This window comes from Streptomyces neyagawaensis, assembly GCF_023516595.1.
GTDB lineage: Bacteria > Actinomycetota > Actinomycetes > Streptomycetales > Streptomycetaceae > Streptomyces > Streptomyces neyagawaensis.
The window spans coordinates 1-115343 of the sequence record NZ_JAMGBG010000013.1 but is presented as its reverse complement, the minus strand read 5'-3'; the positions used below and the strand labels follow the sequence as shown (position 1 = coordinate 115343).

93 protein-coding genes and 7 pseudogenes (1 of these 100 running past the window's edge) are annotated in these 115343 nt (G+C 71.2%); 42 read left to right on the top strand and 58 right to left on the bottom strand.

The window, feature by feature from the left end:
• Positions 1-1586: the 3' portion of an alkaline phosphatase D family protein gene (locus tag M8J73_RS08755; protein WP_055541671.1), read on the top strand. It extends 76 nt beyond the left edge of the window; the window shows 1586 of its 1662 coding nt (coding positions 77-1662); its start codon lies off the left edge, out of view; the stop codon is at positions 1584-1586.
• A gap of 28 nt (positions 1587-1614) precedes the next feature.
• Here the strand turns inward: M8J73_RS08755 and M8J73_RS08750 are convergent, their stop codons facing one another.
• Complete coding sequence (locus M8J73_RS08750) at positions 1615-2679, bottom strand: Gfo/Idh/MocA family protein (protein WP_249828425.1); 1065 nt, start codon at positions 2677-2679, stop codon at positions 1615-1617.
• Positions 2680-2778: 99 nt separating this feature from the next.
• Here M8J73_RS08750 and M8J73_RS08745 point away from each other — a divergent pair, with 99 nt between their 5' ends.
• The 3 genes from M8J73_RS08745 (at position 2779) to M8J73_RS08735 (ending at position 6639) form a co-directional block, all read left to right on the top strand.
• Positions 2779-4296, top strand: coding sequence for a multidrug effflux MFS transporter (locus M8J73_RS08745; protein WP_055543283.1), 1518 nt, complete (start codon positions 2779-2781; stop codon positions 4294-4296).
• Entirely contained in the window at positions 4209-5426 is a 1218-nt protein-coding gene (locus tag M8J73_RS08740; RefSeq protein ID WP_372503918.1) for a serine hydrolase domain-containing protein, read from the top strand. The genes M8J73_RS08745 and M8J73_RS08740 overlap by 88 nt, the downstream gene beginning before the upstream one ends.
• A gap of 112 nt (positions 5427-5538) precedes the next feature.
• Positions 5539-6639 (top strand): small ribosomal subunit Rsm22 family protein, encoded by a 1101-nt coding sequence (locus M8J73_RS08735; protein ID WP_055542349.1) that lies wholly within the window; start codon positions 5539-5541, stop codon positions 6637-6639.
• A 24-nt stretch (positions 6640-6663) separates the two neighbouring features.
• Here the strand turns inward: M8J73_RS08735 and M8J73_RS08730 are convergent, their stop codons facing one another.
• The gene (locus tag M8J73_RS08730; RefSeq protein ID WP_249828424.1) at positions 6664-7542 is read right to left on the bottom strand and encodes a TMEM127 family protein; all 879 of its coding nucleotides are present in this window, start codon (positions 7540-7542) and stop codon (positions 6664-6666) included.
• A 118-nt stretch (positions 7543-7660) separates the two neighbouring features.
• On the opposite strand from M8J73_RS08730, the gene M8J73_RS08725 reads away from it, so the two are divergent.
• Positions 7661-8149, top strand: a complete 489-nt coding sequence (locus M8J73_RS08725) for a GNAT family N-acetyltransferase (RefSeq protein ID WP_249828423.1) — start codon at positions 7661-7663, stop codon at positions 8147-8149.
• A 200-nt stretch (positions 8150-8349) separates the two neighbouring features.
• Here M8J73_RS08725 and M8J73_RS08720 read toward each other — a convergent pair whose 3' ends face one another.
• Positions 8350-8577 carry a DUF6243 family protein gene (locus M8J73_RS08720; protein WP_249828422.1) on the bottom strand — a complete coding sequence of 76 codons (228 nt, stop codon included), beginning with the start codon at positions 8575-8577 and terminating at the stop codon, positions 8350-8352.
• A 114-nt stretch (positions 8578-8691) separates the two neighbouring features.
• Between M8J73_RS08720 and M8J73_RS08715 the strand changes: the two genes are divergently transcribed.
• Together M8J73_RS08715 and M8J73_RS08710 are read left to right on the top strand one after the other, a co-directional pair.
• Complete coding sequence (locus M8J73_RS08715) at positions 8692-9327, top strand: TetR/AcrR family transcriptional regulator (RefSeq protein WP_055513803.1); 636 nt, start codon at positions 8692-8694, stop codon at positions 9325-9327.
• Positions 9328-9548: 221 nt separating this feature from the next.
• Positions 9549-10295, top strand: coding sequence for a bifunctional DNA primase/polymerase (locus M8J73_RS08710; RefSeq protein WP_055537709.1), 747 nt, complete (start codon positions 9549-9551; stop codon positions 10293-10295).
• 60 nt (positions 10296-10355) lie between these two features.
• On the opposite strand, the gene M8J73_RS08705 is transcribed toward M8J73_RS08710, so the two are convergent.
• The 4 genes from M8J73_RS08705 to efeO are packed head-to-tail and all read right to left on the bottom strand — an operon-like array spanning position 10356 to position 14787.
• Positions 10356-11414: an SCO2278 family lipoprotein gene (locus tag M8J73_RS08705; protein WP_079054719.1), complete on the bottom strand. Its 1059-nt coding sequence runs from the start codon at positions 11412-11414 to the stop codon at positions 10356-10358.
• Entirely contained in the window at positions 11371-12246 is an 876-nt protein-coding gene (efeU, locus tag M8J73_RS08700; RefSeq protein WP_055537710.1) for an iron uptake transporter permease EfeU, read from the bottom strand. The genes M8J73_RS08705 and efeU overlap by 44 nt, the downstream gene beginning before the upstream one ends.
• 4 nt (positions 12247-12250) lie before the next feature.
• Positions 12251-13612: an iron uptake transporter deferrochelatase/peroxidase subunit gene (gene efeB, locus M8J73_RS08695; RefSeq protein WP_079054720.1), complete on the bottom strand. Its 1362-nt coding sequence runs from the start codon at positions 13610-13612 to the stop codon at positions 12251-12253.
• Between the two features lie 23 nt (positions 13613-13635).
• Positions 13636-14787 carry an iron uptake system protein EfeO gene (gene efeO, locus M8J73_RS08690; protein WP_055537711.1) on the bottom strand — a complete coding sequence of 384 codons (1152 nt, stop codon included), beginning with the start codon at positions 14785-14787 and terminating at the stop codon, positions 13636-13638.
• Between the two features lie 341 nt (positions 14788-15128).
• On the opposite strand from efeO, the gene M8J73_RS08685 reads away from it, so the two are divergent.
• Positions 15129-15773, top strand: a complete 645-nt coding sequence (locus tag M8J73_RS08685) for a PhzF family phenazine biosynthesis protein (RefSeq protein ID WP_055537712.1) — start codon at positions 15129-15131, stop codon at positions 15771-15773.
• 170 nt (positions 15774-15943) lie between these two features.
• Here the strand turns inward: M8J73_RS08685 and M8J73_RS08680 are convergent, their stop codons facing one another.
• Both M8J73_RS08680 and map read right to left on the bottom strand, forming a co-directional pair.
• Entirely contained in the window at positions 15944-16612 is a 669-nt protein-coding gene (locus tag M8J73_RS08680; protein ID WP_249828421.1) for a biliverdin-producing heme oxygenase, read from the bottom strand.
• Between the two features lie 284 nt (positions 16613-16896).
• Positions 16897-17754 carry a type I methionyl aminopeptidase gene (gene map / locus M8J73_RS08675; protein ID WP_249828420.1) on the bottom strand — a complete coding sequence of 286 codons (858 nt, stop codon included), beginning with the start codon at positions 17752-17754 and terminating at the stop codon, positions 16897-16899.
• Positions 17755-17821: 67 nt separating this feature from the next.
• On the opposite strand from map, the gene M8J73_RS08670 reads away from it, so the two are divergent.
• Both M8J73_RS08670 and M8J73_RS08665 read left to right on the top strand, forming a co-directional pair.
• Entirely contained in the window at positions 17822-18055 is a 234-nt protein-coding gene (locus M8J73_RS08670) for a hypothetical protein (protein ID WP_249828419.1), read from the top strand.
• Between the two features lie 145 nt (positions 18056-18200).
• On the top strand, positions 18201-18416 hold the full coding sequence (locus tag M8J73_RS08665; protein WP_099964910.1) for a hypothetical protein: 216 nt from the start codon (positions 18201-18203) through the stop codon (positions 18414-18416).
• 514 nt (positions 18417-18930) lie between these two features.
• Here the strand turns inward: M8J73_RS08665 and M8J73_RS08660 are convergent.
• Both M8J73_RS08660 and M8J73_RS08655 read right to left on the bottom strand, forming a co-directional pair.
• Positions 18931-20196 (bottom strand): MFS transporter, encoded by a 1266-nt coding sequence (locus tag M8J73_RS08660; RefSeq protein ID WP_249828418.1) that lies wholly within the window; start codon positions 20194-20196, stop codon positions 18931-18933.
• A gap of 642 nt (positions 20197-20838) precedes the next feature.
• On the bottom strand, positions 20839-21441 hold the full coding sequence (locus tag M8J73_RS08655) for a hypothetical protein (RefSeq protein ID WP_249828417.1): 603 nt from the start codon (positions 21439-21441) through the stop codon (positions 20839-20841).
• A gap of 120 nt (positions 21442-21561) precedes the next feature.
• Here M8J73_RS08655 and M8J73_RS08650 point away from each other — a divergent pair, with 120 nt between their 5' ends.
• The 3 genes from M8J73_RS08650 to M8J73_RS08640 all read left to right on the top strand — a co-directional run bounded on the left by M8J73_RS08650 (position 21562) and on the right by M8J73_RS08640 (position 23837).
• Complete coding sequence (locus M8J73_RS08650; protein WP_249828416.1) at positions 21562-22716, top strand: sialidase family protein; 1155 nt, start codon at positions 21562-21564, stop codon at positions 22714-22716.
• A 51-nt stretch (positions 22717-22767) separates the two neighbouring features.
• The gene (gene npdG, locus M8J73_RS08645) at positions 22768-23514 is read left to right on the top strand and encodes an NADPH-dependent F420 reductase (protein WP_055543128.1); all 747 of its coding nucleotides are present in this window, start codon (positions 22768-22770) and stop codon (positions 23512-23514) included.
• 113 nt (positions 23515-23627) lie between these two features.
• A complete protein-coding gene (locus M8J73_RS08640; RefSeq protein WP_249828415.1) occupies positions 23628-23837 on the top strand; it encodes a hypothetical protein in 210 nt (69 codons plus the stop codon).
• A gap of 24 nt (positions 23838-23861) precedes the next feature.
• On the opposite strand, the gene M8J73_RS08635 is transcribed toward M8J73_RS08640, so the two are convergent.
• Complete coding sequence (locus M8J73_RS08635; RefSeq protein ID WP_055537198.1) at positions 23862-24662, bottom strand: site-2 protease family protein; 801 nt, start codon at positions 24660-24662, stop codon at positions 23862-23864.
• Between the two features lie 222 nt (positions 24663-24884).
• Here M8J73_RS08635 and M8J73_RS08630 point away from each other — a divergent pair, with 222 nt between their 5' ends.
• Positions 24885-28520 carry an AfsR/SARP family transcriptional regulator gene (locus M8J73_RS08630; protein ID WP_249828414.1) on the top strand — a complete coding sequence of 1212 codons (3636 nt, stop codon included), beginning with the start codon at positions 24885-24887 and terminating at the stop codon, positions 28518-28520.
• Between the two features lie 56 nt (positions 28521-28576).
• Here the strand turns inward: M8J73_RS08630 and M8J73_RS08625 are convergent, their stop codons facing one another.
• From M8J73_RS08625 to panB, 3 genes are all read right to left on the bottom strand, one after another.
• Positions 28577-29446 carry an ABC transporter permease gene (locus tag M8J73_RS08625; protein WP_240501585.1) on the bottom strand — a complete coding sequence of 290 codons (870 nt, stop codon included), beginning with the start codon at positions 29444-29446 and terminating at the stop codon, positions 28577-28579.
• Positions 29443-30468 carry an ATP-binding cassette domain-containing protein gene (locus M8J73_RS08620; protein WP_055541179.1) on the bottom strand — a complete coding sequence of 342 codons (1026 nt, stop codon included), beginning with the start codon at positions 30466-30468 and terminating at the stop codon, positions 29443-29445. The genes M8J73_RS08625 and M8J73_RS08620 overlap by 4 nt, the downstream gene beginning before the upstream one ends.
• 378 nt (positions 30469-30846) lie before the next feature.
• A complete protein-coding gene (panB, locus tag M8J73_RS08615) occupies positions 30847-31713 on the bottom strand; it encodes a 3-methyl-2-oxobutanoate hydroxymethyltransferase (protein WP_055541890.1) in 867 nt (288 codons plus the stop codon).
• 190 nt (positions 31714-31903) lie between these two features.
• On the opposite strand from panB, the gene M8J73_RS08610 reads away from it, so the two are divergent.
• The 5 genes from M8J73_RS08610 to M8J73_RS08590 all read left to right on the top strand — a co-directional run bounded on the left by M8J73_RS08610 (position 31904) and on the right by M8J73_RS08590 (position 37578).
• Complete coding sequence (locus tag M8J73_RS08610; RefSeq protein ID WP_055541891.1) at positions 31904-33481, top strand: MFS transporter; 1578 nt, start codon at positions 31904-31906, stop codon at positions 33479-33481.
• A gap of 90 nt (positions 33482-33571) precedes the next feature.
• Positions 33572-34207: a TetR/AcrR family transcriptional regulator gene (locus tag M8J73_RS08605; RefSeq protein WP_055541892.1), complete on the top strand. Its 636-nt coding sequence runs from the start codon at positions 33572-33574 to the stop codon at positions 34205-34207.
• A gap of 243 nt (positions 34208-34450) precedes the next feature.
• On the top strand, positions 34451-35500 hold the full coding sequence (locus tag M8J73_RS08600) for an endonuclease/exonuclease/phosphatase family protein (RefSeq protein ID WP_055541893.1): 1050 nt from the start codon (positions 34451-34453) through the stop codon (positions 35498-35500).
• Positions 35501-35637: 137 nt separating this feature from the next.
• The gene (locus M8J73_RS08595; protein WP_249828413.1) at positions 35638-36879 is read left to right on the top strand and encodes an MFS transporter; all 1242 of its coding nucleotides are present in this window, start codon (positions 35638-35640) and stop codon (positions 36877-36879) included.
• A gap of 252 nt (positions 36880-37131) precedes the next feature.
• The gene (locus M8J73_RS08590; protein ID WP_055542284.1) at positions 37132-37578 is read left to right on the top strand and encodes a VOC family protein; all 447 of its coding nucleotides are present in this window, start codon (positions 37132-37134) and stop codon (positions 37576-37578) included.
• 258 nt (positions 37579-37836) lie between these two features.
• On the opposite strand, the gene M8J73_RS08585 is transcribed toward M8J73_RS08590, so the two are convergent.
• From M8J73_RS08585 to M8J73_RS08575, 3 genes are all read right to left on the bottom strand, one after another.
• On the bottom strand, positions 37837-39789 hold the full coding sequence (locus tag M8J73_RS08585) for a S53 family peptidase (protein WP_249828412.1): 1953 nt from the start codon (positions 39787-39789) through the stop codon (positions 37837-37839).
• A gap of 563 nt (positions 39790-40352) precedes the next feature.
• Positions 40353-40976: a DUF305 domain-containing protein gene (locus tag M8J73_RS08580; RefSeq protein ID WP_055542419.1), complete on the bottom strand. Its 624-nt coding sequence runs from the start codon at positions 40974-40976 to the stop codon at positions 40353-40355.
• A gap of 34 nt (positions 40977-41010) precedes the next feature.
• Positions 41011-41679 (bottom strand): thioredoxin-like domain-containing protein, encoded by a 669-nt coding sequence (locus M8J73_RS08575; RefSeq protein ID WP_055542420.1) that lies wholly within the window; start codon positions 41677-41679, stop codon positions 41011-41013.
• A 416-nt stretch (positions 41680-42095) separates the two neighbouring features.
• Here M8J73_RS08575 and glnA2 point away from each other — a divergent pair, with 416 nt between their 5' ends.
• Positions 42096-43457, top strand: coding sequence for a gamma-glutamylpolyamine synthetase GlnA2 (gene glnA2, locus M8J73_RS08570; protein ID WP_249828411.1), 1362 nt, complete (start codon positions 42096-42098; stop codon positions 43455-43457).
• A 913-nt stretch (positions 43458-44370) separates the two neighbouring features.
• On the opposite strand, the pseudogene M8J73_RS08565 reads toward glnA2, so the two are convergent.
• The 4 genes and pseudogenes from M8J73_RS08565 to M8J73_RS08550 all read right to left on the bottom strand — a co-directional run bounded on the left by M8J73_RS08565 (position 44371) and on the right by M8J73_RS08550 (position 49437).
• Positions 44371-45620: pseudogene (locus tag M8J73_RS08565) on the bottom strand (tyrosine-type recombinase/integrase).
• A gap of 79 nt (positions 45621-45699) precedes the next feature.
• Positions 45700-45942 carry a helix-turn-helix domain-containing protein gene (locus M8J73_RS08560; protein WP_055537951.1) on the bottom strand — a complete coding sequence of 81 codons (243 nt, stop codon included), beginning with the start codon at positions 45940-45942 and terminating at the stop codon, positions 45700-45702.
• A gap of 457 nt (positions 45943-46399) precedes the next feature.
• Positions 46400-47116, bottom strand: a pseudogene (locus tag M8J73_RS08555) (AICE element replication initiation protein); the annotation flags it as partial.
• Positions 47117-47571: 455 nt separating this feature from the next.
• A complete protein-coding gene (locus tag M8J73_RS08550; RefSeq protein ID WP_157873091.1) occupies positions 47572-49437 on the bottom strand; it encodes a hypothetical protein in 1866 nt (621 codons plus the stop codon).
• 327 nt (positions 49438-49764) lie between these two features.
• On the opposite strand from M8J73_RS08550, the gene M8J73_RS08545 reads away from it, so the two are divergent.
• On the top strand, positions 49765-49980 hold the full coding sequence (locus M8J73_RS08545) for a hypothetical protein (RefSeq protein WP_055537953.1): 216 nt from the start codon (positions 49765-49767) through the stop codon (positions 49978-49980).
• A gap of 672 nt (positions 49981-50652) precedes the next feature.
• Complete coding sequence (locus M8J73_RS08540; RefSeq protein WP_249828410.1) at positions 50653-53655, top strand: bifunctional [glutamine synthetase] adenylyltransferase/[glutamine synthetase]-adenylyl-L-tyrosine phosphorylase; 3003 nt, start codon at positions 50653-50655, stop codon at positions 53653-53655.
• Between the two features lie 285 nt (positions 53656-53940).
• On the opposite strand, the gene M8J73_RS08535 is transcribed toward M8J73_RS08540, so the two are convergent.
• Positions 53941-54531, bottom strand: a complete 591-nt coding sequence (locus M8J73_RS08535; RefSeq protein WP_249828409.1) for a CGNR zinc finger domain-containing protein — start codon at positions 54529-54531, stop codon at positions 53941-53943.
• 116 nt (positions 54532-54647) lie between these two features.
• Between M8J73_RS08535 and M8J73_RS08530 the strand changes: the two genes are divergently transcribed.
• A complete protein-coding gene (locus M8J73_RS08530; protein ID WP_240501077.1) occupies positions 54648-55403 on the top strand; it encodes an MBL fold metallo-hydrolase in 756 nt (251 codons plus the stop codon).
• Between the two features lie 32 nt (positions 55404-55435).
• Here the strand turns inward: M8J73_RS08530 and M8J73_RS08525 are convergent, their stop codons facing one another.
• Positions 55436-56299 (bottom strand): phosphatase PAP2 family protein, encoded by an 864-nt coding sequence (locus M8J73_RS08525; RefSeq protein ID WP_055537577.1) that lies wholly within the window; start codon positions 56297-56299, stop codon positions 55436-55438.
• Positions 56300-56431: 132 nt separating this feature from the next.
• Complete coding sequence (locus M8J73_RS08520; RefSeq protein WP_055537578.1) at positions 56432-57466, bottom strand: LacI family DNA-binding transcriptional regulator; 1035 nt, start codon at positions 57464-57466, stop codon at positions 56432-56434.
• Between the two features lie 461 nt (positions 57467-57927).
• Between M8J73_RS08520 and M8J73_RS08515 the strand changes: the two genes are divergently transcribed.
• The 4 genes from M8J73_RS08515 (at position 57928) to M8J73_RS08500 (ending at position 63087) form a co-directional block, all read left to right on the top strand.
• Positions 57928-59199, top strand: coding sequence for an extracellular solute-binding protein (locus M8J73_RS08515; RefSeq protein WP_055537579.1), 1272 nt, complete (start codon positions 57928-57930; stop codon positions 59197-59199).
• 133 nt (positions 59200-59332) lie between these two features.
• Complete coding sequence (locus M8J73_RS08510; RefSeq protein WP_055537580.1) at positions 59333-60337, top strand: carbohydrate ABC transporter permease; 1005 nt, start codon at positions 59333-59335, stop codon at positions 60335-60337.
• Positions 60338-60350: 13 nt separating this feature from the next.
• A complete protein-coding gene (locus M8J73_RS08505; RefSeq protein WP_055537581.1) occupies positions 60351-61262 on the top strand; it encodes a sugar ABC transporter permease in 912 nt (303 codons plus the stop codon).
• A gap of 142 nt (positions 61263-61404) precedes the next feature.
• Positions 61405-63087: a glycoside hydrolase family 13 protein gene (locus tag M8J73_RS08500; protein ID WP_055537582.1), complete on the top strand. Its 1683-nt coding sequence runs from the start codon at positions 61405-61407 to the stop codon at positions 63085-63087.
• Positions 63088-63181: 94 nt separating this feature from the next.
• Here the strand turns inward: M8J73_RS08500 and M8J73_RS08495 are convergent, their stop codons facing one another.
• Positions 63182-63586: a hypothetical protein gene (locus M8J73_RS08495; RefSeq protein WP_055537583.1), complete on the bottom strand. Its 405-nt coding sequence runs from the start codon at positions 63584-63586 to the stop codon at positions 63182-63184.
• A 299-nt stretch (positions 63587-63885) separates the two neighbouring features.
• Between M8J73_RS08495 and M8J73_RS08490 the strand changes: the two genes are divergently transcribed.
• The 4 genes from M8J73_RS08490 (at position 63886) to M8J73_RS08475 (ending at position 72939) form a co-directional block, all read left to right on the top strand.
• A complete protein-coding gene (locus M8J73_RS08490) occupies positions 63886-65268 on the top strand; it encodes an alpha-amylase (RefSeq protein ID WP_055537584.1) in 1383 nt (460 codons plus the stop codon).
• Positions 65269-65425: 157 nt separating this feature from the next.
• Positions 65426-70852: a pullulanase-type alpha-1,6-glucosidase gene (pulA, locus tag M8J73_RS08485; RefSeq protein ID WP_249828408.1), complete on the top strand. Its 5427-nt coding sequence runs from the start codon at positions 65426-65428 to the stop codon at positions 70850-70852.
• Between the two features lie 76 nt (positions 70853-70928).
• Positions 70929-72536 (top strand): fused response regulator/phosphatase, encoded by a 1608-nt coding sequence (locus M8J73_RS08480; protein WP_249828474.1) that lies wholly within the window; start codon positions 70929-70931, stop codon positions 72534-72536.
• 46 nt (positions 72537-72582) lie between these two features.
• Positions 72583-72939, top strand: coding sequence for a 5-carboxymethyl-2-hydroxymuconate Delta-isomerase (locus tag M8J73_RS08475; RefSeq protein WP_055540518.1), 357 nt, complete (start codon positions 72583-72585; stop codon positions 72937-72939).
• Positions 72940-73001: 62 nt separating this feature from the next.
• Here the strand turns inward: M8J73_RS08475 and M8J73_RS08470 are convergent, their stop codons facing one another.
• The 3 genes from M8J73_RS08470 to M8J73_RS08460 all read right to left on the bottom strand — a co-directional run bounded on the left by M8J73_RS08470 (position 73002) and on the right by M8J73_RS08460 (position 76692).
• A complete protein-coding gene (locus M8J73_RS08470; protein WP_249828407.1) occupies positions 73002-73694 on the bottom strand; it encodes a TetR/AcrR family transcriptional regulator in 693 nt (230 codons plus the stop codon).
• Positions 73695-74017: 323 nt separating this feature from the next.
• Entirely contained in the window at positions 74018-75958 is a 1941-nt protein-coding gene (locus tag M8J73_RS08465; protein ID WP_055542313.1) for a hypothetical protein, read from the bottom strand.
• Positions 75959-76167: 209 nt separating this feature from the next.
• Complete coding sequence (locus tag M8J73_RS08460) at positions 76168-76692, bottom strand: alpha-N-acetylglucosaminidase N-terminal domain-containing protein (RefSeq protein WP_372503916.1); 525 nt, start codon at positions 76690-76692, stop codon at positions 76168-76170.
• Positions 76693-76811: 119 nt separating this feature from the next.
• Between M8J73_RS08460 and M8J73_RS08455 the strand changes: the two genes are divergently transcribed.
• The gene (locus tag M8J73_RS08455) at positions 76812-77282 is read left to right on the top strand and encodes a hypothetical protein (RefSeq protein ID WP_249828406.1); all 471 of its coding nucleotides are present in this window, start codon (positions 76812-76814) and stop codon (positions 77280-77282) included.
• 110 nt (positions 77283-77392) lie between these two features.
• On the opposite strand, the gene M8J73_RS08450 is transcribed toward M8J73_RS08455, so the two are convergent.
• From M8J73_RS08450 to M8J73_RS08420, 7 genes are all read right to left on the bottom strand, one after another.
• The gene (locus M8J73_RS08450) at positions 77393-78964 is read right to left on the bottom strand and encodes a DUF1996 domain-containing protein (RefSeq protein WP_055539694.1); all 1572 of its coding nucleotides are present in this window, start codon (positions 78962-78964) and stop codon (positions 77393-77395) included.
• A gap of 262 nt (positions 78965-79226) precedes the next feature.
• Entirely contained in the window at positions 79227-80258 is a 1032-nt protein-coding gene (locus M8J73_RS08445) for an NAD-dependent epimerase/dehydratase family protein (protein ID WP_240501378.1), read from the bottom strand.
• Between the two features lie 102 nt (positions 80259-80360).
• Complete coding sequence (locus M8J73_RS08440) at positions 80361-80996, bottom strand: winged helix-turn-helix domain-containing protein (RefSeq protein ID WP_055539692.1); 636 nt, start codon at positions 80994-80996, stop codon at positions 80361-80363.
• Positions 80997-81328: 332 nt separating this feature from the next.
• Entirely contained in the window at positions 81329-82252 is a 924-nt protein-coding gene (locus M8J73_RS08435) for a DUF6891 domain-containing protein (RefSeq protein WP_055539696.1), read from the bottom strand.
• Between the two features lie 175 nt (positions 82253-82427).
• Positions 82428-83459 (bottom strand): glutamine synthetase, encoded by a 1032-nt coding sequence (gene glnII, locus M8J73_RS08430; RefSeq protein ID WP_055539691.1) that lies wholly within the window; start codon positions 83457-83459, stop codon positions 82428-82430.
• 576 nt (positions 83460-84035) lie between these two features.
• The gene (locus M8J73_RS08425; protein WP_055539690.1) at positions 84036-84773 is read right to left on the bottom strand and encodes an SCO2207 family protein; all 738 of its coding nucleotides are present in this window, start codon (positions 84771-84773) and stop codon (positions 84036-84038) included.
• Between the two features lie 174 nt (positions 84774-84947).
• On the bottom strand, positions 84948-85307 hold the full coding sequence (locus M8J73_RS08420) for an arsenate reductase family protein (RefSeq protein WP_055539689.1): 360 nt from the start codon (positions 85305-85307) through the stop codon (positions 84948-84950).
• 204 nt (positions 85308-85511) lie between these two features.
• On the opposite strand from M8J73_RS08420, the gene M8J73_RS08415 reads away from it, so the two are divergent.
• Together M8J73_RS08415 and M8J73_RS08410 are read left to right on the top strand one after the other, a co-directional pair.
• On the top strand, positions 85512-85826 hold the full coding sequence (locus M8J73_RS08415; RefSeq protein ID WP_055539695.1) for a hypothetical protein: 315 nt from the start codon (positions 85512-85514) through the stop codon (positions 85824-85826).
• Positions 85827-86130: 304 nt separating this feature from the next.
• Positions 86131-86778 carry a DUF4360 domain-containing protein gene (locus tag M8J73_RS08410; protein WP_055539688.1) on the top strand — a complete coding sequence of 216 codons (648 nt, stop codon included), beginning with the start codon at positions 86131-86133 and terminating at the stop codon, positions 86776-86778.
• 143 nt (positions 86779-86921) lie between these two features.
• Here the strand turns inward: M8J73_RS08410 and M8J73_RS08405 are convergent, their stop codons facing one another.
• Positions 86922-88106 (bottom strand): winged helix DNA-binding domain-containing protein, encoded by a 1185-nt coding sequence (locus M8J73_RS08405; protein ID WP_055537046.1) that lies wholly within the window; start codon positions 88104-88106, stop codon positions 86922-86924.
• A 363-nt stretch (positions 88107-88469) separates the two neighbouring features.
• Between M8J73_RS08405 and M8J73_RS08400 the strand changes: the two genes are divergently transcribed.
• Positions 88470-88754 (top strand): hypothetical protein, encoded by a 285-nt coding sequence (locus tag M8J73_RS08400; protein ID WP_055537045.1) that lies wholly within the window; start codon positions 88470-88472, stop codon positions 88752-88754.
• Positions 88755-88774: 20 nt separating this feature from the next.
• On the opposite strand, the pseudogene pspAB reads toward M8J73_RS08400, so the two are convergent.
• From pspAB to M8J73_RS08385, 3 genes and pseudogenes are all read right to left on the bottom strand, one after another.
• A pseudogene (gene pspAB / locus M8J73_RS08395) lies at positions 88775-89218 on the bottom strand (PspA-associated protein PspAB); the annotation flags it as partial.
• A pseudogene (locus M8J73_RS08390) lies at positions 89210-89585 on the bottom strand (M48 family metalloprotease); the annotation flags it as partial. The pseudogenes M8J73_RS08390 and pspAB, both read right to left, overlap by 9 nt.
• A 38-nt stretch (positions 89586-89623) precedes the next feature.
• Positions 89624-90229 carry an RNA-guided endonuclease InsQ/TnpB family protein gene (locus M8J73_RS08385; protein ID WP_372503923.1) on the bottom strand — a complete coding sequence of 202 codons (606 nt, stop codon included), beginning with the start codon at positions 90227-90229 and terminating at the stop codon, positions 89624-89626.
• Positions 90230-90246: 17 nt separating this feature from the next.
• Between M8J73_RS08385 and M8J73_RS08380 the strand changes: the two are divergent.
• Positions 90247-90390: pseudogene (locus M8J73_RS08380) on the top strand (transposase); the annotation flags it as partial.
• A gap of 145 nt (positions 90391-90535) precedes the next feature.
• On the opposite strand, the pseudogene M8J73_RS08375 reads toward M8J73_RS08380, so the two are convergent.
• The 4 genes and pseudogenes from M8J73_RS08375 to M8J73_RS08360 form a co-directional block, all read right to left on the bottom strand.
• A pseudogene (locus tag M8J73_RS08375) lies at positions 90536-91049 on the bottom strand (M48 family metalloprotease); the annotation flags it as partial.
• Positions 91050-91145: 96 nt separating this feature from the next.
• Positions 91146-91403: an SCO2583/SCO2584 N-terminal domain-containing protein gene (locus M8J73_RS08370; RefSeq protein ID WP_055537044.1), complete on the bottom strand. Its 258-nt coding sequence runs from the start codon at positions 91401-91403 to the stop codon at positions 91146-91148.
• A gap of 369 nt (positions 91404-91772) precedes the next feature.
• A pseudogene (locus M8J73_RS45745) lies at positions 91773-92072 on the bottom strand (IS630 family transposase); the annotation flags it as partial.
• Between the two features lie 83 nt (positions 92073-92155).
• On the bottom strand, positions 92156-93025 hold the full coding sequence (locus tag M8J73_RS08360) for an alpha/beta fold hydrolase (protein WP_079054661.1): 870 nt from the start codon (positions 93023-93025) through the stop codon (positions 92156-92158).
• 85 nt (positions 93026-93110) lie between these two features.
• Between M8J73_RS08360 and M8J73_RS08355 the strand changes: the two genes are divergently transcribed.
• Positions 93111-93590: a MarR family winged helix-turn-helix transcriptional regulator gene (locus M8J73_RS08355; protein WP_240500957.1), complete on the top strand. Its 480-nt coding sequence runs from the start codon at positions 93111-93113 to the stop codon at positions 93588-93590.
• 43 nt (positions 93591-93633) lie between these two features.
• Here the strand turns inward: M8J73_RS08355 and M8J73_RS45485 are convergent, their stop codons facing one another.
• Both M8J73_RS45485 and glnA read right to left on the bottom strand, forming a co-directional pair.
• Positions 93634-94008, bottom strand: coding sequence for a hypothetical protein (locus tag M8J73_RS45485; RefSeq protein ID WP_372503915.1), 375 nt, complete (start codon positions 94006-94008; stop codon positions 93634-93636).
• Between the two features lie 275 nt (positions 94009-94283).
• Positions 94284-95693 carry a type I glutamate--ammonia ligase gene (glnA, locus tag M8J73_RS08345; protein ID WP_055514748.1) on the bottom strand — a complete coding sequence of 470 codons (1410 nt, stop codon included), beginning with the start codon at positions 95691-95693 and terminating at the stop codon, positions 94284-94286.
• 197 nt (positions 95694-95890) lie between these two features.
• Between glnA and M8J73_RS08340 the strand changes: the two genes are divergently transcribed.
• Positions 95891-96358 (top strand): RDD family protein, encoded by a 468-nt coding sequence (locus tag M8J73_RS08340; RefSeq protein WP_055537040.1) that lies wholly within the window; start codon positions 95891-95893, stop codon positions 96356-96358.
• A 133-nt stretch (positions 96359-96491) separates the two neighbouring features.
• Here M8J73_RS08340 and M8J73_RS08335 read toward each other — a convergent pair whose 3' ends face one another.
• The 4 genes from M8J73_RS08335 to lipB all read right to left on the bottom strand — a co-directional run bounded on the left by M8J73_RS08335 (position 96492) and on the right by lipB (position 99952).
• Positions 96492-97190: a DUF4191 domain-containing protein gene (locus M8J73_RS08335; RefSeq protein WP_055537039.1), complete on the bottom strand. Its 699-nt coding sequence runs from the start codon at positions 97188-97190 to the stop codon at positions 96492-96494.
• Between the two features lie 297 nt (positions 97191-97487).
• Positions 97488-97691: an SCO2195 family GlnR-regulated protein gene (locus M8J73_RS08330; RefSeq protein WP_055537038.1), complete on the bottom strand. Its 204-nt coding sequence runs from the start codon at positions 97689-97691 to the stop codon at positions 97488-97490.
• 371 nt (positions 97692-98062) lie between these two features.
• On the bottom strand, positions 98063-99028 hold the full coding sequence (gene lipA, locus M8J73_RS08325) for a lipoyl synthase (protein ID WP_055537037.1): 966 nt from the start codon (positions 99026-99028) through the stop codon (positions 98063-98065).
• Positions 99029-99160: 132 nt separating this feature from the next.
• Complete coding sequence (lipB, locus tag M8J73_RS08320; protein WP_055537036.1) at positions 99161-99952, bottom strand: lipoyl(octanoyl) transferase LipB; 792 nt, start codon at positions 99950-99952, stop codon at positions 99161-99163.
• A gap of 331 nt (positions 99953-100283) precedes the next feature.
• Between lipB and M8J73_RS08315 the strand changes: the two genes are divergently transcribed.
• Positions 100284-101723, top strand: coding sequence for an NsdA family TPR-like regulatory protein (locus tag M8J73_RS08315; RefSeq protein WP_055537035.1), 1440 nt, complete (start codon positions 100284-100286; stop codon positions 101721-101723).
• A gap of 75 nt (positions 101724-101798) precedes the next feature.
• On the opposite strand, the gene M8J73_RS08310 is transcribed toward M8J73_RS08315, so the two are convergent.
• Together M8J73_RS08310 and M8J73_RS08305 are read right to left on the bottom strand one after the other, a co-directional pair.
• Positions 101799-103208 (bottom strand): NAD(P)/FAD-dependent oxidoreductase, encoded by a 1410-nt coding sequence (locus tag M8J73_RS08310; RefSeq protein ID WP_055537034.1) that lies wholly within the window; start codon positions 103206-103208, stop codon positions 101799-101801.
• Positions 103209-103647: 439 nt separating this feature from the next.
• On the bottom strand, positions 103648-104571 hold the full coding sequence (locus tag M8J73_RS08305; RefSeq protein ID WP_055537033.1) for a TIGR01777 family oxidoreductase: 924 nt from the start codon (positions 104569-104571) through the stop codon (positions 103648-103650).
• A 117-nt stretch (positions 104572-104688) separates the two neighbouring features.
• Between M8J73_RS08305 and M8J73_RS08300 the strand changes: the two genes are divergently transcribed.
• Positions 104689-105177: a GNAT family N-acetyltransferase gene (locus M8J73_RS08300; protein WP_055537032.1), complete on the top strand. Its 489-nt coding sequence runs from the start codon at positions 104689-104691 to the stop codon at positions 105175-105177.
• Positions 105178-105290: 113 nt separating this feature from the next.
• Here the strand turns inward: M8J73_RS08300 and M8J73_RS08295 are convergent, their stop codons facing one another.
• On the bottom strand, positions 105291-106475 hold the full coding sequence (locus M8J73_RS08295; protein WP_055537031.1) for a MarP family serine protease: 1185 nt from the start codon (positions 106473-106475) through the stop codon (positions 105291-105293).
• 222 nt (positions 106476-106697) lie between these two features.
• Here M8J73_RS08295 and M8J73_RS08290 point away from each other — a divergent pair, with 222 nt between their 5' ends.
• Together M8J73_RS08290 and M8J73_RS08285 are read left to right on the top strand one after the other, a co-directional pair.
• A complete protein-coding gene (locus M8J73_RS08290; protein WP_372503914.1) occupies positions 106698-107648 on the top strand; it encodes a peptidoglycan recognition protein family protein in 951 nt (316 codons plus the stop codon).
• A gap of 121 nt (positions 107649-107769) precedes the next feature.
• Complete coding sequence (locus M8J73_RS08285; RefSeq protein ID WP_055542225.1) at positions 107770-108060, top strand: hypothetical protein; 291 nt, start codon at positions 107770-107772, stop codon at positions 108058-108060.
• Here the strand turns inward: M8J73_RS08285 and M8J73_RS08280 are convergent.
• The 5 genes from M8J73_RS08280 to sucB all read right to left on the bottom strand — a co-directional run.
• Complete coding sequence (locus M8J73_RS08280; protein WP_055542224.1) at positions 108050-108568, bottom strand: DUF4240 domain-containing protein; 519 nt, start codon at positions 108566-108568, stop codon at positions 108050-108052. The two genes, M8J73_RS08285 and M8J73_RS08280, sit on opposite strands and share 11 nt — an antisense overlap.
• A gap of 97 nt (positions 108569-108665) precedes the next feature.
• Complete coding sequence (locus M8J73_RS08275; protein WP_249828405.1) at positions 108666-109754, bottom strand: helix-turn-helix transcriptional regulator; 1089 nt, start codon at positions 109752-109754, stop codon at positions 108666-108668.
• 251 nt (positions 109755-110005) lie between these two features.
• A complete protein-coding gene (gene aceE / locus M8J73_RS08270) occupies positions 110006-112708 on the bottom strand; it encodes a pyruvate dehydrogenase (acetyl-transferring), homodimeric type (RefSeq protein WP_249828404.1) in 2703 nt (900 codons plus the stop codon).
• A 693-nt stretch (positions 112709-113401) separates the two neighbouring features.
• Complete coding sequence (locus M8J73_RS08265) at positions 113402-114043, bottom strand: GntR family transcriptional regulator (protein ID WP_055542388.1); 642 nt, start codon at positions 114041-114043, stop codon at positions 113402-113404.
• A 255-nt stretch (positions 114044-114298) separates the two neighbouring features.
• A partial coding sequence (gene sucB / locus M8J73_RS08260; RefSeq protein WP_249828403.1) for a 2-oxoglutarate dehydrogenase, E2 component, dihydrolipoamide succinyltransferase occupies positions 114299-115343 on the bottom strand: 1045 nt, incomplete at its 5' end.

The following is a 115343-nucleotide window of genomic DNA, read 5'->3' as shown; positions in this document are numbered from 1 at the left end:
TCGACCGCCGTCGCTTCCTCACCCTCACCGGCGCCGCCGCCGCGCTGGCCCTCGCCACCAACCTCCCGACGGCGGGCGCCGCGGCCGCCGCCGAACTGGACCCGGGCCGGATCACCGAGAACCCCTTCACCCTCGGCGTGGCCTCCGGCGACCCGCTGCCCACCTCCGTGCTCCTGTGGACCCGGCTCGCCCCCAAACCGTATGAGCCCGACGGCGGTCTGCCCGCCGAACGCGTCGTCGTCCGCTGGGAGATCGCCCGCGACGAGGACTTCCGACGTGTCGTCAGACGTGGTGCCGCCCTCGCCCACCCCGAGTTCCACCACACCGTCCACGTCGAGGTCCCCCACCTCGACCCGGGCCGCGAGTACTACTACCGCTTCCGTGCCGGCTCCTGGATCAGCGACACCGGGCGCACCCGCACCGCCCCCGGACGCGGCCATCTCTCCGGCGCCTCGGAGCTCTCCTTCGCGGCCGTCTCCTGCCAGCGGTACGACCAGGGCTACTACACCGCCTACCGGCACCTCGCGAACGAGGACATCGATGTCGTCCTCCACCTCGGGGACTACCTCTACGAGTACGCCGTGAACGCCGTCGGCGGCGCCCGCAACTACACCGACCGCGTCCTGCCCGCCCACTTCAACCACGAGACCGTCACCCTGGAGGACTACCGGCTGCGGTACGCCCTCTACAAGACCGACCCCGACCTCCAGGCGGCCCACCGCGCGCACCCCTTCGTCGTCACCTGGGACGACCACGAGACCGAGAACAACTACGCCGGCGACAACGACGAGCACGACAGCCCGCCCGAGGAGTTCCTGCTGCGCCGCGCCGCCGCCTACCGCGCCTACTGGGAGAACCAGCCGCTGCGTCGCCGACAGCGGCCCGACGGCCCCGACATGCGGCTCTACCGCCGCTTCTCCTGGGGCCGCCTCGCCCAGTTCGACATCCTCGACACCCGCCAGTACCGCGACAACCAGGCCCAGGGCGACGGCTGGCAGATACCCGGCCCGGAGTCCGCCGACCCGGCGCGCTCCATCACGGGCGACGAGCAGGAGCAGTGGCTGCTGGACGGCTGGGCCGACTCCGACGCGATCTGGAACGTCGTCCCCCAGCAGGTCACCTTCTCCCAGCGCCGCAACGCCGTCGGCGAGAACTACAAGGTGTCGATGGACTCCTGGGACGGCTACCGGGCCTCCCGCGAACGCGTCCTCGCCGGCGCGGAGGACGCCGGCATCGAGAACCTGATGGTCCTCACCGGCGACGTCCACGTCGGCTACGCCTTCGACATCAAGCGCGACTTCGACGACCGCTCCTCGCGCACCGTCGGCGCGGAACTCGTCGCCACCTCCGTCAGCAGCGGCGGCAACGGCTCCGACAAGCCCGCCAACTGGGACACCTACATGACCGCCAACCCGCACATGCGGTTCTACAACGGCCGCCGCGGCTATCTGACGGTCTCCCTCGACAGGACGCAGGCCCGCGCCGACTTCCACGCCCTGCCGTACGTGACGACGCCGGACGCGGGCCTCACCACGGTCGCCTCCTTCGCGATGGAGGCGGGCAACCCGGGCCTCACGCCGCTGTAGCCGGCGATGGAGGCGGGCAACCCCGGCCTCACGCCGGTGTAGCCACCAGATCGCCGTCCCGCCTGCCGTCCTCGCCGGGGTAGCGGACGCCGACGCGTTCCCGGATCGCGTCGAGCGTCCGCATCACGGCGAGGGTGCCGTCCAGCGGGACCAGCGGGGACTCGGTCTCGCCCGCGCGCAGGGCCCGCATCACCTCGGTGGCCTCGTGCCGGAAGCTGTTGCGGGGACCGTCGGCCGGGTCCGCGGCGAAGGTCTGCGGCTCACGGCCGTCGCGGTGCAGCACGAAGTGGTCCGGGAAGAAGAAGCCGTTCGGGATGTCGATACGGCCCTGCGAGCCGGTGACCGACGCCGAGGTGGCCGTACCGCCGACGATGGAGCAGTGCACCGAAGCGATGGCACCGCTCTCCCAGGAGAGCAGTGCTCCGGTCTGGAGATCGACGCCCTCGTCCGAGAGCACCGCTCTCCCCGTGACGTCCGAGGGCTCCCCGAGCAGCAGCTGCGCGAACGAGATCGGGTACACCCCGAGGTCCAGCAGCGCGCCCCCGCCCTGCGCCGGGTCCCGCAGCCGGTGCGACGGCGGCAGTGCTCCGTTCCTCGCCCCCGGCAAGAGGTGCCCCGCGAGCCCGAAGTCCGCCTGCACGGTCCGCACGTCACCGATCGCGCCGTCCCGCACCATCTCCGCGAGCCGCCGGACCAGCGGATTGCAGTACATCCACATGGCCTCCATCAGGAACCGCCCACGCCCCCGCGCCAGCGCGACCAGTTCCTCGGCCTCCCGCACGTTCAGCGTGAACGGCTTCTCGCACAGCACGCCCCGGCCCGCCTCCAGGCACATCCCGGCGGCGACCCGGTGCGCCGAGTGCGGCGTGGCGACGTACACCACGTCGACGTCCTCGTCCTCGGCGAGCGCGCGCCACTCGCCGTACGCGCGCGGTATCCCGAACCGCTCGGCGAACGCCTTCGCCGACTGCTCGCTGCGCGACGCGACCGCCACGACCTCGGCGTCCGGCAGATCGACGAGGTCCGCCGTGAAGCTCGCGGCGATCCCTCCGGTCGCCAGAATCCCCCACCGCACCCGCCCGTCCCGCGCCATCGCCACCCCTGTCCTCGGCCCCGGGGCGCGGTGGTGACCCCGCCCACGTCGTACGAGCTGAGAGCATAGGTGGCGGACCGAACAGTCAGGGAGGGGCACATGCCCGAGGGGCACATACCGGGCTCGGCGGCGGACGGGTCGAACACGGTGGCGGCGGGCGGGCACCCGGAGCCGGACACGGCGGCGGCGACCGGACCGACGGAGGGGCTGCCCGAGACGGCGGTGTCCGGCCCCGACCACCCGCGGTCCGGCGCCGAACCGGCGGAGCGAACGCCACCGAACCCGGAACCGGAGCGGCCGGCCGACGAGCAGCCACCGGCGCCGCGCTCGGGGCCGACGAAGGCCACCCCCGTCGCCCTGCGCCGCACCGGGCTCCTCGTCACCCTCGTCCTCGGCGGGCTCACCGCCACGCCGCCCCTGGCGATGGACATGTACCTCCCGGCGCTGCCGGAGGTCACCAACTCGCTGCACGCCCCCGCCGCCACCGTCCAGCTGACCCTCACCGCCTGCCTCGCCGGTATGGCCCTCGGCCAGCTGCTGATCGGCCCGATGAGCGACCGCTGGGGCCGCAGGCGCCCCCTCCTCCTCGGCCTCGCCGTCTACGTCCTCGCCACCGCGCTGTGCGCCCTCGCCCCGACCGTCGAGACCCTCATCGCCTTCCGCCTGGTGCAGGGTCTCGCCGGCTCCGCCGGGATCGTGATCGCCCGGGCCGTCGTACGCGACCTGTACGACGGCGACGCCATGGCCCGCTTCTTCTCCACCCTGATGCTGATCTCCGGGGTGGCCCCGATCGTCGCGCCCCTCGTCGGCGGCCAGATCCTCCGCGTCACCGACTGGCGGGGCGTCTTCGTCGTCCTCACCGTCATCGGCGCCGCCCTCCTCGCGGTCGTCTGGGCGCGCCTCCCCGAGACGCTGGCCCCCGCCGAACGCCACGGCGGCGGCGTCGGCGAGACCCTGCACGCCATGCGCGGCCTGCTCACCGACCGCGTCTTCATGGGCTACGTCCTCGCCGGCGGCTTCGCCTTCGCCGCGCTCTTCGCCTACATCAGCGCCTCCCCGTTCGTGATCCAGGAGATCTACGGCGCCTCCCCGCAGACGTTCAGCATCCTGTTCGGCGTCAACTCGGTCGGCCTTGTCATCGTCGGCCAGATCAACGGCAAGGTCCTCGTCGGCCGGGTGAGCCTCGACAAGGTGTTCGCGGTCGGCCTCACCGTCATCATGCTCGCCGCGACCGCCCTGCTGCTGATGTCGCTGGGCGCCTTCGGCGAGGTCGGTCTGGCCCCGGTCGCCGCGGCGCTGTTCGTGCTGATGTCCGCGATGGGCGTCACCCTCCCCAACACGCAGGCGCTCGCCCTCATGCGGGTGCGGCACGCGGCGGGGTCGGCGTCGGCGCTGCTGGGTACCTCGTCCTTCCTGATCGGCGCGATAGCGTCCCCCCTGGTCGGCGTCGCGGGCGAGGAAACCGCCGTCCCCATGGCCGTCGTCCAACTCACCGCGACACTGGTGGCGGCGACCTGCTTCGTGGCACTGTGCCGTCCCTGGAACAAGCGTACGAAGGCAGAGGATGGGGGTATGCCCCTCCCGAGCGGAACCGAGAGGAAGGGGGAGGAGAGCTGAGCGCGCCGAGACTGCGCACGGACACCCCGGAACGGGCCGGACTCGACCCCGAGGAACTGCGCCATCTCGTCCGCGAGGTGCGCGCGCTGACGGAAGGCGACCGGCCCCGGGCGCCCGCCGCCGTCGTCCTCGCCGGCCGCGGTCCCGTCATCGCCGTCGAGGAGGCGGCGGGCTGGGCGGTCCGCTACGAGTCCTACGACGAACACACCGGCAGCGGGGTGGAACTGCCGCCCCGGTCCCGCGTCCCGGCGACCCCCGACACCCCCTTCGACCTGGCCTCCCTCACCAAGCTGTTCACCGCCGTCGCGGCGGTCCAGCAACTGGAGCGCGGCACCCTCGGCATCGACGCGAAGGTTGCCGCGTACCTGCCCGACTTCTCCGGCGCCGCCGCGCACGGCCTCACCGTCCGCCATCTCCTCACCCACACCTCGGGGCTGCGACCCGAACTCCCGCTGTACGACTGCGGTTCCGCCGAGGCGCGGCTGGCGATGCTGCGGCGCGAGGAGCCGATGACGGCGCCGGGCACGGTTCATCTCTACTCCGATCTCAACCTCCTGCTCCTCCAGCACGTCCTCGAACGCCTCACGGGCCGGGGCCTGGACGACCTGATCCACGTCGGCATCACCCGCCCCCTGGGCATGACCGCCACGGCCTTCGGGCCCTGCCCCGGCGCGGCGGCGACGGAGGACCAGCGTCGGCCCTGGGGGAAGGCCGAACGGGGCATGCTGCGGGGTCAGGTCCACGACGAGAACGCGTGGGCGCTCGGCGGGGTCGCCGGACATGCGGGACTCTTCTCGACGGCCCGGGACCTCGCGGTGTTCTGCCGCACCCTGCTGGCCGGCGGCTCCTACGGCCCCGCCCGCATCCTCGGCCCCGACTTCGTGGAGCTGATGCTGACGCCACCGGGGCTCGGGTTCGCCGTCGACCAGCCCTGGTTCATGGGCGAACTGGCGGGCCGCGGAGCCGCCGGCCACACCGGCTTCACCGGCACGTCCCTCGTCCTCGACCAGTCCACGGACACGTTCCTGATCCTCCTGACCAACGCGGTCCACCCCCGTCGCGGGGCCCCTCTGAACGCGGCCCGAGCGGCGGCGGGGACCAGGGTGGCGCGGGCGGTGCGGGGGATGTGAGCGGGTTCGGATGCGCGCCGCAGGGGGTCGTCGTGGGGGGCCGCGGTGGGGGCCGCCGTGGGGCGCCGGGCTTCGGCGCGGGCGTGTGGTCCGGGCCTCGTAGAATTCCTTCGTGAACGCCCCTCTCTCCCCGTCCGACACCCTCCGGACCGCTCTCGCCCATCTGCTCGACGGGCTTCCGCCGAAGGCGGCCGCGCAGGCGGTGGAGCGGCTGATCGTGAACTACCGGGGGCGGACGCCCACCGACGCGCCCGTGCTGCGGGACCGGTCGGACGTGGTGGCGTACGCGGCGTACCGGATGCCGGCCACGTTCGAGGCGGTGTGCGCGGCGCTGGAGGCGTTCGCGCGGGCCGTGCCCGGCTGGGAACCCGGCAGCCATGTGGACGTCGGCGGAGGCACGGGCGCCGCGACCTGGGCCGTGAACGCGACCTGGCCGGGCGGGCGCCCGGTGACGGTGCTCGACTGGGCGGAACCGGCGCTCGCGCTGGGCCGGGAGATCGCCGCCGCCCACCCGGACCTCAAGCCCACCGAGTGGCAGCGCTCTCGTATCGGAGCGGCGCTCACCATCGAGAGCACTGATCTCGTCACGATCTCCTACGTCCTCGGCGAGCTCACCGACGCCGACCGGACCGCCGTGGTCGACGCCGCAGCGACCGCCGCGCAGGCCGTCGTGGTCATCGAGCCCGGCACCCCCGACGGCTACGCCCGTGTCATCGACGCCCGCGACCGCCTGGTCGCCGCCGGGTTCCACGTCGCCGCTCCCTGCCCGCACAGCGCGGCCTGCCCGATCGTCCCCGGCGAGGACTGGTGCCACTTCGCCGCCCGCGTCAGCCGCTCCTCCCTGCACCGGCAGGTCAAGGGCGGCTCCCTGGCGTACGAGGACGAGAAGTTCAGCTACGTCGCCGCGACCCGCTTCGCCCCGGCCCCGGCCGCCTCCCGTGTCGTGCGCAAGCCCCAGATCCGCAAGGGCCAGGTCCTCCTCGACCTCTGCGGAACCGGGACCGGGACCTCGACCACCACGGACGCCGCCACCACTGCCCTCTCTGGCGCCGACGGCGACGGCGGGAGTGGGCCCGGCACCGGCTCCGGCCCCGTTCCCACCCTCGGTCGGACCACCGTCACCAAACGCCATGGCCCGCTCTACAAAGCGGCCCGTGACGCCGACTGGGGCGACGCCTGGCCCCCGCCGACCGGGGACGACGACCGGGCCTGAGCCCTCGCCCCCGGAAGGCGGCCGCTAGTACGACGACGGGGGCGGGCCCGCCGTGCCCGCGGGGCCCGCCGCGCCTGGCACGTACGGCTGGGCGGCGGGCGGTGTCGGCCAGGGATGGGACGACTGCGGCAGCGCGGGCCCCGCGGGCGTGGAGCGCTGGGCGCCGACGAGGGTGAGCGCGGTCGCCGCGAGGCTCAGGAGGACGGCGCCGGTCAGCAGGTAGAAGCCGAGGCCGAAGCTCATCTCCTGGGTCTCCGACTCCCACTGTGTGACGCTTACCGACTCCATCACGACCGCCAGGGTCGTGCCGAACAGCACCGCCCCGCCCGCGACCCCGAGCCCCCGTCGCAGCGCGGGTCGTCGCCCGGGGCCCACCAGCAGGAAGACGGCCGCGACGAGGGCGGCGACGATCCCGACCAGCAGCGAGACCCCGTCGAACTGCACCCTGTCGACCGCCCCGTTCGCCGACACCAGGCCCTCGGCGAACTCGGTCCGATGGGACCACGCCTTCGACACGCTCTCGACGACCACCTCGTCCTTCTCCCTGTCGCGGTAGTCGACCGCCGAGTTCAGCGTGGTGAACGAACCGCCGATCGTGAGCGCCGCACCGAGGGCCAGCAGCGCCCCGGACAGCCGGTCGGACACCCCGCCCGTGCCGCTCGCCGGGCCGGGCGGGGCGCTCGCGTAGGGGTACGGGGCCGACGGCGGGGGAGGGGCCGGCCACCCTTGCCCGGGCGCGGGGGGCGTCGGGGACACCGGGGGCGCCGACGGGTGGGGGACCGGATGGTTGGGGACCGGCGGCTGGGAGGCCGGGGGCGAGGGCGCCGGGGGTGGGGAGGCCGGGGGCTGGGGTGGTGTGCCCGGCTGGTCCGCCGGCTGGCCGGATTGCGTCGGTTCCGTCATCTCATGATGATACTGAGGTCAGTTCGTGTGCATAAGGTGAACTCTGCTTGTCAAAAGCCGAGTTGTGACCGTCAAAATCGGTTGCGGCGCCGGGGGTGCCTCGGGCTAAGTCGTGATCATGTCGACGACAGCGCCCCATCTGGAAGAGATCACCCCGGCCAACATCGAGGCCGCGCTGGCCCTTCGTGTCCGCCCCGACCAGGAGCACGCCGTGGAGCCGGTCGTGAAGTCCCTCGCGGAGGCGTACGTCCATCCCGGCGTCGCCTGGCCCCGCCTCATCCGGGACGGCGACCGGGCCGTCGGCTTCCTCATGGCCTTCCTCGACATCGACTGGAAGGGCGACGGCAGCGGCACGGACATCCGCTCCGGCCTGTGGCGTCTCAACATCGACGCCGCTGAACAGGGCCGGGGGTACGGCCGGTTCGCCGTGGAGTCCGTCGCCGCCGAGATCCGCCGCCGGGGCGGTACTCGCCTCCATGTCACCTGGCATCCGGGCCCCGACGGCCCCGAGTCCTTCTATCGCCGCCTCGGCTTCGACCTCACCGGCGAGACGAGCGGCGGCCAGACGGTCGGCGTACTGAACCTGCCCGACCGCCCCCTCTCCTGACCCCGGTCGGCCGCTCGCGCGGCCCCGGTCGGCCCTGCGCGTGGCCCCGGCCGGCCGCACGCACGGCCCCGACCGACCGCTCTCCTGACCCCGGCCAACCGGCCAACCGGCCAACCGCCCGCCCGCCCGCCCGAAACCCGTGCGCCGCGCAGCCCGCCCCGCCCCGCCCGCAAGCCGCGGCGGGGCGGCCCCGCACGGGTTCACGATGCCTCGCCGTCCGCTTCCGGCGCTTCCGTCGCTTCCTGCCTCCCGGCGCCCTCCTCCACGCGTTTCTCCTGGAGCTTCCGCAGCAGCTCCCGCTTCTGGGCCTGCGGATCGACGCCGCCGCCGACCCGGCCGCCCCGCCCTCCGCCCCGCAGGGCCTCGCGGCCCAGGTTCCGGCGGGCGCCGCCCACTCCCAGCATGTTTCCTGCTCCACCACGGGTCATGACGGTCTCCTTCTGCTCATCAATCCAATGCGGGACGATACGTTCCGTCTCGCTCGTCGACCGCTCCACTGTCAGGCGAGACGCACCGTCTTGTCAACCTGATAAGTTCGGGGCATGGCCAACAAGACCGCCCCTGACTCCACCCGCCGCAGCGAGAAGTCCCGCCGCGCCATCTACGACGCCGCCCTCGCCCTCGTCGGCGAGGTCGGCTACCAGAAGACGACCATCGAGGGCATCGCCGCCCGCGCCGGCGTCGGCAAGCAGACGATCTACCGCTGGTGGTCGTCCAAGGCGGACGTCCTGCTGGAGGCGTTCCTCGACCTGAGCGCCCAGGCGGCGGAGGCGGCGGCCCGGCCCGAGGTCCTCGGGGAGCAGGCCCAGTACGAGATCCCCGACACCGGGGACCTGGAGGCCGACCTCAAGGCCGTGCTGCGCGCCACCGTGGACGAACTGCTCGACCCCAAGTTCGAGGTCCCCTCACGCGCCCTGGCCGCCGAGGGCGTCGTCAACCGCCAGCTCGGCACCGAATTCGTCGCCAAGCTCCTCGAACCCCAGCTCCAGCTGTATGTGAAGCGCCTGCGGGCGGCCCAGGAGCAGGGGGCCGTGCGCCCCGACATCGACCCGCGCATCGCCCTGGAACTCTTCGTCTCCCCGCTCGCCCAGCGCTGGCTCCAGTACACGGGCCCCATCTCGTACGACTACACGGACGCCCTGGTCGAATACGCCCTGTACGGCCTCGCCCCCCGCTGACTCGTCGAGCGCCGTCAACTCTCCGCACCGGTGTGACCAAACCGACCGGACCGAGCCCCGCGGCGGGCTGTAAATCCCGTCAAAGCATGGAATAGCGCACCATCCCTGTCCGCGCTCCGGCTTCGCCCCACCTACCCCGGATGGGCGCTCCGGTCCCCTGCGACGCAGGATGGTGGGACGATGAGGCATGCTGTCCGCACCACAGCGAGGCGAGGGGATAGATGAGCGCGACGTTCGGCGGCCGGTCCGGTCGGCAGGGCAGGATCTCCGAGTGGCTGCGGGGCCGACGCGCAGGCCGCCCGCTCGACGAGACCCCCGACGCCGCCGGCCGTGAGGCGCTGCTGCTCGCAGCAGCCGCCGCCGGACTCCCGCTCGCGCCCGCCGCGCACCCCTCGGGCTACCGGTGCTCCTGCGACCGCGTCGGCTGTCCGACGCCCGCCCGCCACCCGGTGTCCTTCGCCTGGCAGACGCAGTCCACCACCGACCGCGCCCAGGTGGAGCGATGGGCCCGGCACCAGCCGGAGGCCAACTTCATCACCGCCACCGGCATGGTCCACGACGTACTCGACGTACCGCTCGCCGCCGGCCGCCGGGCCCTGGAGCGGCTGCTCGCCTCCGGTGTGGAGGTGGGGCCCGTCGCCGAGTCGGAGTCCGAGGCGGAGGACGGACGGCTCCTCTTCTTCACCCACACCCGGGGCACCCCCGAGGACGAGGACGAGTGGTGGCCCTGCGAGCTGGACTGCCACCCGGAGACCATGGACGAGCATCCCGGCCTGCGCTGGCACTGCCGGGGCTCCTACGTCCTCGTACCACCCGCCCGGCTCCCCGGTGACGTCGCCGTCCACTGGGTGCGCGGCCCGGAGCACCCGCTGCCCGACCCGCTGAGCCTGCTGGAGATCCTCACCGACGAATGCGCCCGCCACGCGGCCGGGAAACCGGACACCACCGCCTGGCCGCAGCACGGCTGAACCCCGGAGGCGTCACCCGCCCCCGGGGAACGGGCCCCGTCTGTCACTCGCCCTTCGCTGTCACTCGCCCTTCGCGGACGTGAGACCGCCCACCTGGCCGAGGAACCTCACCTGCTCGTCGGACGCCGTCCGCGCCGGGTCCAGGACCGCCTGGTTGGAGACGAACTCCAGCGTCAGCGACTGCCGCGGCTCGCCCGTCATCAGCGCCCGGACAGCCGCGTCGTTCACGGGGATGTCCACGCCCTGCGCGGCCGTCTGCTTCTCGTAGTGGCGGGTCGTGAAGAAGACCAGCGCTCCGCCGTCCGTGGTGCGCAGCCCGACCGGCGCGTAGTCGCCGTTCGTGAGGGGCTCGTCGACGTACTGCCGCACGATGCCCGGCCGTTGCGCGTTCTTCTGGCGCTTCGCGCGCTCCTGCGAGGTGTACGGGCCGTCGGCGAAGAGGGCGCTGTCCTCCTTCAGATACGTCACGTACTTCTCGGGCAGCTCCGCCGGGGCCACCGACAACTGGGGGTCGTCGGCGGCCACCACCTGCGCGTAGCCGTCCTCGTCCTTCTTGAACTGCGGGACGTCGGAGGCGGGCATGATCGTGAGGAAGGACACCTCCCACACGTCGTCCAGACCGTCGCGGGTGAACACGAACAGCCAACGGTCGCTGTTCCGGCCCTTGTTGGCGGCCGCGTCGACCAGGAACCAGCGGGGCCAGGCCGCCTTCTCGGGGATCGTGTACTTCACGTCGCTCAGCTTCAGCGGCACATGGTCGGGGTTGCCGCTCGGGCTGATCTTCGCGCCCGAGCGGAGCTTGCCGCCGTCGATGTCGGCGAGGGCGCCGGTCACCCGCGACGCGTCCCGGGACTGGTCGTACTCCTTGTCCGCGTCGTTGTACGCGGCGGTGAACTCCTCCAGCGCCCGCGCCGCCTCGCCCTGGGTCGACGAGGGCACGATCTCCAGATCGCCGCGGACCACCACGCACCCGCTCGCCGTCAGCGACAGCACGGCCACCGCCGCGCTCAGCAGCGCCCCGCAGCCGTGACGCCGAAGCCCGCGCCGCCCCTCGCGCGTACGAACCGGACGAACCTCACGAAGCCTTCGTGTGCTCGGAACCCCGCGAACCCTGCTCATCAGGAACCTTCACCTTCCCCTTCCCGGAGGCGAACCCTACCGGGGCGAGGAACAACGCGAGCGTCGGGACCAGATACAGGAGCCAGACCGTGACTTGGAGGACCGTCGGGTCGGGCTGGAAGTTGAACACGCCCTTCAGCAGGGTGCCGTACCAGCTGTCCGGCGGGATCGTCCCCGTGATGTCGAACGCCTTGTCCGTGAGGCCCGGCAGGAAGTCCGCCTCCTGGAGGTCGTGGAAGCCGTACGCGAGGACGCCGGCCGCGACCACGACCAGCATGCCGCCGGTCCACGTGAAGAACTTGGACAGGTTGATGCGCAGGGCACCCCGGTAGAACAGCCAGCCGAGGACCACCGCGCTCGCGAGGCCCAGCAGCACTCCGATCAGCGGGCCCTCCGTGCCGTCGCTGGACGCCCGGACGGACGTCCACACGAACAGCGAGGTCTCCAGGCCCTCCCGGCCCACCGCCAGGAACGCGGTGGCCACCAGGGCGCCCGTGCCCAACTGGAGGGCCGTGTCGAGCTTGCCGTGCAGCTCCGACCGCAGGTGCCGGGCCGTGCGGCGCATCCAGAAGACCATCCACGTCACCAGGCCCACCGCGATGATGGACAGTGAGCCGCCGAGCGCCTCCTGCGCCTCGAACGTCATCTCCTGCGAGCCGAACTCGAGGACGCAGCCGAAGGCCAGGGCGAGACCGACGGCGGCACCGATACCGATCCAGATGGGCTTCAGGGCGTCCCGGCGCTCGGTCTTCACCAGGTAGGCGATGAGGATGCAGACGACGAGACTGGCCTCCAGGCCCTCGCGCAGTCCGATCAGATAGTTCGCGAACACAGGGTCAGCCCTCCGTCGTCGAGGAGAACAGCGCCCGTCCCCACCAGTCGTCCGCGTCGCGGACGCCGGGCGGGACGGCGAAGATCGCCGAACCCACGTGCTGGATGTACTCGTTGAGCGCGTCCGTGGCCAGGTTGCGCTGGATCGGGATGAACCCCTTGCGCACGTCCCGCTGGTACGCGAGGAAGAACAGCCCCGCGTCCAGGCGGCCCAGGCCGTCGGTGCCGTCGGTGAACGAGTAGCCGCGGCGCAGGATCGTCGCCCCGCCGTTGGAGTCGGGGTGCGCGAGCCGTACGTGCGCGTCGGGCTTCATCGCCTTCAGGAACGGCTCGTCCCGCTCCTTCGCCTTGCCGACGGGCGCGCCCTCGCCCTTGTCGCGGCCGAAGATGTCCTCCTGCTCCTGGAGCGAGGTCCGGTCCCAGGGCTCGATGTGCATCCGGATGCGCCGGGCCACCAGGTACGAGCCGCCGGCCATCCAGGCGGGCCCGTCCTTCTCGTCCACCCACACGTGCTTCTTCAGACGGGCGGTCTCCGTGCCCGCGATGTTGCGGGTGCCGTCCTTGAACCCCATGAGGTTGCGGGGGGTCTGCGCCTCGGGCGTGGTCGACGAGGTCTTGCCGAAGCCGAGCTGGGACCAGCGCACCGACACCTTGCCGAAGCCGATGCGGGCTAGGTTGCGGATGGCGTGCACCGCGACCTGCGGATCGTCCGCGCACGCCTGGACGCACAGGTCGCCGCCGCTGCGGGCCCGGTCCAGGTTGTCGCCGGCGAACTGCGGCAGGTCCACCAGCGCCTCGGGGCGCTGCTTCGCCAGCCCGAACCGCTCGAACAGCGAGGGCCCGAAGCCGACGGTGAGGGTCAGCCGGGACGGCTTCAGCCCCAGCGCCTCCCCGGTGTCGTCCGGGGGCGCCTCCGCGAGACCGCCGTACGCGCCGTCGCCGACCGCCTTCCCGGCGGTCATCCGGCGCGCGGCCTCCGTCCAGTCCTTCAGCATTGCCACGAACGCCTCGCGGTCGTCCGTCTCCACGTCGAACGCGGCGAAGTGCAGCCGGTCCTGCACCGGCGTCGCGATACCGGCCTGGTGGGTGCCGTGGAAGGCGATGGGACCGCCGGCGGCCACCGTCTCCACGGTGTCCTCGCCCGGACGGGCCACGGCCACGGCGCCCCCGGCGACGGCGGCGCCGAGCGCGAGGCCGGCACCGCCCCAGCCGATCAGCGCCCGCCGCGACGGCGCCCGCGAGCCGTCACCGGCCGGGGTGCCGGCCCCCGCGGTGTCGGTCGAGGCGGTGTCGTCGCCGGTCGTGCCGTCGGTGCCGGCGACCCCGTCCCCGGTGCCGTCGGTGGTGTTCTGGGTGGTGTCCGTCATGACTGCCGACTCTCTTCCGTCGCCTACTTCACGACCGCCGCTGCGAGCTGCGAGAGCGGCTCGGCGAGCGCGTTCACCGCGTCCGACAGCTTGTTCTGCTCGGCCTTGCTGACCTTGTCGTAGGAGACGAAGTCGTAACCCGTCTTGTCCGCGCGGTACTTGTCGAGCAGCGTGTTCAGCGCCGTGAACTGCTTGTCGAGTTCCTTCGTCAGCTCCGGGTCGTTCTCGGCGGCGACGGCCTTCAGCAGCTTGTACGACTCCTCGGCGCCCTCGACGTTCGCCTTGAAGTCGACGAGGTCGGTGTGCGAGTAGCGCTCCTCCTCGCCGGTGACCTTGCCGGTGGCGACCTCGTCGAGGAGTTCCTTGGCGCCGTTGGCCATGGAGGTCGGGGTGATCTCCGCCTTGCCGACCCGCTTCTGCCAGTCGACCAGGTCCTTCACCAGCTGGTCGGCCAGCTCGGAGTCACGGTCGGTGAGCTTGCCGTCCTTCCACAGCGAGCGCTCCAGACGGTGCCAGCCGGTCCAGTCCTTCTCCGGGTCCTGGCCCTCCTCCAGACCGTCCTCGCGGACATCGACCTTCGGGTCGATGTCACCGAAGGACTCGGCGACCGGCTCGGTGCGCTCCCAGCCGATGCGGGAGGGCGCGTACGCCTTCTTCGCCGCCTCGACGTCGCCGTCCTTGACGGCCTCGGCGAACACCTTCACCAGCGGGATCGTCTCGTTGGCCTGCGTCTGCACGTACTTGCGGTACGAGGCCACGGCCTCGTCCAGCCGCGGGTCGCGCTTCGCCACCTTGCCGGAACCGGTCGCGGTGACGTCCTGCCGTATGCCGTCGCCCTTCATGCCCGGCTTGCACGCGATCCGGTAGTCGCCCGCCTTCACCTCGGCGGTGACCTTCTGCTTGGTGCCGGGGCCGATGTTCTCGCGCTCGGTGACGACACGGTCGTCGGGGAAGAGGAGGTAGACCTCGGTGACCTTCGAGCCCTTGTTCTCGATGTCCAGCTCGACGTGCCCGGCCGGGAACTCCTTCTTCGACACCTCGCACTTGGTGTCGGTCGCGGTCACCGCGATGACCCCGTCCGCGCCCGCGCTGCTCTTCTCGGTGCAGCCCGTGACGGCGGTCAGGGCCGCGACGGTCGTGGCGGCGGTGACGAAGGACAGTCTGAGGGGGCGCATTTCGGCTCCAAGGAAGGACAGGGGAACACACAGATAAGGTGAGGCTGCCCCAAGTTATCTGAGGCTTACCTCACCAGATGCCGTGCCTCCAGTGAAGCCCGCGCCCCGGCGCCCGTACGAGCACGGCCCGATCACGGTGGCCCAAAACAGGACCCATCGTTCAGTCAAGGGCCGGTCAAGTTTCCCATTCCGCGGTCAAGAACCCCGTTTCGGTGTGATCAAGACATCACCGGCCCTGTGATCAAGACATCACCGGTCCGAGGACGCGGGACGCCGCGACCGCCCGCCGGTGACCGGGGGAAAAGCGACCGAGTGGCCCGGGTGATGCTTCAATTCCGCATGTGACTGACTTCGATGTGCTGCGGGTGTTCTGCGGGCCCGGCGGCGGATACGGCAACGAACTGGGCGTCGTCCGCGAGGGCTCCGTGATGCCCGACCGTGCCGACCGCCAGGCGTTCGCCGCCAAACTCGGCTTCAGCGAGACCGTGTTCGTGGACGACCCCGAGCGCGGAGTCATCGACATCTACACCCCCACGCTGCGCCTGCCGTTCGCCGGGTACCCCTGCGTCGGCACGGCCTGGCTCCTCGACGTACCCGAACTGGTCACCCCGGCCGGTGTCGTCGGCGCCCGGCTGGACGGCGAGTTCAGCTGGATCGAGGCCCTGCCCGAATGGGCGCCGCCCCGCACTTTCCGTCAGTACGGCACCGCCGCCGAGATCGACGACCTCACGGTCCCGCCGCCCGGTGAGTGGATCTACGCCTGGGCCTGGGAGGACGAGGCCGCCGGCCGGATCCGGGCCCGCGCCTTCCCCGGCCGCGACGACGGCATCGACGAGGACGAGGCCACCGGCGCGGCAGCCCTCCAGCTCACCGCCCAGCTGGGCCGCGCCCTGAACATCACCCAGGGCGCGGGCTCCCAGCTCCTGACGGCCCCACAGCCGCACGGCTGGGTGGAGGTCGGCGGAAGGGTGTTCCTGGAGCGCTGAGGAAGCGGTCCGGAACGGTGAGGTAGCGGTGCGGAACGCTGAGGTGGCGGTGCGGAGTGATGAGGTAGCGGCGCGGAGCGATGAGGTAGCGGCGCGGAGCGATGAGGTAGCGGTGCGGAACGCTGAGGTGGCGGTGCGGCCGGTCCGTCCCGACCGCTCCGCCGCACGCCTCACGCGGACAGGGGGAACTCCTCGCCCAGGGCCAGGAACACCGCCGTGTTCAGGGCGAACGCCCGCTTGCACTCGCTCACGATCCGCTGCTTCTCCAGATCGTCCGCCCGCACCCGGTCCAGCAGCTCGCGGTACCCCCGCTTGAACGCGGCCGGATTGGCGATGTCCTCGAACACGTAGAAGCGGACGCCGTCGCCCTTCCGCTCGAAGCCCCATGTCTTCTCGGCCCGGTCCCGGATGATCTGCCCGCCGGAGAGATCGCCGAGATAGCGCGTGTAGTGGTGGGCCACATAACCGCCGGGCCAGCTCCGCGCGCACTCGGCGACCCGCGCCGCGTACGCCTCCGTCGCCGGCAGTGCCGAGAGCGTCGAACGCCAGCGCGGCCCGCGTAGATGCCCCAGGTCCCGCTCCAGCGCGGCCAGCCGCATCAGCTCCGGCTGGATGAACGGCCCGGCGACCGGGTCGTCGACCAGTGCCCGCGCGCCGCTCTCCAGTGCCTCGTACACGAACCACAGCTGCTCGGTGTACCGCGTGTACGCCTCGACGCCGAGTTTGCCGCCGAGCATGTCGCCCATGAACGTCGTGGTCTCCGCCTCGGTGTGCTGCTCGTGCGACGCGGTGCGGATGAGCGTGGAGAACGCCGTGTCCGAGGTGACCGACGCGTTCATGAAGGCCTCCGATGCCTAGGGGGAGACGAGAAGCTGTGCTCAGTTTCGGTGGTTAGGCTTACCTAAGTCAACAGGTTCCCGACTCCCTGTCGGTAAAAACGGTACCCCGGATCATCACGACTCCCACATGGAATGAGGACGAGATGAAAAAACCCGCCTGGGGCCCGGGAGGGCCGAAGGCGGGTGGGGTGGCACGGCGCGGGTGGGCCCGCGGGCGGGCCGGGTGTCACGGAAGGGTGCTGGGTGTCACGGCGCGTGCCGCTGTCACGACAGGGCTCCGGGTGTCACGGGAGGGTGAGGATGTCCGCCCCTGTCTCCGTGACGACCAGCGTGTGCTCGAACTGGGCGGTGCGCTTGCGGTCCTTGGTCACGACCGTCCAGCCGTCGTCCCACATGTCGTAGTCGTACGACCCGAGGGTGAGCATCGGCTCGATCGTGAAGGTCATTCCGGGCTGCATCACGGTCGTGGCGTGCGGGGAGTCGTAGTGCGGGATGATCAGCCCGGAGTGGAACGACGAGTTGATCCCGTGCCCCGTGAAGTCGCGCACGACCCCGTACCCGAACCGCTTGGCGTACGACTCGATGACCCGCCCGATGATGTTGATCTGCCGCCCCGGCTTGACGGCCTTGATGGCGCGGGTGAGGGACTCGCGGGTCCGCTCGACGAGCAGCTTCGACTCCTCGTCGACGTCACCCACGAGGTACGTGGCGTTGTTGTCGCCGTGGACGCCGCCGATGTACGCCGTCACGTCGAGGTTGACGATGTCGCCGTCGCGCAGCACGGTCGAGTCGGGGATGCCGTGGCAGATGACCTCGTTGACGGAGGTGCACAGCGACTTGGGGAAGCCTCGGTAGCCGAGGGTGGAGGGGTAGGCCCCGTGGTCGCACATGTACTCGTGGGCGACGCGGTCCAGCTCGTCGGTGGTGACGCCGGGGGCGATGTGCTTGGCGGCCTCGGCCATCGCCCGGGCCGCGATCCGCCCGGCGATCCGCATCGCCTCGATCGTCTCGGGCGTCTGCACCTCGGGTCCGGTGTACGGGGTGGGGGAGGGCTTGCCCACGTACTCGGGGCGGCGGATGTGCCCCGGGACGGAGCGGGCGGGGGAGAGCGTCCCCGGTGCGAGCAGCGACTGGCCAGACATGCCAGCGAGTTTAACCAGCGGTGGTGGGGGACCATGTCGGTGACGACTGGTGAAGGGAACTCAGGCCATGCCCCTGTTCAAACGCCGCGCGGCCGGCAAGCCCGGCGAGTGGTACTACTGCCTGGAGCACAAGAAGGTGGAGGAGGGCCCGGACTGCCCCGGCAAGGACCGCATGGGCCCGTACGCCAGCCGCGAGGAGGCCACCCGCGCGATGGAGACGGCCCGCGACCGCAACGCGGAATGGGAGAACGACCCCCGCTGGCAGGACGCCCCGACGGGCGAGGACGGCCGCGAGGGCTGACCGCCGGGGCGGGGCGGGGCGACGGTGCCCGGGGGTGGGCCGACGGGTCGTGGTGACGGCGCCCCCGCCGCTCCGGCGGCCGGGACGGAAAAGTGGCCGTGTGAGTGGGGGTGCGATCCGCACCGGCTTGGGCGAGGCTGACGGTATGGCTTCTGCGATGCCCGTGGTCGTGTACCCGCCCGACGAGGACGGGGGCCGCCGCGTACGCGTGGACGGCGAGATCCTGGGCCGCGCGTACGACCTCCGCGACATCGGCGAGTTCCTCCGCCGGGCGGGCATCGAGGACGCCGACGAGACGTACGTGGCCCAGTCCGCCTTGATCGAATGGCGAGGCGGAGGCCCAAACACGTGGACCCCGTAACACCCGAGACCCGCCAACGCCGCCGCCCCCCATGGGAGACCCGTACGGGTGATGGGGGAGTGTCGGGCGGTGCGGGGCGGGGCAATGCGGTGGCCCGCAGTCGCCGACGGCGCCGGCCCCCCACGGGAGACCCGTACGTGTGATGGGGGAGTGTCGGGCGGTGCGGGGCGGGGCAATGCGGTGGCCCGCAGTCGCCGACGGCGCCGGCCCCCCACGGGAGACCCGTACGTGTGATGGGGGAGTGTCGGGCGGTGCGGGGCGGGGCAATGCGGTGGCCCGCAGTCGCCGACGGCGCCGGCCCCCCACGGGAGACCCGTACGTGTGATGGGGGAGTGTCGGGCGGTGCGGGGCGGGGCAATGCGGTGGCCCGCAGTCGCCGACGGCGCCGGCCCCTCGCGGGAGACCCGCACGTGTGACTGGGGAGTGTCGGGCGGTGCGGGGCGGGGCAATGCGGTGGCCCGCAGTCGCCGACGGCGCCGCCCCCCACGGGAGACCCGCACGTGCGACCGGGGAGTCACGGGCCGGGCGGGTGGGCAAGCGCCCGCCCCGCCCGCATCCGCACCGCATGCTCATTCGTCCGCACGTCATACGTCATCAGCTTTGGCAGACACACCGCCAACACCCCCACCGCCGCCACACACAACACCCCACCGGCCCACACGGACGCCCGCACCGACGTCCACGCGGCCATCGCCCCCGCCCGCACCTGCCCCAGCTGGGGCCCCACGGAGTACGACAGCAGCTCGATCCCGGCGAGCCGCCCCCGCAACTCGTCGGGGATGGTCTGGTTCCACATGGCCGCCCGGAAGATCCCGCTGACCATGTCGAAGCCCCCGCCCAGCACCAGGAACGCCAGCACCAGCCACACCTCACGCACCAGCCCCGCCCCCACCACGGACAGCCCCCACAACGCCGCCGCCAGCACCACCATCCGCCCGTGCCGATGCACCCGAGACGTCCACCCGCTGGTCAACGTCACCAGCAGCGCCCCGGTCGGCAGCGCCGCGTACATCAGCCCCAGCGACCACTCCGCGTCCAACTCGTCCGCGAGGAACGGCAGTACGGCCAACGGCATCGCCAGGAACATGGCGGCGAGATCGACGGCGTACGTACCGAGCAGTTCCTTCCGGCTCCAGGCGTACCGCGCGCCCTCCGCGATCGACCGCCACGACGGCTTCGCGGCCTCGTGCGAGGCGGGGGAGGGCGCCAGCCCCACGGCCAGGGCGACGGAGACGACGAACGTCGCGAGATCCGCCGCGTACGCCCAGCCCAGCCCGGCGTACGCGACGACCACCCCGGCGAGGGCGGGCGCGGCGACACCGCCGACGGTCCACCGCAGCGAGTTGAGGGAGGCGGCGGCCGGCAGATGCTCGTGCGGGACGATCCGGGGGACGATGGAGTCGAGGGCCGGCCGTTGCACCGCGACGAGCGCGGAGGAGAGGGCGGCGACGAGGTACAGCGGCCACACGAACGGCTCGGGCAGCAACGCGTTCACGAGGAGCGCCGCGCACAGCAGGCCCTGCCCGACCTCGGTCCACAGGATCAGGGCTCGCTTGTCGAGGGCGTCCGCGAGGGCCCCGCCGTAGAGCCCGAACACGATGAGCGGTACGAGTTCGACGGCCCCGATGGCCCCGACCGCCGCGACCGACCCCGTCAGCTCCTTCATCTGTACGGGCAGCGCGACGAAGGTCAGGAAACTCCCGAAGTTGGTGATCAGCCCGGCCACCCACAGCCGCCGAAAGTCCACGGACACCCGCCAGGGAGCGAGATCCGGCAACAACGAAACGAGCCGCGCGGCCGTGCCGGAGGGCGAGGGAACCGGCGCCGAAGGGGGCGAGGCGGAAGCGGAGGGGGAGGGCGCCGGAGGGAGTCCGGGCGAAACCGAAGGGGGAGACGCCTCGGCGAGAACAGGCGAAGCGGGAGGGAGGGGCGCCGAAGGAGAGGAGGGCGGCGCGGGCGTCGCCGTGGGGGAAGGCGCTACAGGGGATGTCGGTGCGTGCGAAGCCGTGGGGGAAAGCGCCGTGGGGGACGCCTCTGCGGGCGGAGCCGAAGGCGAGGGAACGGCCGCTGGTGAACGCGTGGTCGAGGCAGCGGCAGAGGCGCACTCGTCGTCATCGGATCTACTCACGCCGCCCCATGCTCAGCCGCGCCACCGCCTGGAGCAACCAGTTTTTTCAGGCCCCGCCCACTTCCAACTCGGCCTTCCCCTGCCCTCCCCCCAACCAGCCCGTCCCCGTCCCCATGACCTCGGCCGCCCTTCTCTCGCGTCCCCCGTGCCTTCGGCCGCCCCTCTCTCGCCTCCCCCATCACCTCGGCCGCCCTTCTCTCGCGTCACCTCTCCACCCCGGCTGCCCGCAGCGGCGACCCGTCTTCCGAAGGCAGCTCACACGAGCGAGTCGGGTGGGTGAGTGGGCGAGATCCGTCACCACCGGGCCGGCGGTGGGGACGTCAGGTGGTCCGCCAGTCGGGACAGACGGTCACGCAACCCGCCCCGCCCCCTCCGCCGGGGCACCACGTTCTCCCCGGCCGCCGCGCTGACCAGGTGCTGCACGGTGTCGAGGTCGACCTCCCGCTCGTCCGGCGCCACCAGCGCCTCGTGGGCCATCGTGTCCAGCTCCCGGTGCCCGGTGTCCAGCGCGAGGACCCTCGCCCCGGCCCGCCGCGCGTCGTCGACCCGCTCCAGCAGACCGGCCCCCGGCGCGGACGGCGCCACCACGAGCAGGGTCTCGCCCCGGCGGGCCTTTGACAGCCGGCCCAGCCCGACCGCGAGGTGCGCCGGATCCGAGGGGCGCGTGGCATGCCGTACGAGCGTGGGGGACAGCTCCGGGGTCCCGGACCAGGCCGCCTCGTCCACCAGATGCGCCGCGAGGTGCCACGGCTCGTACTCGGCGGTGCCGACGAGGAGTAGTCCGCCCCCGTACGACTCCACGGACCGCCGCAGTATCCCCGCGAACCGCCGTGTCGCCCCCAGCCACTCGGTCCCGGCGAGCACCTCGCGCAACAACGCGACCCGTATGGCATCCATGCGCCAGCATCCTGCCGCAACCGGCCACTCGTGACCCGGTGTTCACCGCGATTTCGCCCGAGCCGGGCACGCACGGCGAGTCAGCCCCGCACCCACATCCCGCAACCCAAGGAGCCCCTCATGCCCCCCACGGCCGACACCACCCCCGAATGCACTACTCCCGAATCCACTGCTCCCGAGACCACCACCCCCGAATCCAGCACCCCCTTCCGAGCCGGCCGCGAAGGCTACGCCAGCTTTCGGATCCCGGCGGTCGTGCGTACGGCGTCCGGCGCTCTGCTGGCCTTCTGCGAGGGGCGGGTCGGCGGGCGGGAGGACTTCGGGAACATCGACATCGTGGTGAAGCGGTCGACGGACGGCGGTCGCAGCTGGGGCCCGCTGCGGGTCGCCGCCGAGAACGGGGACGGCCTCGCGGGCAACCCCGCCCCCGTGGTGCTGGACACCGGCCGCATCCTGCTCGTCCACGTCAGGAACGCCGCGTCCGCCACCGAGGACGCCATCCGCCGGGGCACCGTGAGCGCCGCGGACGGGCGGCGGGTCTGGGTGCGGCACAGCGACGACGAGGGGGAGACCTGGTCGAGCCCCCGGGAGATCACCGAGGACACCAAGAAGAGGGAGTGGCGCTGGTACGCCACCACCCCCGGGCACGCGATCCAGCTGAGCTCCGGCCGCGTCGTCGTCCCCGCCAACCACTCCCTCCCGCCGACGGGCACCGACAACGGCACGGAGGGCAAGTACAACGGCGGCCACTGCCTGCTCAGCGACGACCGCGGCGAGACCTGGCGGATCGGCTACGTCGACGACAACACCGACGGCTACATCAACGTCAACGAGACCACCGCCGCGGAACTCCCCGACGGACGCGTCTACTTCAACACCCGCAACGACTCCCCGGCCCCCGGAACCCGCGCCGACGCGTACTCCGCCGACGGTGGCGCGAGCCTGGTCAAGCCGTTCCGGCCGCAGGCGGGCCTCGTCGGCCCGGTCGTCGAGGGCAGCCTCCTCCAGCTGAGCGACCCCGATCTGAGCGGCCCCGACCTGCTCCTCTACTCCGGCCCCGCCGACCCCGGCTTCCGCGCCCTGATGACCGTATGGGCCAGCACCGACCACGGCACGACCTGGCGGGTCGCCCACACCGTCGACGGGCTGCCCGCCGCGTACTCCGACCTCGTCCGCGTCGACGAGCACACGGTCGGGCTCCTCTACGAGACGGGCGACTTCAGCGCGTACGAGACGATCACGTTCCGCAGGATCCCTGTCACCGCCCTCCGGTAACCGCCCGTGCCCGGCCCACCCCCGCCACGACCGCGCACGTAAAGTCAGCCCATGACCTCTACTGACAGTGCACAGACGACCCCCGGTACGCCCGAGACCCCCGGTGCGGCGCCCGCCAAGGCCCCGGTCAAGGACCCCTGGGACCTCCCCGATGTCTCCGGGCTCGTCATCGGCGTGCTCGGGGGCACCGGGCCGCAGGGCAAGGGCCTCGCGTACCGCTTCGCCAAGGCCGGCCAGAAGGTGATCATCGGCTCGCGGGCCGCCGACCGCGCGCAGGCCGCCGCCGAGGAACTCGGCCACGGCGTGGAGGGCGCGGACAACGCCGAGACCGCGCGCCGCAGCGACATCGTGATCGTCGCGGTGCCGTGGGACGGGCACGCCAAGACCCTGGAGTCCCTGCGCGAGGAACTGGCCGGCAAGCTCGTCGTCGACTGTGTCAACCCGCTCGGCTTCGACAAGAAGGGCGCTTACGCGCTCAAGCCGGAGGAGGGCAGCGCCGCCGAGCAGGCCGCCGCCCTGCTGCCGGACTCACGGGTCACCGCCGCCTTCCACCACCTGTCCGCGGTCCTTCTGGAGGACCCGGCGATCGAGGAGATCGACACCGATGTGATGGTGCTCGGCGAGGTCCGGGCCGACGTCGAGATCGTGCAGGCGCTGGCGGGTCGCATCCCCGGTATGCGGGGCGTCTTCGCGGGCCGGCTGCGCAATGCCCACCAGGTGGAGGCGCTGGTCGCCAACCTGATCTCCGTGAATCGCCGCTACAAGGCGCACGCCGGGATCCGCCTGACCGACGTGTGAGGCCGCGCCGGGCATGGGGGACACTGGACGCCGTACGACCCCGTCGTCACGACCTCGTCGTCACGACCCTGTCGTACCGCCTCGTCCGACCGCCCTGTCAGGAGCCGACTCCCATGCCCCCCTTGCCCCCACCCGGCCCGGCCCGGCGCCTCGCCGTCTACGCCCTCGTCGTCTGTCTGCTCGCGATCACCGCGGCCGTGGTGTCCTTCGCCCGGGGCAGCTGGCTGGGTGTGGTGTGGGTGCTGATGGCCGGGCTGTCGTCCAACATGGCCTGGTACTACGCGCGCCGCGCGAAGATGGAGCGCCAGTCCGCCGCGAGCTGAGGCCCCGCCTCAGCCCACCGGACGTCACAGACCGGTCAGGCACACGTCGCTGTCCTCACGCCAGAAGCGGTACAGCCAGTAGCCGCAGTCGGAGAGCTGGTCCTCGATGCCGAGGCCCCGCATGAACGCGTCGATCACGTCCCAGAACACGCCGTTGACCGCCGGGATCCACAGCACCGCGAAGACGAGCAGCAGCCCGAACGGCGCGAGCGGCTCCACCTGACGGCGGATCCTGTACGACAGCCAGGGCTCGATCACGCCGTAGCCGTCGAGGCCCGGCACCGGCAGGAAGTTCAGGATCGCCGCCGTGACCTGGAGCATCGCCAGGAACGCGAGGGCGAACAGGAACGCCGCCGGCACCCCGTCCGTCACCCCCAGCCAGAACGGCGCCGTGCAGACCGCGGCGAACAGCACGTTCGTCAGAGGGCCGGACGCCGAGATCAGGCTGTGCTTCCAGCGGCCCTGGATCCGGTTCCGCTCGATGAAGACGGCACCGCCCGGCAGACCGATACCGCCCATGATCACGAACACGACCGGCAGCACGATGCTGAGCAGGGCGTGCGTGTACTTCAGCGGGTTGAGCGTGAGATAGCCCTTCGCGCCGATCGAGATGTCGCCGCTGTGCAGGGCGGTACGGGCGTGGGCGTACTCGTGCAGACAGAGCGAGACGATCCACGCCGACGTCACGAACAGGAAGACGGCCAGCCCGGGCTGCTCGGCGAACCCGGTCCAGGTGGCCCAGCCCGTGACCGCCATGACGGCCACGATCCCCATGAAGACGGGGCTGATCCTCCGGTCGCTCCGGCGGGACGCGGCGGTGGTCATGGGGCTCCTAGGGCACTCGTGGACGTGTCGATCACTCGTATGGACTGCCCGACCGTACCGGGCGCAAGGCGAAAACGTCTCGCGGTCACCTCCTGGTTCCTAGGAAGGTGGGGGACATGAAGGCGGGGACGTACGGTCGGGGGACGTACGGTCGGCGGTCGAGGGCCGTCCCGGCAGGCCCCCCGCGACGGCCCGGCCACCGGCATCGAACCGACGGAGACAATGGACCCCGTGCGTTACCGCATCCTCGGCACCACCCAGGCATCGCACGCCGACGGCACCCCGGTCCCGGTCGGCGGCGCCCGGCTGCGCGCCCTGCTGACCGTGCTCGCGCTGCGCCCGGGCCGCACGGTCACCGCGGCCACGCTGGTCGACGAGGTGTGGGCCGGTGACCCGCCCGTCGACGCGAGCGGCGCGCTCCAGGCGCTGGTGGGCCGGCTGCGCCGGGCGCTCGGCCCGGACGCGATCCTGTCGGCGCACGGCGGCTACCGGCTCACCGCAGCCCCCGACGACATCGACCTGCACCGCTTCGACCGTCTCGCGGCCGAGGGCGCCCGCGCGCTGGCCGACGGCGACCCCGCCAAGGCGGCCGACGTCCTCGACGACGCGCTCGCCCTCTGGCAGGACCCGCCGCTCGCCGACCTGCCCGACCGGACCGCCGAGGCCGCCCGCTGGGAGACCCGCCGACTCGACGCGCAGCGGGCCCGCCTCACCGCCGCGCTCGCCCTCGGCCGCGCCGGGACCGCCCTCGCCGAACTCACCGCCCTGTGCGACACGCACCCCCTCGACGAGCCCCTCCAGTGCCTCCGGCTACGCGCCCTGCGCGACACCGGCCGCCCGGCGGAGGCCCTGGCCGCGTACGACTCCGTACGCCGCCTCCTGGCCCACCGCCTCGGCACGGACCCGGGCCCCGAACTACGGTCCCTGCACGAGGAACTACTCCACACCGACGGCCACGGCACCCCGCCCTCCCTCGGCGGCCGCGCCGTCCTGCCCTCCGCCGATGGGCGCGGCGTCCTGCCCTCCGCCGATGGGCGCGGCGTCCTGCCCTCCGCCGATGGGCGCGGCGTCCTGCCCTCCGCCGATGGGCGCGGCGTCTCGCCCTCCGCCGATGGCCGCGGCGTCTCGCCCACCGCCGACGGCCATGCCGCCCCGTCGCCCGCCGGCGGCCACCTCGCCCCGTCGCCCGCCGGCAGGGGCCGCCCCGGTCAGCCGGTCCCTCATGCCCGCCCCGGTCGGCCCGCCCCTGACGGTGGCCCCGTCCAGTCGGCCCCCGACGGTGGCCCCGTCCAGCCGGCCCCCGGGCGGCAGCCCGTGGAGGACGGGCGTCCGCGTGGCAACCTTCGGGCCCGGCTCACCTCCTTCGTGGGCCGGGACGCCGATATCGACACCATCCGCACCGACCTGACCGCCGCCCGCCTGGTCACCCTCCTCGGGCCCGGCGGCGCCGGGAAGACCCGGCTCTCGCAGGAGGCCGGCGAGGCGGTCGCGGCGTCCGCTCCCGACGGTGTCTGGCTCGTCGAACTCGCCCCTGTCGACGACCCCGCCGACGTCCCGGAGGCCGTCGTCACCGCCCTCGGCGCCCGCGAGACCGTCCTGCGCGGAGCCGGCGCCGAGGAGATGCGCGTGGTCTCCGACCGCCACGACGACCCCCTGGGCCGGCTCACCGAGCACTGCGCCAGACGCCGGATGCTGCTCATCCTCGACAACTGCGAACATGTCGTGGCCGCCGCCGCCCACCTCGTCGAGCATCTCCTCCAGCACTGCCCCGGCCTGACCGTCCTCGCCACCAGCCGCGAACCCCTCGGCGTGCCGGGGGAGTTGGTGCGGCCGGTGGAACCCCTCGACCAGCCCCACGCACTGCGGCTGCTCGCCGACCGGGGCGCCGCCGCCCGGCCCGGCTTCACCGTCGCCGACGACCCGGAGGCCGCCGCCGAGATCTGCCGCCGCCTCGACGGCCTCCCCCTCGCGATCGAACTCGCGGCGGCACGGCTGCGCATGCTGACACCGCGCCAGATCGCCGACCGGCTCGACGACCGCTTCCGGCTCCTCACCTCCGGCAGCCGCACCGTCCTGCCCCGCCAGCAGACCCTGCGCGCGGTCGTCGACTGGTCCTGGGAACTCCTCGACGAGGAGGAACGGGACGTCCTGCGGCGGCTGTCCGTGTTCGCCGGCGGCTGCGACCTCGCCGCCGCGGAGGCCGTCTGCGGCCCCGCCGCGCTGGAGGCGCTCGGCTCCCTCGTCGACAAGTCCCTCGTCGTCGCGGCCCCCACCACGAACGGCGGGATGCGCTACCGGCTCCTGGAGACCGTCACCGAGTACGCCGGCGCCCGCCTCGCCGAGGCCGGCACCCGCCCCGCCGCCGAACTCGCCCACCGCACGTACTACCGCGAACTCGCCCGCACCACCGCCCCGTTGCTGCGCGGCTCCGGCCAGCGCAGGGCCAACGAACTGCTGGAGCTGGAGTACGAGAACCTCCGCACCGCCCTGCGGCACGCCGTCGCCGAACGCGACGAGCAGGAGGCGCTCTGCCTGATCCTGTCGCTCGCCTGGTACTGGCAGATGCGCGACCTGAAGACCGAGGCCCGGCACTGGGCCACCCAGGTCATGGCGCTCAGTCCCGACCCGTTCGCCCCGCCGGCCCGCCCCGTTCCCGATCTGCTCGAGGGCCTCACCGACAGCCCGCCGCCGATGCGCCCCGAGGTGCTCGACGAGGCCCGGCGCGCACTCCACCTCGTCCATCTCGCCTGCATGGACATGGAGATCTCCGTCTGGGAGACCCCCGAAGGGCAGCAGAAGCTCCAGGTCATCCGGGACACCTACCGTCCGGGCCAGCCGCAGACCTGCCGCTTCCCGGGCTTCATGTGGTTCTACGCCGTCGTGCTCTCCGGCGACATGGAGCGGCTGCGGGAGATCCTCGACGCGAGCATCGCCACCGCCCGTGACCTCGGCTACACCTGGGAGCTGGCCCAGGCCCTGCACATGCGGGCCAACATCCTCGCCAACCGCAGCGACTGGTCCGGCGACGCCACCCGCGACGCCGACGAGGCGCTGGAGCTGTGCGAACGGCTGGGGGACGCCTGGGTCGCCGCCGAGGCGCTCTCGGCGCGCGCCATGAGCCGCGAGCGCACGGGCCGGTTCGACCTCGCCGCGGCCGACTACCGGCGGGCCATCGTCCACGCCGAACGGATCGGCACCAACGCCCACTCGGGCGTCCTCGGGGTCCGGCTCGGCAATGTGCTCCTGGAGTGCGGGGAGGCCGAACTCGGCGAGAAGATGCTGCTGGACGTGCTGGCGCGGCACGACACGCCCAAGGAGGCGCTGCCCGCGGCCCGTCTCTACCTCGCCATCTGGTTCGGCCGCACCGGGCGCCTGGAGGAGGCGTGGCGGCACATCACACGGCTGCGCGAGGAGTTCGAGGCCGTCGACTTCGTGCTGTTCGCCGGCTTCGTCCTCGGCCTCGAGGCATGGCTGATGACCATGGACGGACGCCACACCGAGGCCCGCGAACGCATCCGGAAGGCGTTCGAGCAGGCCATGGACCCGCTGGCCCAGACGATCACCCCCCAGCTGCCCGCCTCCCACCTCGTCACCGCCGCCGTCGCCGTCAGCGGCGTGGACGGCGGTGCCCGCGCCGGGGACGCGGCCCGGCTCCTGGGCGCCTCCGACGCCCATCTCCCGCGCGGCCACCACCCCAGCCCGCTGGAGGCCGAGGGACGCGCGCAGGCGGAGGTCGAGGTCAGGGCCCGACTGGACGACGAGGCGTACGAGGCGGCGTACGCGGAGGGAGCCGGACTCACCCTGGAGGAGGCCGGCGCCCTGATCCAGGGCCCGTCCGGCACACGTCCGGCGCCCTGACCCGACGCCCGTCCGGCGCCCTGATCCGACGCCCGTCCGGCGCCCTGACCGGCGGATCAGCTCTTGGTGCGGAACTTGTGGATCGCGATCGGCGCCATGACCGCCGTCAGGATCACGGACCAGCCGAGCGTGATCATCACGTCGTGGGCGACCGGCCCGCCCGTCATCAGACCGCGCGCGGCGTCCGCCAGGGAGGACAGCGGGTTGTAGTCGGTGAAGCTCCGCAGCCAGCCCGGCATCGACTGCGGCGGCGCGAAGATCGACGAGCCGAACTGGAGCGGGAACAGCACCAGGAAGCCCATCGCCTGCACCGACTGCGCGTTCTTCAGGGTCACGCCCAGCACCAGGAAGATCCACATCAGGGACGAGCCGAAGACCACGGACAGGCCCACCGCGGCGAACAGGCCCGGCCAGTTGGTGATGTCGAAGCCGATGAGGACGGCGACGGTCAGCAGGATGGTCGTGGCGAGCAGCATGCGCAGCAGCTCGACGGAGATCTTCGCGAGCAGCACCGAGGACCGGCCGATCGGCAGCGACCGGAAGCGGTCCATGATGCCCTTCTGGAAGTCCTCGTTGAAGCCGGTGCCGACGCCCATCGCGATGTTCATGCCGAGCATCGCCATCAGTCCCGGGATCACGTACTGCACATACCGCTCCTGGCCGCCGCCCAGCGCCTGCCCGATGGAGCCGCCGAAGACGTACACGAACAGCAGGGCGAAGACGATCGGCATGAGGACCGCGTCCGCGACGGACTGCGGGTCGTTGCGGATCCACAGCAGATTGCGGCGCACGAGCGCGCCCGTGTGCCGGGCCTGCGCGCGCAGCCCGATCCGACCGTCGGCGTCACCGGTGCGGGGGAGGGTGTTCAAAGGGGCGGCGCGCAGCGCCTCGTTCAGGGTGGCGGTGGGCGACGGGTGGGAGCTCATACGGCGACCTCCTCGTAGGTGGTGGACGGGGCCGGGTCCTGCGGGGCACTGGCCTTGTGGCCGGTGAGGGAGAGGAACACCTCGTCGAGACTGGGCAGTTCGGTGCTGATCGAGCCGATGGTGATGCCGCGGTCGCTGATCGCGCCGACGACGGCGGTGAGCTGCTCGTCGCTGAGGATCGGCACGAGCAGGGTGCCGTTCTCGGTGTCGACGGTGGTGGTGGCGAGCCCGGTGATCCCCAGGTCGTCCAGTTCCCGCGCGAGCGGTCGCAGCTGCGCCGGGTCGACCGGGCGGACGCGCAGCGTACGGCCGCCGACCTGCGCCTTCAGTGCGTCGATGCCGCCCTTGGCGATGACCTTGCCGCGGTCGATCACGGTCAGCTCGGAGGCCAGCTGCTCGGCCTCCTCCATGTACTGGGTGGTCAGCAGCACGGTCACCCCGTCGCCGACCATGCGCTTGACCTCGTCCCACACCTCGATGCGGGTGCGCGGGTCCAGGCCGGTCGTCGGCTCGTCCAGGTAGAGCACGGCCGGGCGGCCCATCATCGACGCGGCGAGGTCGAGCCGCCGCCGCATACCGCCGGAGTAGGTGGCCACCGGGCGCCCCGCCGCCTCGGTCAGTGAGAACCGCTCCAGCAGACCGTTCGCCCGGCCCCGGGCGTCCTTGCGGGACAGGTCGAGCAGACGGCCGATCATGTAGAGGTTCTCGAAGCCGGAGAGTTTCTCGTCCACCGAGGCGTACTGGCCGGTCAGGCCGATCACCCGGCGCAGGGCGCGCGGCTGGCGCACGACGTCGTAGCCGGCCACGGTCGCCTGCCCCGAGTCGGGCGTGACGAGCGTGGACAGGCACCGGACGAGTGTGGTCTTGCCGGCGCCGTTCGGGCCGAGCACGCCCATCACGGTGCCCTCGCGGACGTCCAGATCGACACCGTCCAGCGCCCTGGTCTCGCCGTAGTGCTTGACCAGCCCCCGTACGGTGACAGCGCGGGTCGCGCCGCTGGGTTCCTTGTCGATTCGTGTCATGCGGACGACGGTGTCAGGGGCCGCCGACAAACGACCGACAAGTCACCGACAGCGCGCGGCGGGGTGCCGGGCGCCCAGTAGCTCGGGGGTGCGCTGTTCGTTGGGCGGGTGCGGGCCGGTGGGGGCTGGTCGAGCAGTTCCCCGCGCCCCTGGAGGGACGGGCCTGCGGCCCACCCTTCCCGTGAAAAGCACGGGGCGCAGCCCCGGTCGCTTCTCAGGGGCGCGGGGAACTGCTCGACCAGCCCCCACCCACCCGCAGTCGCCCACGCACCCGCACCCCCGAGTCATGACGCGCCCCAACGCCACAGCCCGCCGACTGGGGGAAGATCGGCGGGCTGCTCCGTACCGCAGTGGCTGTAGGGCCACCAGACCAACGGCCTAGTGAACCGAGTGCTCCTCCAGCGGGAACGTCCCGCCGACCACGTCCTCCGCGAACGCCTTCGCCGCGTCGGTCATGACGCCCCGCAGGTCCGCGTACTGCTTCACGAACTTCGGTACCCGCCCGCCGGTCAGCCCGAGCATGTCCGTCCACACCAGGACCTGCGCGTCGGTCTCCGCCCCCGCACCGATCCCCACGGTCGGGATGTGCAGCACCCGCGTGACCTCCGCGGCCAGCTCCGCCGGGACCAGTTCCAGGACCACCGCGAACGCGCCCGCGTCCTGCACGGCCTTCGCGTCGCGCAGCAGCTGCGCCGCCGCCTCCTCGCCGCGGCCCTGCACCCGGTAGCCCATCGCGTTGACGGACTGCGGGGTGAGACCGATGTGGGCCATCACGGGGATGCCGGACTCCACCAGCAGCCGGATCTGCTCGTACGACCGTTCGCCGCCCTCCAGCTTCACGGCCCCCACCCCGGCCTCCTTCACCAGCCGGGTCGCCGAGCGCAGCGCCTGCACCGGGCCCTCCTGGTAGGAGCCGAAGGGCAGGTCGCCGACGATCAGGGCACGGCTGGTGCCCCGTACGACGGCCGCCGACAGCATGGCCATCTCGTCGAGGGTGACGGGCACGGTCGTGTCGTACCCCAGGTGACAGTTGCCCGCCGAGTCGCCGACGAGCATGACCGGGATCCCGGCCTCGTCGAAGACGGACGCGGTCATCGCGTCGTACGCGGTGAGCATCGGCCACTTCTCGCCGCGTTCCTTGGCGAGGGCGATGTCGCGGACGGTGATGCGGCGTGTGCCCTTGCCCCCGTACAGCGCCTTGCTGCCGTCGGAGGGCTTCGTCTGGGCAGCCGAAAGCTGCGTCATTGCCACGGCTCCTTCATGTCATCTCGAGGCGCCCTGACGGCGTCCCCGGACCGACTCCATGGTGGCACCTCGTCCCGGCGAGGGCCAGAGCGGGTGCGTGTGACCGTTCAGGCGCCCGTCACGTAAGACCTCGGTAAAAGAATTCCGATACGAGACGGTCTCGTATCGGAAATGGCCTACTCTCGAAGGCATGACTTCCGCAGCCCCTGAATCCCGGATACCGGAAGCGGTGCACCGGCGCCGCTGGGCGATCCTCGGCGTGCTGATGCTGAGCCTGCTGATCGTGGTGCTCGACAACTCGATCCTCAACGTCGCCATCAAGACGATCTCCACCCCCGAGCCGACCGGTCTCGGCGCCACGCAGAGCGAGCTGGAATGGGCGATCAACGCCTACACGCTCGTCTTCGCGGGACTGCTGTTCACCGCGGGCCTGCTCGGCGACCGGCTCGGCCGCAAGAAGGTGCTGCTCGGCGGTCTGGTCGTCTTCGGCCTCGGCTCGGCGCTGGCGGCCGGCTCCGGCTCGCCCGTGGAGCTCATCGCGTTCCGCGCGGTCATGGGTCTCGGCGCCGCCTTCGTGATGCCCGCCACCCTCGCCGTCCTGATGAACGTCTTCGAACGCGAGGAGCAGCCGAAGGCCATCGGCATCTGGGCGGGCGGCGTCGGCCTCGCCATCGCCATCGGCCCCATCACCGGCGGTGTCCTGCTGGACCACTTCTGGTGGGGCTCGGTCTTCCTGATCAACGTACCGATCGTCGTCCTCGCGCTCGGCCTGATGCTCTGGCTGGTGCCCGATTCCCGCGACCCGAACCCGGGCCGGATCGACCCCGTCGGTGTGCTGCTCTCCGTCGTCGGTCTGGTGCTGCTCGTCTACGGCATCATCCGGGGCGGCCAGCTCGCCGACTTCACCGACGCCACGGTCCTCGGTGCCATCGCCGCCGGTCTCGCCGTCCTCACCGCGTTCGTCCTGTTCGAGAAGCGCAGCGACCACCCGTCCATCGACATCTCGTTCTTCCGGAACAAGGTCTTCTCCGCGGCCATCGGTGTGATCGGCCTGGTCTTCTTCGCCCTGATGGGCGTGACCTTCTTCTCGGTCTTCTACACCCAGACCGTCCGCGGCTACTCGCCGCTGCAGACCGGTCTGCTGATGCTGCCGCTGGCCGTCGCCCAGCTGGTGTTCGCGCCGCGCGCCCGACTCGTCGTCGACCGCTTCGGCAACAGCGCGGTGTGCACGGCGGGCATGCTGCTGATCGCCGGGATGCTGGCCGCGTTCGCCGTCCTGGACGGGGACACACCGATCTGGCTCCTCGAGGTCATCTTCTTCCTCATGGGTGTCGGCATGGCCCACGTCATGACCCCGCTGAGCGTCGTCATCATGCAGGCCCTGCCCCGTGAGAAGGCGGGCTCCGCGTCCGCGCTCAGCAACACCTTCCGCCAGGTCGGCGGCGCCCTCGGCATCGCCGTCCTCGGCTCCGTGCTGTCCACCGCGTACCGCTCCGGGATCGAGGACAAGCTGCCGGCCGGCGCCCCGCACGCCGCCGCCGAGTCCATCGAGGCCACCCTCGGTCTCGCCGCCCGTCTCGGCGACCGGGGCGCGGCCCTCGTCGGCCCGGCCCACGACGCCTTCCTGCACGCCATGCACGTGACGGCACTGTGCGGGGCCGCCGTGGCCGTCCTCGGGGCGGTCGCCATGGCCGTCTTCCTGCCGGGCCGGCCGACGGGCGGCCAACCGGACCAGAAGGAGGCCGAGTTGGTGGTCCAGGAGCACTGAGGTTCAGCCAACGGGGCGGAAGGGGGGCGCCCTTCGGGGTCGCGGCCGGGGGAGAATCACCCCGGTGCGACGACAGAGACGGAGTGGACCGTGAGCCTCGCCGGAAGCCGGACCCAGGACGGACGGGCCCGGGAAGTGAGCCCCGTGCGGGGGCGGCCCCGCAGCGAGGCCGTGGAGCGCTCCATCATCGAGGGCGTGATGAAGCTCCTGGAGGACGGTGTGCCCCTCGCGGAGCTGTCCATAGAACGGGTGGCCCGCACCGCCGGTGTCGGAAAGGCCACCATCTACCGCCGGTGGCGCGGCAAGGAGGAGCTCTTCGTCGACGTCCTGCGCGCCGCAGAACCGCCCGACCCGGTCCTGGCCGGCACCTCCATGCGCGACGACCTGGTCGTCCTGCTGGAGGCCGTCCGCCGACGCGGACTCGTCAACCGCTCCTCGGCGATCCTGCACAACGTCTTCGCCCAGATGAAGTCCAGCCCCAAGATCTGGGACGCCTACCACGCGAACGTCGTCAACCCTCGCCGCCGGATCCTCGCCGACATCCTGCGGCGCGGGCAGGACAACGGCGAACTGCGCTCGGACGTCGACCTCGATCTCATCGGCGACCTCTTCTTCGGCCCGATGCTCGTGCGCACCATCATGCGTCCCGACTCCCCGCTCCCCGAGGACCTCGCGGAGGTCGTGGTCGACACGGTGCTCCAAGGGCTGCGTCCGCCTGCGAGCTGAGTCACAGCGAATGTTCGCATTCCGTTACAGAGCTCACCCGTTCACCGCCGGTTCGGAACTCCGAACAGCGGGTTGTTCGTCCTCGTGCCCGTACGGCCGCCACGCGGCGGCAGGATCGACGGCGATCATCCCCTAGGGTCTAGGGGGTGCCTCGAAGTCCCGCACCACACCCCGGTGTCGTGGACTTCCCGGCACTCCCCGGGCGCGGGGGACGGTGTGCACGGCAGGTTGTGAGGCGACGGTATGGCGCAGGCGTACATGACGGAGACGGGCGGCGGCGGCACGGGCGAGGGCCGCGAAGGATCCCGGCTCCGGCGCCTGCTCGGCCGGTGGTTCGGCGGCTGGAGAGGCGACCGCGGGATCTGGCGGCGCGGCGCCGTCGTCGCGGTCCTCGCCCTGCTCGTCGCGCTCGCGATGGTGCTGCACGCCCAGGTCCCCAACAGTGTGGGCAACCTGGGCAGTCTGACCGAGACGTTCCTGCCCTGGCTGGGCATCGCGATCCCGCTGCTGCTGGTCCTGGCGATCGTCCGCAGGTCGGCGATCGCGCTGATCGCGGTGCTGGTCCCCACGATCGTCTGGCTGAACCTCTTCGGCGGACTCGTCACCAGCAAGACCGGCGGCGGCGGCGACCTCATGGTCGTCACCCACAACGTCAACGCGGACAACCCCGACCCGTCCGGCACCGCCGGGGACGTCGCCGCCTCCGGCGCGGACGTCGTCGCCCTGGAGGAGCTGACGGAGGCCGCGGTGCCGGTGTACGAGAAGGCGCTCGCCACGACGTACCCCCACCACGAGGTCGTCGGCACCATCGGGTTGTGGAGCAAGTACCCGATGAGCGCCACCAAGCCCGTCGACATCAAGCTCGGCTGGCAGCGCGCCATGCGCTCCACCGTGACCACCCCCGAGGGCCCGGTGGCCGTGTACGTCGCCCATCTGCCCTCGGTGCGGGTGAAGCTGGCGGCAGGGTTCACCGCCCGCCAGCGCGACAGGAGCGCCAACGCGCTGGGTGAGGCCATCGCCGACGAGCCCCTCCAGGACGTGGTCCTCCTGGGTGACCTCAACGGCACCATGAACGACCGCGCCCTGAACGCCGTCACCGCCCAGATGCGCTCCACCCAGGGCGCGGCCGGCGACGGCTTCGGCTTCAGCTGGCCGGCGTCGTTCCCGATGGCCCGGATCGACCAGATCATGGTCCGGGGTCTCGAGCCGACGGCGTCCTGGACCCTCCCGGCGACGGGCAGCGACCACCTGCCGGTGGCGGCACGGGTGACGATCACCACGTCAGATCGCTGATACCGCAGGTCAGCGGGGCGGGAATGGAGAGCCCGGAGAGTTTGTTCCGTCAGTGAACATATAGTGGGGAGGAATCCCGAGGGGTCCTTGGGGTTCCCTGCTTCCCCCTGCTCTCCTGCTTCCCGAAAGGTCTCCCCATGCCCTTGGCCCTGCTCGCCCTCGCCGTAGGAGCCTTCGGGATCGGGACGACCGAGTTCGTGATGATGGGCCTGCTGCCCGACGTCGCGGCCGACCTCGGTGTCTCGATCCCCGCCGCCGGCCACCTCGTCTCCGCGTACGCGCTCGGCGTCGTCGTCGGTGCCCCGCTGCTCGCGGCGGCCACGGCCCGGATGCCCCGCCGCACGGTCCTCATCGGGCTGATGGCCCTGTTCGTGGCCGGCAACGCGCTCTCCGCGCTCGCCCCCGACGAGCACTGGCTGCTCGCCGCCCGCTTCCTCAGCGGTCTGCCGCACGGCGCCTTCTTCGGCGTCGGCGCGGTCGTCGCCACCGGGCTCGTCGCACCGGAGCGCAAGGCCCGCTCGGTCTCGCTGATGTTCCTCGGGCTGACGGTCGCGAACATCGCCGGTGTCCCCGTGGCGACGCTGCTCGGCCAGGAGTTCGGCTGGCGGGTCACCTTCCTCGGCGTGAGCGCCATCGGTCTCGCCGCCATCGGATCGCTGGCCGCGCTGCTCCCGCACGACCACGCCACGGCGCCGGGAACCGGGCTGCGCGGCGAACTGGGCGCCCTGCGCTCCCTGCCCGTCTGGCTGGCCCTCGGCACGACCGTCGCCGGTTTCGCCGCGCTGTTCTCCGCGTACAGCTACATCACCCCGATGCTCACCGGCTCCGCCGGGTACGCCGACAGCAGCGTCACCCTGCTGCTGGCCCTGTTCGGGGTGGGCGCGACTATCGGCAACCTGGCCGGCGGCCGTCTCGCGGACCACTCGATGCGGGGCACCCTCTTCGGCGGCCTGACCTCCCTGGTCGTGGTCCTCGCGCTGTTCCCGGTGTTCATGTCCGCCCAGTGGAGCGCGGCCCTGGCGGTGGTCCTCCTCGGCGTCGCCGCGTTCGTCACCGGCTCGCCCCTCCAGCTGATGGTCATGGAGAAGGCCGCCTCCGGCCCGTCCCTCGCGTCCTCCGCCAACCAGGCCGCCTTCAACCTCGCGAACGCCGGCGGCGCCTGGATCGGCGGCCTCGCCCTCTCCCTGGGCCTCGGCACCACGTCCCCGGCGGTCGTCGGAGCGGGCCTCGCCGTCCTCGGCCTCGGGGTCGCGGCGGTCGCCTACGCGGTGGACGTCCGCCGCGCGACCGCGGCACGGGCCGCGCAGGCGACCGGGGGCCGCCTGGTGGCCTCGCACGTGCCCGCCCGGGAGTCGGAGCCGGAGCCGGTACGGGGCTGAGGGCGCCCGCCCCGCCCCGCCGGCACCGCCCTGCTGGCCCCGTCCCGCTGGGCCCTCCGCTGGGCGAGCCGTGTGCCCCCGTATCGCCCCGACCCGGTGGCGGCCCGCGTGGATTTCCGCTTCGGTGAGGGAGAACCCGTTCAGTCGGACGCGCCGGCGGTTCGCGTGATGAGCGCGCCGGAGGCGTACGCCCTCGGCGTGCGGCGCTTCCGTGCTCCCGTCGACGGCGACCTGGAGGACCAGGAGGACCAGATGGACATCTCGCTCGAAGTGATCCCGCTGCCCGTGACCGACATCGACCGGGCCCGGGACTTCTACCGGGACAAGGTCGGTTTCCACGTCGACATCGACCAGGAGGTCATGCCCGGCATGCGCATCGTCCAGCTGACGCCGCCGGGCTCCGGTTGCTCGATCGCGCTGGGCGACATGATCTGGGAGATGGCCCCCGGCCCCAAACCGGCCCCCGGCTCCTACCAGGGCCTCCAGCTCTGCGTCGCCGACATCAAGGCCGCCCGCGCCGAACTCGTCGAACGGGGGCTCGACGTTTCCGAGCCCGTCCAGTACGCCCCCGACGACGGCGCCACGTTCATGTACTTCACCGACCCCGACGGGAACGGCTGGGCGATCCAGGAGTACCGCCGCCGCGCCACGGAGCCGCTGCACCGTGTGCTGGCGGACCTGGCCGCACGGGAGCGGTGAGACCGGCCCGCGACTGCGGGGCCCCGACACGGAGACACCGCGGCGCCTGCGCACGCCACGTCGAGGCCGTTGCGGTTGCCCTTGGGGATGTTGCCACCGCCGTTCTGGCACGTGAACGGGGGATCGGCGTCGGCGATGCCCGCGGCACTGCCCAGGCTCGTCAATGGACCATGACGCCGTGCGGGCGGCCGGGGTCGTGCGGTGGGCGGGGCGCCCCGGTCGTCCGCGTACGGGCGCCCCACCCGCGCTTCGCTCACCTCACCGGACGTAGGACTCCACGTAACCCCGCGCGGGCGATCCCACGCCCGTCACGTCGTCGTAGCCGCGTACCGCCGTCAGGGAGCTGTCCCGGCCGAGCGTGCGCACGGACGTGACCAACCCCTCGGAGGCGTCGTACGTGTTGGCGTAGTCGACGCGGGCCACGGCCAGACCCGTGCCGGCGCCCAGGGGGGTGTCCGTCACGTCGTGGTACGCCTTCGTGCCGTAGCGGGCGTAGATCGCCGGGTTGGCGAAGCCGAGCGGCCGGCCGCCGCGGGCCTGCTGGGCGAGGGACTGGACGGCCGCGATGACCGGCGCGGCGAGGGAGGTGCCGCCGATCCGGTACTCGCTGTACCGCTGCGACCCGTCCGGGAAGGACTGCGTCTGTCCGACCAGGAAACCGGTGTTGGGGTCGGCGATCGCCGCGATGTCGGGGACGACGCGGTTGCCGGCCGCGCTGTTGGCGGTGGCGAGGGCGTGCGGGACGACACCCCGCTGGTAGAACGGCTCGGCGACCGTCCTGCTGGTGCCGCCGCCCGCGCCGGAGGTGAAGGCGCCGGGGAAGCCCGTCCAGCTCCCGCCGTCGTCGGCGAGCGTCGCCTTGAGCGTGCCCCAGCCGGTCTCCCACAGATACGTGTCGTTCCTGCCGACCGCGAGGGACGTACCGCCGACCGCCGTCACCCACGCCGAGTTCGCCGGGGTGTCGACCTGCTTCGTCCCGGTGTTGGCGACCTCGTCCCCGTTGTCACCGGAGGAGAAGTAGAAGCCGATGCCCTCGACCGCGCCCAGCTGGAACACCTGGTCGTAGGCGGCCGCGAGGTCGGGCGTCTGGTGGGCCTCGATGTCGCCCCAGGAGTTGGAGACGATGTCGGCGAGGTGGCCGTCGACGATCGTGCCGAGCGCGTCGAGCAGGTCGTCGTCCTGGCAGGACGAGGCGCCCACATAGGTGATCCGCGCGTCCGGCGCCACCGCGTGCACGGCCTCGACGTCGAGGGTCTCCTCGCCGTACCAGCCGGACGCCTGGCAGTCGTCGGTATGGGTGTAGTTCTTCGGCAGGACCTGGCGCAACTGCCCTGCGGCGTACGGCGCGTCGCCGTGCAGGCCCGCGTAGGCGGCCGCGTCCGCGACGATGGTCGGGGAGGCGTACGCGTCGGTGATCGCGACCCGCACCCCCTTGCCGGTGTACCGGCCCGCGCCGTACGCGGCCCGCAGCTGTCGGCCGGTGTAGCCCTTCACGGCGTACGGGATCTTCTTGCCGTACGCGTCCGGCAGGGTGCTCGCGATGTTCGAGCCGTAGTACGAGGAGAACGGTCCGGAGTTGCGGAACACGGCGCCCGGCGGCGGCAGTTGGTCGTCGTGGGTGGCCCGGTGGGGTGCAGTGTCCAGGCCGGTGACGGTGAGGACGGCGCCGTTCAGGGTGGCCGGTGCGGAGGCCGTCGTGGTGGGTGCGCGATAGGTGTGGCCGTCCTTGCGGTAGTTGTGCAGCTCGGTGCCGAAGGCCCGCTCGGCGGCCGCCACTTCACCGGTGACCGTGACATAGCGCCGGGTCGTGCCGGTGATGCGCAGCCCGGCCCCCTCGAGCCAGGACTTCACGGCCGAGACCTGCGCGGGGGTCGCGCCGAAGCGTGCCCGCGCCCGCGCGGCGCTCAGATACCTGCCGTACGACGCCGACGACGGGTCGGAGACGGCCCTGGCGTAGGCGGCCAGCCCGTCGGCGTCCCGGCCGGCCAGGTAGACGCGGAGAGAGACGGAGGAGTTGTCGGCGGCGGCTCCCCGGTCGGCCCGGGCGGTGGCCCACGCGGGCCTCGTCCCCCGCAGGGTGTCCCGGCCGGGGTGGGGCGCGGCCTGCGCCGCGGGCGCCCCCAGCGTCAGCGCGCCGGCGAGCAGGGGCAGTGCCGTGGCCAGGCTCGCGCCGGCGCGCAGCGCGGCACGCCGTGACCTCGTGGATCTCATGGATGAACTCCCTGGGATGCGGTTCGTCGCGAGTGGGTGGGGTGGGCCGAGCGGATCCGGTGGATACGTGTGGATCACTCGGCCTCGGCCACTCTCGCGATGAACCGTTCATGCCAGGGAATGGCTCGGGGCACGGCTGGGCCAAGAAGCGCCCAAGCGAACGTATCGACGCCCCAAGGAACCGTATGCGCAAGCGATTTGCGGCATACCTCCCCGGGGCGTCATGCCCACCGAAGGGCTGAGGTGCTGAACTGCCGGACGCGCCAAGGGGCGGTGGACGGATGGCGGATGCGGCCGGACGGGCCGGCGGTGGTGGGGGTGACCGGGTGGGCCGGAGGCGGTGGACCGGGCCGGATGGGCCGGAGGTGATGGAGGTGACCGGACGGGCCGGAGGCAACGGACGGAGCCGGGGGGCCGGAGGCGGTGAACGGGGCCGGATGGGCCGGAGGCGGTGAACGGGGCCGGATGGGGCGCAGGCGGTGGACCGGGCCCCTTGTGTCACAGCAGTCGGCCCGCCCGATGTTGTGTCGGGCGGGCCGGTGGGGGCGTGGGCGGGTGTCGTCCTACGGGCGGGGTGCGGCCCCCCGGGCCTTCAGCAGGTCCGTCATCAGCGAGATCTCGGACTCCTGGGCGTTGACCATGCCCTGGGCCAGCTTCTTCTCCACGCCGACCGTGCACTTGGCGACGCAGCCCTCCGCCATGTGGATGCCGCCCTTGTGGTGGTCGGTCATCAGCTGGAGGAAGAAGATCTCGGCCTGCTTGCCGTTGAGCTTGCCCAGCTTCGCCATCTCCGCGTCGGTCGCCATGCCGGGCATCAGGGAGCCGTCCTCGCCGGAGGCCATGTCGCCCATGCCCATCCAGGCCATCGGCTTCTGCGACGACACCTTCGGCAGACCCCACAGGTCGAGCCAGCCGATCATCATGCCGCGCTGGTTGGCCTGGGTCTGCGCGATGTCGTACGCGAGCCGCCGGATCTCCTCGTCGTCCGTGCGGTCACGGACGATGTACGACATCTCGACGGCCTGCTGGTGGTGGACCGCCATGTCCCGGGCGAACCCCGCGTCCGCGGAGTCCGTGGCGGGGGCCTTCATCCCGGAGTCGTCGCCGTCGGCGACCGCGTACGTGATCGCCCCGGCCGCGACGAGTACCGCCGCGGCGCCGGAGGCGATCCAACCGATGTGCTTCATCCGTCCCACTGTTCCAGATCGCGTTCGGCCGTCGTCAGGAAATGCCGTTGGTGCAGGCGGCACCCGGCTCGGGCGTCTGCTGGCCCTGGACGAACTTCTGGAAGAACTTGTCCACGTTCGGGTCGGTGGCGCTGGTCACCGTGCGCTGGTGGCCCCAGGCGTTGAGCATGATCGGGTCCTTCTGGCCCTCGACCGGGCTCATCAGGGTGTACGGGGTCTTCTTGACCTTGGCCGCGAGCGCCTTGACGTCCGCCTCGGAGGCCTTGCTGTTGTACGTCACCCAGACCGCGCCGTGCTCCAGGGAGTGCACGGCGTTCTCGTTCTTGATCGCCTTGTCGTAGACGTCGCCGTTGCAGTTCTGCCAGACCGGGTTGTGGTCGCCGCCGACCGGGGGCGTCATCGGGTAGGTCACCGACTTGGTGACGTGGTTCTGGGTGAGCTTGGTGCTCCAGGTCTTGACGCCGTCCGCGTCCGTGGTGAACTTGCCCTTGCCCTTGGCGTCGCTCGCCGTGGCGCTGTCGGCACCGTCGTTGTCCGCCTGCGAGCGGATCAGGACCGTGCCGCCGACGACGAGGCCGGCGACTATCACCACGCTGGCGCCGATCACGAGGATCCGGTTCCGGCGCTCACGGGAGCGCTCGGCACGGCGCATCTCCTCGATGCGCGCCTTGCGCGCCGCGCTGCTGGTGTTCTTGGCGGCCATGGGTTGAGTCCTTAGTGGGGGATGAGGCGGATGGGACAGTAGGACCAGCTGATCGTAATTTGATGGGCTCCCTCTCGTAAACGAGGGATCCCGCCCTCCCATGGTCGCGCGCGGGGCGGGAGGGGCGCGCGGTTATGACCAGGGCGTTACGGACGGGTACGGCCGTGGCCGTATGCCGGACGCCGCGGGCGTTACGCGGGCGCCCGCGAGCAGGCAAGATGGGCGGCAGAGAGGTTGAGCGGCGCAGCGCGCGGTACTTCTGCCGTACGCCTGCCGTTCAGCCCGTGGTCGGTCCGCCGATCAAGGTGCGCAACACGCGTGAAATGGTGTTGTGGTGGGATGCTCAGACGCCCGACCGCATCCCGACGCTCGGGAGCAGGACGGCCTGACCAGCAAGGAATGGGTGGAAGCGGAAGATGGACAAGCAGCAGGAGTTCGTGCTCCGTACCTTGGAGGAGCGCGACATCCGTTTCGTACGCCTGTGGTTCACGGACGTGCTGGGCTTCCTGAAGTCCGTGGCCGTGGCCCCTGCCGAACTGGAACAGGCGTTTGACGAGGGCATCGGCTTCGACGGCTCCGCCATCGAGGGCTTCGCCCGGGTATACGAGTCCGACATGATCGCCAAGCCGGATCCGTCGACGTTCCAGGTCCTGCCGTGGCGCGCGGAGGCCCCGGGCACGGCCCGGATGTTCTGCGACATCCTCATGCCGGACGGCTCCCCGTCCTTCGCCGACCCGCGCTACGTCCTCAAGCGCGCCCTGGCCAAGGCGTCCGACCTGGGGTTCACCTTCTACACGCACCCCGAGATCGAGTTCTTCCTGCTGAAGGACAAGCCGCTCGACGGGTCCCGCCCCACCCCGGCCGACAACTCGGGCTACTTCGACCACACCCCCCAGAACGTCGGCATGGACTTCCGCCGCCAGGCGATCACCATGCTGGAGTCGATGGGCATCTCGGTCGAGTTCTCCCACCACGAGGGCGCGCCCGGCCAGCAGGAGATCGACCTGCGCTACGCCGACGCGCTGTCGACGGCCGACAACATCATGACGTTCCGCCTGGTCATGAAGCAGGTGGCGCTGGAGCAGGGCGTCCAGGCGACCTTCATGCCGAAGCCGTTCTCGGAGCACCCCGGCTCGGGCATGCACACGCACCTCTCCCTCTTCGAGGGCGACCGGAACGCGTTCTACGAGTCGGGAGCGGAGTACCAGCTGTCGAAGGTGGGCCGCTCCTTCATCGCGGGCCTGCTGAAGCACGCGGCGGAGATCTCCGCGGTGACGAACCAGTGGGTGAACTCCTACAAGCGGATCTGGGGCGGCACCGAGCGCACCGCCGGCGCCGGCGGCGAGGCGCCCTCGTACATCTGCTGGGGCCACAACAACCGCTCGGCCCTGGTCCGCGTGCCCATGTACAAGCCCGGCAAGACGGGCTCGGCACGCGTCGAGGTCCGTTCCCTGGACTCGGGCGCGAACCCGTACCTGGCGTACGCGCTCCTGCTGGCCGCCGGCCTCAAGGGCATCGAGGAGGGCTACGAGCTCCCGCCGGGCGCCGAGGACGACGTCTGGGCCCTCTCCGACGCGGAGCGCCGCGCGATGGGCATCGAGCCGCTCCCCCAGAACCTCGGCGAGGCCCTGGCCCTCATGGAACGCAGCGACCTCGCCGCGGAAACCCTCGGCGAGCACGTCTTCGACTTCTTCCTGCGCAACAAGAAGCAGGAGTGGGAGGAGTACCGCTCCGAGGTGACCGCGTTCGAGCTGCGCAAGAACCTGCCGGTGCTGTAAGCGCAGGCCAGGGCGGGTTTCCCGCTGTGACGGCACGTGGGGCCGACGGTCGTGGGCCGTCGGCCCCACGGTGTCTCAGTGGCCCTGGGCCGTCTGTGGGCCGTCAGACGAGATCTCGCGTCCCAGCATCCAGGGCGATCGATGGAGGCGAGACAGCTTTGAAGCTGGGCCGAACCCTGCGGGGCGCGTGCGGGAGGGGTCATGGAACTTGGATGAAGCAGTGGCACAGCGAGACGCTGCATGTATCGTTTTATGTCCTGCGGCCGTAAACCACCCACGCGGGCTAATTGTCGCCCCTCCTATGTGACTATCGCGTTACAGAGGGCAATGCTCGTACCTTCGATGGGTGCAGTGGAGCACTCTTCTAGCCGTAGTCATTGGTGCCATAGTTGGCGGGTTAAGTACCGCCCTGGCCGATCACCTTCACTGGCGCAGAGGCGTGATTGAACGAGACCGGGAGAACCTCCGCACGGCCTACGTGGAGTTTCTCGACGCCGCTGCTCAAACCGCGTCTGCCATCAGCGACGCAGCTCACGATCTGGCAAATCCACTCGATGAGCGCGCGAAGACCGCTAGGCAAGCAGTCAATCAACTTGGACTGTATGCGAACCAGTTTCACGTCGAACTGACTGCCCCCCACCCCATCTTGCCGTTGGCGGACAAGGTTGTAGGGGCAGTCCTTACCCTCCGCAATGCCGTAGCGGAGGGATCACTTCCAGGGTCCCAGCCCTACGAGAAAGCTTGGGACAAAATCCACGAGACCCGCCGCGTCTTGCGGAATGCCATGCGAGATACCATCTCCCGGGGGCAAGGCGATTAGATCGTAAGGCCGCAGTCAACACTGATGTACGCGTGAACCGCAGGTGACCCTGCAGCTTCTGAGTCTCAAGCGACGTAGGTAGGGGTCCCGTCGTCAGGATTCGTTTGGCGTCGAAACGCCACCTTCGTACAGGCTGTCCACAGCCTTCCGGGCTCGTGCGTCGCTGCTCGGCATTAGGTGCGTGTAGACCCGGAGCGTGAACCCCGGATCGTTGTGCCCGACGTAGGCACTGAGTGCTTTGACGTTCTCGCCGGCGTCCAGCAGAACGGACGCGTAGAAGTACCTGAGGGCGTGCATGCCGTGCTCGCGGGCGGCCTGGTGACGCTCGCCAGGCTTGGGCTCGGGGATGACGCCAGCGGCGACGAGCGCGGCCTTCCATGCCCGAAGGTTGAAGTCGGTCCGTCGAACTGCGCCGGCATCGTCGAGGCGGGTGAACACGAGCCGCTTCGTGACAGGCGGACCGTCCGGCCGCAGCCAGGGCAAGGTGACGTCGACCGGCGGGAAGTCCGCCATGTGCTGCTTGAGGATCTGCGCTACGCGATCCGGCAGGGGGACATCACGCTCTTTTTCCCGCTTGGGCGGCGCAAACACCAGATGCCCCCGGCCACCTTCACCTGATTTGCGATGTGCAGCCATCCAGTGTCGAACCCGATCGCTTCGACAGACAGGCCGAAGATCTCGCCTTGCCGCAGGCCACATCCGCCGCCGACGTCGACTGTCGCGCGAAAGCGCTCGGGGAGGGCCGCACGTATGGCGAAGACGCGCTCGGCGTCCCACGGCACAATGCGGCCCGTCCCGGGTGCCGGGGGACGAACAGATTGCGCGTGGCACGGGTTCTTCGACAGGTGACCGTCGTCGACGGCGGCGTTAAGGACCGTCGATACGTTGTTGTAGATCACGCGCCGGTACGACGACGCGGGTACGGCGGACTCCAGGCTGCTCAGCCAGTCACGAATGTGTTCAGGCTTGAAGGAACCGAGTGGGCGCGGCCCGAGGTAAGGAATGGCGTGCCCCCTCAGTGACGATTGGACGGACTCCCGGGTCGTCATGGCGGTGGTCTGCGTGCTCAGCCATTTTTCCGCGTACTGCCGGAACGTGGTCCGTGCCGTGCGCGGGTCGATGTACTCCCCGCGCGCCATGTCCGCCTCAGTCTGAGCGAGCCACTGTTCAGCGAGCCGCTTCTGTCGGTCGGGGGAGCTCTTGGATTTCTCGGTGCCGTCGGGGCCGATGTACCGGGCCCGGTAGCGCATGCCGCTGCCGTGGCGGTCGGTCTTGACGCGGACGGTCTTGCCGCCGGTGTTCGTCTCGGTCTTGAACCAGCGGTCTTGGATGCGGCCTGCCATGTGGCGGCGGTCCTCTCAACACACAGCAGGGAGAGCCGCTGGGCGGCGGCTCTCCCTGCTGTCTGCGGTGGGTGTTGGGTTAGGCGGCGTTCTGGTCGGTGCTCTTGCGTTCTGCGACGTGGGCGAGCACGTCGGCGGGGTCGTATCGGATGTACTTGCCGATGCGGAAGCCGGGCGGGCCGATCCGCTTCTTTCGCCACTGGTAGACGGTCTCTTTGGGCACCTTGAAGATCACGGCGATGTCGTCGGCGGTGAGGTAGCGGTCCGGCAACCCGCCGCGGAGCGTGGCGCGCGGGTCGGGCTGTTCACGTGCGGTGCTCATGGCATGTCCTCCGGGCGCGGGTGGGGTTCCTGTTTCGGGGGCGCGGTGGTCTGTGCTGTCCGAAGCTGGGATTTCTGCGTCATAGCGTCACCTGCGTCAATCAGGCTTCTGACCTGCTGGTTCCGGTGACGCAGCAGGGTGGGCCCTGCGTCACCGATGACACGGGCGCTCGTCACGGGGTGACGCTGATGACGCGGGATGACGCAGGATTCACCGTCTGCGTCACCCCCTGTTGCCGCAGGTCAGCGGCCGTCCGTCGGGCCCGTGGTGACGCAGTGACGCAGACCTTCCCTACTTAGGAAAGAGAAAGGGTGGTGTCTGTGGTCTTACGTCACCGCTCAGGGCTTGAAGAACGGGCCGCTTCGCGGCGCGACCTGCGCAGGGCGGCTGTCGCCGCCGAACAGCAAGAGGAGCACCCCCGGCGAGGCGTGCTCCTCTTGCCTGTCCGGGCGGGCGGTCAGAACGCGGTCCGCTGCTCGGGCGGCGGGGGCGGGGCCTGGCGACCGATTTCGATGTAGCGGGCGGCGCTGGTGCGCCCCCAGTCGACGAGGACGCCCCGCGCGGCCAGGGTGGGCTGGATGCGCCTCAGCCGGTCGGACAGCACCTTGCCGGTGGTGTGCCACCCCTTGGGCAGGGGGCGGCATTCCTCACCGCTGTAGAGGGCGGTCAGGGCGTGCAGCCACTCCGCCGACGTCATCCGCACCTCTTCGCCAGGGGTGAGTTCGGCGGCGTGCTTGAGGACCGTCTGCGCCAGGAGATCACCCTCGATGACGTCGTCGTTGAGGTCGTCCAGGCCGGCCCGGTACGCGGCCAGCGTCCCGAAGCCGGTGGCGGTGTCGAGCTGGGCACACAGATGGGCGAAGTCGGCCATCCGCAGATCGGTCGGGGTCTCGGCCTGTACCGCGCGGACCTTGACGGTCAGGTCGAGCAGGGAACCGAGAACGACGGGCAGGATCTCGGCGTACTCCGCCCACAGCTCCGCCTCGGTGCGCCGCACCCGCGGGCGTTCCAGGCGCAGGGTCAGGAGCCGTTCGGCGAGATCGGGGCGGATGACACCGACGTCGATGCCGGTCAGCAGCATCGGGCGGCGGTAGCGGGAGCTGACGACGTCGCCGTCGGTGAACAGCGCGCGCTTGATGCTCTCGGCTCCGGTGATGACGCAGCACATGAGGTCGCAACCAGAGAACGGTCGAACCCGCGACGCGTCGATGATCGAGCGCCGTCGGTCAGCCTGCATACAGTGTCGGGCGGCCTTCCCACGTTGGGCCGACGCAGTAGGTGATGCACCCTGAAGCCACAGCCTCGGTGCCCGCAGAGTCGGGCCGTCTGTGGGCCGTCGAAGGGTGGCCCACGGCGACCAACGACAGCCAATGACAACCGCTCGATCACAGGGCAGAGCTGCGCCGACGTCGATCGCGGGAGGTCGGTCCGGGCCGACGTCACTTCCTGCGCGAGAAGTGATAGAGGTGGGATCTCGCACTCAGGTTCAAGGATGGGATGACGCACCTTCGGGCTGGCCGCCCAGCATGCCCCAGAGGGGACTGCCGCACCAGTGGCAGTCAGCGTCACCACGGTCGGGATGCACGACTGGAAAGTTCCAGTCCACCTCAACGCCTCGTGGTCGTTTCTTTACGGCTGATGGTGACGCAGTTGACTTGCCATGCGCCTGACGCTGACGGTGATCGGATGCGTGGCCGGCAGGTGGGTGCAATCGGTTTCGAGCGCGGTGAGGCGCTCTAGTGCGTCGCCGTCTCGCCCGCCCTCCATCAAAAGCTGAACCACCCCCCTGCGTCGGTCCAACACGGCGAGGTCCCCTGGCCCCAGTGTGCTGATGCTCTTTTGTACGGCAGTTTCGAGAAGACGTAAGCCCTCGTCATGGGCTCCAGACAAAAATGTGCTGCTTGCGAGCCCAAATTCCAGGCCCAGGACGACGCGATGATGCTCCCCCAGTATTGAAACTGCTCTGCCTGTCAGTCGTTCGTAAAGAATGCGGGCTTCGGAATGGCGGCCACAGTGCAAAGTGAAGGACGCGACCATGCTTTCTGCCATCAGAGTCTCCTCATGGTCAGCGCCGAACTCTTGTCGAAGAGCCCGCGTTCGTTGCTTGGCGACGACCAAACCTTCCTCTGCGGACCGCATGGGCGCGTCCGATTCCCATAAGATTGCCTCGGCTTGGCCGATACCTGCTTCTGCCGCACGTCGCAGTGCCGGGAGGGCGAGAGGGAAATTGCCCGTCAGATAGACGTTGCAGGCAATGGTGTAGGCCTCATGGGGTGATGCAAGGTCCATTACTGCAACCCATACCGGTTCTGGTATGGCGTCATGCGTAGGAAGGTCGATCAAATAGTCGAAAGCCAAGAGTCCATGCTCGATATTGCCGAGTAGCAGACTGTTCGCCCCCGCTGGGACCGTCGGGGTCAGAGCCCAGGTCAGCGCCTCTGGGAACGACTCGGGACGCAATTCCGTCCCACCGCGACGAACAAGGTAACCCTCGTGAAGCTGCTGGAGAACTTCCGCGGGCAGAGGGCGGTGGTAGCCAGCGCGGCGGGCATCGACAGCCGCTGCAACCAGTGCCGCTCCGCGAGGGTGGTGTCCTGGGACCCACGCATGCTGCCAGCTTTCGACCAGTTCCGGGCCAGCCGCTAGCAGTTCGGCCACCCCGAAGCGTTGATCGCCGGCCAATGCGCGGACGAGTCGGGGGTCGGTCGTCAGTGCACGAGCGCGTTCGCGCTCGGTGTCTGTCCATCGCCTCTCGACGTGGACCACTTGAGCTTGTCTCAATACGGCCCGGCCTTGACGCCAAATTTCTTGAGCAGGCCCGGAAGCCTCGATCTCCGCACGATCACGGTAGCGGTCGTACTCGTGACTGCGCATGGTGGCCAGAACCAGCACCTGCCGGTCCGAGATCAGCAGGCGCTGCAGCGTGGACATGGTCAGGCCTCCTGGCCCCAGAAAGCGTTCTAAGTCATCCAGCCACACCACACAGCCGTTTTTGGCATCCCAGTCGTCTAACAGCACTGCAATGGCCTCGCGCGTTGAGGGAGCTACAAAATGCTCATCAGGATGCAGCAGCCGAATCGCCTCGAAAGCAGCTCGCGTCTTACCCGAAGTGGACTCGCCGACCAGGAGGACGAAGCCCCCCCGGCGCAGGGCAGCGTGCAGGTGCGGCTCTATATCGCGAGTGACATACGCCGGAACCCTATCGAGCCTGCCTTCCCGCTCAGTGGGCTCGGCCGGGTGCACTCCCACCGCGATGGGGTCACGCAAATCCCGCACCAGCGGAAAGCGCCCTCCAAGTGAGGCGATCTGCAGGGCCTCCGGCCGGCGACGAGCCGCCTCAGCCTGCCGCTGCCACTCCGATTGAGCGCCTAGTGCAACAACACTCACAACGGCCGCGACCGCAGCCCCCAGCACTCCTGCTGATGCCTCCGACCCCCACAGAGCAGCGAGCAGTCCAATCACCGCGCTGACGACCACCACAGCGACCAACCGCACCCACGGTCGGTACTGACTCCCCGTAATTCCCACCGTTCCCCCCACCTCCGATGGCCAGGGACTCCCCCGGGAAGCCTTCCCCGAGTAAATGGGGCCGAACCGGTAGTTGTAGGGCCACACTGGTTCGTTCAACGTGCCGTGATGTACGAACGCCCGCGACAGACCGGAGATCTGCTTGCCGTGTGCGGCAGGCCGCAAGGAAGGTCACGTCATGGGGGCATTGCGTCGGTCTCTGCATCTGCCAGTCCCGCCCGGTTGGGCCGTCTGTGGGCCGTCGCAGGGTGGCCCACAGCGACCAACAACAGCCGCCGCTGCTCGCTCCAGGACGTGCGGCACGCGCGTGACGTCCTCGGCGCCGTTCTGCGCGGCCTGCCGCGGCGGCCCCGCACCGAGCTGGGGCGTCTGGTCGCCGCCCTCGACGCGGTCTACCTGGACCGCACCCTCCCCGATCCCTTAGCCGATTTACGTCGGGAGTGGCGGCCCGACGTGTGGTGGTACCGCCGCCTCGAAGGTTGCCGGTACGCCGCGACGGGGGTCGTCTGACGCGCGCGCGGGCCGTGACCGTCCTGTCAGGTCCGGCCCGGCGTTCAGCCCTTCGCCTCCCTGCCGAGGAACCGGCCAGCACCGCCACCCCGGTCGGCAGCGCCACGAGGTGGCCGACGGCGAGGGCGGTGCCTCGCGGCGCGGGCAGGGACGGAACGGCCCAGGTCACCGCCGCGGCCACGAGCACGGTGACCGTCATCAGGGCGAGCAGCGCGGTGATCACAGCCGGCCCGCGTGGCCGCGCCCCCGCCCGGTACAGCTCCGCCCCGGGCCCCAGCGCGACCAGGGTCGTCATCAGGGCGACGAGGCCGGGATCGGGCAGCCACCCGAACGGCCACCCCACCAGGGCGAGGATCGCGGAGAGGCCGAGCCCCACGCACTCCAGCACCACGGTGGTCGCCACTGGCTCCCACACCACCCGCTCCGACCACGCCCCGCCCGATTCCCACCGCCTCATCCCCGCCAGCCCCCGCAGACGGCGCCAGACGCAGCCCCTCCGCCCGTTCCCCTCATCGGCCGACCGTTCCACCACAGCCACCCCCGCCCCCCACTCCACCCCTCCCCACCCAACCACCTGCCCATCCGACCGACGCTTCCCCCAGGTACTCCGGTTAGGCTCAGGCCGTACGACCTTGATCCTTGATCGGGCTCGATCGACGCGGGAGGCCGGGGATGACGGCGCCGGGGCGCAGGAGCAGCACGTTCTCGCGACTGCTGCGGCACGGTTTCACGGACCCCTCGGCGGCCGAGCGGCTGCTGGAGAGTGCGGAGCTGGCGGCCGTACGCAGTGATCCGGTGCTGCTGGACGCCCTGGGGGCGACCGCTGATCCGGACCTCGCGCTCGCGGGGCTCGTCCGGCTGCTGGAGGGGCAGCCGGACCACACGGACCGGCGCAAGGTGCTGGACACACTGATCGCGGCGAAGCCGCTGCGGGACCGGCTGCTGGGGGTGCTCGGCGCGTCCGCCGCGCTGGGCGAGCACCTCGCACGGCACCCGCACGACTGGCAGGCGCTCGTCACGTACGAACCGCAGGACCTGCATCCGGGGGTCGAGGAGTTCGAACGCGGCCTCGCCGAGGCCACCGACCCCGTCTCCCTCCGGGTCGCCTACCGCCGCTGCCTGCTGTCGATCGCCGCCCGTGACGTGTGCGGCACCACCGACGTCGCCCAGGCCGCCGCCGAACTCGCCGACCTCGCCACCGCCACCCTCCGCGCGGCCCTCGCCATAGCGAGCGCGGCCGCGGCGGCGGACGCGGCGCTGTGCCGGCTCGCGGTGATCGCGATGGGCAAGTGCGGCGGCCACGAGCTGAACTACGTCTCCGACGTCGACGTCATCTTCGTCGGCGAGACCGCGGACGGCGCCGACGAGCAGGCGGCCATCCGCGCGGCCACCCGGCTCGCCTCGCACATGATGCGGATCTGCTCCGAGACGACCGTCGAGGGCAGCATCTGGCCCGTCGACGCCAATCTGCGCCCGGAGGGCCGCAACGGCCCGCTCGTACGGACGCTCAGCAGCCACCTCGCGTACTACCAGCGGTGGGCGAAGACCTGGGAGTTCCAGGCCCTGCTGAAGGCCCGCCCGGTGGCCGGGGACCTCGACCTGGGGGAGCAGTACGTCGCCGCGCTCGAACCCCTCGTGTGGAAGGCCGCCGAGCGGGAGAACTTCGTCGCCGACGTGCAGCGCATGCGCCGCCGGGTCGTCGAGAACATCCCGGCCGCCGAGATCGACCGCCAGCTGAAGCTGGGGCCGGGCGGCCTGCGGGACGTCGAGTTCGCCGTGCAGCTGCTCCAGCTGGTCCACGGGCGTGCCGACACCTCGCTGCGCAGCGGCACCACCCTCGACGCGCTGGGCGCCCTCGCCGCCGGCGGATACGTGGGCCGCGTCGACGCCGCCCAACTCGACGCCGCCTACCGCTTCCTGCGCTCCATGGAGCACCGCATCCAGCTCTACCGGCTGCGCCGCACCCATCTCGTCCCCGAGGACGAGGGCGATCTGCGGCGCATCGGCCGCTCGCTGGGCCTGCGCACCGAGCCGGTCACCGAGCTGAACCGCGAGTGGCGGCGCCACGCGGCCGTCGTACGGCGCCTGCACGAGAAGCTGTTCTACCGCCCGCTCCTCGACGCCGTCGCGCAACTCGCGCCCGGTGAGGCCAGGTTGAGCGCCGACGCGGCCCGCGAACGGCTCGTCGCCCTCGGCTACGCCGACCCGGCCTCCGCCCTGCGCCACCTGGAGGCACTGGCCTCCGGCGTCACCCGCAAGGCCGCCATCCAACGCACCCTCCTGCCCGTCCTGTTGGGCTGGTTCGCCGACTCCGCCGACCCGGACGCCGGACTCCTCAACTTCCGCAAGGTCTCCGACGCCCTCGGCAAGACCCCCTGGTATCTGCGGCTGTTGCGCGACGAGGGTGCCGCCGCCGAGAACCTCGCCCGGGTCCTGTCCGCCGGCCGCCTCGCCCCCGACCTCCTCATGCGTGCCCCCGAGGCCGTCGCCCTCCTCGGCGACGGGGACGGCGGCGTCGGCGGCCTCGAACCCCGCGGTCGCGCCCACCTCGAACAGGAGATCCTCGCCGCGGTCGGCCGCGCCGACGGCGCCGCCCAGGGCGTCACGGCCGCGCGCGGCGTACGGCGCCGCGAACTCTTCCGTACGGCCGCCGCGGACATCGTCGGCTCCTACGGCACCGAGGCGTCCCCGGCCACCGCCGACCAGGGCGCGCTGGTCGACCTGGTCGGCGGCGCGATCTCCGACCTCACCGCGGCGACCCTCGCGGGCACCCTGCGCGCGGTCGTCCGCGAGGGCTGGGGCGACACCCTGCCCACCCGGTTCGCCGTCATCGGCATGGGCCGCTTCGGCGGCCACGAACTGAACTACGGCTCCGACGCCGACGTCCTGTTCGTCCACGAGCCGTGGGAGGGCGCCGACGAGCAGGAGGCGGCCCGCGCAGCGAACACGGTCGTGGCCGAGATGCGCCGCCTGCTCCAGCTGCCCAGCGCCGACCCGCCGCTCCTCATCGACGCCGACCTGCGCCCCGAGGGCAAGTCGGGGCCCCTCGTGCGGACCCTGAACTCCTACGAGGCGTACTACCGACGGTGGTCCCTGGTCTGGGAGTCCCACGCCCTGCTGCGGGCCGAGCCCGTCGCCGGGGACGAGGATCTCGGCCGCCGCTTCGTCGACCTCATCGACCCGCTCCGCTACCCGGCGGACGGCCTCGCGGAGGACGCGGTCCGCGAGATCCGCCGGCTGAAGGCCCGCATGGAGTCGGAGCGGCTGCCGCGCGGCGCCGACCCGACCCTGCACACCAAGCTCGGCCGTGGCGGTCTCTCCGACGTCGAGTGGACCGTCCAACTCCTCCAGCTCCGCCATGGGCGGCGCGAGCCGGGGCTGCGCACGACCCGTACGCGGGCCGCGCTGAGCGCGGCGCGGGAGGCGGGCCTCGTCACGGACGAGGAGGCGGCGACCCTCGACGAGGCGTGGGTCCTCGCGACGCGTGTCCGCAACGCGGTCATGCTCGTGCGGGGGCGGGCCGGTGACACGTTCCCCTCCGACAGCCGTGAGGTGGCGGCGGTGGGGCGTTATCTGGGGTATGGGCCCGGTCATGTGGGGGACATGCTCGACGACTACCGGAGGACTACGCGGCGGGCTCGGGCGGTGGTGGAGGACTTGTTCTACGGCACGTGAGGGTGGAGGCCGGGCGCCTAGTAGCTCGGGGGTGCGCCTGTTGTTGGCGGGTGCGGGTGCGTCGTGGTTTCTCGCGCAGTTCCCCGCGCCCCTGAAGAGCGACCGGGGCCGCGCCCCGTGCTTTTCAACGGCGCCCTCCGGCCGCAAGCCCACGCCTCCCGGGGGAGGGCGGGCCGCAGGCCCGTCCCTCCAGGGGCGCGGGGAACTGCGCGAACAACCCCCACCCACCCGCACCCGCCAGAACCACCCGCACCCCCGAGCTATCAGGCGCCCGGCCGCGAACCCCTACGCGCCCTGCGTCCGCCGCGCGTACGCGCGAGCCGCTCGCACCCTGTCCCCGCACCGCGTCGAGCACCACTGCCGACGCCCATGCCGCAGCAGATACCGGTTGCACGGAGGGGACCCGCACGCCGTCAGGCGTTCCGCGTCCGGGCTCGTCAGCAGGTCCGCCGCGTTCGCGGCGAGGACCGCGAGCGCGTGATCGACGAGCTGGGTCGTCGGATGGGCGGCCGCCCGGTACAGGCCCCGCCCCGGTTCCCAGCGCAGCAACGCCGCCGCCGGCGCCCGCGTCAACGCGTCGTTGATCGCGGCGAGCGCGCTCGCCGGCGCCGGCTGCCCGTCGACCCGCGACGCGAGCAACACCCGGATCTGTTCCCGCAGTGACCGCAACTGGGCCGCGCACATCTCCCGCATCCCCGCGTCGACGGGCGCGAGGCCGTGCTCGGTGAGCCAGTGGTTCGCGGTGACGGGGGTGCCGAGCAGGTCCAGGAACTGGCCGCCGGGCAGGGCGAGCGCGCTGTTGGCGAAATCGAGCGCGGGGTACTGCTCGGCCCCCGGCGCGGGCTCCACGATCACGGCATCGTTCATGAGTCTCATGGTACGGGTTGCCCTCATCCGTGAGGCGCGGGTAGTGTCTCTCACGGATACATCGAACTTCATCCGTGAGAAGCTCACGGATATCCCGTATGCCATCCATGAGGGGGATTTCTGCAATGACCGACATCCGCGTCTTCGGCGGCCCCACCGCCCTCATCGAGTTCGGCGGCCTCCGCTTTCTCACCGACCCCACCTTCGACGTCCCCGGCGACTACCCCATCCCCGGCGGCCTGCTGACCAAGACCGCCCCCTCCTCGGTCACGCCCGCCGACCTCGGCCGTGTCGACGCGGTCCTGCTCTCCCACGACGAGCACCCCGACAACCTCGACCGCTCCGGGCGGGCCCTCCTCGCCGACGTACCGGTCACCCTGACCACCGCGGGCGGCGCGGGACGGCTCGGCGGGACCGCGCGGGGCCTCGCGCCCTGGGAGTCCGCGGAACTGCGCCGCCCCGACGGCGGCACCGTCACCGTCACGGCCACCCCCGCGCTGCACGGGCCCGAAGCGCTCGGGACGCAGGCGGTCGAGGCCGTCTCGGGCGAGGTCATCGGGTTCGTGCTGACCGCCCCCGACCTGCCCACCGTCCATGTCACCGGGGACAACGCCTCACTGGCCGTGGTCAAGGAGATAGCGGAGCGGTTCGGTCCGGTGGACACCGTGGTGATGTTCGCGGGCGCGCCCCGCATCGGCATCTTCGACAACGCCCTGCTCGTCCACGACGGCGCCCAGGCCGCCGAAGCCGCACGGATCCTCGGCGCCCGCCGTGTCGTGCCGGTCCACTGCGACAGCTGGGGCCACTTCACCGAGGGCCGCGACGAACTGATCGCCGCGTTCACCGACGCGGGCCTCACCGACCGCCTTCAGCTGGGCTGAACCCGGCGGTGCCGTGGGACGGGCGCGGTGCGCTACGCCTTCACCGGCGCCATCATGCGGCCCCCGTCGCCCGCGATCACCTGACGCGGCAGCGCGTACGGCATCGCTCCGTACCAGAGCCGTGCCACCGCGTAGCCGAAGGCCAGGCAGAGCATGCCGCCGACCGCGTCCAGCCAGAAGTGGTTGGCGGTGGCGACGATGACCACGAGCGTCAGCGCGGGGTACAGCACGCCCAGCACCCGCACCCATGGCACCGAGGCCAGCGCGAAGATCGTCAGGCCGCACCACAGGGACCAGCCGATGTGCATGGAGGGCATGGCCGCGTACTGGTTGGACATGTTCTTCAGGTCGCCGGACGCCATGGAGCCCCAGGTCTGGTGCACCACGACCGTGTCGATGAAGTGCTCGCCGGTCATCAGGCGCGGCGGGGCCAGCGGATAGAAGTAGTAGCCGACCAGGGCCACCGCCGTCGTCGCGAACAGCACCAGACGCGTCGCCGCGTAACGACCGGGATGGCTACGGTAGAGCCACACCAGGACACCGAGCGTGACCACGAAGTGCAGCGTCGCGTAGTAGTAGTTCATACCGACGATCAGCCATGTGACCGAGTTCACCGCATGGTTGATCGTCTGCTCGACGGCGATCCCCAGGTGGTGCTCGACCTTCCAGATCCAGTCGGCGTTGGTGAGGGCCTCGGCCTTCTGCTCCGGGACCGCGTTGCGGATCAGCGAGTACGTCCAGTAGCTCACCGCGATCAGCAGGATCTCGAACCAGACACGCGGGCGTCGCGGAGCCCTCAGCCGATGCAGACGCCTCTGCTCCGGCGCGTCCGTGACGGACCGCGGAGCGGCCTGCTCCCGGCCTTCCTCCAGTGTCGTCACGGTCGTTTCACCCATGGGCACAGAGTCTGCCAGATAAGCCATCCCCCACCGATCATCCTCTGGTCGGGTTCTCTCCGCACATTCTCCGGGGTATCACCAGGGGTCGTCTCATGCGCACGTATTGTCCCCACCCCCGTTCTCTCCGCCTTAAGTACGACTGCGATCCCCAGGCGCCGAAGCGGTCGATCCCCGCACCACCAGCTCCGGCATGAACACGAACTCACTGTGCGGCGCCGGAGTCCCGCCGATCTCCTCCAGCAACGTGCGCACCGCCGCCTGCCCCATGGCGGGGACCGGCTTGCGGATCGTCGTCAGCGGCGGATCGGTGAAGGCGATCAGCGGGGAGTCGTCGAAGCCGACCACCGAGACGTCCCGGGGGACCTCCAGGCCCCGCTGCCGGGCCGCCCGGATCGCGCCCAGCGCCATCATGTCGCTCGCGCACACCACCGCCGTGCAGTCCCGGTCGATCAGCGCCGTCGCCGCCGCCTGACCGCCCTCCAGGGTGTAGAGGGAGTGCTGGACCAGCTCGGTCTCGATGACCGCGGCGTCCAGGCCCAACTGCTCCTGCATCGTGCGGACGAACCCCTCGATCTTGCGCTGCACCGGCACGAACCGCTTGGGGCCCAGGGCCAGACCGATGCGGGTGTGGCCCAGCGACGCCAGATGCGTCACCGCGAGACTCATCGCCGCACGGTCGTCCGGCGAGATGAAAGGCGCCTGCACCTTGGGGGAGAACCCGTCGACGAGCACGAACGGCACGCCCTGCGCGCGCAGTTGCTCATAGCGCTGCATGTCCGCGGAGGTGTCCGCGTGGAGCCCGGAGACGAAGATGATGCCGGCGACACCGCGGTCGACGAGCATCTCCGTCAACTCGTCCTCGGTGGATCCGCCGGGAGTCTGGGTGGCGAGGACCGGGGTGTACCCCTGCCGGGTCAGTGCCTGCCCGATGACCTGGGCCAGCGCCGGGAATATCGGGTTCTCCAGCTCCGGGGTTATGAGGCCCACCAGCCCCGCGCTGCGCTGTCGCAGCCGTACCGGCCGCTCGTAGCCCAGTACGTCGAGGGCGGCCAGGACGGACTGGCGAGTGGTCGCGGCGACGCCCGGCTTCCCGTTCAGGACGCGGCTGACAGTCGCCTCGCTGACCCCCGCCTGGGTTGCGATGTCGGCAAGCCGTGTGGTCACAGGACCGGACTGTACCGGCCGGGCATCCGCTTGCCCACCGGCCCGGCGTCGGGTGCGGGCGGGGGTGCGGCCCACTGCGGGCTGCTGCGTCATCGCGGTCCCTCGTGATTCTGGTCGGTGTCCGTGGGGGCGCCCCTGCGCGAAGAGATGGATTTCGCAAGAGCTGACGGGCTGATGATTCCCGTCCCTGCCATGGTGTGGCAAGAGCTTGCAGAGTCTTTCACGCGCACACGCACCCTCCTTGATCGGCCCCGATACCGGGTTGCGGGGCTATTGAGCGCAGGTCACGGCGGAGTAACCATCACCGCTTCTTGCATTTTTTTGCAGCAAGTACTTTCGTCCGGCTTACATCGCTGTTACGTTCGGCCACGCCCGGCGGCGGCAACGGCGCGCCGGCACTCGGAGGAAGCGGCGGACGGGGCCCTCCTCCAGCACACGGGCTTAACCCTCAAGGAGATCTCATGCGGCGTGGCATAGCGGCCACCGCGCTGGTGGCGTCCCTCGCCCTCGCGGCGACGGCCTGCGGCGGAAGTGACAGCGGCGACTCGGCCGGCGGTCCGGTCACCATCACCTGGTGGGACACGTCCAACGCCACCAATGAGGCACCGACGTACAAGGCCTTGGTCAAGGAGTTCGAGGCCGCCAACAAGGACATCAAGGTCAAGTACGTCAACGTGCCCTTCGACCAGGCGCAGAACAAGTTCGACACCGCCGCCGGTTCCAAGGGCGCCCCGGACATCCTGCGCTCCGAGGTCGGCTGGACGCCCGCCTTCGCCAAGAAGGGCTTCTTCCTGCCGCTGGACGGCACCGAGGCCCTCGCCGACCAGGGCAAGTTCCAGCCCAACCTGATCAAGCAGGCCCAGTACGACGGCAAGACCTACGGCGTCCCGTTCGTCACCGACACCCTCGCGCTGGTCTACAACAAGGAGCTCTTCGAGAAGGCCGGCATCAAGGAGGCCCCCAAGAGCTGGGCCGACCTGAAGAAGGCCGCCGCCACCATCAAGAGCAAGACCGGCGTCGACGGCTACTGGGGCTCCACCCAGGCGTACTACGCCCAGTCCTTCCTCTACGGCGAGGGCGCCGACACCGTCGACGTCGCCGCCAAGAAGATCACGGTCAAGTCCCCGGCGGCCGTGAAGGGCTACGAGACCTGGCTGAGCCTGTTCGACGGCAAGGGCCTGCACAAGGCGGACACCACCGCCGACGCCTACGCCCACATCCAGGACGCCTTCGTCAACGGCAAGGTCGCCTCGATCGTCCAGGGCCCGTGGGAGATCACGAACTTCTACAAGGGCGCCGCGTTCAAGGACAAGGGCAACCTCGGCATCGCCACCGTCCCGGCCGGCTCCACCGGCAAGGCGGGCGCCCCGACCGGCGGCCACAACCTCTCGGTCTACGCCGGCTCCGACAAGGCGCACCAGGAGGCCTCGCTGAAGTTCGTGAAGTTCATGACCTCGGCGAAGTCCCAGGAGACCATCGCCCTGAAGAACTCCACGCTGCCCACGCGTGACGACGCCTACACCACCGAGGTCAAGGCCGACCCGGGCATCGCCGGCTACCAGACGGTGCTCGCCGCCGCCCAGCCGCGTCCCGAGCTGCCCGAGTACAGCTCGCTGTGGGGCCCGCTCGAGACCGAGCTGCTCGCCATCGCCGGTGGCAAGAAGTCCCTGGACAAGGGTCTGAGCAGCGCGGAGACCTCGATCGCCAAGCTGGTCCCGGACTACAGCAAGTGACCCCGTGTGGCCGCCGCGTCCGACCGACCTGTCGAGGGACGGACGCGGCGGCCACCCGGCCCGCGTACCAGCGGAACCGGCCCGCGTACCAGCCGGCCCGATCGTCCAGTGATCTTCCAGAAGGTGTCGAACGATGACAGTCGCCATCGACCGAGCGACCGGCAAGCGCCGCGGTGAGCCGGGCGGGCGCCCGGGTCCGCTGTCGCGTCTGAAGCACTCCTACCAGCGCCACTGGTACGCCTACGCGATGATCGCCCCGGTGGTCGTCGTGCTCGGTGTCCTCGTGGTGTATCCGCTGGTCCGCGGCTTCTACCTCACGCTCACCAACGCCAACAGCCTCAACTCGGCGCGCACGATCGGCGTCAACCACATCGAGGCGACCTACGAGTTCATCGGCTTCGACAACTACGCCGACATCCTGTGGGGCCCGACCGCGTACGACCGCTTCTGGTCGCACTTCATCTGGACGATCGTCTGGACGGCGCTCTGCGTCACCCTGCACTACGTCATCGGCCTCGGTCTGGCGCTGCTGCTCAACCAGAAGCTGCGCGGCCGCACCTTCTACCGGCTGATCCTGGTCCTGCCGTGGGCGGTGCCCACCTTCGTCACCGTGTTCGGCTGGCGGTTCATGCTCGCCGACGGCGGCATCATCAACGCCGGCCTCGAAGCCCTGCACCTGCCGGCCCCGCTGTGGCTGGAGGACACCTTCTGGCAGCGGTTCGCCGCGATCATGGTGAACACCTGGTGCGGTGTGCCGTTCATGATGGTCTCGCTGCTCGGCGGCCTCCAGTCCATCGACTCCTCCCTGTACGAGGCGGCCGAGATGGACGGCGCGAGCGCCTGGCAGCGCTTCCGGTACGTCACCCTGCCGGGTCTCAGAAGCGTCAGCTCCACCGTCGTCCTGCTCGGTGTGATCTGGACCTTCAACCAGTTCGCCGTCATCTTCCTGCTGTTCGGCGACACCGCGCCCGAGGCGCAGATCCTCGTGACCTGGGCGTACTACCTCGGCTTCGGTCAGCAGCCGCGTGACTTCGCACAGTCGGCGGCCTACGGCATCCTGCTGCTGGCCATCCTGATCGTCTTCACCTCCGTCTACCGCCGCTGGCTGAACCGCGATGAGCAGCAGCTCGCGATCTGAGGCAGGAGCCCCCATGAGCACCACGACCGTCAAGACCACGGCCGCGGCGGAGCCCTCGCCCGCGCCGACCGCCATCCCGCGCGCGCCGCGCGGGCGCGGTGAGCGCGGCCTCGCCGGCTCCCTCACCTCGCACGCCGTCCTCATCGTGGCGAGCCTGGTCGCGCTCTTCCCGATCGCCTGGCTGGTCTTCCTCTCCCTCGGCCCGGACAAGGACGACTATCTGCACCCCGGGCGCATCCCGGGCAAGATGACGTTCGACAACTACGCGTTCGTGCTGCAGAAGACGGCGTTCTTCGACTGGCTGGTCAGCACCCTCGTCGTGTCGCTCGGCACGACGATCATCGGTGTGCTGATCTCCGCGACCACCGGCTACGCGGTCTCCCGCATGCGGTTCCCGGGTTACCGCAAGTTCATGTGGGTGCTCCTGGTGACCCAGATGTTCCCGGTTGCCGTACTGATGGTGCCGATGTACGAGATCCTGTCGGAACTCCAGCTCATCGACAGCTACCTTGGTCTCATCCTCGTCTACTGCTCGACGGCCGTGCCGTACTGCGCCTGGCTGCTGAAGGGGTACTTCGACACGATCCCGTTCGAGATCGACGAGGCCGGACGCGTCGACGGGCTGACCCCCTTCGGCACGTTCGCGCGGCTCATCCTGCCGCTCGCCAAGCCCGGGCTGGCGGTGGCCGCGTTCTACAGCTTCATCACCGCGTTCGGGGAGGTCGCCTTTGCCTCGACGTTCATGCTGTCGGACACGAAGTACACCTTCGCGGTCGGCCTGCAGAGCTTCGTCAGTGAGCACGATGCCCAGCAGAACCTCATGTTCGCCACGGCGGTCCTCGTCGCGATCCCCGTCTCCGGGTTCTTCTACCTCGTGCAGAAGAACCTGGTCACGGGTCTGACCGCCGGTGGCACCAAGGGCTGAGCCCGCCACCTTGATGACTCCCGTACGCCTTGCCGTACGGGTGGCGGCCGCGGTGCCCATCCGACCCCGCTGTCACCGCGGCCGCCTCGTCGACCGATCCGAGACTCCGATGCCCCGCACCCCCTTACGTACCAAGGACGTCATGAGCCAGCACTCCGCCATCGACCCGGCCGACAACTCCGCGCTCGCCACGGTCGCCTCCCGCCGCGACTGGTGGCGGGACGCGGTGATCTACCAGGTCTACCCGCGCAGCTTCGCCGACAGCAACGGCGACGGCATGGGCGACCTGGAGGGCGTACGCTCCCGCCTGCCCTACCTGCGTGACCTCGGTGTGGACGCCGTCTGGCTGTCCCCCTTCTACGCCTCCCCGCAGGCCGACGCCGGGTACGACGTCGCCGACTACCGCGCCGTCGACCCCATGTTCGGCAATCTGCTGGACGCCGACGCCCTCATCCGCGACGCCCACGACCTGGGCCTGCGGGTCATCGTCGACCTCGTCCCCAACCACTCCTCCGACCAGCACGAATGGTTCAAGCGTGCGGTCGCGGAGGGTCCCGGCTCGCCGCTGCGCGACCGCTACCACTTCCGCCCCGGCAAGGGCGAGAACGGCGAGCTCCCGCCGAACGACTGGGAGTCGATCTTCGGCGGTCCGGCCTGGACGCGGGTGACGGAGCCCGACGGCACGCCGGGGGAGTGGTACCTGCACCTCTTCGCGCCCGAGCAGCCCGACTTCAACTGGGAGCACCCGGCCGTCGGCGACGAGTTCCGCTCCATCCTGCGCTTCTGGCTCGACATGGGCGTCGACGGCTTCCGCATCGACGTGGCGCACGGCCTGGTGAAGGCCGAAGGCCTCCCGGACCTTGGATCCCACGAGCAGCTCAAGCTGCTGGGCAACGATGTCATGCCGTTCTTCGACCAGGACGGAGTGCACGCCGTCTACCGCGAGTGGCGTCTCGTGCTCGACGAGTACGCGGGCGAGCGTATCTTCGTCGCCGAGGCGTGGACCCCGACCGTCGAGCGCACCGCGAACTACGTCCGCCCGGACGAGCTCCACCAGGCGTTCAACTTCCAGTACCTCGGTACCGACTGGGACGCGGCCGAGCTGAAGGTCGTCATCGACCGCACCCTCGACGCGATGCGCCCGGTGGGCGCCCCCGCCACCTGGGTGCTGTCCAACCACGACGTGACCCGCCACGCCACCCGCTTCGCCAACGAGCCGGGCCTCGGCACGCAGATCCGCCTCGCCGGCGACCGCGAACTGGGCCTGCGCCGCGCCCGGGCGGCGACTCTGCTGATGCTGGCGCTGCCCGGCTCGGCCTACGTCTACCAGGGCGAGGAGCTGGGTCTCCCGGATGTCGTCGACCTGCCCGACGAGGTGCGCCAGGACCCCGCCTACTTCCGGGGCGCCGGCCAGGACGGCTTCCGCGACGGCTGCCGGGTGCCGATCCCGTGGACCCGCACCGGGTCCTCGTACGGCTTCGGCGCGGGCGGCTCCTGGCTGCCGCAGCCCGCCGAGTGGGGCGACCTGAGCGTCGAGGCCCAGACGGGCGTCGCGGGCTCCACCCTGGAGCTGTACCGCACCGCGCTCGCCGTCCGGCGTGAGCAGCCCGCCCTCGGCGCGGGCGACTCCGTCGAGTGGCTGAAGGCCCCCGAGGGCGTCCTCGCCTTCCGCCGCGGCGACTTCGTGTGCGTCGCCAACACCACGGGCGAGTCGGTCACGATCCCCGCGTACGGCCGGGTGCTCGTCGCCAGCGGTGAGCCGACCGTCGCCGGGGACGAGGCGAAGCTGCCGGCGGACACCACCGTGTGGTGGACGACGGCCTGACCGGCACGACCACCGAGGTCCGCACGCGCGACCACTGAGGCCCGCCGCCCCTTCCGGGGTGGCGGGCCTCAGTGGTCGTCCGCGGGTCCGGCCGTCATGCCGTGACCCGGCCGCCGTCCCCCTTCGCGGCGGCGACCACCGCGGAGACGGTGGCTGTCGCGGCGAGGCTTCCCAGCATGACCAGGCCCACGCCGATGCCGTAGAGGCCGCTCGCGTCGTCCGACCAGTCGTAGAACGAGGCGACGGTGAGGCCGGCCGTCGTCCCGGCCACCGCGCCCACGAAGTAGCGGTGCGAGGCCGCCCAGTACACGGCCGCGAGCAGGGTCAGCACCAGCCCGATCACCTGCCACGCCTCGTACGGTCCGGTCGTCGAACCGTCGGGGTGCACATCCCGCCGCTGGTCCCAGCCCAGCCAGGCGGCCCACATCGCCGATGACGCCACTGCCAGCACGAGCACTGTCAACAGCTGGGCGGCGGGGTTGCTCTGTCGTCGAGTCATGCCATCAGCGTCCCGGCCGCGGCGCACCACCCGACAGAGCGCACATACTCAGTTCTTCCCCGAGTATCCGCGCCGACGGCTCCCACCATCCCCAACGCCCGTACCTGTGAAGACATTTCAGGGGCGTGAAGAACGCGTGTCGGGAGGGTTGACCGTTCCATGAACTGGCTCGTACCTTCTGGGCGGTTGAAAGTTTTCAGCCATCTTGCAGCAAGAATCGGCAACGGATCTTGCGTGCACCCGCCTCCGAACTCCCCTTCGGGGCTCCCCAGGACCCCTTCAACGGAGAAGGACCCCACATGGCCAGCAGAACCCTCTCCGGCGTGCTCGCCCTCGCGGCCGGCGCGTCCCTCGCGCTCGCCCTCCCCGCGGGCGGCGCGTACGCCTCCCCGCCCGGTACGAAGGACGTCACCGCCGTCCTCTTCGAGTGGAAGTTCGCCTCGGTGGCCAAGGAGTGCACCACCACCCTCGGCCCCAACGGCTACGGATACGTCCAGGTCTCACCGCCCGCCGAGCACATACAGGGCTCGCAGTGGTGGACGTCGTACCAGCCCGTGAGCTACCGGATCGCGGGCCGGCTCGGAGACGCCACCGCGTTCAAGAACATGGTCGACACGTGTCATGCCGCCGGGGTGAAGGTCGTCGTCGACACGGTCGTCAACCACATGGCGGCGGGCAGCGGCACCGGCACCGGCGGCTCGTCGTACACGAAGTACGCCTACCCCGGTCTGTACTCCTCGTTCGACTTCGACAACTGCACCGCGCAGATCACCAACTACCAGGACCGCGGCAACGTCCAGAACTGCGAGCTGGTGGGCCTCGCCGACCTGGACACCGGCGAGGACTACGTCCGCTCGGCCATCGCTGGGTACATGAACACCCTGCTCGGCTACGGCGTCGACGGCTTCCGCATCGACGCGGCCAAGCACATCCCGGCCGCCGACCTCGCCACCATCAAGTCACGGCTGACCAACCCGTCGGTCTACTGGAAGCAGGAGGCCATCTACGGCGCGGGCGAGGCCGTCCAGCCGACCGAGTACACCGGCAACGGCGACGTCCAGGAGTTCCGCTACGCGTTCGACCTGAAGCGGGTCTTCAACAACGAGAACCTCGCCTACCTCAAGAACTACGGCGAGGGCTGGGGCTATATGAACAGCTCCGTCGCCGGTGTGTTCGTCGACAACCACGACACCGAGCGCAACGGCTCCACGCTCAGCTACAAGGACAACGCGACCTACACCCTCGCCAACGTCTTCATGCTGGCGTACCCGTACGGGGCCCCGGACATCAACTCCGGCTACGAGTTCTCCTCCACGGACGCCGGACCGCCCAACGGCGGCACCGTCAACGCCTGCTGGCAGGACGGCTGGAAGTGCCAGCACGCCTGGCCGGAGATCCTGCGCATGGTGGCCTTCCGGAACGCCACGCGCGGCGAGCCCGTCACCAACTGGTGGGACAACGGCGGCGACGCGATCGCCTTCGGACGCGGCAGCAAGGGCTTCGTGGCCATCAACCACGAGTCGGGCAGCCTGACCCGGACGTTCCAGACCTCGCTCCCGGCCGGCACGTACTGCAACGTCCAGAACAACACGACGGTGTCCGTGAACGGCTCCGGCCAGCTCACCGCCACCCTCGGCTCGAACACCGCACTGGCGATCCATGCCGGTAAGTCCGGTTGTTGACCCTCTCGTGTCGAACTGAAAGCACTTACCGGTGCTTTCAAGCCTCTTGCTGAAAACCTTTCGGCGGCGATACGGTCGCGCGGGGTCGGACCCACCAGAGGGTGTTGTGCGGGACTTTCGCAACGCCCCCAGAGCCGTCATCGCTAGGAGTCCCTCTGTGATACCCAGATGGCCGACGCCGTCGAGGCGCCGTACCGCCCGTGCCGAACGGGCCGCCGTGGTCGGCGCGGTCACCGTGACCGCGCTGACCGCAGCGCTCGTCCAGCCGCTCGCGGCGGGGGCCGCGGCACCGCCCCCGCCGCCGTCCGACGCGAAGCTGGCCGCCGAGCCCGCCCGCCACGACCTGACCCGCGAGCAGTTCTACTTCGTCCTGCCGGATCGTTTCGCCAATGGGGACAAGGCGAACGACAAGGGCGGACTGACCGGCTCCCGCCTCGCCACCGGGTACGACCCCACCGACAAGGGCTTCTACCAGGGCGGCGACCTCAAGGGCCTCACCCAGCGGCTCGACTACATCAAGGGTCTGGGCACCACCGCCATCTGGCTGGCCCCCATCTTCAAGAACCAGCCCGTGCAGGGCACCGGCGAGAACGCCTCCGCCGGCTACCACGGCTACTGGATCACGGACTTCACCAAGGTCGACCCGCACTTCGGCACCAACAAGGACCTGGAGACCCTCATCTCCAAGGCCCACGCCAAGGGCATGAAGGTCTTCTTCGACGTCATCACCAACCACACGGCGGACGTCGTCGACTACAAGGAGAAGTCCTACGACTACCTCTCCAAGGGCGCCTTCCCCTACCTGACCAAGGACGGGAAGCCCTTCGACGACGCCGACTACGCGGACGGAGCCAAGGCGTTCCCGAAGGTCGGCCGGGACTCCTTCCCCAGGACGCCCGTCGTGCCGTCGTCGAAGAAGAACCTCAAGGTCCCGGCCTGGCTCAACGACCCGACGATGTACCACAACCGGGGCGACTCCACCTGGGCCGGCGAGTCCGCCACCTACGGCGACTTCGTCGGCCTCGACGACCTGTGGACCGAGCGTCCCGAGGTCGTCGAGGGCATGGAGAAGATCTACGAGAAGTGGGTCAGGGACTTCCGCATCGACGGCTTCCGCATCGACACCGTGAAGCACGTCAACACCGAGTTCTGGACCCAGTGGGCCACCGCGCTCGACGCGTACGCGGCGAGGAAGGGCCGCGACGACTTCTTCATGTTCGGCGAGGTCTACTCCGCCGACACCTCCGTGACCTCCCCGTACGTCACCCAGGGCCGCCTCGACTCCACACTCGACTTCCCCTTCCAGGACGCGGCCCGGGCGTACGCCTCCCAGGGCGGCAGCGCCGAGAAGCTCGCCGCCGTGTTCGGTGACGACTACAAGTACACGACCGACAAGGCCAACGCGTACGAGCAGGTCACCTTCCTCGGCAACCACGACATGGGCCGCATCGGGACCTTCCTCAAGCAGGACAACCCGAAGGCCGGCGACGCCGAACTGCTCGCCAAGGACCGGCTCGCCAACGAGCTGATGTTCCTCAGCCGCGGCAACCCGGTCGTCTACTACGGCGACGAGCAGGGCTTCACCGGCGCCGGCGGCGACAAGGACGCCCGCCAGACCCTCTTCGCCTCCAAGGTCGCCGACTACCTGGACGACGACCAGCTGGGCACCGACCGTACCCACGCCACGGACGCCTACGACACGAAGGCGCCGCTCTACCGGCAGATCAGCGCGCTCGCCAAGCTCCGCAAGGCCCACCCGGCCCTCGCCGACGGCGTCCAGACCGAGCGCCACGCCGACGACGGCGCGGGCGTCTACGCCTTCTCCCGCACCGACGCCCGCACCGGCGTCGAGTACGTCGTCGCCTTCAACAACGCGGACGACGCCAGGTCGGCGACCTTCGCGACCGGTTCGGCGGGCATGACCTTCAAGGGCATCTACGGGACGAAGGACCAGGTCAAGAGTGACGCCGACCGCAAGGTCACCGTCACCGTCCCGGCCGGTTCCTCCGTCGTCCTCAAGGCCGCAGGCCCGCTCGGCAAGCCCGCCGCGAAGCCGTCCCTCACCCTCAAGGCCCCGGCCGCCGGCGCCACCGGCACGGTCGAGATCGGCGCCGACGTCGACGGCGGTCAGCTCAACCGCGTGGTCTTCGCCGCCCAGACCGGCAACGGCAAGTGGAAGACGCTCGGCTCCGCCGACCATGCCCCCTACAAGGTCACCCACACCATCGGCAAGGACGTCCCCGCCGGAACCGCCCTGCGCTACAAGGCCGTCGTGATCGACTCGGCCGGCCGCACGGCGAGTACCACGGTGACCTCCACCACCGGCACCCCGCCCGCCCCCGAGATTCCCACCGCCTCCTCCCGTGACTACGCGATCGTCCACTACAAGCGCACCGACGGCGACTACAGCGACTGGCGGCTGTACGCCTGGGGCGACATCGCCGACGGCGAGGGCACGACCTGGCCGGAGGGGCACGACTTCGTCGGACGGGACGCCTACGGCGCCTTCGCCTACGTCAAGCTGAAGCCCGGTGCCTCGAACGTCGGCTACCTCGTCATCGACAAGGACGGCACCAAGGACGTCTCCGCCGACCGCTCCATCGACGTCACCAGGACCGGCGAGATCTGGGTCGAGCAGGGCAAGGAGGCCGTCCGCACGGAGAGGCCCGCCGGCGAGTACCCGGAGCAGGACAAGTCCAAGGCCGTCCTGCACTACCACCGCGCCGACGGCAAGTACGACGGCTGGGGCCTGCACGTCTGGGCCGGGGCCGCCAACCCCACCGACTGGTCCAAGCCGCTGGAGCCGGTGCGGACCGACGCGTACGGCGCCGTCTTCGAGGTGCCCCTCGCCGAGGGCGCCACCAGCCTCAGCTACATCCTCCACAAGGGCGACGAGAAGGACCTCCCCGCCGACCAGTCCCTCGACCTCAAGGCGAACGGCCACGAGGTGTGGCTGCTCGGCGGCCAGGAGAAGTACCTGCTCCCGCAGCCCGCCGGGTCCGCCGCCGCCCTCGACCTGACGACCTCCAAGGCGATCTGGATCGACCGGAACACCCTTGCCTGGAACGGCGACGAGGCCGCCGCCTCCACCCAGGTGCTGTACTCCCGCACCGGCTCGATCAAGGTGAAGGACGGCGCGCTCACCAGCACCGACGAGCGCCGGCTCCGCCTCACCAAGTCGTCCCTCACCGACGCCCAGAAGGCGAAGTTCCCGCACCTGAAGGCGTACACCGCCTGGACCGTCGACCCCCGGGACCAGGGCCGGGTCCGCGAGGCCCTGCGCGGCCAGCTCGTCGCCTCCCAGCGGGCCGCCAACGGCGCCGTTCTCGCGGCGACCGGTGTGCAGATCGCCGGGGTCCTCGACGACCTCTACGACGGATCGAACGCCGACCTCGGCCCGACCTTCCGCAAGGGCCGCCCCACCCTCGCCGTCTGGGCGCCCACCGCACAGCAGGTCTCCCTCGACCTCGACGGCACGAAGGTGGCCATGAAGCGGAACGGCGCCACCGGCGTCTGGTCCGTCACCGGCCCGAAGTCCTGGAAGGGCAAGCCCTACCGGTACACCGTCAAGGTGTGGGCGCCCAGCGTCGGCAAGGTCGTCACCAACAAGGTCACCGACCCGTACTCCGTCGCCCTCACCACCGACTCCGAGCGCAGCCTCGTCGTCGATCTCGCCGACCGTTCCCTCGCCCCGCGCGGCTGGACCTCGTACGACAAGCCGAAGACCGTGCCGCTGAAGGACGCGCAGATCCAGGAGCTGCACATCCGCGACTTCTCGATCGCCGACAAGACGGTCCCCGCCAAGGACCAGGGCACCTACCTCGCCTTCACCGACCAGGACAGCGCGGGCGCGAAGCACCTGCGGCGGCTGGCGAAGGCCGGCACCTCGTACGTGCACCTGCTGCCCGCCTTCGACATCGCCACCATCCCCGAGAGGAAGGCCGACCAGGCGACCACCGACTGCGACCTCGGCTCCTACGCCGCCGACTCCGAGCAGCAGCAGGAGTGCGTGGCGAAGGCCGCCGCCAAGGACGCCTTCAACTGGGGCTACGACCCGTACCACTACACGGTCCCCGAAGGCTCGTACGCGACCGACCCGAACGGCACCCGGCGCACGGTCGAGTTCCGCGAGATGGTGAAGTCGCTCAACGACGACGGGCTGAGGGTCGTGATGGACGTGGTCTACAACCACACCACCGCGAGCGGCCAGGCGAAGACCAGCGTCCTCGACAAGGTCGTCCCCGGCTACTACCAGCGGCTCCTCGCCGACGGCTCCGTCGCGACCAGCACCTGCTGCGCCAACACCGCGCCCGAGAACACGATGATGGGCAAGCTCGTCGTCGACTCCATCGTCACCTGGGCCAAGGAGTACAAGGTCGACGGCTTCCGCTTCGACCTGATGGGCCACCACCCCAAGGCCAACATCCTCGCCGTCCGCAAGGCCCTCGACGCGCTGACCCCCGCCCAGGACGGCGTCGACGGCAAGAAGATCATCCTGTACGGGGAGGGCTGGAACTTCGGCGAGGTCGCCGACGACGCCCGCTTCACCCAGGCCACGCAGAAGAACATGGCCGGCACGGGCATCGCCACCTTCTCCGACCGCGCCCGTGACGCCGTCCGCGGCGGCGGCCCCTTCGACGAGGACCCCGGCGTCCAGGGCTTCGCGTCCGGTCTCTACACCGAGCCCAACTCCTCGGAGAGCAACGGCACCCCGGCCGAGCAGAAGTCCCGGCTGCTGCACTACCAGGACCTCGTCAAGGTCGGCCTGAGCGGCAACCTCGCGCACTACCGGTTCACCGACACCAGCGGCAAGGAGGTCAAGGGCTCCGAGGTCGACTACAACGGCAGCGCCGCCGGCTACGCGGACGCCCCGGGCGACGCCCTCGCCTACGTCGACGCCCACGACAACGAGTCCCTGTTCGACGCGCTGGCCTTCAAACTGCCGAAGTCGACGAGCGCCACCGCCCGGGCCCGTATGCAGGTCCTCGCCATGGCGACGGCCGCCCTCTCCCAGGGCCCGGCCCTCTCCCAGGCGGGCACCGACCTGCTGCGCTCCAAGTCCCTCGACCGCAACTCCTACGACAGCGGCGACTGGTTCAACGCGATCCACTGGGACTGCCGCGACGGCAACGGCTTCGGCCGCGGCCTGCCCCCGGCCACCGACAACAAGGCCAAGTGGTCGTACGCCAAGCCCCTGCTGACCTCGGTCGCCGTCGGCTGCGACCAGATCGAGGGCGCCTCGGCGGCCTACCAGGACCTGCTGCGGATCCGCTCCACGGAGGGCGACTTCTCGCTCGACACCACCGGACAGGTCCAGTCGAAGCTCTCCTTCCCCCTGTCGGGCAAGGACGAGACCCCCGGCGTGATCACCATGGAACTCGGTGACCTCGTCGTCGTCTTCAACGCCACCCCCGAGAAGACGAAGCAGACGGTGACGGGCCTCGCCGGAACGGCCTACACCCTGCATCCGGTGCAGGCGGAGGGCGCGGACTCTACCGTCAAGTCCGCGTCGTACGAGGCGGAATCCGGTACGTTCGCCGTTCCGGGGCGGACCGTGGCGGTATTCGCACGCTCGAACCGGTAGGACGCTAGCTTGGGTGGTGCAGGCGGAAAGGGCCTGTACCACCCGAGCCTCAGGGACGAGCAACCGTATGAGTCTCATGGCCGACGAAGGACGCACCACCGTTCTGGTGGTGGACGACGCGGCCGCCAGCCGCTACGCCATGGGCGCCGTGCTGCGCAGAGCCGGACACAGTGTCGTCCCCGTCGCCAGCGCCGGCGAGGCCCTCGCCGAACTCGACGAACGGCACCGCTCGGGCGCTCTGCCCGACCTGGCCCTCGTCGACGTCGGCCTCCCCGACATGAGCGGCTTCGAACTCTGCCGCCGCCTCAAGGCACAGCCCCCCACGGCGGCCCTCCCCGTCGTCCACTTCTCCGCCGCCGCCATCGCACCCGGCGACCGCTGCCAGGGCCTCGACGCCGGCGGCGAGGCGTATCTGACGGTGCCCGCCGAACCCGAGGAGATCCAGGCCGTCGTCCGCGCCGCCGTACGCGGCGCCCGTATGCGCAACGGCGCCGAGGCCCTCGTCCGTCGGCTCACCCTGCTCTCCGAGACCATCGTCGACGTCCAGGCCGCCCGCACCCTCGGGGAACTCGCGACGGCCGCCGCCGAGGGCGCCGCCCGGCTCACCCGGTCACCGGCCGCCGTGTTCGTGCTCGGCGAGGACGGCGAGCTCTACAGCGGCACCTCCCACGCCCGCGCCCGCACCACCCTCCCCGACGCCGGCGCCCACGACACCGTCGGCCGGCTCATCCGGCGCCTCACCGCCGCCGACCCCCGGGCGCACGACACCGTCGTCCCCGCCCCGCTGTGGCCCGCCGGTTTCTTCCGGCCCGGCGTCTGCGAGGACGCCCGCCTGGTGCTGGCCCGCACCGAGGGCGGAACCCCCATCTGCGTCGCCCTGCCCCTGAGCGGCACCCACGCCACGCCCACCGACACCACCGGCCTCGTCTCCCGGCTCGCCCAGGCGACCGCGCTCGCCGCGCAACCGCTGCTCATGTACCAGGTCGAACGGCATGTCGCCCTCACCCTCCAGCACAGCTTCCTGCCCAAGCGGGTGCCCGAGTTCCCCGGTCTGGAAGTCGTCGTCCGCTATGTGCCGGCGTCCCGCCAGACGGAGATCGGCGGCGACTTCTACGCCGCCGTCTCCACCCGCGGCGGCATCCTCACCGCCGTCGGCGACGTCGTCGGGCACTCCCTGGAGGCGGCCACCGTGATGGTCGAGATCCGGCACGCCCTGCGGGCCTTCGCCGTGGAGGAGGCCGACCCCGGAGTGCTGGCCGCCCGGCTCGACCAGATGCTCCAGCACTACCACCCCGACGTCACCGCCACCGTCTGCCTCGCCCTCGTCGAGCCCCGCAGCGGACGCGTCCGCGTCGCCAACGCCGGCCACATCCCGCCGCTGGTCGTCCACGAGGCCGGCGACGCCGAGTACATGAAGGCGTCCGGGCCGCTCCTCGGGCTCGGCCTGGACCGGCCCGAGCCCACGGAGACGACGCTCTGGCCCACGGACCGGCTCCTCATGGTCACCGACGGACTCATCGAGACCCGCGGCATCGACCTCTCGGTGTCCATGGAGCATCTGCGGACCGCCGCGGCGGACGCCCCGCTCGGCACGGTCGCCCTGTGCGACACCCTGCTGCACTGCTTCGGGCGGGACCGGGATGACGACATCGCGATGCTGGCGCTGCGCCTCCGGCTAGGGTGAGCTGATTTTCCACACCCGCTGGAACACCTTGTCGAGGAGCGCACCGATGCCGCAGATCACCGTGGACTACTCCGCCGTACTCTCCGATGGTTTCGACCGGCCCGCGTTCGCGAAGGCCCTCCACGAGGAGGTCGTACGGACCGCCGTGGCCAAGCCGGAGGCCTGCAAGACCCAGTTCCGGCGGACCGAGGACACCACGGTCGGACCCGACACCGAGGGGCACGGCATCGTGCACGTCACGCTGGGCCTGCTCGCCGGCCGCACCGACGAGACGAAGGCGACGCTGACGGAGAACGTGCTGGGCCTGCTCCGCGAGCACGTGAAGGTGACGGAGGGCCTGGCCTTCCACGCGTCGGCGGAGGTACGCGACCTCGACCCCTCCTACGCCAAGTACGAGGTCTAGCCGAGCCGGACCCGGGCGCCCGCCACGGCTGCGCGCGCCCAGCTACGGCCCCGCGCGCCCCGCTACGGCCGGGCCAGGGTCACCAGGCGCCCCATCAGATCGCCGAACGGGCCGTCCTCCGGCTCGTCGGCGATCACCTGGCGCAAAATCGCCGCCATGTCCTCGTCCGACGCCGCGCTCACCGCCATGAGCGCGGCGAAGTCGTGCACGAGCTGGGTCTCCAGCTCCCGCCGCGGGATCTCGCGGCCGTCCAGCCAGATGAGAGCGGTGGACTCGGCCAGGGAGATCCAGGAACGGATGAGCAGTTCGAGGCGCGCGGGCGGGTCCTTGATGTCGAGGTGCGACAGGATCTGGACATAGGCGGCTTGGCGCACGCCGTCGATGAGGGCGTTCGTCCGGGAGGAGCCGAAGGACGGGCCGCCGCGCATCAGGGCGGAGAAACCGGGGCCGTGCTCGTCGACGAAGTCGAAGAAGCGGCGCATCACCCGCAGCAGGCGACCCCCGAGCGGGCCCTCGCGGGGCTCCACGAAACGGTCCGCGAGATCCTCCGAGGCCCGCTTCAACGCGGCCTCGTACAGGCTGAGTTTGCCGGGGAAGTAGTGGTAGACGAGCGGCCGGGAGATACCGGCCGCCGTCGCTATCTCGTCGATGGAGACCTCTTCGGGCGAGCGCCGGCTGAAGAGGTCGAGAGCGACGCCGATCAACTGCTGCCGCCGCTCCTCCACACCCATCCTGCGACGCACACCGGTTCTCATACGAACACCTTACCGATCGATTCCGGCCTTTGAGCGGCTGGATCAGAGGGATCCGGGGGTTCGGAGGGATCGGAGGGATCGGAGGGATCGTCGACGCGTTGGGGGATCGGCGGGGCGATGCGGCCGTGGGGAGTGGGGGAGTGGCGGGGCAGGAGATCAGCCGGCGGGAAGGGGGCGTTCGGATCACCGGAGTTCCCGCGCGGCCGCCTGAGACCGAGGTGGCGACGTGGCGGCGAGGCGGGCGCCGTGGCGAGGCGGCGCGGTGGGGCGCAGCCCGCGCGGCTGGACGACCGCCGTTGATCACCCCTCCCGCGCGGGCCGGTTCACTGGGCGGCCGGCTGAAGACCGCCGATCGTCCGCCCGTTGGCCAGCGTGCCCTTCAGGTCCGCCCGGGCGCCGGCCTCCGCCGGTACGGCGAGGACGTTTCCCGGCGCCGAGCCGGTCACCCCGCCGCTGACCTCGACGGAGACGGTGTCCTTCGCGCCGGCGGCGAGAAGGTACGACTCGCCCGCCGCGGACTTCCAGGGCGCGGAGGCAAGGACATGCGGGTCGGCCGGGCCGCAGGCGGGGACCTCGTCGACGGCCGCGGTGACGAAGGCGCCGCCGGGGGTGTGGAACTGGGCCAGCACCCGGGTGCCCGCGCCCCGCCAGGTCTCGGCGCGGGTGCAGACCCAGTCGGCGGTGCCGCTGCCGTCGGGCAACGGCTGCCGGGCGAACTGCCAGGCGTTCACGACCCGTACGCCCTGCGACCGTACGGCGGCCAGCGAGCAGGCGAAGGGCGCCCACGCCTCCGGTGCCCGCGTGGCCTCCCGGGCCGGCGCCGACGACGGGCGTCCCACGGTGAGGTGCGCGGGGACCACCTCGGCCAGGTCGGTCACCAGCCGGGTCCGCCCCGACGCCTCGGTCAGTTGCAGCACGTCCCAGGACGCGCACCGGCCGGTCCGCACCGCCGGGCTGGCGAACGGCCCCGTCACCCCGTCCTTCGACAGCGGGAGCGGCGCCACCTCCTCCGAGGACCGCGCCAGATCCCGTACGGCCGCCTTCCGCACCCAAGGGGCCGTCAGATAGCGGACGTTGCCATCGGTCCGGCCCAGCAGCAGCGCGCCGGCCCCGCCGCCGGTCGCCCCGTCGACACGGGAGAGGTCGAGAGCGGCGACCTCGGGATTGTCGAGGGGCTCGGCGTAGCGGGCGACGCGCAGGCCGTCGTACAGGAGCACCACCCGCAGGTTGTCGACCTTGCCCGCGTACAGCAGTTGCGGCGGACCGGGCGGCGGTCCCGCCTGGGTGCCGGGGGTCACCGAGGTCTGCACGGACTCGCCGGGGCGGGCCCACACGTTGAGGGCGCGCCGCAGCAGGTCCTTGTCGCCGGTGAGGTCACCGCGCGCCGGCCAGGTGGAGAAGTCCGCGCGGCCCGTCGCCTCCCAGTCGGTGGCCGCCGCCTTCGTCAACCGGCCCGGATCGAGGGCGGCCTGGGCCGCGGGGTTCCGGGCGTACGGGGGAGCCGCCGCGTCGTCCGGCCTCCACGCGTCACCCGGCAGACCGAGCAGCGCCCAGCACACCACCACCGCGCCGGTCGCGGCCAGCGCGGCCCGCACATGGTGCCGGCGCCGCACGAGATCGGTCGGCCGGGCGTGCAACGAGCAGGGGTCGAACTCGGGAGAGGCCAGCAGGTCGTACTGCTCGGCCGGTACGGAGGTGGCCTCCGCCAGCGCGGCCGCCGGGTCCTCGACACCCGCCTGCTCCAGCAGGGTCCGGACCGCGGGGTTGGGGAGCCGCTCCAGCCCGCGCAGCACGTACGCGGCACGGGCCGCCGCCGAGAGGGCCGACAACCGCTGGTCAAGAGCGAGTTCGTCGGCGCCGCCCGGTCGGGGGAACAGCCGCAGCCCCCACACCCGGGGCAGCAACGGCGGCAGCTGTGACCGCTTGGGCCAGGAGGCGCCGCGGAACGGGGGAAGCCCCGCCTCCAGCGCGGAGCGCACGACCTGGAGGCGGACGTAGGCGTACCCCGGATCACGGTCCCGCCCCGTCGCCTGCGCCGGGATCGACGAGGTCGAGCGGCGGCCCCTCGGCAGGGCCCGCTGCGTCAACGAGTGTGCCGTCAGCACCCGCCGGTTCCGGCCCAGTGCCGGGGGCAGCGTGAGGTAGGCGAGCCGTACCAGACGCGGGTAGTGCTCGACGAGGGCGGCCTCCGCCTGGTCGATATCCACCACCGCCTCTCGGTCGCGGGAACCTGCGGGGCGCGGGGCGACATCCTGTGACTGCACGTTCAGCAGAACGAGCGAATGTTGAGATGGTCACCTTGCCGCTCCGCTTGGGTTGGGCCGGGCGCCTGGTGGGGTGCGGGTGCTTGGGCGGGTGCGGGTGGTTCGTGGTTCCTCGCGCAGTTCCCCGCGCCCCTGAAGGAACGGGCCTGCGGCCCGCCCTTCAGCAGATGCCGCCGTTGAAAAGCACGGGGCGTAGCCCCGATCGCTTTTCAGGGGCGCGGGGAACTGCGCGACCAGCCCCCACCCACCCGCACGTGCGCAGACGGCCGAAGCCGCCCCCCGGGGTCGAAGGGGCGGAGCCCCTGGGGATGGGACGGGTAGGGGCGGCGGGGGCGAGGCAGTCCGCGTACGGGGCGGGCGGGGGCGGGCAGCCGCGTGGGCAGGTTCAGTTGGCTGCCGTTCCAGGCGAGGTGGGCCCCGCAGACGTACTTCAGGTACCAGTGCATGCCCATGAGCAGGGTGGCCGGTGTGGTGGCATGGACCTGGATGCGTCCGGTGGTGCCGGTGACCCGGAACCGGTCGACCGCGCCGTCGCGGTCGAGGAGACTGAGCCGGGACTGCTCGGCATGACCGGGCAGCAGCCGATTGAGCGCCGAGCGCGCGGGAGCCGTATCGAAGACGGGGCCCCCGCCAGGGCTCTCCGCGGCGTGGGCCGGGGCCGACCATTCCAGGAAGGCTCCGAGGCCGAAGGCACCGGCCGAGCCCAGCACCGTGCGTCGCGACGGACTGTTCATGTCTGTGTGCCCCCTGTGTCGACAGTGGCGGCACGCCAACGGGGCGACCGTCCGTGAACAACGGTGCGCACGGAGCCGGCGCGTTCACGTCGCCGGAACGGACCCGGAGGTACGTACGAATGAGTGTGACGAGGAAGAGGCTCGCCGGGAGCGCGGTCGGCGCGGTCGTGAGCCTGCTGGCGCTGACCGGCTGCGGCTCCGGCGACGACGGGGGCGCGGCGGTTCCGAAGACGGCCACCGGGACGCTGGAGCACATCGCGGGCGAGGTGGGCTGCAAGCCCGACATGCAGACGGACGCCGACACGATCCGTCAGGCCCTGTGCACCAACAAGGACGGCGACTTCGACGGCAAGTTCGTCCTCGCGACCTTCGCCACCGACCGGGGCCAGGCGGAGTGGCTCGCCGGCGCCAAGGACTACGGCGGCTACTACCTCGTCGGCCGCAAGTGGGTCGCCGTCGGCGAGAAGAAGACGGTCGCCGGGCTCCAGGGCACCCTCGGCGGGGATGTGCAGGAGGGCTCGGAGCACATGAACCCCGGCGGCAGCCACAACGACAGCGGCAGCCACAGCGGCGGCGGCCACAGCGGATAGCCGGGCGCCGCGCCCGCCGTCCTCGACCGCGCGGGCCCGGCACACGGCACACGAAAGCCGGCGGTGGGAATTCCCACCGCCGGCTTCGGTCGTTCAGGACCGCTTCGGTACTACTTGCAGTTCTGACCGTTGTTGATGCAGTTGACCATCTTGTTCATCGTGTTCTGGTTGAAGAAGTTGATGAAGTCGTTGTGGTCGGTGATCGGCTTGTGCAGGTTCTCCGGGAAGGAGTCGACCGCGTACGCGTTCTTCACCTGACCGTTCTGGATCTGCGGGGCCGGAACGCTGTAGACCAGACGCACCTGGAGCTGGGGGATCGCCTTGAAGCCGTTGGCGCAGCTGCCGTCACCCTTGACGAAGCTCACGTGGGTGCGGTGGTTGGCGCTGTCGATGTTCTTGCCGTCCCAGCAGCTCTGGAAGAAGGACGTCCGCACCACGGAGCTGCCCTGCGGGCAGATCGGGTACTTGTCCGTCACCACACGGTTCTCGAAGCCCGTGCAGCTCCAGTTGGTGTTGGCGTTGCCCAGGCCGTTCACGAAGGCCTTCGCGTCACCGGTGATGATCCGCAGTGCCTGCGGCATCGCGACGACGGGGCCGCGCTTGTTGCCGACGAACTTCAGCTGGACCTGGTTCGGCTCGACGATCTTGCCGACGTTCTTGTCCACGCCACCACCGGGCTTGCCCTGGTCGATGTCCTGCGTACCGTCCTGGATGCGGATGACCGGCCAGAAGTACGACGACTTGTCGCCCTGGTTCTGGCAGGACGTCTGCGCGTTGGCCAGCTGCTGGTCGCTCGCGAAGGCGTTGTTGCTCTGGTTGCCGACGTAGTCGTGCTGGTGCTGGGCACCGTTGCTGACGCCGGGGGCCACGATCACGTTGTCCGAGTTGCGGATCTCGTTCTTGTTGTTTCCGCAGTTCGTGGTGAAGGAGCCGCGCGAACCACCGTTGCCGTTCGCGGCGAGACCGTTGCCGTTCACGCCCTTCGGGCCGCCGTTGGGCTGGACCTGGTTGATGTTGATGAAGTCCCCGGCCACCGGGCCGTTGCCACCCTGGCCCTGAGCCTGGCCGCCCTGCTGGCCGCCTTGCTGCTGCCCGCCCTGCTGACCGCCTTGCTGCTGACCACCCTGCTGCTGACCACCCTGCTGCTGGCCGCCTTGCTGCTGGCCGCCCTGCTGGCCACCCTGGTTCGGGGCGCCACCGGCGTTGGTCTGCGCCTGGTCGGTCTTGCTCTGGCAGGCGGCGAGCTGCGCCATGCCCTGCGGAACCTGACCGCCCACACGCCGGATGTTGATGCCGATCCGGTCGATGGTGGCCGACCGCTTGTCCTTCAGCGGGCCGAGAATGGCGTTGTTGACGAAGTTGGCGTCCCGGGACTGGGCCTGGCGGGTCTCCGCCAGACGCTTGTAGGCCTCGGTGATCTGCCGGTCCAGCAGCGCCAGCTCCTTGGCGACTCCCGCGCGCGCCTGGCCGGGAACGTTCGTCAGCTTCTGGCCGACGTCCGGGCAGGCGATGGTGGCCACCTGAGCAGCGGCCAGCGTGGCATTCGGCTTGGACTTCGACTCGCCTGCTGAGGCGTAGAAGTTCGCCCAGACCAGACCGCCGCCCGCTACCGCGAGCGCCGCGGATGCGGCAATGGCCCGAACGGCCAGCGGCGAACGTCGTTTCCGTGTGTTGCGTCCCATGGAACTCCTCTGACTTCCTTGCGGGGCATCGAGGCGCCCGACAGGAGTGAAGCGGCTCCCTCAGATACGCGGTGAGTCCCAGGAGTGTTCAGCCGACTCACAAATTGATGAGAGATTCGTGCGAAGACCGGGTTTCAACACCCCTCGCGCGACTACGAGTTGTCGAGCGCTCACGGCGTGTGGAGCATCGGGGCGAGGTTCGCGCAGCCGCACGGGCGGGGCGCGGCCGGGCACCCCGGCCGCGCCCCGCACACCCGCCGGCTCATACCCCCTGGACGCCCAGCACCTTGGCCTCCACCTCTGGGTCGAGCCCCACCACGGGCCGGTCGGGCCGCTGCGGCGCGACCCCGTCGAGGCTCAGCAACCACTCCCAGGTGTCCCGCACGGTCTCCTCGACACCCCGGCACCGCAGCCCTTCCCGTACGGCACGGGAGACGTCCCTTTGGTGCAGCGCCCCATGGAGGTCGCTGCCCTCCGGCACCCACACGGGCAACTGCGTCCACGGCTCGATCCCCGCCCCGAGCACCGCCTCCGCCGGAGTCCACCGCAGGTCCGCCGGTCCGCCCGTCACCCGCACACACGCGTCGAGGAGTTCCCCCATCGTCGTCGTCCCGGGCGGCCCGGCGACGTCGTACGCGCCGCTCGCCCCCCGCTCCACGGCGTCGAGTACCCAACCCGCGAGATCGCGGACGTCTATGTACTGCAGGGGAAGGTCACGCGGTCCGGGCGCCAGCACCGGCCCGCCCCGCGCGACCCGGCCCAGCCACCACGGCAGACGCCCGATGTTCTCGTACGGCCCGAGGATCAACCCGGCCCTGACGAGGAGCGACCGGTCCGCGCCGAACGCCTCGACGGCGGCCAGCTCCCCGCCCCGCTTGTCGCGGGCGTAGTCCGTCTGCCCGGCGTCCGCCGCCGCGCCCTGCACCACCGGAGCGCTCTCGTCGGACCCGGCGGCCGGTGGCCAGGCGTACACGGAGCAGCTCGACACGTACACATACCGTCCGGCCGTACCTGCCAGCAGGCGGGCCGTGTCCCGGACGGCTCGCGGCGCCGCCGACCAGGTGTCGACGACGACATCCCACCCGCCCTCGCCGGAGGCGGCGACGGCGGCGGAGGCGTCGACGAGCGCCGCGAGCCCGTCCGGAGCGGTGCGGTCGCCCAGCAACGACCGCACCCCGGCCGGAGGTTCGTGCCGTCCCCGGTGGAAGACGGTCACCTCCCAGCCGCGGGCCAGCGCCGACTCCACGACGGCGCGACCCACGAACTCCGTACCACCCAGCATCAGAAGTCTCATACCGCCGACTCTGCCCGCCGGGCGCCCGGTACGGAACGGTGCTCTGCTCTCAGAAGATCCGCCCGTCGGCCGTAGCCGCCGACGGGCCGGGTGGAGCCTTGGTCAACGGGCCAGTGGCGGCAAGTACTTGTAGCCGACCCGCCGTACCGTCTGGATAGCCTGACGGAACTCGGCGCCCAGCTTGCGGCGCAGCCGGGCGATGTGGACGTCGACGGTCCGCCCGTCGCCCACATGCCCGTAGCCCCACACCGTGGTGACCAACTGGTCGCGGCTGTGGACCCGGTGGGGATGCGCCACGAGATGCGCGAGGAGTTCGAACTCCAGGTAGGTCAGGTCGAGGGGCCGCCCGTTCACCTGGGCGGTGCGCTGCACGGTGTCGACACGGACCAGTTCGTCGCCGGACTCGGCGCCCGGCACGGCGGCCTCGGGGCCCGCGCTGTCGGCCGGCCCCGCCCCCGCGACGGCGAACGGCAGCAACGGCGGCTGCCGGTCGGCCGGTACGAGAACGAGATAGCCGACCATCGGCGGCTGACCCGGCAGCGTGGGCAGGGTGTGCTGGGGCGCGGGCAGCCAGGTGGTGCCCGGCGGCAGGAAGTCCGCGACGTCGACCACCTCGTCCCGGCCCACGGCACGCAACCGGTGGCGGGGCGCACCGGTGGCGGAGGGCGCGGCGGCCGGGGAGGGCCCCGAGGCGGCGGTCAGGGTGGCGGCGGTCGAGAGAGAACGGGTGTTCGCCATGAGAGGTCAGCTCTTTCGCGCGAGAGGTTCGTCCGGGAAACCTCGGCGACCGAGTTCGTGGTCGGCTCCGCCGAGGGACGTACGTCGTGTCGCGCCGACCGAAGGCCGGGGTGTACGGCTTTAGAGGGCCGGCGCGTTCATCGCGCGGCAACACACCCGGTCGAAGTCGTGGTGCTGACGGGAAGGCCAGAAGGGCTCGAGGTCATGGCGACCCGTCGCGCGACTGTTCTGGAAGCTGGCCATGGCTCCATTGAAGCAGACACCGCCCCGCGAGAGGACCCCGCTCTCACTCCTCGGACGCCTCCCGAAAACCGCCCGGATCGGTCAGCACCTCATCCCACCAGGCGTTTCCGCCAGTCCAGGGGAGTGACGGTGATGGCCTTGGAGGGATCTTCGTCCCACTGGGTGGACAGTCCCTCGGCCGCGAGGGCCGCCACGACCTCGTGCCCGACGGACGTCGTCGTGGCGGCCGACCCGTCGAAACCGCCGTACAGCAGCATCAGTCCGTGTCCGGCGGCCGCGCCCTCGGTGCACTGGGAGTGGAAGAACACGAAGCCCCGGTCGCTGTCGGCGCTCTCGCCGCCTATCTCGCCGATGCCGCAGGTGCGGCAGCAGGTGAAGTTCTCCCGGGCGGTGATCCCGGCGGCTCGAAGCGCCGTGAACGCGCGGGTGAGCCGCTCGGGGTCGGTGGTGCCCTCCCAGGTCTCCTGCTCCGCGAGTCGCTCCGTCCACAGCCGGTCCACGAGCCGGCGGGCCTGCGCGGGGGAGACGGGCCGGTCGTCGCCGTCGACCAGATAGTCCTCGGCGGCCTCGGTGAGCCGCGCCCGGTCGTCGTACCCGCAGGCCAGCAGCTCCCGCACCCGCTCCTCGACCTGTTCCCGTACCGCGTCCGGGAGTTCCGGCACGTCCGCGGGCGGGTCGTGGTCGAGCGGGGTCCAGTCGATGCCGCTGTCCCAGCCGTCCGCCCGCCGCGCCCAGCCGGTCATCGCCTCGGCGACCCGCTCCCGGTCGGTGAGTACCGTCCCGAAGAACCGGTCGCGGCCCTCCCGGTGCTCCAGTTGGTACTCCCCACTGCCGTGCTCGTGCCACACCTGGACGAAGACGTCCGGCACGTCAGGGATCCGCTGCACGACCAGGAACCGGTCGCCCTCGCCGCCGATCCGGTCCACCAGCTCCCGCAGCCCCCCGGCCGTGATCCGGGCGTGCTCCTGCCAGTTCTCCGTCTTCACCTTGATGGCCAGGCCGTCCGAGGCCAGGCTGTGCTTTGCCAGGCCGCCCGCGACCAGGTTGTGCGTGTCCAGGCCGTCCGCGGCCGTGCCGCCCCCGTCGATCGTCATGCGCTCACCCTCGCACGCCCCACCGACAACGCCGGAGGGCGCCCACCGCGAACGGTGGACGCCCTCCGGGACGCTTCGCGCGGGGCGCGGCCGATCAGACCTGGCCGGCCTTCTCCAGCGCCGAGCAGCAGGTGTCGACGATGAGCCGCGTCACGATGTACGGGTCGACGTTGGCGTTCGGGCGGCGGTCCTCGATGTAGCCCTTGCCGTCCTTCTCGACCTGCCACGGGATACGGACCGAGGCGCCACGGTTGGAGACACCGTAGGAGTACTCGTTCCACGGGGCGGTCTCGTGCAGACCGGTCAGGCGGTCGTCGATGCCGGCGCCGTAGTTCTTGACGTGGTCGAGCGGCTTCGAGCCCTCACCGAGCGACTCGCACGCGGTGATGATCGCGTCGTAGCCCTCGCGCATCGCCTTGGTGGAGAAGTTGGTGTGCGCGCCGGCGCCGTTCCAGTCGCCCTTGACCGGCTTGGGGTCGAGGGTGGCGGAGACACCGAAGTCCTCGGCGGTGCGGTAGAGCAGCCAGCGGGCCACCCACAGCTGGTCCGAGACCTCGAGCGGGGAGAGCGGGCCGACCTGGAACTCCCACTGGCCGGGCATGACCTCGGCGTTGATGCCGGACAGACCCAGACCCGCCTCCAGGCAGTTCTCCAGGTGCGCCTCGACGACCTCACGGCCGAAGATCTCGTCGGCGCCGACACCGCAGTAGTAGCCGCCCTGCGGGGCCGGGAAGCCGCCCTTGGGGAAGCCGAGCGGGTAGCCGTCCTGGAAGAAGGTGTACTCCTGCTCGATACCGAAGATCGGCTCCTGCGAGGCGAACTTCTCGGCGACCTCACGCAGCGCGGCACGGGTGTTGGACTCGTGCGGGGTGAAGTCGATGTTCAGGACCTCGCACAGGACGAGGATGTCGTCGCCGCCGCGGATCGGGTCGGGGCAGGTGAAGACCGGCTTGAGCACACGGTCCGAGGAGTGGCCCTCGGCCTGGTTCGTGGAGGACCCGTCGAAACCCCAGATCGGCAGCGCGTCCAGACCGGCGGGCTCACCCGCGATGATCTTGGTCTTGGAGCGGAGCTTGGCCGTCGGCTCGGTGCCGTCGATCCAGATGTACTCAGCCTTGAAGGTCACGGGACACATCCTTCGGGGTGGGTCACTAGGCGCATGTGCGGGTGCTGCGGCGCTGCGGCACTGAAACGCCGCGCTGATGCCGGGCAGCCTGCCAACAGGCGATTTCCCGATCATTGCTCGCATGTGAACCCCGTGTTACCGGGCGTCGCTGTGGTGCGACTCACGCCCCCGGAGCGCCGACGGCGTTCTCGTAGGGTGTTCGCACCAGTTATGTATCGACCGCGCCCCGAGCCGTATGCGAAGAGGTTGACCGGCGGGTCACGGTGGCACTCGGGCCCCATCCCGGCTCGATCACGCGCTCGTGGCCCTCGACGAACACCCGCCGCCGGTCGTGGTTGTCCCGCATCCGCCGGCCGGTCCGAGCCGCTCCACCCGATCGAGCGGCATACGGACGTCGGGCGGATGCATCCCGTTCCGGTTCGCGAATCGGGCACGGTGCGAACCAGGCTCGAACCGGTGTCGCGAGGCGGCCACCCCCTCCGTACGGCGGCCGACCCCCGACCCGGCTCGGCGGGACCCACGACGGGCCGGCCCCGCCGCCCCCCGGCGGGAACAGCGGGGCCGGCGACCGTCGTTCTAGCCGACCTTCTCGATCAGCGCCCGGCGGATCAGGAACTTGCCGGGTTCCCGGACCTCCTCGAACGCGGAGTTGTTCAACAGGACACAGCTGCCGGAGACCGAGGTGACCTCCACGGTCGTGGACTTGTTGTTGTCCAGGTTGGTCACCTTCAGCTTCGTCCCGGCCGGGAACTGGTTGCTGGACGCGGCCGGGGCGCCGCCCTCACCGGAGAGCGTGACGGTGGACCCGTTGCAGACCTGCTGGCCGCCCCCGGCACCGCCGTCGCCACCCGCGTTCCCGGCACCGCCGTCGCCACCTGCGTTGTCAGCGCCTCCGTCGCCCGCGTTCCCGGCGCCGCCCGCGTTCCCGGCGGCCTCGTCGCCCTGGGGGCCCTGAGCCGACCCCCCGGTCTCCGCGCCGCCGGGCTGCGCGGGCTGTGCCGCCTGGGAGCCCTGAGCCGACTCCCCGACGACGCAACCGGACGCTTCCTGCTGCACCTTGATCTGCTTGATGACGGCCTCGCGGTTGGCGATCCGCGCCTCGGACTGCGCGTCCGGGGCGGCCCGCTGACCGTCGATGAACTTCTGGTTGTTGCCGAGCGCGGTGGCGAGACCCTGACAGACGCTGGAATCCGCCGCGGTCTGCGCCGCGTTCGAGGTGGCCGCCATGGTGAAGGCCCCGCCACCCGCCACCGCCGCCGCACTGACGAACAGCGCGATCTTCTTCTTCGTACTGAGAGTTCTCCTGCGCGACATTCGCGCCTCCTGAGAGGTAGGGGAGCGTACGCCGCTATGTACGAGATACCGAACGAGGTTACTCAACGGTTACGGCAGTCTCCGAAGTAACCTGCGTCACACATGAGTCGGGGTGGTCGAGGGTGCTCGGCGGGCGGCACCGGCGTCGGTCGGCGGGGGTGGCCGAGGGCGCGCCTACCGCGACAGCGCGTCCCGTACGGCCTCCTCCGTACGGGCCACCACCGCCGTACCGTCTTCCGCGGTGATGATGGGCCGCTGGATCAGCTTCGGGTGCTCGGCGAGGGCCGCGATCCACCGGTCGCGCGTGGCGGCGTCCCGCGCCCACTCCTTGAGGCCGAGCTCCTTCGCCGCGGCCTCCTGGGTGCGGGTGATGTCCCATGGTTCGAGCCCGAGCCGGTCGAGGACCTCACGGATCTCGTCCTTGCTCGGGACGTCCTCCAGATAACGGCGGACGGTGTAGTCGGCACCCTCCGCGTCGAGCAGGCTGATGGCGCTGCGGCACTTGGAACAGGCCGGGTTGATCCAGATCTCCATGGCCCCACCGTAGCCAACCGCTCCCGGCCCGCCGGAGGCGTCCCGAGGCTCCCGAAAACCCGTGTTCCACCCCTGTCACAGAACCGCTCAAATGCCTTCTGGCCAGGGGCGATTGTCAGTGGGCGGTAGTAAAATAGAAGCAGTGTTCGAGGGTTGCCGACGGGGGATTTCCGGCGGCGCCCAGACCGCGACAGGAGGATGTCCGTGCCCGCTGCCGCACTGAAGTCGAAGCCGCTGCCCACCCAGTCAACCGTCAAGCATCCCGTCCTGCTCGACCTGCCGTACGAGCCCGTCGTGAAGCACTCGCTGCCGCCGGGCCGTCCGCGGGAGTGGTACATCACGCACAACCGGCGTCTGAAGGCGATGCGTCTGGCCATCGCCCTGCTGGACTCCGGTGTCTACATGCCGAACCAGGCGCGCAACGAGACGATCCGGACCACCGCCGAGGTGATCGGTGTGCACCCGCCGTCGGACACCACGTGCCACATGGTCCGGGCGCTGATGCGGTACTGCCGCTGACGTCGGCCCGCTGACCCGGCCTTCCGGTGCCGTCCGCCCTTCGGGGTGGGCGGCGCCGGTGCGTCGGGGTCGTGCGTCGCCGGGGATGTCCCGGGATGCCGGCGCGTCGGCGGTGTGGGAGCGGGGACCGAAGGAAAAGAGGGCGATCTCCGGCCGTCAGGGTTGGCCGGAGATCGCCCTAGCCGTGCCCGCCAGGGGTCCATACGATGCGGTCGCCCCGCAGCCTTCACAGCTCTTTCACAGGTATGCGGGGACGTCGTGCATGTCTATCGACATGTGCATGCCTATGATGGGAGAACCCCCCATGGTTCGTGGTCTCCTCCTGGGTGGCGCAGTGGCCGCCCTGTTCGCCGGAGCGCTTCCCGCGCACGCGACGGATCCCTTCGACAACCCGCCGCCGGACAAGATCATCATCAAGGTCGCCACGGTGAACGGCTCCGGCTGTCCCCAGGGCACGACGGCGGTCGCCGTCTCCCCGGACAACACCGCGTTCACCGTGACCTACAGCGAGTACCTCGCCCAGGTCGGCGGGGGCGCGCCCTCCACGGCGTTCCGCAAGAACTGCCAGCTCAACCTGAGAGTTCATGTGCCGGGCGGCTTCACGTACGCCATCGCGAGCGTCGACTACCGAGGCTTCGCCTCACTCCAGCGTGGCGCCAACGGCACGCAGAAGGCCTCGTACTACTTCCAGGGCTCCCCGGACACGGCCTCCCGCACCCACGGCTTCAACGGCCCGTACGAGGACAACTGGCAGGCCACGGACGAGACCGACTGGGCGCAGCTGGTGTGGGCGCCGTGCGGTGTCGAACGCAACTTCAACATCAACACGGAGCTGCGCGTCAACCGGGGTTCGTCGCCGGCGAGCAGCACGAGCTTCATGACGATGGACTCGACGGACGGGGACATCAGCACGATCTACCACTTGGCGTGGAAGGAGTGCGCGCCCAAGTGAGCCGGGGGTGCCGGGTGCCGCTTCTGTTGGGGCGCCCGGCACCACCGTGAGTGTTTGGGTGGGTTTGCCGGGTGCGGGCCGGTGGGGGCTGGTCGCGCCCACGCGGCGGAGCCGCATGTGTCACGCCCCGCGCCCCCGAGTCATCAGGCGCCCAACTCCTTCTCCAGCGGCGTCCGAAAGCGCGGCGTGACCCGTGTCTCGCCCACCCACGCCCGCAACCGCTCGGCCTCCTCGGCGATCGCCCCGCGAGCCTCCGTACCGATCCCTTCCGTCGTGAGCAGGCGCCACACGATCTCGCCGTCCGCCCGCTGGGCCCAGCCGCCGACCACGCGGCCGTTCCACCACACCGTCGGACCCACGTTGCCGCTGCGGTCGAACAGGGCGGGGAGCAGTTCCGGCGCCAGATACCAGTCCCGTTCCCGCCAGCCCATCGCGGTCGGGTCGAGGGCCGGCAGCAAGGCGGCCCACGGCTCGGACGGGGCGGCGACCGGCTCCTCGTCCCCGGCGACCACGTACCCCGTGCCCTCGTCCAGCGTCACGGCCCGCGCCCCGATCGCCGTGAGCGCCCGGCGGACTTCGGTGACCCGCCAGCCCGTCCACCACTTCAGGTCGGCCTCGGTCGCCGGACCGCACGCCGCCAGCCATCGCCCGAGGAGCGCGGCCTGAGCCTCCGCCACATCCAGCTCGGGGTGCGCGGGGGCCACGGCCCAGCGGAACTGGCTCGACGTCCACGAACCGAGCGGCCGGCCCCGCACCACCCGGCCCTCCACGCCCAGTACCCTCAGCAGCCGCGTCGAGACGGTGTGCATCCCCTCGTACGGCTTGCCGGCCGCGTACACGAACCGTTCCCTCAACCGGGGCTCGTCCTCGGCCAGTTCCGCCGCCGTCGCCTGCCCGCGCCGGGCCAGCGCGGTGAGCGCCGACTCCTCGACCTCTTTCAGCCAGGCCGCGTCCGGGGCCCCGGCCGCCGCCATGTCCTGCAACAGCGCGGCCCGTTCCCTCGCGGCGACCCTGATGCCGGTCGAGGCGTGCACCACGGCGGTCAGACCGGCGGGGAACACGAACACGGTGTGCCGCATGCCGTGCATCCGCACGAGGGTCCGGTCCGTGTACAGCGCCCGCTCGGTCTCGGCCACCGTCCGCGCCGGCTCGGCGAGCCGCGCGCCCACCGCGAGGTACACCGTCGCCGGGTCCGAGCCGTGCAGCGCCACCAGTGAGTCGGCGACCTCCTCCGGTCCCTTCGCCCGCATGGATCCGGCCAATCGCTGCCCCGCCCCGAGCCGCGCCCGCCGCTCGGCCACTCCGACATACCGCCGTGCTTCCCCCATGCCGCCGCCTCCACCCGAACCTCAGTCGTCCCGTCCGCCCAATCCTCCCGGACACCACTGACAACCACCCCTCGGAAGGCGTCCGCACGCCCCACCGCGTCCGGACCCCTCGGAAGGCGTCCGCACACCCCACCGCGTCACCGCGTCCGGACCCCTCGGAAGGCGTCCGCACGCCCACCGCGTCACCGCGTCCGGGCGTCAGGACCCCTCAGAAGGCGTCCGCACACCCCACCGCCCCTGATATTCGGATGCGGGCGGATCTGCCCGCCCAGCATCCTGGACGGGCGCAGCCGAGCGTCCGGCACCGGACGGTGCGGGACGGGCATCGCTGCCACCACCCACGCACACCCAAGGAGGCCCGCCATGGGCACCTTGATCCTTTCGGCGACCGCGGTCCTGGTCGTCCTCGGTTTCTCGAACGAACTGTTCTGGCTCGCCGCGGTCGGGCTGCTCTACCTGTACATCCGCCACGGCCGCACCCGCGGTGGCTCGGCGACGTCGTCGCCGTCGTCGAGCGGCGGAGCACAGCCCGCCTCCTACCGGGCCTACCGCGAGCGCCGTGACCAGCAGGCGAAGTGGGAGCGCCGCTACCGCCGTGAGCGGCCCTTCGAGGCCCGTCGGCAGGAGCGGCAGAAGAGCGGCAAGTAACGAGCCCGTGCCCCGGGGCGTCACAGCCCCGGGGCACCCCAGAGGGGGAACCAGCGGCCCAGGTCGGGCTCGATCCGCAGGTCCTCCGCGAGGATCGCCCTGACCCGCAGCTCCAGCGCGTTGTCCCGCCGGTCCGCCTCGCCCGGCAGCGGCGCGAAGGGATAGAACGTGCCGCGCTTGTAGAGGTAGACGAGCCCCAGTCGCCGCTCCCCGTCCTCACCGCCCCGGAACCCGACCACCGAGCACAGCAGCTGCGGCCCGAACCCGCCGCCCTCGAGGGCACTGTTGACCATGTGCAGATCACCGACCAGCTCCGGCAGCTCCCGCGGCCTCCGCCGGGAGACAAGCCACGAGTACCCGTACTCGTCCCGCACGGCCTCGACACCCGCCGCACCCGCGCCCGCGTCGGCGGCGGCTTCGAGCAGCGCCCGTACCTCCTGCCGTACGTCGTCGAAGGCGGCGCCCAGCTCCATGGAGATCCTGCCCAGCTGGTCGAGCCGACTCCAGGGGCGGGTGAGTGGCGAAGAAGCGGGCCAGATGCGGCCAGCCGCCCAGAGCGTGGGTGAAGTAGAAGGCGTTGAAGGCCTGCGAGGTCCGCAGGTCCCGGCTCGGGGTCCGCGCTATGTCCCCGGTGACCTTGGTCAGCGCGGAGGCGAGAACCGAGGGCCGCCCGGTGAGCAGCGCGCCCGCCCGGTCGGCGGCCAGCTCCCGGTACCGGGACAGGACACGGATCAGCAGGAAGCTCAGCACGTACAGGGCGGCCGCGACCTCCATCACCACGCTGAACACGACGGTGGTGTTCTGGTCCCGGCCCCCGCCGAACATGTGCGATTGAAGCTCTCTCCCGGATGAATCCGGGAGATTCCTGCCTACCTTGCGGTGGCGGGTTTGACGCCGTTCGAAGCGCGCCTGACGACTGCCCTCCCGGCAGCCGGGACGAGCGCGTGGCCCGTCCGGTATCGGTGAAGCACGGTGCGGGCGGCGTTGGTGTCGGCGTTGCCTTCCCAGCCGCACGCTGGGTTGTTGCACACGAACTCGGCCTGGTTCCTGCGGCTGCCCGGGGTCACCGTGTGGCACTGGGCGCATTCCTGCGAGGTGCCCGGGGCGGGGACCTCGGCCAATGTGCCGCCGCGATGAGCGAGCTTGTACGCCAGCAGCTCGACGGTGCGCCCCCAGGCCTCGCCCAGGACGGCGCGGTTCAGCCCCGCCTTCTGCGCGACCCTGGTCCCTGGCTTGTCGGTGGTGCCCTTCGCGGATCTGGTCATGTTCGTGATGTGCAGTGCTTCGACGACCACCGTGCCGTACGTGTCGGCGATGGCGGTGGTGGTTTTGTGCTGCCAGTCCTCGCGTCGGCGCTTGGCTGTCGCGCGGATACGAGCGACCCGGTCGTAGGTCTTGCTCAGGCGGCGGCTGGTGCGCTCGCCCTTCTTACGGCGGCTCTTGCGGCGGGCCGCCCGCTGCTCGTAGTGGAGCAGGCGGGCTTCTTCCCAGCCTGCGCCAGGAGTTCGAACCCCACGTGCACCGCTGTCTGTGGGGCGGTCGCTTCCGGTCCGGCTCCTACTTCGCCGCCTCCTGCGGCGGAGCACCCCTCACCGTCGTCAAGCAGTACATCCGGCGGCAGCAACGCCCGACCTGACCACGCTCACTCCGACTCCGCCGAGATGCCGCCCCGATGCTCCGCGCCGGTTCATGACAGCACCAGACGCCGCGGCGCTACGCGCCGCTACGACCGGATCGGCTTCACCTCCGCCGTGAACGGCGGAGCACTACCGATGAACTTGGTAGAACGCGAACCGCACGACCAGACCCGCCAGCACCCCGAGGAACGAGGCGATCGTCATTACCGCGACATCGCGGTGCGCGACATGCGACAGCTCGTGCGCGAGCACGCCCTCCAAGCCGTCCGTCTCCAGCCTTCCGAGCAGCCTGGTCGTCAGGCACACCACCGCGTGATCGGCGGTCCGCCCGATCGCGAACGCGTTTGGTAGGTCCATGTCCGCCACGACCGGAGCTCTTAGGGACGTCCGCGACCGCGCACAGCCGGTCCACCACGCCGTGCAGCCGCGGATACTCCTCGGCTTCCACGATCCGCCCGCGCATGGCGTACAGGGCGACCCGGTCGGAGTAACAGTACTGCGCCCCCAGGAGCAGGCCCGCGGCCACCACGACCAGCACCCATGACTTCAGCAACGCGATCAACGCGGCAGCGAACAGCACGTACAACAGCCCGAGCAGGAACAACGTGATCGTCATCCGCGCGGTCCGCCGGGGATCACTCCGGCACCGGTTCGACATCCGTACCACCACGCACTCAGGCAGTCCCCCGTCCCGCCTTCCATTGTGCGCTCGGACGGCGGCCACGGCTCCGGGGGCCGGCGGCGGGGCACGTGCTCAGTACGAGGACCGGTAGTTGAGGTAGCCGATCACCGCGATCAGCCCCGCCACACAGCCGAACACCACGAGCGTCGACACCCACGACGACCGGCGCGGTGCGCGCGGGCCGGGATCGGCGCGGAAGGGCTGCGGCGCGGGCGGATTCTCCTTCCAGCGCGCGGCCAGCATCCGGGCCCGCGCGGAGGGCTCCTTGTGCTCGGCGTTGTCCGCCCACTTGAGGTCGAACTCCCGCTCGCTGTCGTCCTGTTCGGGCATCCCCGTGTCTCCCCGTTGTCCATCGAACAGTCGTGCAGGAAACCATACGACGGCGCCCCCGCCCTGGAAAACCAGGACGGGGGCGCCGACCGAACGGTACGCGCTCAGGCACCGATCAACGTCGAAGAAGTGATGGAGTGGCGCCGCTACCTCGGGCCTCTGCTCGCGGCGCGGTGGACCCATCAGCAACGTCTGGATCAACGACATCTTCGGCATGCCCGCCCGCCCGCTCCGTGAGGAACACCTCCTCCACGAGGCCGAGGCCACTGGCGGCGATCTCTGCCGCATCTGCGACCTGTTCGGCCTGACCGTCGGCGCGGCCCTGCGCTACACCTCCACCGTCGATCAGACCGACGTCCGCGCCGGCCTCCACCGCTGGCCCTCCCAGCCGTGCGCGGCCGGCCCCCTGGCCAGCTCCGCCTCCAACCGAGCGAACTGCTTCTCGCTCAGCCTCGGCAACGACGCGGGTCCCTGCGACGGCAGAGCGCGCGGACCACCCCCGTGCCGCGCCTGCCGCCGTCGCTGCACCGAGCGGACACTGACCCGCAGGTCCTTTACGATCACCGAGCTCACCTCGCCCTGGGTGAACGTCTCGGCTGCCTTGAGCTGTAACTCCTCGCGGAACTACTGGCGTTCGACGGTCAGACCGCTCCCTTGTGGATACCGCATGCACGGGTGATACCGCACAGGCGACGAGCCGTCAGCCCCTACGGCTCCACGAGTCCGACGTCATTAGTCCGCTCCGTCCTCCTTCAAACCGCGCCAGGGGCGGCTTGCCTCTCCTTGTTGTCTGCCAGGAAGTCGGTGATCCGGTGGTTCGTCTGGGTGGGGAGGGCTGTGGGCATGGCGAAGTGGGTGAGTTCGGCGAGGATCTCGATCCGGGCGTCCGGTACGGCTTTGCGGGCGCAGGCTGCTACTTTGGCAGCGTCGTGGGCGTCGCTGCGGCCGGCGAGAAGGACCAGGAGCGGAACGCTCAGTGCCGTGGGGTCCGGGCGGCGGCCGACGACCAGTTTCCGGTTCGCGAAGCCCGAGACCGCCAAGGCGTAGAGCCGCTTCCAGCCCAGGTCAGTGTCGGTCCCCGCGGTCTCGCGGTCCAGGTAGGCGCGTGCCCGGGCTTGCGTCGGGCGGAGCAGTACCGGCAGCGAGCGCAGCAGGAAACCCGGGCGGAAATTGGCGAAGCATTGGGTCGGGTCGAGCAGTACCAGCCGATCGACCCGCCGCGCGGCGTGCAGAGCATAGGTCAGGGCGATCCAGCCGCCGTAGGAGTGGCCCAGCAGGTGCGTGCGGGACACGGCGAGGCCGTCGAGCAGTGCGTCCAACCAGTCCATCAGGTCGGTGGTTGTGCGCAGCGGGCGCCCGCCGGGGACGCTGTGTCCCGCGTCGCCCAGGATGTCGACGGCCAGCACCCGGTGGTGCGTGCCAAGAGCTGAGGCATTGGCGAACCAGACCGCGCCGGTGGAACCGCCGCCGTGCAGAAGGAGGACTGGAGTCGCGTCGGCGGGGCCGTAGGCGTGGACACGGGTGGTCCCGTACGGGGTAGGAATGTCGATCTCGGCGGTACCGGTGGGCCAGCGTGAGAGCAGTGTGTCGTAAGCCGCGAAGAACTCTTGAGATGAGGACACCGTAAACCCCCGGGGAATCGTCTCGTTGACCAAGTATCTCGTTTGGCGAGATAGTAGCCCGGTGAGTGATGACAGCGACCCCGCAATGCGCCTGGTCCATCTTCTGCGCGCAGTGACCGTGGAGCTCGATCTGCGCGGCGCCGAGTTCGCCGCGCGAAACGGTCTGCACCCGACCGACCTGCGGGCCCTCATCCATCTGCTTGACGCCGATCGGGCAGGTACCGACGTGACCCCGGGACGACTCGGTGCGGCGCTGCGGCTCAACTCGGCCGGCACCACTGCCCTGCTGGACCGGCTGGAGCGCCTGGGGCTCGTCCGCCGCAGGCGCGACGAAAACGACCGACGACGGGTCGTGCTGACGGTGGAGCAGAAAGCCGTGGAGCTGGGTCGGTCCTTCTTCGGCCCGCTCATCGCCAACCTCGTCGAGGTGGCCGAGGACTTCACCCCGGGCGAACTGGACATCGTTCACCGCTACCTGACCGCCGCCCTTCGAGCAGTCGCTCCCGGCTGCGACGCGTCGACGCCCGGGGCCACCACCGGGATGCCACCACGGCCGTTCCCGTAGCGGTTCGGCCGGCCATGATGGCAGCGCAGGCCAACTGATCGTTTCAGCATGAGGTTCGCAGGTGGTGGAGAGGTTGAGGCTTTCGGCCGGTTCGAACAGGACCGTGGGCGCCTGGGTCCTGGCGCAGCGCGGCGGCGACGTGGCCGTCGAGAGCCTCGCGCTGTACTTCGCCGCCGTTCACCAGTCGGTCGAAGACCAGTCCGTCGATGCAGGTCAACAGAGTGTGGGTGCGGTTCTCGACGTCCGTGACGCCGTGCGTGGTGAGGAACAGCCGGACGGCCTCGCGGCCGGCGTTCTCGCGGGGCACGAGGATCTGCCGCAGTTCTGGGTCGCGCACGCTCTCGACGGCGCGGGCATGGCGGGCGAGCGAGCGGCGGCGACCCTCGCCGGTGAGTCGCTGTCGGGTGAGCAGCACCATGCCGTCCACAGCAGGGTGGCACGGGTGCGGAAGTAGGCCGAGGTGGTGCCGGGCGGCATGGCGGATCTCCGGTCGACGGCGCGGTGGGTCAGGCCGCGTATCCCTTCGTCGACGAGCACGTCGAGAGCCGCGTCTGCCAGAAGTGCGCCGATCCGAAGCCCGCCCTGCGGGGCCCGAAAAGGCCGTCGGCCGCGCCCTTCCGAACAAGGAAGAACACGGCCGACGGCCCACACACGGCCCAGGCGAGCGGAAACCCGCTCTGACCTGGGGCGATATCACACGTCGAAGTAGAGCTCGAACTCGTGCGGGTGCGGACGCAGCTGGAGCGGCGCGATCTCGTTGGCGCGCTTGTAGTCGATCCACGTCTCGATCAGGTCCGGCGTGAAGACGTCGCCCTGGAGGAGGAACTCGTGGTCGCGCTCGAGGGAGTCGAGGACGGCCGGGAGGGAGGTCGGGACCTGCGGGACGCCCGCGTGCTCCTCGGGGGCGAGCTCGTAGAGGTCCTTGTCGATCGGCTCGGCCGGCTCGATCTTGTTCTTGATGCCGTCGAGGCCCGCGAGCAGCAGGGCCGAGAAGGCCAGGTACGGGTTGCCGGAGGAGTCGGGCGCGCGGAACTCGACACGCTTGGCCTTCGGGTTCGAACCCGTGATCGGGATACGCATGGCCGCGGAGCGGTTGCGCTGCGAGTACACCAGGTTGACCGGGGCCTCGAAGCCCGGCACCAGACGGTGGTACGAGTTCACCGTCGGGTTGGTGAAGGCCAGCAGCGACGGGGCGTGCTTGAGGATGCCGCCGATGTAGTAGCGGGCGGTGTCCGACAGGCCCGCGTAACCGGCCTCGTCGTAGAAGAGCGGGGAGCCGCCCGACCACAGGGACTGGTGGACGTGCATGCCCGAGCCGTTGTCGCCGAAGATCGGCTTCGGCATGAAGGTCGCGGTCTTGCCGTTGCGCCAGGCCACGTTCTTCACGATGTACTTGAAGAGCTGGAGGTCGTCGGCCGCGGCGAGCAGCGTGTTGAACTTGTAGTTGATCTCGGCCTGGCCGGCGGTGCCCACCTCGTGGTGCTGGCGCTCGACCTGGAGGCCGGACTTGGCCAGCTCCAGCGAGATCTCGGCACGCAGGTCGGCGAAGTGGTCGACCGGCGGGGTCGGGAAGTAGCCGCCCTTGTAGCGGACCTTGTAACCGCGGTTGTCCTCCAGCGCACCGGTGTTCCAGGCGCCCGCCTCGGAGTCGATGTGGTAGAAGGACTCGTTCTCCGAGGTCTTGAAGCGCACGCTGTCGAACACGTAGAACTCGGCCTCGGGGCCGAAGTACGCGGTGTCGGCGATGCCGGTGGACGCGAGGTACGCCTCGGCCTTCTTCGCCACGTTGCGCGGGTCACGGGAGTACTGCTCGCCCGTGATCGGGTCGTGGATGAAGAAGTTGACGTTGACCGTCTTGTCGCGGCGGAACGGGTCGACGCGCGCGGTGGACAGGTCGGCACGGAGCGCCATGTCGGACTCGTGGATGGCCTGGAAGCCGCGGATCGAGGAGCCGTCGAAGGCCAGCTCCTCGGCCGGGTCGAAGGCCTCGGCCGGGATCGTGAAGTGCTGCATCACGCCCGGCAGGTCGCAGAAGCGGACGTCGATGAACTTGACGTCCTCGTCCGCGATGAACTTCTTGGCCTCGTCGGCGTTCTGGAACATCCAGCTCCTCCTACTCCCGACCATCCCGCCGGGGTGGTAGTTCGTTCGTGCGGCCAGTGCGGTGGCACACGCTGCTCTCGACCCTAGGGACGGGTGATTTCTCGTACGTGACCCATTTGTTTCGCACAAGTTAACCGGACATCCCGTACCTGACCCCACCTGTCCGAATGGCAGAACGGTCGCAGTACGGTGTTCGGGTGGACAAGAGGCAAGCAATCGGATCGTGGCTCTCCGGCCCCCGCGCGGCCGCCGAGGACGCGGGTGTCGACTTCGGATACCGGGGCCAGCAGCTCGGTCTGCCGGAGCACGGACCGGGCTCCGTCGCCCGCCCGGGCCGCCGTCTCGGGGCGCTGGCCGTCGACTGGGGGCTGTGCCTCTTGATCGCATACGGCCTCATCACCGACGGCTACGACCAGGCCACCAGCAACTGGGCCCTGCTCATCTTCCTCCTGCTCCACGTCCTCACCCTGGGCACGGTGGGCTTCACCCCCGGCAAGCGCCTCTTCGGCCTCCGGGTGATCGCCCAGGACACCGGCACGGTGAACCCCTGGCGCGCCCTCGTCCGCAGCGTCCTGCTCTGCCTCGCCATCCCCGCCCTCGTCTGGGACCGCGACGGCCGCGGCCTCCACGACCGCCTGGCGCGGACGGTGGAGGTGCGGATCTAGCACCGCCGCGCCCGCCGTGCCCGAGAGGTATGAGTCTCGCTACGCACGAACCCGCTACGCACGAGAAGGGGGCGCCCGGAGTTTCCGGGCGCCCCCTTCGTCGTACGAGGAGAGTGGGGTCAGTCGGGGGAGGTCAGCGCATCTTCCCGCCGCGCGGCATGCGCATGCCCTTGGGCATCGGGCCCTTGGGGAGCGGCATGTTGCTCATCAGGTCGCCCATGGCGCGGAGCCGGTCGTTGGTGGCGGTCACCTGAGGGCCGGACAGGACGCGGGGCAGCTTCAGCATGGTCGTGCGGAGCTTCTTCAGCTCGACCTGGCCCTCGCCGGTGCCCACGATCAGGTCGTGCACCGGCACGTCCACCACGATCCGGGCCATCTTCTTCTTCTCGGCGGCCAGCAGGCTCTTCACCCGGTTCGGGTTGCCCTCGGCGACCAGGACGATGCCGGCCTTGCCGACGGCCCGGTGGACCACGTCCTGGTTGCGGTTCATCGCGACCGCCGGGGTGGTCGTCCAGCCTCGGCCCACGTTGTCCAGTACCGCCGCGGCGGCACCCGGCTGGCCCTCCATCTGCCCGAAGGCGGCCCGCTCGGCCCGCCGTCCGAAGACGATCGCCGTCGCGAGGAAGGCGAGCAGGAGGCCCAGGATGCCGAGATAGATGGGGTGACCGATCAAGAAACCGATCGCGAGGAAGACACCGAAGGTGATGATTCCGACAGCCGCGAGTACAAGACCGATCTTCTTGTCGGCCTTGCGGGTCATCTTGTACGTCAGAGCGATCTGCTTGAGTCGCCCGGGGTTCGCAGCGTCCGCTGCGGGTTCCTTCCTCGCCATGGCACGAAGTCTACGTGTCCGGGGAAGCGAGGACGACGGCGGTGCCGGTGGGGTCCGGTGACCGGCGACGACGCGGGGGGAGCGGCGCCGGGCGGCGGCGGTGCCTCGGTGGTGCGGGGTCGTGCGGGAGCGGCCACGGTGTGCAGCCTCGGCGGCCACGGTGCGGCACCTGAGCGGCGGTCGCTGTGCGGCGCCTGAGCGGTCGCGGTGCGGATCGCGGTCGAGCCTTCGGGCGGTCGGCTCGTCCCCCGCTCACGGGGCCGTGGGTGGCCGGGGTGGTGCGTCAGCCGTGGAGCGTCACGAGGTGCGCGTGGAGACGGCGGCCTCGAGGACGCGCTCGGCCTCGACACGGTCCTTGGCGCGGCGGCGGTCCTCCAGGACGGAGGTCCAGGCGTTGCGGCGGGCGGTGCGCTGGCCGCTGCTGAGGAGCAGGGACTCCACGGCACGGAGTGCATCGGTGAACGACGGAATCGCGGTGGCGCGAACGGGCACGGCCTGCATGATGTGGTCCCCCCTAGGGATCGGGTGCACGGGGCGGATCTGTACCGGGTGTGAAACCAGGGTCACTGATTGGTGTTACCAGGGCGTGACCGACCGGTCAAACGCCCATGAAGCCTGGATTTGCGGCACTCAAACCTCAACGCGGCCCTGACAGTGCCCCCATCTGGGAGAACGGTCAGGGCCGCGCGCAATCGGCCATTACTGGCCAGTAGGTTCTTGTGCTCAGATTCACACGTTTGCCTGGCACTCCGTGCCACTCGACTGGCCGCATCATGTGTCGGCGCCTCGCCGCCGGGAGACGGCCTCCGGGGGCTCGGAACCGAGCCCCCGGGGTCGAGCGGGACGGTCGGACGGCGGCCGAGAGGGGACGGTCAGACGGCCTGCGACGCGACGTAGGTGCCGCGCTTCTCGACCGCCATCTGGTACAGCCGACCGGCGCGGTACGAGGAGCGGACCAGCGGGCCGGACATCACACCGGAGAAGCCGATCTCCTCGGCCTCCTCCTTCAGCTCCACGAACTCGTGCGGCTTGACCCAGCGCTCCACGGGGTGGTGCCGGACGCTCGGCCGCAGGTACTGGGTGATGGTCACCAGCTCGCAGCCCGCGTCGTGCAGCTGCTTGAGCGCCTCGCTGACCTCCTCGCGGGTCTCGCCCATGCCGAGGATCAGGTTGGACTTGGTGACCAGGCCGTAGTCGCGGGCCTCGGTGATGACCTTCAGGGAGCGCTCGTAGCGGAAGCCGGGGCGGATGCGCTTGAAGATGCGGGGGACGGTCTCGACGTTGTGCGCGAAGACCTCGGGGCGGGAGGCGAAGACCTCCTGGAGCAGCTCCGGTACGGCGTTGAAGTCCGGGGCGAGCAGCTCGACCTTGGTGTGGCCGCCCTCGCGGCCGGCGGTCTGCTGGTGGATCTGGCGGACCGTCTCCGCGTACAGCCAGGCGCCGCCGTCGGGAAGGTCGTCGCGCGCGACGCCGGTGATGGTGGCGTAGTTCAGGTCCATGGTGACCACGGACTCGCCGACGCGGCGGGGCTCGTCACGGTCGAGAGCCTCGGGCTTGCCGGTGTCGATCTGGCAGAAGTCGCAGCGGCGGGTGCACTGGTCACCGCCGATGAGGAAGGTCGCCTCGCGGTCCTCCCAGCACTCGTAGATGTTGGGACAGCCGGCTTCCTGGCAGACCGTGTGCAAGCCCTCGCTCTTCACGAGCTTCTGCATCGCGGTGTACTCGGGACCCATTTTCGCCCGGGTCTTGATCCACTCGGGCTTGCGCTCGATGGGGGTCTGGCTGTTGCGGACCTCCAGGCGCAGCATCTTGCGTCCGTCGGGTGAGACTGCGGACACATCGGCTCCCTGTAGCTTCGATTCTTCGGCGCACCCCAGGGTACGCCCGTGCTGTTGTCGCTCCCCGAGGTGGGCAACCTTCGGCTCTCGGGTCGCATTCCCCGGGCGGCGGGCTCCCGGTCCGCCGGGACCTCACGCCGACGCGCGTTCCACGACCCTCGGCTGGAGGTCGGCGTTCTCCAGTACGTCGCGCAGGTGCTTCTCGGCGACGGGGAGAACCTCGGCGATGGTGATGTCGCGGCCCACCTCCGTCGCGAGGGACGCGACGCCCGCGTCGCGGATCCCGCAGGGGATGATCCGGTCGAACCATCGGTTGTCGGGGTTCACGTTCAGCGCGAAGCCGTGCATCGTCACGCCCTTCGCCACCCGGATCCCGATCGCCGCGATCTTGCGGTCCTCGCGCCGCTGCCCCGCGTTGGACGGCGCGTACTCGGGACCGTTCAGCCGGGGGTCGAACTCGTCGTCGTGCATCCGGGGGTCGAGGTCCAGGGAGAGGCCGCCGAGCCGCTGCTCGACGGGGTCGCCCAGCACCCACACCCCGCTGCGGCCCTCCACCCGTGTCGTCTCCACGCCGAACTCGGCGCACGTGCGGATCAGGGCCTCCTCCAGGCGGCGCACATGGGCCACGACGTCCACCGGGCGCGGCAGCTTCTGGATCGGGTACCCGACGAGCTGGCCCGGCCCGTGCCAGGTGATCTTGCCGCCGCGGTCCACGTCGATGACGGGCGTGCCGTCCAGGGGGCGCTCGTTGTCGGCCGTGCGCCGGCCGGCCGTGTAGACGGGCGGGTGCTCCAGGAGCAGCACGGTGTCGGGGACCTCGTCGACGAAGCGCGCCGCGTGCACCCGGCGCTGCTCGTCCCAGGCCTCCTGGTACTCGACGGCCTCCGTGCCGAACCCCATGCGGACGAACCGCAACCCACTCACGGCAAGCGCCTCCCTCGGCGGTACGGCCGTGCGGCGGTACCGCGATAGCTCTGTCAGGCGCGTGACGCGCCCACGCCACTGTACGACCGTAGGACCGCGCGATGTTCGACGGCCGTCGCACCGGCGCACGGTGACGACCGCCGGCGTACGCCGCGCCCCCGCCCGTCAGCCATGCAGTCAATCCTCACACGATCGGATGAACCGACGCGGAAGTGTGCGATCGGGTGCTTACTCTCCGCTACATTCACGCCGTTCACAAGGCCGCAAAGGCTTCTCACCAGGCAATCCGGGCACCGCGCCGACACCCGGAAGGCAGGAGACCGCACCGCAGATGACGGAACGACCCGCGCAGCGCACCCCCAACCGCCAGCTCGCCGCCCTCATCGCAGAAGCGGGGTTCTCCAACGCGGGACTAGCGCGTCGTGTGGACCAGCTCGGTCTCGAACACGGCCTCGACCTCAGATACGACAAGACGTCGGTCACCCGCTGGCTGCGAGGCCAGCAGCCGAGGGGCACCACGCCCGCGCTCATCGCCGAGGTGTTCACCCGCCGCCTCGGCCGCAGGCTCACCGCACAGGACCTCGGTCTCGACGCCTGCGCCCCCGTGTACGCGGGGCTGGAGTTCGCCGCGACCCCCGAGGAGGCCATCGACATCGTCAGCGGTCTGTGGCGCAAGGACTCCGGCAGCCACGCCGAACTGCGGAAGATCGCCTTCACCCCGGCCGGACTCGTCGTCCCCAGCCGGGACTGGCTGATCGGCCGCGCCGACGACCGGGTGGGCCGGGGCGACCCGGCCGCCACCCGCGTTCCCCCGCAGGGCCGCCCGGCCGTCCCCCGGCAGCGCAGCCAGACCGAGCGGGGCCCCGGCCAGAGGGTCACCTCCGGGGACATCGCCGCCCTCCGCTCGGTCGGCGAACTCTTCCGCGCCCTCGACAACGCCTACGGCGGCGGCCACGCCCGCCAGGCCCTCGTGCGCTACCTGGAGCACGAGGCCGAGCCGATGCTGCGCGGCGCCTACGGCGAACAGGTCGGCCGGCGGCTCTTCGCGGCCGCCGCCGACCTCACCCGGCTCGCCGGCTGGACCTCGTACGACATCGGCGCCCACGGGCTCGCCCAGCGGTACTTCGTGCAGGCGCTGCGCCTGGCGCAGGCGGCGGGCGACCGGGCGTACGGGGCGTACGTCCTCATCACGATGAGCCGTCAGGCGGTCTACCTGGGGCACGGACGGGAGGCCGTGCAGCTCGCGCGCGTCGCCCAGCAGGGTGTCGGGTCCGCCGTGCCGCCGGTCGTGCAGTCGCTGCTGCACGCCGTCGAGGCCCGCGGACACGCGGTCCTCGGCGAGGTACGGGCCTCCACGGCCGCGCTGGTCCGCGCCGAACGGGCCCTGGAGGCCGCCCGCCCCGGCGACGAGGTCCCCTACTGGGCGCGCTTCTTCGACGAGGCCCAGCTCGCCGACGAGTTCGGGCACAGCCACCGCGACCTCCAGCAGTACCGCGCCGCCGCCCAGCACGCCGAGCGGTCGCTGCAACTGCGGGCACCCGCCTTCGCCCGCAGCCGCCTCTTCTGCCGGGTGGTGCTCGCCTCCGCCCGCCTCGGGCTCGGCGAGCTGGACCAGGCCTGCCAGTTGGGCGCGGAGGCCGCCGGGCAGGCCGCGGAGATGCGCTCGGTGCGCGCCGTGGAGTACGTCCGCGACTTCGAGCGCCGTCTGGAGCCGTACCGGGACGCCGCCCCGGTGAGGGGCTACCGGGACAAGGTGGCCGCCCTGGGATAGGGGGTGCGCGGCGGCCCGTGTGCCGCACGCTCAGGGGCGCCCGGAGGCCATCCGGGCGCCCCTCGCCGTGCCTCGTCAGGCGGCCGTCTCGAGTGCCTCCTCCATGGGGGTCGGGTGGGCGTCCAGGTCCGTGAGGACGGCGTGGGCGGCCCGGCGGGCGGAGTGGAGGGCGCCCTGGACGGTGCTGGTGTCGCGGTGGTCGCCGCAGACGTACAGACCGGCCAACAGCCGCACCGGGCGCCGCAGGTCGTGCGGCGCGGGCATCGCGGGCACGGCCTCGGGCTCGTGATGGACCGCCAGCAGCTCCCACCGGGCTGTGGACGTGCGGTACAGCCGGGCCAGTTGGGCGCGGACCGTGGCGTCCAGATGGGCCGCCTCCGGCGGTGTGCCGAGCACCGTGGAGGTGATGAGGGCACGGCCCGCCGGGGCCCGGGTCGGGTCGACCTGGCTGATGACCGCCGTGTGCGAGACGGGCCCGCCGCGGTCCGCGTCGAGCAGCAGTGCCCCGTCGCCCGACGGGGGTTCGTCGGTGGCGTGGTGCAGCACGGTCACCGGGTGGAAGTCCGGTACGCGCAGCCCCGGCAGCAGCTCGGCCGCGGACCGGGCGTCCGTGGCGAGGACCACGGCGCGGCAGGGGAGTTCACCGTGGTCGGCCGTCGTCACCGAGGTCGTGCTGATCGCGGTGGCCCTGACCCCGGTACGGACGGTGCCCGGCGGCAGGGCCGCAGCGAGCAGCTCCGGGAGGGTGTCCGCCCCGCCCTCCGGCAGACACAACCGGCCCGTCGCGAAGGCATGCAGGGCCAGATCGGCACAGCGGCTGGAGGTCCCCAGGGCCGGGTCCGCGAGCAGGGCGGCCAGCAGGGGCCGTACGAAGCCGTCGATCGTCCGGGTCGGGAAGCCGCGGGTCGCGAGGGCCTCGGCGATCGGGAGCTCGGGGCGGGTGGCGAGCCGTTCCGGCGCGGTCGCGGCGAGCCGGGCCAGCGCCATGGCCAGCCGGGACTGGTCGGCGGGGGCACCCAGCCGGCCCGGCCGGACACCCGCCGGCCGGCCCTGGAGGCGGCCCTGTGCGCGGCCTCCGTTCCGCGGCAACCTGGGGGCGCTTGCGAGGGCGCGCGCGGCTGTGAGTGCGCCCCTTGCGCTCCGTAGGGGCGGGGTGGCGCCGGCCCGGTGGTGGTGGCCGTCGGCGTACAGCAGGACGCCCGGGGCGAACGGGCGCAGGGGCAGGGTGTCCAGGCCCGGCGTGCGGCGCAGTTCGGGGTAGGACGTGGAGAGCAACTGGGCGGTGCGGTCGAGGCGGAAGCCGTCGATCTTCTCGGTCGACATCCGGCCGCCGATGGCGGGCGCGGCCTCCAGGACGGTGGTCGTCAGACCCGCCCTGGTCAGATGTCCGGCCGCGGCGAGGCCGGCCACGCCGGCTCCGACGACGATGACGTCCACGGTCTCCGTGTCCGCTGAGTACGTCGATTGGTACACCGACTCAAGCACGTGCCCCTCCCGAGGTCGCGCGGCTGCTGGGGACGTCATGCCCTCAACCGCCTTCTGGAATACCTGAGTTCGGGACGAGGGTGCGGCTTTCGGTGCTGACCGGGGAAGTCGCGCGTGACCCTCGCACGGGGGCATGGCCGGAAGGTGCGTGCGCCCGGCGTCCCCGCGACGCCACCGTGGTCCCACACCCACCGGCTCGGCCCGGTGGTGGGTGCGGGGCGCTCGCGGGAGGGCTGGGGCTTGTGGCGCGGCTCCCGCGCCCCTGGTGAGCCCTGGAGAGCGCCGGGCACGCCCCGGTCCGCCCGGGGGCGCCGGTCAACAACCCGGTCTGTCCAGGGGCGCTGCGCACGACCCGGCCTGTCCAGAGGCGGCCGGGCACCTCCCGCTCCGTGCTGGGGGCGGTCGGGCGCCGGGCGTCGCCGCCGCGGTCGGCGGTGCCTCAGTCCGTCTCGGCCGCGCGGATCGCCGCCTCGATGTCGGGGTGCGTGAACTCGAAGCCCGACTCCAGGAGCCGGGTCGGTACGGCGCGCGTACTGCCGAGGACATCGGACGAGACCCCGCCGAGGGCGAGCCGGAGGGCGGCCGCGGGCACGGGGAGGAGCGTGGGCCTGCGCAGCACCCTGCCCATCGCCGCCGTGATCTCCCCGTTGGTCCTCGGGTTCGGCGCCGTCAGATTGAACGGCCCGGACAGCGACGGCGTCTCCATGAGGTGGCGCAGCGCGGCGACCTCGTCATGGAGGGAGATGAAGCTCCAGTACTGCCGCCCGTCGCCCATCCGTCCGCCCACTCCGGCCTTGAACAGCGGGAACAGCGGCCCCCACGCGCCCCCGCCGCGCGCCACGACCAGCCCGGTCCGCGCGAACACCGTCCGTACCCCGGCGTCCGCCGCGGGCTTCGCCGCGGCCTCCCACTCCACGCACACCGACGGCAGGAACCCCGTCCCCGCCGGCGCCGACTCGTCCACGACTCGGTCGCCCGTGTCGCCGTAGAACCCGATCGCGCTGCCGGCCACGAAGACGCTCGGCGGTGCGTCGAGGGAGGCGACGGCCTCGGCGAGCACCTTCGTGCCGAGCACCCGGCTGCGCCGAATCGTCTCCTTGTACGCGTCGGTCCAGCGGCGCGAGGCGACTCCAGCGCCCGCGAGGTTCACGAGGGCCGCGCACCCCTCCAGTCCGGCCGCGTCGACCTGCTGGGCGTCCGGGTCCCAGCGGACCTCCTCCGCCGAGCGCGGCGCACGCCGCACGAGTCGGCGCACCTCGTACCCGTCGGCGGTGAGGGACCGGGACAAGGCCGAACCGATCAGGCCGGACGCCCCGGCGATCACCACACGGGAACCGGGCGCCACCGGCGCGTCTGTGTCCATGCCTCCCATTCTGCCCCTCGTACGGCGAATCAACGGAGCGGGCCCCCGCGGCCCGCCGTACGACCTCCCGATCCGTGCCGCGGGGCTGTCGCCGTGCGCCCCCGTACAGTTGTCCGTATGCCGCTACCCTTCATACGGGTCGCGACCTCCGACGACGAGGACGCGCTCGCCCGGCTCGACCGGGCCACGTGGTCGACGCTGCACTCGGTGCAGGAACGCCCCCGGCAGCCGTACAAGCCGTTCTTCGACGACCGGTTCGGCCCCGGGGACCATCTCGTCGCGGAACTCGGCGGCGACGTGGTCGGCTACCTCCGACTGGGCCGGCCCACCTCGCTGGACTGCAACGCGCATGTCCGCCAGATCCAGGGGCTCGCCGTGGCGGAAGAGGCGCGCGGGGCCGGGGTGGGGCGGGCGCTGGTGCGGGCCGCGCTGGAGGAGGCGCGCAGTCGGGGCGCCCGGCGGCTCACCCTGCGGGTCCTCGGCCACAACACCCCGGCCAGGAAGCTGTACGAGTCCGAGGGGTTCGTGGTGGAGGGCGTCCTGCCCGAGGAGTTCCTGCTCGACGGGGCCTACGTGGACGACGTGCTGATGGGCGTTCACCTCTGACGTGACGTGACGTGACGTCACGGCGACGCCCACGCCGACGGCATGCCACCGCCCTGATCCGGCGTCACAGGGTCGTGCCACCGTGCGCCGCGCATGACGGCGGGAAACCGCCCCTAGGACGTCACGAGTTCCCCGGTGTCCACCGCCTTCGTCGCGTTCGCCGCGCTGTTCGCCTCGGGGGCGACCTCGTCGACCGTCAGGACGTACCCCGTCTCCGCGTCGGACGTGGAGCGGGCGAAGACGACGCCGTAGACCTGGCCCTCGGTGGTGAGGAGGGGGCCGCCGGAGTTGCCGGGGCGGACGGTGGAGCGGATCGAGTAGATCTCGCGGGTGACCGCGTCCGTGTTGTAGATGTTCCGGCCGGTCGCGTCGATACGGCTGGCGACCGTGGCCGCCTGGAGGTCGAGCCCGCCGTCCTCCGGGTAACCGGCGACGACCGCCGCGTCACCCCGCGAGGCGGTGTCGTCGAAGCGGAGGACCGGCGCCTCCAGACCCGGCACATAGAGCACCGCGACATCCTTCTCCGGGTCGAAGAGCACGACCCGACCCTCGAACGCCCGGCCCACGCCGCCCACCCGCACACTCGGGTCGTCGATGCCCGCCACCACGTGCGCGTTCGTCATCACGTGCTCGCGCGCGTAGACGAAGCCGCTGCCCTCGCGGCCCTGTGTCCCCGCGACGCCCTCGATCTTGACCGTGCTGCGCTTGGCGGCGTTCGTCGCCGCGGCCGTCACGTTGTCCCCGGAGGGCTTGGCGACCTCGGCCGTCGCCTCGTTCTCGAACGGGTTGAAGACCTGGGGGAAGCCCGCCTCGGTCAGCGCGGACGTGGCGTTGGAGAACCAGGTCGGAGTGGTGTCCGGCATGGTGGTCTGCACGGCGCCCAGCAGCGCGGAGTTGCGGATCGAGTTGGTCACCAGCGGCGACGAGGACGCGCCGAGGACGCTCGCGGCCACCCACGCCACGATGAGCACGGCGATCGAGTTGGCCGCCGCCCCGCCTATGCCGTCGGCCACGCGCAGCGGGCTGCGGTCTATCTCCCGGCGCAGCCGCAGCGCCAGTCGGCCCGCCAGCTCGTGCCCGATCACACCCGGCACCAGCACGGTCAGCACCGCCGTGACCGTCGCCGCGGGGGTGCCCGGCTCCACCAGCTCCATCATCCACGGCAGCATCCAGACGCCCACCACCGCGCCGCCCACGAAACCGGCGAGGGACACACATCCCGCGACCAGGCCGCGACGGTAACCGGACGCCGCGTAGGCCAGGATCACCAGCATCAGCAGGATGTCGAGCACGTCCACTCCAGCGCCTCTCTCTTTGCGGGACCCAGTAGTACGCGTGGGGTGGGCGCAGTGATCAGTCACGCCCGCACGGCACGCCGGTGGCGTGCGGGAATCAGCCACCGGTACGCCCGTCCGCCTGAATCGTGAAAACGTCCCGGACCGGGATGATGGTTCCAATCCGTTCACCCGGGTGGCGCAACACACAAGGCGGCGGGGGCGCATCGGAGTGAGGCTCGGTGCATGCGTGTGTTCCGGAAGTCGCGGGGATCGCCACGACGTCGGCCACTCCGTGCGGGGCGGCGCCGAACACGGACTCCGCGCGGCCTCACGGTCGCGCGAATACGCGGTCCGCGCGGCGCCACCGCCGCGCGGACCACACCCGCCCCCCAGCCCGCCCGCCATCGGGGCACCCGACGCGGGCGTCCCCGCCCGCCGCGCCCCGTCCTCCTCGCGCTGGCCTGTCTGCCCGGCGTCGCCGCCGTTCTCGCGCTGGTGCTGTGCGCGATCGGCGTGGACGGCGCGGGCGGCCGTGCCCCCAGCCCCGTGGCGGCCCGGCCCTCCCAGTCGCACCCGTCGCACCAGGCGCCCCGGCCGCCCATCGTGCCGAGGAGCCGCTGGCTCGCCGGGGACGGCCGCAGCCAGCCGCCCGCCCGCTACGACGACCAGGTCGCCGCCGTCTTCATCCACCACACGGACTCACCGAACGGCTACGACTGCGCCGACGCGCCCCGCATCATCCGCTACCTGTACGCCGGCCAGACCGGCACCCGCGAGTGGGACGACATCGGCTACAACTTCCTCGTCGACCGCTGCGGCACCATCTACGAGGGCCGGGCGGGCGGCGTCGACCGCCCCGTCACCGGCGCCCACACCCAGGGCTTCAACCACCGCACGGCCGGTATCGCCGCCCTCGGCACCTTCACCGCCGGTGTCCCCGTCCCCCAGGCCATGACCGACGCGATCGCCGCCCTCGTCGCCTGGAAGCTCGGCCTCTCCGACAGCGACCCCCGCGGCAGTGTGCGCCTCACCTCCAGCAACAGCCGCAGCCGCTACGCCGCCGGCACCACCGTCCTGCTGCCCACCCTCGCGGGACACAGCGACGGCTACATGACCAGCTGCCCGGGCGCGGCCCTCGCCGAACGCCTGCCCGCCATCAGGGAACTGGCGGCCCGTCTCCAGGGCCGGTCGTGACCCCGGCCGCGCGGCCGGTCCGGATCTCATGAGGTTCACAGACAGCCCGCCGCGATCGCACAGACTCCTCCCAGAACCCCGCCCTACCGTCGTCGTGTCACGTCGACCGGAGGTGGGGAACATGATCGGCAACCGTACGAAGAGCCCGGCGCGCGCCGCGCGGCGCACCTGGTCCGCCGCCCTGCGCAGCTCCTGGACGGTGGCCTGCGCGGCGGCCGTGGTCGTGCTCGGCCCGACCGCCGTCACCGCCTCCGCGCTGGAGCGCGCCAACTCGGCCCCGCCGCACGGGGCGTCCGCGCCCGCACACCCGGCACGCGGCCATGAGGGGGAGCCTCAGGAGTCCCGGACGTACACCGCCGAGCAGACCCCCGTCCCTTTGCCGCGCACCCGCAGCCGGGGTGTCAGGGCCTGAAACGCTCCCAGAGCTTCGGGTAGCGCTCGGCGAGCGCGGACTCGTCCTCGAAGTCGACCGGGGTGCCCTCCGGCTCGCCGGGCGCGGGCGGAATGCCGAGGTCCGGCGCGACGAGGCCGGTGAGCTGCTCGTACGCCTCGTCGGCGGCGTACCCCAGCTCCTCGCCGTCCCCGTCGATCTCCTCGTCGAAGTCGCCCAGCAAATCGGCGAGCGCGTCCGGGTCGTGCACCGCGCCCTCGAAGACCTCCCGGCCCTGGCCGATCAGCCAGCACCGGAAGAAGTCGAACGCGTCGTCGCTCGCGCCGTCGAGCAGCACCCAGGCGGCGCCCCACAGGTCCCAGGTGTAGGCGCGGTTGTAGCGGGACTCGAAGTGGCGGGCGAAGTCGAGCACCGCCTCCGGGTCCAGTCGGCCGAGCCGTTCCACGAGCAGGTCGGCCTGGTCCTCCGGGTCGCCCTCGGCTTCCTCCCGGGTCGTGTCCACCAGCTCCCAGAACTCCGTCTCGTCCATCACGGGTCCAGCATCGGGCCTCAGGGGGCCGGATGCACGTGGAGGACCACGGATCGGCCACGCCCGCCGACGCGCCCCGACGGCCCGCGCGGCCCTCTCAGCCCCGCGCCGCTCCCCGGTACAGCTCGGCGAGCCGCCGCGCGTCCTCCGCGAAACGGCTCCGCAGGCTTTCCGGCGCGAGCACCTCGACCTCGGCCCCGAGCGCCGTGAGCTGCGTGCGGGCCACGTCCTCCGACTCGACCCGGAGCGTCACGGTCGTCCAGCCGTGCGCGTCGGGGGCGTCGTCCGTCGCCGCGAGGGCGTCCCGCGCCGACACGGGATCGACGACGTGCGGCAGCCTCCGCACGCCCTCCGCGGACAGCCGTACGACGACCTCGGCGTGCAGGATCGAGCGGGCGAAACGTTCCGCCTGATGGTCCCAGTACGCCGGCAGATCGAAGTCCTCGTCGCGCGTGAAGCGGGTGTCCTCGGTCTCGACGGTGCTGAACCGGTCGATGCGGTACGTACGGAACGGAGCGGAACGGGTGTCCGAGCCGGGGTGTGCGCGGGCGTCGGGGCGGCCCGGAGTGTCGCGGCCGGGGCGGGCGCCGGGGACGGAAGGGGCGGAGGGAGCGGCGGAGTCGGCGACGCGGGCGCACAGGTACCAGATGCCGGCCTTGAGGACGAGACCGTACGGCTCCAGCCGCCGTTCGACCTCGGTGTCGCCCCTGCGATAGCGCGCCGTGATCCGTCGGTCGTCCCACACGGCGTCCGCGACGACGGGCAGCAGCTCCGGGGTCTTCGGCTCCTTGAACCAGCTGGGCGCGTCGAGGTGGAACCGCTGCGACGCCGTGCGCGAGGCGTCGCGGAGGGAGGGGAGGAGGGCCGCCGACACCTTCAGGCGGGCGGCGGACGCGGCGTCCTCCAGGCCCATCTCGCGCAGGGCCCCCGGAACGCCGCTGAGGAACAGCGCCTCGGCCTCGCTGCGGGCGAGACCGGTCAGCCGGGTGCGGTAACCGCCGATCAGCCGGTAGCCACCGGCCCGCCCGCGATCCGCGTACACGGGGACCCCGGCCTCCGAGAGGGCCTGGGCGTCCCGGGTGACCGTGCGCTCGGACACCTCCAGCTCACGGGCCAGCTCGGCGGCGGTCATGGAGGGGCGGGACTGGAGAAGCAGCACCATCTTGATGAGCCGGGCAGCGCGCATGGGGTCATCATGCCGGGCCCTCCGGGGGGAGGGCGGTGGGGGTGCGTTGTCGGGTGCGGGTGCGTGGGGGCTGGTCGCGCAGTTCCCCGCGCCCCTGAAAAGCGTCCGGGGCTGCGCCCGTGCTTTTCAGGGATGAAGGGCGGGCCGCAGGCCCGTTCCCTTCAGGGGCGCGGGGAACTGCGCGATAAACCACGAACCACCCGCAGCCGCCGACGGACGGGCGCCCCCCATTCAGAAGGCGCCCGGCAGCCTCACAGCCCGTACTTCTCGCGGGCCTCCTTCACCGCCGCCGCCCGGGTCTCCCCCCGCTTCGCCAGCTGCGCGAGCGCCGCCACGACGATGGACTGCGCGTCGACACCGAAGTGTCGGCGGGCCGCCTCGCGGGTGTCGGAGAGACCGAAGCCGTCGGCGCCGAGGGAGGAGTAGTCCTGCTCGACCCACTGGGCGATCTGGTCGGGAACCTGGCGCATGTAGTCGGACACGGCCAGGACCGGACCCTCGGCGCCCTGGAGCGCCTGGCGGACGTACGGGACGCGCTCCTCGCCGCGCAGCAGCGCCGCGTCGGCCTCCAGGGCGTCCCTGCGCAGCTCGCTCCAGGACGTCGCGGACCACACGTCGGCCGCGATCCCCCACTCCTCGGCGAGGAGCTTCTGCGCCTCAAGGGCCCAGTGGATGGCCGTACCGGAACCCAGCAGCTGGATGCGCGGGGCGTTCGCCGGGACGGTCACGCCCGCGGACTCGGCCGTGTTGAAGCGGTACAGGCCCTTGACGATGCCCTCGTCGATACCGAGACCGGCCGGCTTCGCGGGCTGCGGAAGCGGCTCGTTGTAGACGGTCAGGTAGTAGAAGACGTTCGGGTCCTCACCGGGCGCGGCCTCGCCGTACATCCGGCGCAGACCGTCCTTCACGATCGTCGCGACCTCGTACGCGAAGGCCGGGTCGTACGTGAGGGCGGCCGGGTTGGTCGCCGCGATGACCGGCGAGTGACCGTCCGCGTGCTGCAGGCCCTCGCCCGTCAGCGTCGTACGGCCGGCGGTCGCGCCGACGAGGAAGCCGCGGCCGAGCTGGTCGCCGAGCTGCCACATCTGGTCGGCCGTGCGCTGCCAGCCGAACATCGAGTAGAAGATGTAGAACGGGATCATCGCTTCGCCGTGCGTGGAGTACGCGGTCGACGCGGCGATGAAGTCGGCCATCGAACCGGCCTCGGTGATCCCCTCGTTGAGGATCTGGCCGTTCTCGGCCTCCTTGTAGTACATCAGCTGGTCGCGGTCGACCGGCTCGTACGTCTGGCCCTTGGGCGAGTAGATCCCGAGGGACGGGAACAGCGACTCCATGCCGAAGGTGCGCGCCTCGTCCGGGACGATCGGCACCCAGCGCTTGCCCGTCTCCTTGTCGCGGACCAGGTCCTTGATCAGGCGGACGAACGCCATGGTGGTGGCCACGTTCTGGGAGCCGGAGCCCTTGTCGAAGGAGGCGAAGGCCTTCTCGGCGGGGGCGGGCAGCGGCGCCACAGGGTGGACGCGGCGGGCCGGGGCGGGGCCGCCGAGGGCGGCGCGGCGCTCCTGGAGGTAGCGGACCTCGGCGGAGTCGGCGCCCGGGTGGCCGTAGGGCACGACGCCGTCGACGAAGTCGCTGTCCTTGATCGGCAGGTCGAGCAGGTCCCGCATCGTCTTGAACTCGTCCACCGAGAGCTTCTTCATCTGGTGGTTGGCGTTCTTCGACGCGAAGCCCTCACCGAGGGTGTGGCCCTTGACGGTCTGGGCCAGGATCACGGTCGGCGCGCCCTTGAACTCGACGGCCGCCTTGTACGCGGCGTACACCTTGCGCGCCTCGTGACCACCGCGGGAGAGGTGGAAGCACTCCTGGATCTTGTCGTCGCTCAGCAGCTTCGCCATCTCGACGAGCGCCGGGTCCTTGCCGAAGAAGTCCTGGCGGATGTAGGCGGCGTCGCGGGTCTGGTACGTCTGGACCTGCGCGTCCGGTACCTCACGCAGCCGGCGTACGAGCGCGCCGGTGGTGTCGAGGGCGAACAGCTCGTCCCAGGCCGTGCCCCACAGGGTCTTGACGACGTTCCAGCCGGCGCCGCGGAACTGGGCCTCCAGCTCCTGCACGATCTTGAAGTTGGCGCGGACCGGGCCGTCGAGACGCTGCAGGTTGCAGTTGATGACGAAGGTCAGGTTGTCGAGGCCCTCGCGGGAGGCGAGCGCGAGTGCCGCCGTCGACTCGGGCTCGTCCATCTCGCCGTCGCCGAGGAACGCCCAGACGTGGGAGGCCGAGACGTCCTTGATGCCGCGGTTGGTGAGATAGCGGTTGAAGCGCGCCTGGTAGATGGCGGAGAGCGGGCCGAGGCCCATGCTCACCGTCGGGAACTCCCACAGCCAGGGCAGCCGCCGCGGGTGCGGGTACGACGGGAGACCGTTGCCTGCGGACTCGCGGCGGAAGTTGTCGAGGTGGGCCTCGTTCAGCCGGCCGTCGAGGAAGGCGCGGGCGTAGATGCCGGGGGAGGCGTGGCCCTGGATGTAGAGCTGGTCGCCGGAACCGTCGGCTTCCTTGCCCTTGAAGAAGTGGTTGAAGCCCGTCTCGTAGAGCCAGGCGGCGGAGGCGAAGGTGGCGATGTGGCCGCCGACGCCGTACTTGGAGCCACGGGTCACCATCGCGGCCGCGTTCCAGCGGTTCCACGCGGTGATACGGCGCTCCAACGCTTCGTCACCGGGGACGCCCGGCTCGGCGGCGGTGGGGATGGTGTTGACGTAGTCCGTCTCGAGCAGCTTGGGCAGCGCGATGCCGTTGCCCTCGGCGCGCTCCAGGGTGCGACGCATCAGGTACGCGGCACGGTGCGGGCCGGCCGCCTTGGTGACGGCGTCCAGCGAGGCCTGCCATTCGGCGGTCTCCTCCGGATCCCGGTCGGGGAGCTGGTCGAGCGCGCTCGGCTGGATGGCGTTGGGGTCGGTCATTGCGCCGCCTTCCTCAGTCGAAGGGGGTTCCCTCATCGGTAAGGGTTCAGGGGTGCCCTTGGTCTTTGGCAGGACAGGGCTGGGGCTTCGGTGGAAGCCCGTCGGCGACTGTAACCCGCTGATCGATGATCGATCAAAGGGTTCTTTAGCAAAACCTCTTGATCACGAGAAAGTCGGCACGGGGTGCCTTCAGCGGAGACACCGGGTGCCGTTGTGAGCCGGGGTTTTCGCAGGTGGGGCGGCGTTTGAGCGGGGGTGCGCCCAATAGATCGGGGGCGCGCTCTCGGGGGCGGCTGCGGGTGAGTGGGGGCTGGTCGCGCCCACCCGGCGGAGCCGCATGTGTCACTGCCCCGCGCCCCTGAAAAGCGACCGGGGCTGCGCCCCGTGCTTTTCAACGGCGCCCATCCGATCGCAACGGCGACACCCGATGAAGGCCGGGCCGCAGGCCCAAGCCTTCAGGGCGCGGGGAACTGCGCGACAAGCCCCCACCGACCCGCAGCCGAGAACGGACCCGCAAAGCCCACCGACCCGCAGCCGAGAACGGACCCGCAAAGCCCGCCCACCCGCAGCCGAGAACGGACCCGGACGGACCCGCAGACCCCACCCGCCCGCAGCCGAGAACGGACCCAGGACGGACCCGCAGACCCCACCCGCCCGCGGCCGAAAACGCACCCCCCGGCGGCCCCGGAACCGCTACGCCGGCTCGTCGTCGGTGTGCGGGGCGCAGCCCAACACGTGGGCCTTGACCAGGTCCGCGATCCGCGGATCCCGGCGGCGGAACGCGGCGACCAACTCCTCGTGCTCCTCCGCGTAGGACTGCTGCACCGTGCCGAGCCAGCGGATGCTGAGCGCCGTGAAGACCTCGATGCCGAGGCCCTCCCAGGTGTGCAGCAGGACGGAGTTGCCGGCGGCTCGGACCAGCTCGCGGTGGAAGGCGACGGTGTGCCGTACCTGGGACGTGCCGTCGGAGTTGCGGTCCGCCTCGTAGAGCGCGGCGACATGCGGCTCCAGCGCCGAGCAGTCCTCCGCCAGCCGCTCGGCCGCCAGCTCCGCCGCGATCGCCTCCAGACCGGCCCTGACCGGGTAACTCTCCTCCAGATCGGCCGCCGTGAGGTTCCGCACCCGTACGCCCTTGTTCGGCGCGGACTCGATCAACCGCAGCGACTCCAGCTCGCGCAGCGCCTCCCGCACGGGCGTCTGGCTGACCTCCAGCTCCGTCGCGATCCGCCGCTCCACGATCCGCTCACCCGGCTTCCAGCGCCCGCTCACGATCCCCTCCACGATGTGCTCGCGGATCTGTTCGCGCAGCGAGTGGACGACGGGCGCGGAGGTCATGCGGGCTCCTTCGGCGGGGGACTGAGCCCCAAGGGCGTTGACCCATAGACAATAAAGCCGCGACGCCGCCCGTGAGGGGCGCACGGGGGCCCTTTCTCGCAGGTGAGACGAGACTTACACGCGCCCATGGTGGACCCGTCTGTAAAGACCCGTACCGGCCGAGCTGCGAAGCCGCCACGGGCGGGCCGCCCCCGAAAACAGCGGTGCCCGCCCGGAAGCTCCGGACGGGCACCGTCGTACTGCGGTGGCGGACCCTTACAGGCCGAGCTCGACCTCGAACTCGCCCGCCTCCAGGATCGCCTTGACCGCCGTCAGGTAACGGGCCGCGTCGGCGCCGTCGACCAGGCGGTGGTCGTAGGAGAGGGTCAGGTAGGTCATGTCGCGGACGCCGATGACCGTGCCCTCCTCCGTCTCGATCACGGCGGGGCGCTTGACCGTGGCGCCGATGCCGAGGATCGCGACCTGGTTCGGCGGCACGATGATCGTGTCGAAGAGCGCGCCGCGCGAGCCGGTGTTGGAGATGGTGAAGGTCGCGCCGGACAGCTCGTCCGGAGTGATCTTGTTGGCCCGGACCTTGCCCGCCAGGTCGGCGGTGGCCTTGGCGATGCCGGCGATGTTGAGGTCGCCCGCGTGCTTGATGACCGGGGTCATCAGGCCCTTCTCGGAATCCACGGCGATGCCGATGTTCTCCGTGTCGAAGTACGTGATGGTGCCCTCGGCCTCGTTGATCCGGGCGTTGATGGCCGGGTGGGCCTTCAGCGCCTGGGCCGCCGCCTTCACGAAGAACGGCATCGGGGAGAGCTTCACACCCTCGCGGGCCGCGAAGGAGTCCTTCGCCTTGGCACGCAGCTTCATCAGACGGGTCACGTCGACCTCGACGACCGAGGACAGCTGCGCCTGCTCGTGCAGCGCCTTGACCATGTTGTCGCCGATGACCTTGCGGATGCGCGGCATCTTGATGGTCTGGCCGCGGAGGGGGGATGCCTCCAGGACCGGGGCCTTCTTCGACGCGGCGGCAGCCGGAGCCGCGGCGGCCGGGGCCGGGGCGGCGGCAGCGGCCTTCGCGGCCTCGGCGGCGGCGATGACGTCCTGCTTGCGGATACGACCGCCGACACCGGTGCCCTTGACGGACGCCAGGTCGACACCGTTCTCCGCGGCGAGCTTGCGGACCAGCGGGGTCACGTACGCACCCTCGTCCGTCGCCTTGGCGGCGGCCGGGGCGGCAGCGGCCGGAGCCGGGGTCACCGGGGCGGGCGCCGGAGCCGGAGCGGCCGGGGCAGCGGCGGCGGGCGCCGGGGCC

Excerpts from the sequence above, each read along its gene's own strand:
- M8J73_RS08750 (WP_249828425.1), bottom strand. The coding sequence starts at position 2,679 with ATGGCGCGGGACGGGCGGGTGCGGTGGGGGATTCTGGCGACCGGAGGG.
- M8J73_RS08745 (WP_055543283.1), top strand. The coding sequence starts at position 2,779 with ATGCCCGAGGGGCACATACCGGGCTCGGCGGCGGACGGGTCGAACACG.
- M8J73_RS08730 (WP_249828424.1), bottom strand. The coding sequence starts at position 7,542 with ATGACGGAACCGACGCAATCCGGCCAGCCGGCGGACCAGCCGGGCACA.
- M8J73_RS08725 (WP_249828423.1), top strand. The coding sequence starts at position 7,661 with ATGTCGACGACAGCGCCCCATCTGGAAGAGATCACCCCGGCCAACATC.
- M8J73_RS08720 (WP_249828422.1), bottom strand. The coding sequence starts at position 8,577 with ATGACCCGTGGTGGAGCAGGAAACATGCTGGGAGTGGGCGGCGCCCGC.
- M8J73_RS08715 (WP_055513803.1), top strand. The coding sequence starts at position 8,692 with ATGGCCAACAAGACCGCCCCTGACTCCACCCGCCGCAGCGAGAAGTCC.
- M8J73_RS08710 (WP_055537709.1), top strand. The coding sequence starts at position 9,549 with ATGAGCGCGACGTTCGGCGGCCGGTCCGGTCGGCAGGGCAGGATCTCC.
- M8J73_RS08705 (WP_079054719.1), bottom strand. The coding sequence starts at position 11,414 with ATGAGCAGGGTTCGCGGGGTTCCGAGCACACGAAGGCTTCGTGAGGTT.
- efeB (WP_079054720.1), bottom strand. The coding sequence starts at position 13,612 with ATGACGGACACCACCCAGAACACCACCGACGGCACCGGGGACGGGGTC.
- efeO (WP_055537711.1), bottom strand. The coding sequence starts at position 14,787 with ATGCGCCCCCTCAGACTGTCCTTCGTCACCGCCGCCACGACCGTCGCG.
- M8J73_RS08680 (WP_249828421.1), bottom strand. The coding sequence starts at position 16,612 with ATGAACGCGTCGGTCACCTCGGACACGGCGTTCTCCACGCTCATCCGC.
- map (WP_249828420.1), bottom strand. The coding sequence starts at position 17,754 with ATGTCTGGCCAGTCGCTGCTCGCACCGGGGACGCTCTCCCCCGCCCGC.
- M8J73_RS08670 (WP_249828419.1), top strand. The coding sequence starts at position 17,822 with ATGCCCCTGTTCAAACGCCGCGCGGCCGGCAAGCCCGGCGAGTGGTAC.
- M8J73_RS08665 (WP_099964910.1), top strand. The coding sequence starts at position 18,201 with ATGGCTTCTGCGATGCCCGTGGTCGTGTACCCGCCCGACGAGGACGGG.
- M8J73_RS08655 (WP_249828417.1), bottom strand. The coding sequence starts at position 21,441 with ATGGATGCCATACGGGTCGCGTTGTTGCGCGAGGTGCTCGCCGGGACC.
- M8J73_RS08650 (WP_249828416.1), top strand. The coding sequence starts at position 21,562 with ATGCCCCCCACGGCCGACACCACCCCCGAATGCACTACTCCCGAATCC.
- npdG (WP_055543128.1), top strand. The coding sequence starts at position 22,768 with ATGACCTCTACTGACAGTGCACAGACGACCCCCGGTACGCCCGAGACC.
- M8J73_RS08640 (WP_249828415.1), top strand. The coding sequence starts at position 23,628 with ATGCCCCCCTTGCCCCCACCCGGCCCGGCCCGGCGCCTCGCCGTCTAC.
- M8J73_RS08635 (WP_055537198.1), bottom strand. The coding sequence starts at position 24,662 with ATGACCACCGCCGCGTCCCGCCGGAGCGACCGGAGGATCAGCCCCGTC.
- M8J73_RS08630 (WP_249828414.1), top strand. The coding sequence starts at position 24,885 with ATGGACCCCGTGCGTTACCGCATCCTCGGCACCACCCAGGCATCGCAC.
- M8J73_RS08625 (WP_240501585.1), bottom strand. The coding sequence starts at position 29,446 with ATGAGCTCCCACCCGTCGCCCACCGCCACCCTGAACGAGGCGCTGCGC.
- M8J73_RS08620 (WP_055541179.1), bottom strand. The coding sequence starts at position 30,468 with ATGACACGAATCGACAAGGAACCCAGCGGCGCGACCCGCGCTGTCACC.
- panB (WP_055541890.1), bottom strand. The coding sequence starts at position 31,713 with ATGACGCAGCTTTCGGCTGCCCAGACGAAGCCCTCCGACGGCAGCAAG.
- M8J73_RS08610 (WP_055541891.1), top strand. The coding sequence starts at position 31,904 with ATGACTTCCGCAGCCCCTGAATCCCGGATACCGGAAGCGGTGCACCGG.
- M8J73_RS08600 (WP_055541893.1), top strand. The coding sequence starts at position 34,451 with ATGGCGCAGGCGTACATGACGGAGACGGGCGGCGGCGGCACGGGCGAG.
- M8J73_RS08595 (WP_249828413.1), top strand. The coding sequence starts at position 35,638 with ATGCCCTTGGCCCTGCTCGCCCTCGCCGTAGGAGCCTTCGGGATCGGG.
- M8J73_RS08590 (WP_055542284.1), top strand. The coding sequence starts at position 37,132 with ATGGACATCTCGCTCGAAGTGATCCCGCTGCCCGTGACCGACATCGAC.
- M8J73_RS08585 (WP_249828412.1), bottom strand. The coding sequence starts at position 39,789 with ATGAGATCCACGAGGTCACGGCGTGCCGCGCTGCGCGCCGGCGCGAGC.
- M8J73_RS08580 (WP_055542419.1), bottom strand. The coding sequence starts at position 40,976 with ATGAAGCACATCGGTTGGATCGCCTCCGGCGCCGCGGCGGTACTCGTC.
- M8J73_RS08575 (WP_055542420.1), bottom strand. The coding sequence starts at position 41,679 with ATGGCCGCCAAGAACACCAGCAGCGCGGCGCGCAAGGCGCGCATCGAG.
- glnA2 (WP_249828411.1), top strand. The coding sequence starts at position 42,096 with ATGGACAAGCAGCAGGAGTTCGTGCTCCGTACCTTGGAGGAGCGCGAC.
- M8J73_RS08560 (WP_055537951.1), bottom strand. The coding sequence starts at position 45,942 with ATGAGCACCGCACGTGAACAGCCCGACCCGCGCGCCACGCTCCGCGGC.
- M8J73_RS08540 (WP_249828410.1), top strand. The coding sequence starts at position 50,653 with ATGACGGCGCCGGGGCGCAGGAGCAGCACGTTCTCGCGACTGCTGCGG.
- M8J73_RS08535 (WP_249828409.1), bottom strand. The coding sequence starts at position 54,531 with ATGAGACTCATGAACGATGCCGTGATCGTGGAGCCCGCGCCGGGGGCC.
- M8J73_RS08530 (WP_240501077.1), top strand. The coding sequence starts at position 54,648 with ATGACCGACATCCGCGTCTTCGGCGGCCCCACCGCCCTCATCGAGTTC.
- M8J73_RS08525 (WP_055537577.1), bottom strand. The coding sequence starts at position 56,299 with ATGGGTGAAACGACCGTGACGACACTGGAGGAAGGCCGGGAGCAGGCC.
- M8J73_RS08515 (WP_055537579.1), top strand. The coding sequence starts at position 57,928 with ATGCGGCGTGGCATAGCGGCCACCGCGCTGGTGGCGTCCCTCGCCCTC.
- M8J73_RS08510 (WP_055537580.1), top strand. The coding sequence starts at position 59,333 with ATGACAGTCGCCATCGACCGAGCGACCGGCAAGCGCCGCGGTGAGCCG.
- M8J73_RS08505 (WP_055537581.1), top strand. The coding sequence starts at position 60,351 with ATGAGCACCACGACCGTCAAGACCACGGCCGCGGCGGAGCCCTCGCCC.
- M8J73_RS08500 (WP_055537582.1), top strand. The coding sequence starts at position 61,405 with ATGAGCCAGCACTCCGCCATCGACCCGGCCGACAACTCCGCGCTCGCC.
- M8J73_RS08495 (WP_055537583.1), bottom strand. The coding sequence starts at position 63,586 with ATGACTCGACGACAGAGCAACCCCGCCGCCCAGCTGTTGACAGTGCTC.
- M8J73_RS08490 (WP_055537584.1), top strand. The coding sequence starts at position 63,886 with ATGGCCAGCAGAACCCTCTCCGGCGTGCTCGCCCTCGCGGCCGGCGCG.
- M8J73_RS08480 (WP_249828474.1), top strand. The coding sequence starts at position 70,929 with ATGGCCGACGAAGGACGCACCACCGTTCTGGTGGTGGACGACGCGGCC.
- M8J73_RS08475 (WP_055540518.1), top strand. The coding sequence starts at position 72,583 with ATGCCGCAGATCACCGTGGACTACTCCGCCGTACTCTCCGATGGTTTC.
- M8J73_RS08470 (WP_249828407.1), bottom strand. The coding sequence starts at position 73,694 with ATGAGAACCGGTGTGCGTCGCAGGATGGGTGTGGAGGAGCGGCGGCAG.
- M8J73_RS08460 (WP_372503916.1), bottom strand. The coding sequence starts at position 76,692 with ATGAACAGTCCGTCGCGACGCACGGTGCTGGGCTCGGCCGGTGCCTTC.
- M8J73_RS08455 (WP_249828406.1), top strand. The coding sequence starts at position 76,812 with ATGAGTGTGACGAGGAAGAGGCTCGCCGGGAGCGCGGTCGGCGCGGTC.
- M8J73_RS08450 (WP_055539694.1), bottom strand. The coding sequence starts at position 78,964 with ATGGGACGCAACACACGGAAACGACGTTCGCCGCTGGCCGTTCGGGCC.
- M8J73_RS08445 (WP_240501378.1), bottom strand. The coding sequence starts at position 80,258 with ATGAGACTTCTGATGCTGGGTGGTACGGAGTTCGTGGGTCGCGCCGTC.
- M8J73_RS08440 (WP_055539692.1), bottom strand. The coding sequence starts at position 80,996 with ATGGCGAACACCCGTTCTCTCTCGACCGCCGCCACCCTGACCGCCGCC.
- M8J73_RS08425 (WP_055539690.1), bottom strand. The coding sequence starts at position 84,773 with ATGTCGCGCAGGAGAACTCTCAGTACGAAGAAGAAGATCGCGCTGTTC.
- M8J73_RS08420 (WP_055539689.1), bottom strand. The coding sequence starts at position 85,307 with ATGGAGATCTGGATCAACCCGGCCTGTTCCAAGTGCCGCAGCGCCATC.
- M8J73_RS08410 (WP_055539688.1), top strand. The coding sequence starts at position 86,131 with ATGGTTCGTGGTCTCCTCCTGGGTGGCGCAGTGGCCGCCCTGTTCGCC.
- M8J73_RS08405 (WP_055537046.1), bottom strand. The coding sequence starts at position 88,106 with ATGGGGGAAGCACGGCGGTATGTCGGAGTGGCCGAGCGGCGGGCGCGG.
- M8J73_RS08400 (WP_055537045.1), top strand. The coding sequence starts at position 88,470 with ATGGGCACCTTGATCCTTTCGGCGACCGCGGTCCTGGTCGTCCTCGGT.
- M8J73_RS08370 (WP_055537044.1), bottom strand. The coding sequence starts at position 91,403 with ATGCCCGAACAGGACGACAGCGAGCGGGAGTTCGACCTCAAGTGGGCG.
- M8J73_RS08355 (WP_240500957.1), top strand. The coding sequence starts at position 93,111 with ATGCGCCTGGTCCATCTTCTGCGCGCAGTGACCGTGGAGCTCGATCTG.
- M8J73_RS45485 (WP_372503915.1), bottom strand. The coding sequence starts at position 94,008 with ATGGTGCTGCTCACCCGACAGCGACTCACCGGCGAGGGTCGCCGCCGC.
- glnA (WP_055514748.1), bottom strand. The coding sequence starts at position 95,693 with ATGTTCCAGAACGCCGACGAGGCCAAGAAGTTCATCGCGGACGAGGAC.
- M8J73_RS08335 (WP_055537039.1), bottom strand. The coding sequence starts at position 97,190 with ATGGCGAGGAAGGAACCCGCAGCGGACGCTGCGAACCCCGGGCGACTC.
- M8J73_RS08330 (WP_055537038.1), bottom strand. The coding sequence starts at position 97,691 with ATGCAGGCCGTGCCCGTTCGCGCCACCGCGATTCCGTCGTTCACCGAT.
- M8J73_RS08315 (WP_055537035.1), top strand. The coding sequence starts at position 100,284 with ATGACGGAACGACCCGCGCAGCGCACCCCCAACCGCCAGCTCGCCGCC.
- M8J73_RS08305 (WP_055537033.1), bottom strand. The coding sequence starts at position 104,571 with ATGGACACAGACGCGCCGGTGGCGCCCGGTTCCCGTGTGGTGATCGCC.
- M8J73_RS08300 (WP_055537032.1), top strand. The coding sequence starts at position 104,689 with ATGCCGCTACCCTTCATACGGGTCGCGACCTCCGACGACGAGGACGCG.
- M8J73_RS08290 (WP_372503914.1), top strand. The coding sequence starts at position 106,698 with ATGCGTGTGTTCCGGAAGTCGCGGGGATCGCCACGACGTCGGCCACTC.
- M8J73_RS08285 (WP_055542225.1), top strand. The coding sequence starts at position 107,770 with ATGATCGGCAACCGTACGAAGAGCCCGGCGCGCGCCGCGCGGCGCACC.
- M8J73_RS08280 (WP_055542224.1), bottom strand. The coding sequence starts at position 108,568 with ATGGACGAGACGGAGTTCTGGGAGCTGGTGGACACGACCCGGGAGGAA.
- M8J73_RS08275 (WP_249828405.1), bottom strand. The coding sequence starts at position 109,754 with ATGCGCGCTGCCCGGCTCATCAAGATGGTGCTGCTTCTCCAGTCCCGC.
- aceE (WP_249828404.1), bottom strand. The coding sequence starts at position 112,708 with ATGACCGACCCCAACGCCATCCAGCCGAGCGCGCTCGACCAGCTCCCC.
- M8J73_RS08265 (WP_055542388.1), bottom strand. The coding sequence starts at position 114,043 with ATGACCTCCGCGCCCGTCGTCCACTCGCTGCGCGAACAGATCCGCGAG.